103 protein-coding genes (2 of these 103 cut by a window edge) are annotated in these 115,343 nt (G+C 33.2%); 67 read left to right on the top strand and 36 right to left on the bottom strand.

Features of this window, described 5'->3' with window-relative positions; translation table 11 throughout:
- On the bottom strand, positions 1-2,055 hold the 5' portion of the coding sequence (locus ACM55K_RS11875; protein WP_416850460.1) for a PAS domain S-box protein. It extends 696 nt beyond the left edge of the window; only the first 2,055 of its 2,751 coding nucleotides appear in the window; it begins with the start codon at positions 2,053-2,055; its stop codon lies beyond the left edge, outside the window.
- Positions 2,056-2,616: 561 nt separating this feature from the next.
- Between ACM55K_RS11875 and ppsA the strand changes: the two genes are divergently transcribed.
- The 18 genes from ppsA (at position 2,617) to ACM55K_RS11785 (ending at position 22,119) form a co-directional block, all read left to right on the top strand.
- On the top strand, positions 2,617-5,037 hold the full coding sequence (gene ppsA / locus ACM55K_RS11870) for a phosphoenolpyruvate synthase (protein ID WP_416850459.1): 2,421 nt from the start codon (positions 2,617-2,619) through the stop codon (positions 5,035-5,037).
- Positions 5,038-5,047: 10 nt separating this feature from the next.
- Complete coding sequence (locus tag ACM55K_RS11865) at positions 5,048-5,803, top strand: SDR family oxidoreductase (protein WP_416850458.1); 756 nt, start codon at positions 5,048-5,050, stop codon at positions 5,801-5,803.
- 444 nt (positions 5,804-6,247) lie between these two features.
- Positions 6,248-6,520 (top strand): zinc ribbon domain-containing protein, encoded by a 273-nt coding sequence (locus ACM55K_RS11860; RefSeq protein WP_416850457.1) that lies wholly within the window; start codon positions 6,248-6,250, stop codon positions 6,518-6,520.
- Between the two features lie 297 nt (positions 6,521-6,817).
- Complete coding sequence (locus ACM55K_RS11855) at positions 6,818-8,071, top strand: dihydrolipoamide acetyltransferase family protein (RefSeq protein WP_416850456.1); 1,254 nt, start codon at positions 6,818-6,820, stop codon at positions 8,069-8,071.
- A 105-nt stretch (positions 8,072-8,176) separates the two neighbouring features.
- Positions 8,177-9,166: an NAD(P)-dependent oxidoreductase gene (locus tag ACM55K_RS11850; RefSeq protein WP_416850455.1), complete on the top strand. Its 990-nt coding sequence runs from the start codon at positions 8,177-8,179 to the stop codon at positions 9,164-9,166.
- A gap of 101 nt (positions 9,167-9,267) precedes the next feature.
- Entirely contained in the window at positions 9,268-10,371 is a 1,104-nt protein-coding gene (locus tag ACM55K_RS11845; protein WP_416850454.1) for a site-2 protease family protein, read from the top strand.
- Entirely contained in the window at positions 10,358-11,515 is a 1,158-nt protein-coding gene (locus ACM55K_RS11840; protein ID WP_416850453.1) for a phospholipase D-like domain-containing protein, read from the top strand. Before ACM55K_RS11845 ends, ACM55K_RS11840 begins: the two co-directional genes overlap by 14 nt.
- 192 nt (positions 11,516-11,707) lie before the next feature.
- Entirely contained in the window at positions 11,708-11,833 is a 126-nt protein-coding gene (locus ACM55K_RS11835) for a hypothetical protein (protein WP_416850452.1), read from the top strand.
- A gap of 186 nt (positions 11,834-12,019) precedes the next feature.
- Positions 12,020-13,081: a reverse transcriptase domain-containing protein gene (locus ACM55K_RS11830; RefSeq protein WP_416850450.1), complete on the top strand. Its 1,062-nt coding sequence runs from the start codon at positions 12,020-12,022 to the stop codon at positions 13,079-13,081.
- A 242-nt stretch (positions 13,082-13,323) separates the two neighbouring features.
- Positions 13,324-13,902, top strand: coding sequence for a YceI family protein (locus tag ACM55K_RS11825; RefSeq protein ID WP_416850448.1), 579 nt, complete (start codon positions 13,324-13,326; stop codon positions 13,900-13,902).
- A gap of 257 nt (positions 13,903-14,159) precedes the next feature.
- Positions 14,160-14,588, top strand: a complete 429-nt coding sequence (locus ACM55K_RS11820) for a universal stress protein (RefSeq protein WP_416850446.1) — start codon at positions 14,160-14,162, stop codon at positions 14,586-14,588.
- Between the two features lie 108 nt (positions 14,589-14,696).
- Positions 14,697-15,599: a DnaJ C-terminal domain-containing protein gene (locus tag ACM55K_RS11815; protein ID WP_416850445.1), complete on the top strand. Its 903-nt coding sequence runs from the start codon at positions 14,697-14,699 to the stop codon at positions 15,597-15,599.
- Entirely contained in the window at positions 15,596-15,889 is a 294-nt protein-coding gene (locus tag ACM55K_RS11810; RefSeq protein WP_416850444.1) for a chaperone modulator CbpM, read from the top strand. Before ACM55K_RS11815 ends, ACM55K_RS11810 begins: the two co-directional genes overlap by 4 nt.
- Before the next feature lie 387 nt (positions 15,890-16,276).
- Positions 16,277-17,059 carry an MlaE family ABC transporter permease gene (locus ACM55K_RS11805; protein WP_416850443.1) on the top strand — a complete coding sequence of 261 codons (783 nt, stop codon included), beginning with the start codon at positions 16,277-16,279 and terminating at the stop codon, positions 17,057-17,059.
- Positions 17,060-17,065: 6 nt separating this feature from the next.
- Positions 17,066-17,818 (top strand): ABC transporter ATP-binding protein, encoded by a 753-nt coding sequence (locus ACM55K_RS11800; RefSeq protein ID WP_416850442.1) that lies wholly within the window; start codon positions 17,066-17,068, stop codon positions 17,816-17,818.
- 8 nt (positions 17,819-17,826) lie between these two features.
- Positions 17,827-18,804: an MlaD family protein gene (locus ACM55K_RS11795; RefSeq protein ID WP_416850440.1), complete on the top strand. Its 978-nt coding sequence runs from the start codon at positions 17,827-17,829 to the stop codon at positions 18,802-18,804.
- A gap of 44 nt (positions 18,805-18,848) precedes the next feature.
- Positions 18,849-19,886, top strand: a complete 1,038-nt coding sequence (locus ACM55K_RS11790) for a glycoside hydrolase family 130 protein (RefSeq protein ID WP_416850439.1) — start codon at positions 18,849-18,851, stop codon at positions 19,884-19,886.
- Positions 19,887-19,896: 10 nt separating this feature from the next.
- Positions 19,897-22,119 carry a glycosyltransferase gene (locus ACM55K_RS11785; RefSeq protein WP_416850438.1) on the top strand — a complete coding sequence of 741 codons (2,223 nt, stop codon included), beginning with the start codon at positions 19,897-19,899 and terminating at the stop codon, positions 22,117-22,119.
- A 208-nt stretch (positions 22,120-22,327) separates the two neighbouring features.
- On the opposite strand, the gene ACM55K_RS11780 is transcribed toward ACM55K_RS11785, so the two are convergent.
- Together ACM55K_RS11780 and ACM55K_RS11775 are read right to left on the bottom strand one after the other, a co-directional pair.
- A complete protein-coding gene (locus tag ACM55K_RS11780; RefSeq protein ID WP_416850437.1) occupies positions 22,328-23,452 on the bottom strand; it encodes a cysteine desulfurase family protein in 1,125 nt (374 codons plus the stop codon).
- A gap of 18 nt (positions 23,453-23,470) precedes the next feature.
- Positions 23,471-24,391 carry an EamA family transporter gene (locus ACM55K_RS11775; RefSeq protein WP_416850436.1) on the bottom strand — a complete coding sequence of 307 codons (921 nt, stop codon included), beginning with the start codon at positions 24,389-24,391 and terminating at the stop codon, positions 23,471-23,473.
- 195 nt (positions 24,392-24,586) lie between these two features.
- On the opposite strand from ACM55K_RS11775, the gene ACM55K_RS11770 reads away from it, so the two are divergent.
- Positions 24,587-25,543, top strand: a complete 957-nt coding sequence (locus ACM55K_RS11770) for a hypothetical protein (protein ID WP_416850435.1) — start codon at positions 24,587-24,589, stop codon at positions 25,541-25,543.
- 127 nt (positions 25,544-25,670) lie between these two features.
- Here the strand turns inward: ACM55K_RS11770 and ACM55K_RS11765 are convergent, their stop codons facing one another.
- Entirely contained in the window at positions 25,671-26,222 is a 552-nt protein-coding gene (locus ACM55K_RS11765) for a Smr/MutS family protein (RefSeq protein WP_416850434.1), read from the bottom strand.
- Positions 26,215-26,397 carry a hypothetical protein gene (locus ACM55K_RS11760; RefSeq protein WP_416850432.1) on the bottom strand — a complete coding sequence of 61 codons (183 nt, stop codon included), beginning with the start codon at positions 26,395-26,397 and terminating at the stop codon, positions 26,215-26,217. Before ACM55K_RS11760 ends, ACM55K_RS11765 begins: the two co-directional genes overlap by 8 nt.
- Positions 26,398-26,498: 101 nt before the next feature.
- Between ACM55K_RS11760 and ACM55K_RS11755 the strand changes: the two genes are divergently transcribed.
- The 6 genes from ACM55K_RS11755 to ACM55K_RS11730 all read left to right on the top strand — a co-directional run bounded on the left by ACM55K_RS11755 (position 26,499) and on the right by ACM55K_RS11730 (position 32,273).
- The gene (locus tag ACM55K_RS11755) at positions 26,499-26,777 is read left to right on the top strand and encodes a DUF2752 domain-containing protein (RefSeq protein WP_416850431.1); all 279 of its coding nucleotides are present in this window, start codon (positions 26,499-26,501) and stop codon (positions 26,775-26,777) included.
- Positions 26,778-27,001: 224 nt separating this feature from the next.
- Positions 27,002-28,396: an ATP-binding protein gene (locus tag ACM55K_RS11750; RefSeq protein ID WP_416850430.1), complete on the top strand. Its 1,395-nt coding sequence runs from the start codon at positions 27,002-27,004 to the stop codon at positions 28,394-28,396.
- A gap of 223 nt (positions 28,397-28,619) precedes the next feature.
- Positions 28,620-29,411, top strand: coding sequence for a serine O-acetyltransferase EpsC (gene epsC, locus ACM55K_RS11745; protein ID WP_416850429.1), 792 nt, complete (start codon positions 28,620-28,622; stop codon positions 29,409-29,411).
- Between the two features lies 1 nt (position 29,412).
- Positions 29,413-30,300, top strand: coding sequence for a cysteine synthase CysM (gene cysM, locus ACM55K_RS11740; RefSeq protein WP_416850428.1), 888 nt, complete (start codon positions 29,413-29,415; stop codon positions 30,298-30,300).
- Between the two features lie 317 nt (positions 30,301-30,617).
- Positions 30,618-31,262, top strand: coding sequence for an SGNH/GDSL hydrolase family protein (locus ACM55K_RS11735; RefSeq protein ID WP_416850427.1), 645 nt, complete (start codon positions 30,618-30,620; stop codon positions 31,260-31,262).
- 24 nt (positions 31,263-31,286) lie between these two features.
- Positions 31,287-32,273: an aldo/keto reductase gene (locus ACM55K_RS11730; protein WP_416850425.1), complete on the top strand. Its 987-nt coding sequence runs from the start codon at positions 31,287-31,289 to the stop codon at positions 32,271-32,273.
- Positions 32,274-32,675: 402 nt separating this feature from the next.
- On the opposite strand, the gene ACM55K_RS11725 is transcribed toward ACM55K_RS11730, so the two are convergent.
- From ACM55K_RS11725 to ACM55K_RS11715, 3 genes are all read right to left on the bottom strand, one after another.
- Complete coding sequence (locus ACM55K_RS11725; protein WP_416850424.1) at positions 32,676-34,280, bottom strand: RagB/SusD family nutrient uptake outer membrane protein; 1,605 nt, start codon at positions 34,278-34,280, stop codon at positions 32,676-32,678.
- 4 nt (positions 34,281-34,284) lie between these two features.
- Positions 34,285-37,605, bottom strand: coding sequence for a TonB-dependent receptor (locus tag ACM55K_RS11720; RefSeq protein ID WP_416850423.1), 3,321 nt, complete (start codon positions 37,603-37,605; stop codon positions 34,285-34,287).
- Between the two features lie 207 nt (positions 37,606-37,812).
- Positions 37,813-38,955: a FecR family protein gene (locus tag ACM55K_RS11715; protein WP_416850422.1), complete on the bottom strand. Its 1,143-nt coding sequence runs from the start codon at positions 38,953-38,955 to the stop codon at positions 37,813-37,815.
- A 146-nt stretch (positions 38,956-39,101) separates the two neighbouring features.
- Between ACM55K_RS11715 and ACM55K_RS11710 the strand changes: the two genes are divergently transcribed.
- The gene (locus tag ACM55K_RS11710; protein ID WP_416850420.1) at positions 39,102-39,641 is read left to right on the top strand and encodes a sigma-70 family RNA polymerase sigma factor; all 540 of its coding nucleotides are present in this window, start codon (positions 39,102-39,104) and stop codon (positions 39,639-39,641) included.
- Positions 39,642-40,074: 433 nt separating this feature from the next.
- The gene (locus tag ACM55K_RS11705) at positions 40,075-43,104 is read left to right on the top strand and encodes a PAS domain S-box protein (RefSeq protein WP_416850419.1); all 3,030 of its coding nucleotides are present in this window, start codon (positions 40,075-40,077) and stop codon (positions 43,102-43,104) included.
- A gap of 101 nt (positions 43,105-43,205) precedes the next feature.
- Here the strand turns inward: ACM55K_RS11705 and ACM55K_RS11700 are convergent, their stop codons facing one another.
- Together ACM55K_RS11700 and ACM55K_RS11695 are read right to left on the bottom strand one after the other, a co-directional pair.
- Complete coding sequence (locus ACM55K_RS11700; RefSeq protein ID WP_416850417.1) at positions 43,206-43,616, bottom strand: OsmC family protein; 411 nt, start codon at positions 43,614-43,616, stop codon at positions 43,206-43,208.
- 293 nt (positions 43,617-43,909) lie between these two features.
- Positions 43,910-44,170, bottom strand: a complete 261-nt coding sequence (locus ACM55K_RS11695; RefSeq protein ID WP_416850416.1) for a hypothetical protein — start codon at positions 44,168-44,170, stop codon at positions 43,910-43,912.
- A 546-nt stretch (positions 44,171-44,716) separates the two neighbouring features.
- On the opposite strand from ACM55K_RS11695, the gene ACM55K_RS11690 reads away from it, so the two are divergent.
- The 4 genes from ACM55K_RS11690 to ACM55K_RS11675 all read left to right on the top strand — a co-directional run bounded on the left by ACM55K_RS11690 (position 44,717) and on the right by ACM55K_RS11675 (position 48,555).
- Positions 44,717-45,403, top strand: coding sequence for an alpha/beta hydrolase (locus tag ACM55K_RS11690; RefSeq protein WP_416850415.1), 687 nt, complete (start codon positions 44,717-44,719; stop codon positions 45,401-45,403).
- A gap of 310 nt (positions 45,404-45,713) precedes the next feature.
- Positions 45,714-47,126, top strand: coding sequence for a 23S rRNA (uracil(1939)-C(5))-methyltransferase RlmD (gene rlmD, locus ACM55K_RS11685; protein ID WP_416850413.1), 1,413 nt, complete (start codon positions 45,714-45,716; stop codon positions 47,124-47,126).
- A 102-nt stretch (positions 47,127-47,228) separates the two neighbouring features.
- Complete coding sequence (locus ACM55K_RS11680; RefSeq protein WP_416850411.1) at positions 47,229-47,768, top strand: DUF6452 family protein; 540 nt, start codon at positions 47,229-47,231, stop codon at positions 47,766-47,768.
- Positions 47,769-47,778: 10 nt separating this feature from the next.
- Entirely contained in the window at positions 47,779-48,555 is a 777-nt protein-coding gene (locus tag ACM55K_RS11675; protein ID WP_416850410.1) for a DUF6048 family protein, read from the top strand.
- Between the two features lie 105 nt (positions 48,556-48,660).
- Here the strand turns inward: ACM55K_RS11675 and ACM55K_RS11670 are convergent, their stop codons facing one another.
- Both ACM55K_RS11670 and ACM55K_RS11665 read right to left on the bottom strand, forming a co-directional pair.
- Positions 48,661-48,897 (bottom strand): hypothetical protein, encoded by a 237-nt coding sequence (locus ACM55K_RS11670; RefSeq protein ID WP_416850409.1) that lies wholly within the window; start codon positions 48,895-48,897, stop codon positions 48,661-48,663.
- A gap of 57 nt (positions 48,898-48,954) precedes the next feature.
- On the bottom strand, positions 48,955-50,151 hold the full coding sequence (locus ACM55K_RS11665) for a THUMP domain-containing class I SAM-dependent RNA methyltransferase (RefSeq protein WP_416850408.1): 1,197 nt from the start codon (positions 50,149-50,151) through the stop codon (positions 48,955-48,957).
- 69 nt (positions 50,152-50,220) lie between these two features.
- Here ACM55K_RS11665 and ACM55K_RS11660 point away from each other — a divergent pair, with 69 nt between their 5' ends.
- The 11 genes from ACM55K_RS11660 to ACM55K_RS11610 all read left to right on the top strand — a co-directional run bounded on the left by ACM55K_RS11660 (position 50,221) and on the right by ACM55K_RS11610 (position 59,696).
- Positions 50,221-50,985 (top strand): class I SAM-dependent methyltransferase, encoded by a 765-nt coding sequence (locus tag ACM55K_RS11660; protein ID WP_416850407.1) that lies wholly within the window; start codon positions 50,221-50,223, stop codon positions 50,983-50,985.
- A gap of 87 nt (positions 50,986-51,072) precedes the next feature.
- Positions 51,073-51,741 (top strand): ZIP family metal transporter, encoded by a 669-nt coding sequence (locus ACM55K_RS11655; RefSeq protein WP_416850406.1) that lies wholly within the window; start codon positions 51,073-51,075, stop codon positions 51,739-51,741.
- Positions 51,742-51,964: 223 nt separating this feature from the next.
- Positions 51,965-52,675 carry an endonuclease/exonuclease/phosphatase family protein gene (locus ACM55K_RS11650; RefSeq protein ID WP_416850405.1) on the top strand — a complete coding sequence of 237 codons (711 nt, stop codon included), beginning with the start codon at positions 51,965-51,967 and terminating at the stop codon, positions 52,673-52,675.
- A 170-nt stretch (positions 52,676-52,845) separates the two neighbouring features.
- Positions 52,846-53,994: a PDDEXK nuclease domain-containing protein gene (locus ACM55K_RS11645; protein WP_416850403.1), complete on the top strand. Its 1,149-nt coding sequence runs from the start codon at positions 52,846-52,848 to the stop codon at positions 53,992-53,994.
- A 2-nt stretch (positions 53,995-53,996) separates the two neighbouring features.
- The gene (gene murQ, locus ACM55K_RS11640) at positions 53,997-54,812 is read left to right on the top strand and encodes an N-acetylmuramic acid 6-phosphate etherase (RefSeq protein WP_416850401.1); all 816 of its coding nucleotides are present in this window, start codon (positions 53,997-53,999) and stop codon (positions 54,810-54,812) included.
- A gap of 74 nt (positions 54,813-54,886) precedes the next feature.
- A complete protein-coding gene (locus ACM55K_RS11635; protein WP_416843835.1) occupies positions 54,887-55,108 on the top strand; it encodes a DUF6095 family protein in 222 nt (73 codons plus the stop codon).
- The gene (locus tag ACM55K_RS11630; RefSeq protein ID WP_416850400.1) at positions 55,108-55,680 is read left to right on the top strand and encodes a pentapeptide repeat-containing protein; all 573 of its coding nucleotides are present in this window, start codon (positions 55,108-55,110) and stop codon (positions 55,678-55,680) included. The genes ACM55K_RS11635 and ACM55K_RS11630 overlap by 1 nt, the downstream gene beginning before the upstream one ends.
- 89 nt (positions 55,681-55,769) lie before the next feature.
- The gene (locus ACM55K_RS11625) at positions 55,770-56,144 is read left to right on the top strand and encodes a DNA topoisomerase IV (protein ID WP_416850399.1); all 375 of its coding nucleotides are present in this window, start codon (positions 55,770-55,772) and stop codon (positions 56,142-56,144) included.
- 41 nt (positions 56,145-56,185) lie between these two features.
- Positions 56,186-56,956 carry a TerC family protein gene (locus ACM55K_RS11620; protein ID WP_416850398.1) on the top strand — a complete coding sequence of 257 codons (771 nt, stop codon included), beginning with the start codon at positions 56,186-56,188 and terminating at the stop codon, positions 56,954-56,956.
- Positions 56,957-57,117: 161 nt separating this feature from the next.
- Positions 57,118-59,037 carry a DUF294 nucleotidyltransferase-like domain-containing protein gene (locus ACM55K_RS11615; protein WP_416850397.1) on the top strand — a complete coding sequence of 640 codons (1,920 nt, stop codon included), beginning with the start codon at positions 57,118-57,120 and terminating at the stop codon, positions 59,035-59,037.
- A complete protein-coding gene (locus ACM55K_RS11610; RefSeq protein WP_416850395.1) occupies positions 59,037-59,696 on the top strand; it encodes a 3'-5' exonuclease in 660 nt (219 codons plus the stop codon). Before ACM55K_RS11615 ends, ACM55K_RS11610 begins: the two co-directional genes overlap by 1 nt.
- Before the next feature lie 26 nt (positions 59,697-59,722).
- Here ACM55K_RS11610 and ACM55K_RS11605 read toward each other — a convergent pair whose 3' ends face one another.
- The 6 genes from ACM55K_RS11605 to ychF all read right to left on the bottom strand — a co-directional run bounded on the left by ACM55K_RS11605 (position 59,723) and on the right by ychF (position 68,963).
- On the bottom strand, positions 59,723-62,452 hold the full coding sequence (locus ACM55K_RS11605) for a DNA gyrase/topoisomerase IV subunit A (protein WP_416850394.1): 2,730 nt from the start codon (positions 62,450-62,452) through the stop codon (positions 59,723-59,725).
- Between the two features lie 45 nt (positions 62,453-62,497).
- Positions 62,498-64,360 (bottom strand): DNA topoisomerase IV subunit B, encoded by a 1,863-nt coding sequence (locus tag ACM55K_RS11600; RefSeq protein ID WP_416850393.1) that lies wholly within the window; start codon positions 64,358-64,360, stop codon positions 62,498-62,500.
- Between the two features lie 130 nt (positions 64,361-64,490).
- A complete protein-coding gene (locus ACM55K_RS11595; RefSeq protein WP_416850392.1) occupies positions 64,491-65,012 on the bottom strand; it encodes an NADPH-dependent FMN reductase in 522 nt (173 codons plus the stop codon).
- A 69-nt stretch (positions 65,013-65,081) separates the two neighbouring features.
- Complete coding sequence (locus tag ACM55K_RS11590; protein WP_416850391.1) at positions 65,082-66,596, bottom strand: response regulator; 1,515 nt, start codon at positions 66,594-66,596, stop codon at positions 65,082-65,084.
- Positions 66,596-67,741 carry an FIST signal transduction protein gene (locus ACM55K_RS11585; protein WP_416850390.1) on the bottom strand — a complete coding sequence of 382 codons (1,146 nt, stop codon included), beginning with the start codon at positions 67,739-67,741 and terminating at the stop codon, positions 66,596-66,598. Before ACM55K_RS11585 ends, ACM55K_RS11590 begins: the two co-directional genes overlap by 1 nt.
- 127 nt (positions 67,742-67,868) lie before the next feature.
- A complete protein-coding gene (gene ychF / locus ACM55K_RS11580; RefSeq protein ID WP_416850389.1) occupies positions 67,869-68,963 on the bottom strand; it encodes a redox-regulated ATPase YchF in 1,095 nt (364 codons plus the stop codon).
- Positions 68,964-69,321: 358 nt separating this feature from the next.
- Between ychF and ACM55K_RS11575 the strand changes: the two genes are divergently transcribed.
- From ACM55K_RS11575 to ACM55K_RS11565, 3 genes are all read left to right on the top strand, one after another.
- Positions 69,322-71,970 (top strand): TonB-dependent receptor, encoded by a 2,649-nt coding sequence (locus ACM55K_RS11575; protein WP_416850388.1) that lies wholly within the window; start codon positions 69,322-69,324, stop codon positions 71,968-71,970.
- 97 nt (positions 71,971-72,067) lie between these two features.
- The gene (locus ACM55K_RS11570) at positions 72,068-72,823 is read left to right on the top strand and encodes a class I SAM-dependent DNA methyltransferase (protein WP_416850386.1); all 756 of its coding nucleotides are present in this window, start codon (positions 72,068-72,070) and stop codon (positions 72,821-72,823) included.
- Between the two features lie 113 nt (positions 72,824-72,936).
- Entirely contained in the window at positions 72,937-73,473 is a 537-nt protein-coding gene (locus tag ACM55K_RS11565) for a hypothetical protein (RefSeq protein ID WP_416850385.1), read from the top strand.
- A 69-nt stretch (positions 73,474-73,542) separates the two neighbouring features.
- On the opposite strand, the gene ACM55K_RS11560 is transcribed toward ACM55K_RS11565, so the two are convergent.
- Positions 73,543-73,893 (bottom strand): 4Fe-4S dicluster domain-containing protein, encoded by a 351-nt coding sequence (locus ACM55K_RS11560; RefSeq protein ID WP_314895539.1) that lies wholly within the window; start codon positions 73,891-73,893, stop codon positions 73,543-73,545.
- A gap of 136 nt (positions 73,894-74,029) precedes the next feature.
- Between ACM55K_RS11560 and ACM55K_RS11555 the strand changes: the two genes are divergently transcribed.
- From ACM55K_RS11555 to ACM55K_RS11535, 5 genes are all read left to right on the top strand, one after another.
- Positions 74,030-75,088 carry an acyl-CoA reductase gene (locus ACM55K_RS11555; RefSeq protein ID WP_416850384.1) on the top strand — a complete coding sequence of 353 codons (1,059 nt, stop codon included), beginning with the start codon at positions 74,030-74,032 and terminating at the stop codon, positions 75,086-75,088.
- Between the two features lie 93 nt (positions 75,089-75,181).
- Complete coding sequence (gene serC / locus ACM55K_RS11550) at positions 75,182-76,252, top strand: 3-phosphoserine/phosphohydroxythreonine transaminase (RefSeq protein ID WP_416850383.1); 1,071 nt, start codon at positions 75,182-75,184, stop codon at positions 76,250-76,252.
- A 190-nt stretch (positions 76,253-76,442) separates the two neighbouring features.
- Positions 76,443-77,393 carry a D-2-hydroxyacid dehydrogenase gene (locus tag ACM55K_RS11545; protein ID WP_039107595.1) on the top strand — a complete coding sequence of 317 codons (951 nt, stop codon included), beginning with the start codon at positions 76,443-76,445 and terminating at the stop codon, positions 77,391-77,393.
- 189 nt (positions 77,394-77,582) lie between these two features.
- Positions 77,583-78,017 carry a DUF6146 family protein gene (locus tag ACM55K_RS11540; protein ID WP_416850381.1) on the top strand — a complete coding sequence of 145 codons (435 nt, stop codon included), beginning with the start codon at positions 77,583-77,585 and terminating at the stop codon, positions 78,015-78,017.
- Between the two features lie 32 nt (positions 78,018-78,049).
- The gene (locus ACM55K_RS11535) at positions 78,050-78,352 is read left to right on the top strand and encodes a DUF6787 family protein (RefSeq protein WP_416850380.1); all 303 of its coding nucleotides are present in this window, start codon (positions 78,050-78,052) and stop codon (positions 78,350-78,352) included.
- A 13-nt stretch (positions 78,353-78,365) separates the two neighbouring features.
- Here the strand turns inward: ACM55K_RS11535 and ACM55K_RS11530 are convergent, their stop codons facing one another.
- Both ACM55K_RS11530 and msrA read right to left on the bottom strand, forming a co-directional pair.
- Complete coding sequence (locus ACM55K_RS11530; RefSeq protein ID WP_416850379.1) at positions 78,366-78,665, bottom strand: hypothetical protein; 300 nt, start codon at positions 78,663-78,665, stop codon at positions 78,366-78,368.
- A 36-nt stretch (positions 78,666-78,701) separates the two neighbouring features.
- Positions 78,702-79,250 (bottom strand): peptide-methionine (S)-S-oxide reductase MsrA, encoded by a 549-nt coding sequence (msrA, locus tag ACM55K_RS11525; protein WP_416850378.1) that lies wholly within the window; start codon positions 79,248-79,250, stop codon positions 78,702-78,704.
- A 195-nt stretch (positions 79,251-79,445) separates the two neighbouring features.
- Here msrA and ACM55K_RS11520 point away from each other — a divergent pair, with 195 nt between their 5' ends.
- The 7 genes from ACM55K_RS11520 (at position 79,446) to ACM55K_RS11490 (ending at position 87,679) form a co-directional block, all read left to right on the top strand.
- Positions 79,446-80,108, top strand: a complete 663-nt coding sequence (locus ACM55K_RS11520; protein WP_416850377.1) for an ABC transporter ATP-binding protein — start codon at positions 79,446-79,448, stop codon at positions 80,106-80,108.
- 136 nt (positions 80,109-80,244) lie between these two features.
- Entirely contained in the window at positions 80,245-81,009 is a 765-nt protein-coding gene (locus ACM55K_RS11515) for a TIGR02757 family protein (RefSeq protein WP_416850376.1), read from the top strand.
- A gap of 337 nt (positions 81,010-81,346) precedes the next feature.
- Positions 81,347-82,399: a HEAT repeat domain-containing protein gene (locus ACM55K_RS11510; protein WP_416850375.1), complete on the top strand. Its 1,053-nt coding sequence runs from the start codon at positions 81,347-81,349 to the stop codon at positions 82,397-82,399.
- Positions 82,396-83,820: a glycosyltransferase family 2 protein gene (locus tag ACM55K_RS11505; protein ID WP_416850373.1), complete on the top strand. Its 1,425-nt coding sequence runs from the start codon at positions 82,396-82,398 to the stop codon at positions 83,818-83,820. Before ACM55K_RS11510 ends, ACM55K_RS11505 begins: the two co-directional genes overlap by 4 nt.
- 8 nt (positions 83,821-83,828) lie before the next feature.
- Positions 83,829-85,100 (top strand): YaiO family outer membrane beta-barrel protein, encoded by a 1,272-nt coding sequence (locus ACM55K_RS11500; RefSeq protein WP_416850372.1) that lies wholly within the window; start codon positions 83,829-83,831, stop codon positions 85,098-85,100.
- A gap of 628 nt (positions 85,101-85,728) precedes the next feature.
- Positions 85,729-86,145: a response regulator transcription factor gene (locus tag ACM55K_RS11495; RefSeq protein WP_416850370.1), complete on the top strand. Its 417-nt coding sequence runs from the start codon at positions 85,729-85,731 to the stop codon at positions 86,143-86,145.
- A gap of 181 nt (positions 86,146-86,326) precedes the next feature.
- On the top strand, positions 86,327-87,679 hold the full coding sequence (locus ACM55K_RS11490; protein ID WP_416850369.1) for a DEAD/DEAH box helicase: 1,353 nt from the start codon (positions 86,327-86,329) through the stop codon (positions 87,677-87,679).
- A 56-nt stretch (positions 87,680-87,735) separates the two neighbouring features.
- On the opposite strand, the gene ACM55K_RS11485 is transcribed toward ACM55K_RS11490, so the two are convergent.
- Positions 87,736-88,848, bottom strand: coding sequence for a lactonase family protein (locus ACM55K_RS11485; RefSeq protein ID WP_416850368.1), 1,113 nt, complete (start codon positions 88,846-88,848; stop codon positions 87,736-87,738).
- 181 nt (positions 88,849-89,029) lie between these two features.
- Between ACM55K_RS11485 and ACM55K_RS11480 the strand changes: the two genes are divergently transcribed.
- The 4 genes from ACM55K_RS11480 to ACM55K_RS11465 all read left to right on the top strand — a co-directional run bounded on the left by ACM55K_RS11480 (position 89,030) and on the right by ACM55K_RS11465 (position 93,352).
- On the top strand, positions 89,030-90,958 hold the full coding sequence (locus ACM55K_RS11480) for a BatA domain-containing protein (protein WP_416850367.1): 1,929 nt from the start codon (positions 89,030-89,032) through the stop codon (positions 90,956-90,958).
- A 119-nt stretch (positions 90,959-91,077) separates the two neighbouring features.
- The gene (locus ACM55K_RS11475; RefSeq protein WP_416850366.1) at positions 91,078-92,331 is read left to right on the top strand and encodes a dihydroorotase; all 1,254 of its coding nucleotides are present in this window, start codon (positions 91,078-91,080) and stop codon (positions 92,329-92,331) included.
- 43 nt (positions 92,332-92,374) lie between these two features.
- Positions 92,375-92,701 (top strand): hypothetical protein, encoded by a 327-nt coding sequence (locus ACM55K_RS11470; RefSeq protein WP_416850365.1) that lies wholly within the window; start codon positions 92,375-92,377, stop codon positions 92,699-92,701.
- A gap of 3 nt (positions 92,702-92,704) precedes the next feature.
- Entirely contained in the window at positions 92,705-93,352 is a 648-nt protein-coding gene (locus ACM55K_RS11465) for an alpha/beta hydrolase (RefSeq protein ID WP_416850363.1), read from the top strand.
- A gap of 52 nt (positions 93,353-93,404) precedes the next feature.
- On the opposite strand, the gene ACM55K_RS11460 is transcribed toward ACM55K_RS11465, so the two are convergent.
- Both ACM55K_RS11460 and ACM55K_RS11455 read right to left on the bottom strand, forming a co-directional pair.
- A complete protein-coding gene (locus ACM55K_RS11460; protein WP_416850362.1) occupies positions 93,405-93,905 on the bottom strand; it encodes a hypothetical protein in 501 nt (166 codons plus the stop codon).
- Between the two features lie 11 nt (positions 93,906-93,916).
- Positions 93,917-94,681, bottom strand: a complete 765-nt coding sequence (locus ACM55K_RS11455; protein WP_416850361.1) for an MBL fold metallo-hydrolase — start codon at positions 94,679-94,681, stop codon at positions 93,917-93,919.
- A 95-nt stretch (positions 94,682-94,776) separates the two neighbouring features.
- Here ACM55K_RS11455 and ACM55K_RS11450 point away from each other — a divergent pair, with 95 nt between their 5' ends.
- On the top strand, positions 94,777-96,237 hold the full coding sequence (locus ACM55K_RS11450; protein WP_416850360.1) for a TonB-dependent receptor: 1,461 nt from the start codon (positions 94,777-94,779) through the stop codon (positions 96,235-96,237).
- A gap of 91 nt (positions 96,238-96,328) precedes the next feature.
- On the opposite strand, the gene bcp is transcribed toward ACM55K_RS11450, so the two are convergent.
- On the bottom strand, positions 96,329-96,781 hold the full coding sequence (gene bcp, locus ACM55K_RS11445; RefSeq protein ID WP_416850359.1) for a thioredoxin-dependent thiol peroxidase: 453 nt from the start codon (positions 96,779-96,781) through the stop codon (positions 96,329-96,331).
- Positions 96,782-96,874: 93 nt separating this feature from the next.
- Between bcp and ACM55K_RS11440 the strand changes: the two genes are divergently transcribed.
- A complete protein-coding gene (locus tag ACM55K_RS11440; protein WP_416850358.1) occupies positions 96,875-97,540 on the top strand; it encodes an endonuclease III domain-containing protein in 666 nt (221 codons plus the stop codon).
- 111 nt (positions 97,541-97,651) lie between these two features.
- On the opposite strand, the gene ACM55K_RS11435 is transcribed toward ACM55K_RS11440, so the two are convergent.
- Both ACM55K_RS11435 and ACM55K_RS11430 read right to left on the bottom strand, forming a co-directional pair.
- The gene (locus tag ACM55K_RS11435; protein WP_416850357.1) at positions 97,652-97,795 is read right to left on the bottom strand and encodes a hypothetical protein; all 144 of its coding nucleotides are present in this window, start codon (positions 97,793-97,795) and stop codon (positions 97,652-97,654) included.
- 51 nt (positions 97,796-97,846) lie between these two features.
- Positions 97,847-98,431 carry an RNA polymerase sigma factor gene (locus ACM55K_RS11430; RefSeq protein WP_416843791.1) on the bottom strand — a complete coding sequence of 195 codons (585 nt, stop codon included), beginning with the start codon at positions 98,429-98,431 and terminating at the stop codon, positions 97,847-97,849.
- Between the two features lie 430 nt (positions 98,432-98,861).
- Between ACM55K_RS11430 and uvrA the strand changes: the two genes are divergently transcribed.
- Positions 98,862-101,660: an excinuclease ABC subunit UvrA gene (uvrA, locus tag ACM55K_RS11425; protein ID WP_416850356.1), complete on the top strand. Its 2,799-nt coding sequence runs from the start codon at positions 98,862-98,864 to the stop codon at positions 101,658-101,660.
- 5 nt (positions 101,661-101,665) lie between these two features.
- On the opposite strand, the gene ACM55K_RS11420 is transcribed toward uvrA, so the two are convergent.
- The 6 genes from ACM55K_RS11420 to ACM55K_RS11395 form a co-directional block, all read right to left on the bottom strand.
- A complete protein-coding gene (locus tag ACM55K_RS11420) occupies positions 101,666-101,965 on the bottom strand; it encodes a hypothetical protein (RefSeq protein WP_416850355.1) in 300 nt (99 codons plus the stop codon).
- A 527-nt stretch (positions 101,966-102,492) separates the two neighbouring features.
- The gene (locus ACM55K_RS11415; protein WP_416850354.1) at positions 102,493-103,956 is read right to left on the bottom strand and encodes a lipopolysaccharide biosynthesis protein; all 1,464 of its coding nucleotides are present in this window, start codon (positions 103,954-103,956) and stop codon (positions 102,493-102,495) included.
- Between the two features lie 15 nt (positions 103,957-103,971).
- Positions 103,972-105,273, bottom strand: coding sequence for a glycosyltransferase family 4 protein (locus ACM55K_RS11410; RefSeq protein WP_416850353.1), 1,302 nt, complete (start codon positions 105,271-105,273; stop codon positions 103,972-103,974).
- Between the two features lie 40 nt (positions 105,274-105,313).
- Positions 105,314-105,442: a hypothetical protein gene (locus tag ACM55K_RS11405; RefSeq protein ID WP_416850352.1), complete on the bottom strand. Its 129-nt coding sequence runs from the start codon at positions 105,440-105,442 to the stop codon at positions 105,314-105,316.
- A 70-nt stretch (positions 105,443-105,512) separates the two neighbouring features.
- Positions 105,513-107,945, bottom strand: a complete 2,433-nt coding sequence (locus tag ACM55K_RS11400) for a YfhO family protein (RefSeq protein ID WP_416850351.1) — start codon at positions 107,943-107,945, stop codon at positions 105,513-105,515.
- Positions 107,946-107,995: 50 nt separating this feature from the next.
- Positions 107,996-108,277 carry a DUF4834 family protein gene (locus ACM55K_RS11395; RefSeq protein ID WP_416850350.1) on the bottom strand — a complete coding sequence of 94 codons (282 nt, stop codon included), beginning with the start codon at positions 108,275-108,277 and terminating at the stop codon, positions 107,996-107,998.
- A 124-nt stretch (positions 108,278-108,401) separates the two neighbouring features.
- Between ACM55K_RS11395 and ACM55K_RS11390 the strand changes: the two genes are divergently transcribed.
- Positions 108,402-109,337 carry a transporter gene (locus tag ACM55K_RS11390; RefSeq protein WP_416850349.1) on the top strand — a complete coding sequence of 312 codons (936 nt, stop codon included), beginning with the start codon at positions 108,402-108,404 and terminating at the stop codon, positions 109,335-109,337.
- A 21-nt stretch (positions 109,338-109,358) separates the two neighbouring features.
- Positions 109,359-110,477 carry a GTP cyclohydrolase gene (locus tag ACM55K_RS11385; protein WP_416850348.1) on the top strand — a complete coding sequence of 373 codons (1,119 nt, stop codon included), beginning with the start codon at positions 109,359-109,361 and terminating at the stop codon, positions 110,475-110,477.
- Positions 110,478-110,555: 78 nt separating this feature from the next.
- Here the strand turns inward: ACM55K_RS11385 and ACM55K_RS11380 are convergent, their stop codons facing one another.
- Both ACM55K_RS11380 and ACM55K_RS11375 read right to left on the bottom strand, forming a co-directional pair.
- The gene (locus ACM55K_RS11380) at positions 110,556-111,023 is read right to left on the bottom strand and encodes a hypothetical protein (protein ID WP_416850346.1); all 468 of its coding nucleotides are present in this window, start codon (positions 111,021-111,023) and stop codon (positions 110,556-110,558) included.
- 108 nt (positions 111,024-111,131) lie between these two features.
- The gene (locus tag ACM55K_RS11375; RefSeq protein WP_416850344.1) at positions 111,132-112,394 is read right to left on the bottom strand and encodes an aminotransferase class I/II-fold pyridoxal phosphate-dependent enzyme; all 1,263 of its coding nucleotides are present in this window, start codon (positions 112,392-112,394) and stop codon (positions 111,132-111,134) included.
- A gap of 251 nt (positions 112,395-112,645) precedes the next feature.
- On the opposite strand from ACM55K_RS11375, the gene ACM55K_RS11370 reads away from it, so the two are divergent.
- Positions 112,646-113,410 (top strand): NYN domain-containing protein, encoded by a 765-nt coding sequence (locus tag ACM55K_RS11370; RefSeq protein ID WP_416843778.1) that lies wholly within the window; start codon positions 112,646-112,648, stop codon positions 113,408-113,410.
- Here ACM55K_RS11370 and ACM55K_RS11365 read toward each other — a convergent pair.
- Positions 113,407-115,343, bottom strand: partial view of a hybrid sensor histidine kinase/response regulator gene (locus ACM55K_RS11365; RefSeq protein WP_416850343.1) — the 3' portion only. 448 nt of this gene lie beyond the right edge of the window; 1,937 of the gene's 2,385 nt are visible here — the last part of the coding sequence; the start codon falls outside the window, past its right edge; the stop codon is at positions 113,407-113,409. The two genes, ACM55K_RS11370 and ACM55K_RS11365, sit on opposite strands and share 4 nt — an antisense overlap.

Genomic DNA, 115,343 nt, shown 5'->3' with positions numbered 1-115,343 from the left:
TTTTGCTAATTTTTCTTGAGTGATATCAGTGCTAATTGCTATATATTGATAAGGCTTTCCTTTTTCGTTCAAAAAAGGAACAATAGTGGTGTTTTCCCAATAAAAAGAGCCATCTTTTGCTCTATTCATTACTTCTCCTTTCCAAATATTTCCATTAGCAATTGTCCCAAATACGTCTCTTCTAAATTCTATGGTATGATAACCAGTACTAATAATTTGTTGATCTTGGCCTATTAGTTCTTCTTTAGAGTATTTAGAAACCGCGCAAAAATTTTCATTAACATAAGAGAAAACACCTTTTTGATCCGTAATGGCTACGATTGCTGCTTCATCCAATGCCGATTTAATATCGTTTATTTCTTTCGCTTTTTCTTCTATTTTTTGTTCCGCTAATGTTTTGTCCGTAATATCCTGAATAGTACCTTGAACCCCAACTACCTCTCCTTTTTCATTTTTATAAGGTTTCCCTATAGCTACAACATATTTTAAATTTCCGTTAGAAAATAAGAGTCTATGATTATAATGTAAGTCGGCTCCAGTTGTTAATATTTTTTCAAGTGCTTTGTCAAGACCCGATAAATCATCAGGATGAATTTTGCTTCGGTAGGCTAAAAATAGTTCATCCGAAGGTAATTCCTCTAAATCAAAAATTTGATAATGTCCTTTAGACCAAATAAGATCATTGGTCATTAAATCAAATTTCCAGCTTCCAATTTTCGCAATGCTTTGAGATTCATCTAATAATTTATTACTGCTAATTAAATTTAGCTCTGCTTCTTTTTCTTTTGTAATATCCTTAGATATTCCTAAATACCCCGTTAATTCGCCTAAATTATTTTTAATCGCAGTAATTGATAAAACTATTGGGATTAAACTTCCATCTTTTCTCACATAGGTCCATTCATTAGAATCAGCAATCCCCAGCTCTCTTGCCTTTAAAACAAACGTATCATATCCAGGCACTAGATTTTCTCCAAATTCTGTTATTAAATCATCCGTATGTTTAACAACTTCATCCCATACATGAAAAATCGATGGAGTTGTCTTTCCAACAATTTCTTCTGATTTATATCCAAGTAATTTTTCAGCACCTCTATTAAATTGTTTAATTGTTCCGTCTAAATCTGAAGATATTATTGCAAATTCTGTAGCATTTAGAATGGATGTTAAATCAGCTGCAATATTTATAAGTTCCTCCTGTTGTTGTTTTTCTAGAGTAATGTCACGGGCAATACAATATAAATTACCTGTATCAGGATCTGGAGATGTATTCCAACTTAATAAAACATAGTTGCCATTTTTGCAACGGTATCGGTTTTCAAAACTGATAGTCTTATGTCCATTTGATAATTTTTCAACTTCCTTATATGTTTTATCTAAATCTTCCGGATGAATGAAATCAATAAATGGTTTCCCTTCTAATTCCTCTTTAGAATAACCCAATACAGCCGTAAATGCTGGATTAACTTTATAAAAGAAACTATCCACGTTCGCAATACAAACCAAATCCTTTGAAAGTTCAATAAAATTCTGAAATTCCCTTTGAGATTTAATAAAATTCGCATTCTTTTTTCGTAAATCCAATAATAAAACTACTTGATGGGCAAGTAATTTTAAAGCATTTTTTTGTTCATTAGTCAATATTCTCGGTTCTGTATCTATAACACAAAGTGAACCTAAATTAAAGCCATTTTCATCTTTAAGTGGTGCTCCTGCATAAAATCTAATATTAGGATTTCCAGTCACTAAAGGATTGTTAGCAAATGTCTCATTTTCCGTTGCATTATTGACTTCATATACTTCATCGCCCATAATTGCATATTGGCAAAAAGATAAATTTCTTGGGGTTTCAGTAACCTCTAATCCAACAGTGGATTTAAACCATTGTCTGTCTTCATCTAATAAACTTACTAAGGCTATAGGAGTTTCACAAATATAAGAGGCAAGCTGGGTTATTGAATCATATTCCTTTTCCGGCAAAGAATCCATAATTGAATACTCTTTCAGTGCTTTAAGTCTTTTTATTTCATTTTCCGGTATCGGATTTTTTTTCATCAATGGGAGCTTTTTCTTTAATAACAATATTACAGATTTTTTAGTTCTAAACTAACTATTTTATAGCTTTACTTACTTGTTCCTCTAACTTACTTAACAGTCATAACTACAAAAATAATTTATTTTTATAGTATCAATATTTATCAAAAACTTAATATTACCAAATAATTACAACTGTTTTTCTCATATATTATTTATCATTTAATACTGTCATTATTTTTTTATTTTATTAAAAAAATAATTTGTTTCTATTCTCATTTTTTAACAAAATAAAAACACAAACTACTGTATTTTAATTACTTAATTTAAAATAACAATAAAATAATATCTTTTTTTACACCAATAAAATAATTAATTGATTAAATTTACAGTATGGGTTTCAACTAGAAGGAATACCTACTTTCCTCTTTTTTAACCTCAAAAAGTTATGTAAATTTCAAACCTACTTTTGAATTAAAAAATTTACTGTCTGATTAACCAAAAAAGTGCGCCTCATTTATTTTTTCCATTGTTACTATTTTAACAGACTAATGGTCAGTTTCTATTCAAAAAACATACGAAATGGCAAAGTACAAACACATCTTTTTTTTTAACCAAATTGGTATTGAAGCCATTGGTAAAGTTGGCGGTAAAAATGCCTCTCTTGGCGAAATGTACAATCAGCTTAATCCAAAAGGTATCAACATCCCTAATGGATTTGCAATTACTGCAGCAGCTTATCGCCTCTTCCGTAAAGCAAATAATCTGGAAAATCCTCTTGAAGATTTATTATTTTCATTGGATACAAAACAGTATTCTAATCTTTCTTCCATTGGAGAAAAAGCCAGAAATCTTATTTTATCAGCAACAATTCCAGAGGAAATTCGCGATGAAATACAAGCTGCTTACCAATCACTTAGTGAACAATGCGGCATCAATAATCTCGACGTGGCAGTACGAAGCAGCGCAACTTCAGAAGATTTGCCTACAGCGAGTTTTGCGGGACAAATGCAATCCTTTCTAAATATCAATGGTACAGCACAGTTAATCGATGCCGTACACCATTGCTTTGTATCCTTATTCACGGACCGTGCCATAAAATACCGTCATGACATGGGCTTTGCCAAATTAGATATTGCGATTTCTGTAGGCGTACAGCAAATGGTTCGAAGCGATAAAGCCGCTTCTGGCGTAGCATTTACCATTGATCCGGATAGCGGATTCGAAAATACCATTATCATAAATAGCATTTGGGGATTAGGGGAAAATATTGTTCAAGGCTCTGTTACGCCTGACGAATGGATGGTTTTTAAACCTACTTTAGAAAACACAGATTTAGATCCTATTCTAAAAAGACAGTGCGGCAGAAAAGAGTCCACGATGATCTATGCCGATAAATCCACCAGTTCATCCGCAGAAAACACAATTAGTAATACGGACACTTCCTTAGAAAAACAAAACCAGTTTTCGTTAAGCGATAAAGAAGTTATTCAGCTTTCTCAATGGTGTTACAAAATTGAAAAACATTATCGAAAACCAATGGATATTGAATGGGCAAAAGACGGTTTGAACAACCAACTTTATATTGTTCAGGCGCGACCGGAAACCGTTCATGGAAAAGCAAATAAACAAGTTCGGGAAATCTATACACTCAAAGAGAAAAGTACACTTTTGGCTCGAGGAATTGCGCTTGGCGATAAGATTGCTTCGGGAAAAGTGCGTATTTTAAATAGTCCGCAAGAAGGTCATTCATTGCAAGATGGAGAAATTATAGTCACTGATTTGACTAATCCCGATTGGGATCCCATCATGAAAAGAGCTTCGGCGATTATTACCAACAAAGGCGGACGTACGAGCCATGCTGCCATAGTAGCGAGAGAACTGGGAACCGTTGCGGTAGTGGGCTGCGGTAATGCTACGTCTGCACTAAAAAATGGTCAGGAAATTACCGTTTCCTGTGCCGAAGGTAAAGAAGGAAATATATACGAAGGATTGCTGAAATGGGAAATAACGGAACAGGATTTCAGCAAACTGGAAATGCCAAAAACAGATCCTATGCTTATTCTCGCCGATCCGGAAAGAGCTTTCGAATTAAGTCATTATCCCAATCAGGGTGTGGGTTTGATGCGAATGGAATTTGCTATTTCAAATACAATTAAAATTCATCCGCTGGCCTTGTGTGAACCCGAAAAAATAACCGATCAAAATATTGTTGCAGAAATAGCCGCATTAACCAAAGGCTATGAAGACCCTAAAAATTATTTCATTGATAAACTAGCCGAAGCTATAGCAATCGTTGCTGCTGCCTTCTATCCAAAAGACGTAATTGTACGAATGAGTGATTTTAAAAGTAATGAATATGCTAACCTCATTGGTGGAAAATATTATGAGCCTCATGAAGAAAATCCTATGATAGGATTTCGTGGTGCTTCCCGTTATTACAGTGATTTTTATCGAAAAGGTTTTGCTTTGGAATGCGAAGCAATGAAAAAAGTACGAAATAAAATGGGTCTCCATAATATAAAACTGATGATTCCTTTTTGCAGAACAGTTGAGGAAGGAGAAAATGTACTTAATGAAATGGCTAAAAATGGATTAATGCAAGGTATCAACGGACTGGAAGTATATGTAATGATTGAAATTCCAAGTAATGTATTAATGGCAGATGAATTTGCAAAACTATTTGACGGATTTTCTATTGGTTCGAATGATTTAACCCAACTCACATTAGGTTTAGACCGTGATTCCGCATTAGTAAGTTATTTGTTTGATGAAGAAAATCCAGCCATAAAATATTTGATTAAAGAAACGATTCGGGTCGCTAAACGATTTGAAATAAAAGTGGGATTGTGTGGACAGGCACCGAGCGACATCCCACAATTTGCTAAATTTTTAGTAAATGAAGGTATCGACAGCATTTCATTTAATCCTGATGCTTTGATAAAAGGAATTGAAAATATTTTGGAAGCAGAAAAGAAAAAAAAGAGACAAATTCTAATGTAATACTTCTTGTATGGAAACAACATTCAAAAATAAGGTAGCAATTGTAACTGGCGGTTCATCAGGAATTGGTAAAGCGACTGCGCTTGCTTTCGCAAAAAAAGGAGCTAAAGTAGCTGTTGTTGATTGGGTAGAAAACAATGAAACGGTGAACCTCATCAAAGAAATGGGAGAAGAAGCCATTTTTATCAAATGTGATGTATCAAAATCCACTGATGTAAAAGCGATGGTAGAGAAAACCATTACCACTTTTGGCCGATTGGATTATGCCTATAACAACGCTGGTATCGAAGGAACGTCTGCTCCGACACAGGATTGTACAGAGGAAAACTGGGATAAAACCATCGGAATAAACCTAAAAGGAATTTGGCTCTGCATGAAATACGAAATCCCTGAAATACTGAAACAAGGAAAAGGTGTGATAGTCAATTGCTCATCTGTAGCCGGACTCGTTGGATTCTCGGGTTTACCTGCCTATGTAGCGTCCAAACATGGTGTTGTAGGATTAACAAAAACTGCGGCATTAGAATGTTCTAAACTCGGAATCCGAGTGAATGCAGTTTGTCCTGGAGTAATTCAAACACCAATGATTGACCGGCTTACCGGAAATAGTAAAGAAGCTGTAGAACAGTTCACAGGCTTGGAACCAATTGGTCGTTTTGGTCTTCCAGAAGAAATAGCTAACGCGGTAATATGGATGTGCTCTGATGAAGCCTCTTTTGTAACAGGACTTGCCATGGCTGTTGATGGTGGTTTTGTAGCGCAATAAAATTAATTATAATAGTAATTCTTGCTTTATGATTCCCGTCAAAAATAAAATAGAGCGCCACCTTTTAGATGGTAAAAAAGTAAAAATTTCTTTTTCATGGGACACTATTGCCCGAGAATTAAATGGTCTTACCGAGCAATACAACTGAGTATATTTCAGAGAAAGTATTGTCTTTTTTAAAATTTATAGAAGAAGCTGCGATTCAAAAATCCTTAAATATTTTGCCAATGTTAAAACTTTAGAAGAGTAGTTAATCCGTACTCCTAGAAAATAATTCATCCAACGAACGGAAACTTTATTTACCGCCTTTAAAAGCAAAATTGAAATAAAAATTGGATCACAGTCCATTTTGCGAAAGCTGAAATCCTAAAAACATTAGATTAATCGAAAAAATAAATTAGAAATAACAAAATGAAAAAAAACTAACTATTTAAAATTACCAAGATGGAAAATACTCATTTTTGTCAAAGTTGCGGGATGCCATTGACAACAGAAGAAGCAAAAGGGACGGAAAATAACGGCCTTAAAAATAATGATTATTGCAAGTATTGTTATGAGGATAGCCAATTTAAAAACCCAGAAATGAATTTAGAAGAAATGGAAAAAGCCGTAAAAGCTCACATGGAAAAAAAGAAACTCCCTAATTACATGATTCAAAAGGCTTTAAATATTTTACCTGCACTTAAGCGTTGGAAAAACAAACAATTTATCGTCTAAAACAATCTATTCAATCTGTGGAAAACGGTAACGGTAAAATAAAAATCACCTATCGGGAGGTATTGAAACAAGGTCTTCGTAAAGCATTGGATGAGAAAACGTTCTCGGCTTGGGCTGCTTAAACGCATCAGGTAATCTGTGTGGAAAATGCGTGGAGAAAAGGATTTTATGATTTGAATGCTCCGGCACAGCGATTGTGCGGTGTTGAAGCGCCTATTCCCTACTGTGCACACACAGAAGAAGCTGTTATTCCTCAGAAAAAAAATATTGTTAATACAGTTAAAAAAATGATACGCCATGATTGAATTTTTAATGCCTAGTTTGGGCGCGGATATGGAAGACGCTACATTGATCGAATGGAAAAAAAAACCAGGAGATACAGTGAAGCATGGGGATATTATTGCCGAAGTTGAAACACAGAAAGAACTGATTGAAATTGAAATATTTGAAGAAGGAACCATTGGAGAATTGCTTATTAAAGAAGGTACTAAAGTCCCCGTGGGAACTGTAATGGCATTAATAAATCCTCGCGAAGTAACATCGGAAACAAAAAAAGAAGAAAAAATTCCAGAATCGATACCATTACAATCGATAGAAGAAAAAATAATAGAATCAATTGATACTCCGAAAGTTGAAGACCTTTCTATCAAAACAGCTCCATTAGTCGAAAGAATTTCAGAGGATAATGACCTTCCTAAAATAACGGGAACTGGACCTGATGAAGCCATTACCAAAGATGATATGGACAATACACTTGAAAAAATTGAAACTGATGATAATCATAATGACCTTTCGAAAATAACAGGAACTGAACCTGATGAAGCCATTACCAAAGATAAAATTGAAAACACGGAGGAAATACCAATTGAAACAGAAAAACAGAGCAGTATTGCTGAAGCAATTCGTTCTGAAGTTGTGGCTGCTATGATTCAGTCCAACAGGGAAATTCCACATTATTATCTGGAGAAAAGAATTGATATGACAAATGTACTGGCATGGTTGCAGGTAGCGAATAGTAAACGTAGTCAGAAACAACGGTTGCTTCCTATTGCGTTATTGATAAAAGCAACAGCAAAATCGCTCCTTGAATTTCCTGATCTGAATGCTACTTGGGATAATGGTTTACAGCTTAAAAAAGATATTAATATTGGTTTTGTAGTATCGTTACGCACTGGTGGTATTATCGTTCCAGCCCTTCATCACGTCAATATAAAAAGTATTGATGAAATCATGGATGCCTTAAATGATATTATTCCAAGAGCTCGAGCATTGCGATTATTAAGTTCAGAATTAAGTGATTCGACCATAACCCTAACAAGTATAGGCGACGGCGGAGCTGATACCGTTTTTGGTGTAATTTATCCTCCGCAAGTAGCTATTATCGGTTTTGGAAGTATTTCGGAACAGCCTTTTGCCGAAAACGAAATGATAGGTATCAGGTCTTGTGTTTCTGTGACGTTAGCTGGTGATCACCGCGCTACAGACGGATTAACAGGCAGTCGATTTTTAGTTACTTTAAACAAATATTTACAAATTCCTGAAGCATTATAGTTGCGCTAAATGAAAAATCAGGAATTGAAACCCCTGAACAGGATTATGGGTAAATTACTACTTTAAAACATTAGTACCTTACATTAGAAATAAAAAACAACAAAAATGAAAGTATTAGTCTATAGCATATTTGGTTTTGACAAACCTTTCCTAAAAAAAGCAGCCCATGGAAATCACGAATTGGTTTTCACGGGTAAATCTTTGAGTAAAAGCACGGTAAACTTCGCCAAAGGGTTTGATGCCGTTTCGCTTTTCACCTCTGATGATGCCTCGGAAACGGTATTGGAAAAACTATACATCCACGGTATTAAATACATTGCCCTACGTACTACAGGTGCCGAGAATATTGATCTGAAAAGAGCAAAATCCTTAGCAATAAAGGTGGCAAACGTCCCTGCTTATTCGCCTTACTCTATTGCTGAACTTGCTGTATCGTTATTATTGGCAGTAAATAGGAAACTTGTTTTAGGCCAGACGCTAATGCAAATAGGCGATTATCGTCTGGATCATTTAGTGGGTTTTGATTTGCATGGAAAAACAATAGGCATTATTGGAACCGGGGAAATTGGTGCTGCTTTTGCACGAATTATGCATGGTTTTGGGTGTAGCCTTTTGGCTTTTGACAAGGAAGAAAATAAGGAGTTAAGGGATGAAATTCCAATCACTTATACTTCACTGGAAGAGGTTTGTAAAAATTCAGATGTAATTTCGGTGCATTCTCAATTAGATGAGACAACAAAACATTTGTTCAATAAAAACACTTTTTCGCAAATGAAAAAAGGAATGATTTTTATTAATACGGCTCAGGGAAGTATTGTTAATACGGAAGATTTAATAGAAGCGATCGAAAATAAAACACTGTCAGCAGTTGGTTTAGACGTTTATGAAAAGGAAAAACCGATATTTTTTCAAGATCATACTGACTCGCCCGTAAGTGATCCTATGTTTCTAAAACTTCGCTCATTTCCAAATGTTATGATTACAGGACATCAGGGGTTTTTGACTCAAGAAGTATTAGAGGGAATTGCTCATACCACAATTGCTAATTTAAATTCCTGGGCATACACTGGTATTTCTGAAAATGAAATAAACTGATTGCAGTTTAGTATTTATTTCTAAGCAAATACATACTGTTTTTTTTATCATTTACTATTTTTTCTAATCATACTATGATTAATGGTATTAAAACTAAAAAAATGAAAGGATCCTTTAAACTCGGAAAAATAGCAGGTATCGGAATATTTATCCATTGGACTTTCTCTTTACTTATTCTGTTTATCATTTTCATTAACTACAAAGCAGGACAGAACACTGTTCAAATAATATGGTCCGTTGCATTTATTCTATGCATTTTTGTTACTGTTTTATTACACGAACTGGGACATGCTTTGGCAGCAAAAAACTATAATATACTAACCAAAGACATCACGCTTTTGCCTATTGGCGGTTTAGCCCGATTAGAGCGAATCCCTGAAAAACCATTGGAAGAATTAATAGTTGCTTTAGCTGGTCCTTTGGTAAATTTCACCTTGGCATTTATCACCGGATTTTTTATTACGCTTCCTGATACTTCCGAAAAATTGATGGCTGAATTAGCCAATGGCGTAAATGCACATAATTTTTTACTCAATTTTTTTTTAGTCAATTTTTGGCTGGCACTTTTCAATTTAATTCCAGCTTTCCCAATGGATGGCGGCAGAGTTTTACGGGCATTATTATCTTTTAAATTACAACGTCATGTTGCCACAAGAATCTCAGCACGAATAGGTCAAATAGTAGCATTAGTTTTTATTCTTTTAGGTTTTTTCACCTCTCCTTTTTTGATTTTTATAGGTATATTTGTTATTATCGGAGCTCAAATTGAAGCTGATTATACCGAATCGAAATTCATACTGAAAGGTTTTAAAGTTCATGATGTCCTAATGAAAGATTATCAAAGGATTGATGCGAATGAAAAAGTAAAAAAAGCAGTTGAATTGTTGCTGGACAGCCAAAACAAGAATTTTTTGATCACTGAAAATGATATTGCAGTTGGAACACTCAATCGCGACCAAATTATAATGGCACTTTCTAAAAAAGGAGATGACGAATTCATTTATAATGTCATGGACCGAAATTTGATTTTTCTAGACAGTAATTCTCTTTTAGAAAACGTTTTTGAGCTGATACAACAGAATAAATCAACATTAATATTGGTTATGGAAAATAATAAACTAGCAGGAACTTTGGATATAGAAAATCTTATGGAATTCATTTTAATTAATGAAGTCAAAATAAATAAAGCCCATGACGAAAAGTAATAATGCCTTTACTGCTCCTAAAAGCCTTGCGCTTGTTTACAGTGGCGAAGATTATTTTTCTCGATTAGAAACTATTATCCGTAATTCTCAATTTGAAATCCACATCCAAATGTATCTTTTTGAAGATGATACAACTGGAAGAAGAATTATTACTGTATTAAAAGAAGCAGCTTCGCGCAATGTTAAAATTTATATCCTTTTGGATGGATTGGGCTCTTTGTCATTTCCTTCTGAAACTATAACCGAAATGAGACAAAGCGGGATTAACATTCGATTTTTTGCGCCTTTATTTTCAGCATATACCTTTTATCTTGGTCGAAGATTACACCGAAAAGTAGTTGTTGCTGATGCAAAAATTGCTCTAATTGGCGGGATTAACATAGCTGATAAATACTGTGGCACACCAATGGAAGCGCCTTGGCTTGACTATGCCGTTCAACTAAAAGGTACAATTGCCGAACCGCTTCAAAAACAATGTATTGCTATTTATTTTAAGAAAAGACGTTTTCAAAACAAAGAAATAAAATCAGCATTTCATATTCAGGAAGATGCTTTGGTACGCATCATTCAAAATGACTGGTTAAAAAGAAAAAATGAAATTTGTGATACGTATATTAAATCCATTCGGAATGCAAAAAAAGAAATAATTATAGTAGGAAGTTATTTTCTTCCTGGCATACGAATCATTCAGGCCTTGAAAAAAGCTTCTAAAAACAATGTAAAAATCAAATTAATTCTATCCGGAATTTCAGATCTTCCATTGACCAGACGCGCAACTTGTTTTCTTTATGGCAAACTGCTTGATTATAACATTGAATTGTACGAATGGGACAAATCTATTTTACATGGAAAAACAGCGGTTATTGACGGATATTGGACTACTATAGGTTCTTTTAACCTAAATAATTTAAGTTCGTACGGAAGTCTCGAAATTAATGTTGAAATAAATTCTGTTGTATTTTCTAAAATGTATCAAACGCAGCTCGAAGAGATTATTGGACAGTGCCAAAGAATAACTCCGGAATCTCTGAAAATGAAAACCAATATATTTACGAAATTCATCAACCTGCTATCGTATGGTATTACCCGAATAATAGAACTCATTGTCACTTATACGCCCTATAAACGTTTCTATAATTCATAAATACTATAGCAATTGTACTCAAAATATAAAAAAAAATATTTTAGTACTATAAAATAGTGTTAAAAAAATCAGCAGTATCAGTACTGTTAATTAAATATTTTTTGTAACTTTATGCATACTTTAAATCCCTTTAAAGTATTAAAAACAAGCATTTTATAAACTTTTAAAATACAAATTTAGAATTTAAAAAAAATGGAACCACATCGAATAAAAACTAAAAAAAAAGAGGAATGGATTCAAAAGGATTTCGAGAGTAAAATCCCGAAATTAAACCGAAAAACACTATTTCTTCCTAGTCAGGATGAATTATTCTTCTAGATTATTTCTCAAATAAATTTGTTAGCCTAGGTTAGCGACGGAGCCGTGAGTCACTGTTCTGTAATTGAATGCTCTTTCAAGCACCAGGTTTAAAAGATTCTCCGCAGAGCTCCGAACTTTTAAACCGGTATTCTTAATTGGAGTTAGGGACAAAAGAGTCCCTACTCCATTAACGATTTAAACCCTATGGATTTTATTCAATACAAAGAGACCTTTACACATGATGCCCATAAAAAAGGCTATTTAGAACAGAATATTAAACGCTGTCTGGATTATGCTGAAGTTTTATTTGCACATGATATTCCTGTAATTTATAATCCAACCCATTTATCACTTCTGGTCGGATACAAAAAAGAATTTCTAAAAAAAGCGGCTCTTTATCCAAAACGTTATTATCGGGATTTTGAGATTTTGAAAAAAAATGGTAGCAAACGGCTTATTTCTGAGCCACTTCCCAGTTTGAAAGAAATCCAAATTTGGATTCTCAGAAACATCCTTTATAAAGTGCCAGTTAGCCCTTTTGCGAAAGCGTATAAACCCAATGCAAGTATCCTAGAAAACCTTAGATTCCATAAAAACCAACCCAAAGTTTTCACGCTGGATTTAGAACATTTCTTTCCATCCATTGGCTTTGATGCCGTTGAAAAAGAATTTCTTGAATTGGGGTATTCCAAAATGGTTTCAAAACTGCTTTCAAAATTATGTCTTCGTGACGGAAGTTTGCCACAAGGTGCGCCAACGAGTCCGTATCTTTCGAATTTAATTTTCAAAGAAGCCGATGTGGTGATTTCTGATTATTGCATCCAACACAAAATAAGATACACCCGTTATGCGGACGATTTGAGTTTTTCCGGAGACTTTGACGAAAATAAGCTACTCCATAAAGTAATTGAAACCGTCGAAAAATTAAATTTTCATATCAATAAAAGCAAAACCAAACTCATGACGCCTAACAGCCGCCAAACTGTTACGGGAATTGTGGTTAATGAAAAACCGCAGGTCGTATTTCATAAGCGTAATGATTTGAGACAGGCGATGTATTACATCAATAAATTTGGTTTTCAAGAACACCGAGAATACAAAGAGATTGACCAAAAGAATTATTTGGAACATTTGTTAGGGAAAATAAATTTTGTACTGCAAATAAATCCAAAAGATTTGGAATTTATTAGATACAAAGCAATGCTGATAGACTTAAAAAAGAAACAAGATTTAAAAACGATGGAAGATGAATTATTGCCTATCTAATAATACAAACATCAATATTAAAAAGCTCCTTTTGGGGCTTTTTTAACTACTTAACCAACTGAAATAAAATATTTTATTTGATTTCAGCATTAAATAATTGATTAAATTTGAGATGTAAAATAGCTGAAATTTATAATTCGCTGTGGTCCGGATTTAGATATATCTCAATACCAGAAAACAATTGATCAAAATCCAATTTCAAACTTCTAAAAATCTTTATCAAATACTTAAAATTAAAGTCCATGAAAAAAATAACAGCAATTATCGTAACCTTATTTTTCTCTACTTTTCTATTGGCACAAACAACATGGAAAGCAGATCCTATGCATTCAAAACTAACTTTTAGCACCGTGCATCATGGTATTTCTGATATTGCCGGATTATTCAAAATATTTGAGATAACCGCTACAGCCAAAAAAGCTGATTTTAGTGATGCCTCTTTTGAACTTTCGACTGAAGTAGCCTCCATCAATACCGAAGTGGAAATGCGGGATAATCATTTGCGAAGTGCTGAATTCTTTGAAGTAGAAAAATATCCAAAAATGACTTTTAAAAGCTACTCCATAAAAAAATTCGGAAAAGAAAAAGGGAAATACAAACTAATGGGCAACCTTACCCTACACGGAATAACCAAGCCTGTAACACTGAATATGTGGTATAGAGGAACGATAGTAAATCCGCAATCAAAAGCGATCACAGCCGGATTTCAGTTTAGCGGCATTCTAAAACGATCTGATTTTGATATTGGTCCAAAATTTCCTGCACCAATGATTAGTGATGAAGTAAAAATTAAAGCTGATACTGAATTCATCAAACAATAATCCTTTATAATGCATTGTAAAAAACCTTGCCAATAGCAGCGGTTTACTAATTATAAAAACCATTTTTCTTCTCTTAAACAGCCCTGAATACGGCAATCATTTCATCGCTAATTCACTCATAATAAACACCTAATTCTTATTTTAACAACGAAAAATTGATTAAATTTGATAGTAGAAATAATCCCTTGGTTGGATGTTTTTTGTAATTCTGGATGCTTAGATTAAAGTAAAAAACTAATCAAGATGATATGGATAACATGAAAAAAATAGTAATCGCAGTTGATAATGACCCAACTTCAGAAAAAATTGCCTTAAAGGGTTTTCAGCTTGGTCTTCAACTACAGGCTGAAATTGCATTACTAAGCGTTGTTGACTTGACAATGCTTATAACTGAAGGCGCTGTCACTCCTAAGGAATTTGCTGATATTACCATAAACGACTACCAAAAAAATCTGCAAATGCTTGTTGATACTGTATTTAAGGATTATAAAGTTAGGACTTTTGTAGAAGAAGGAATGCCTCATGAAGTAATTTTGAATGTTGCCAAAGAATGGGATGCTGACATGATTGTTTTAGGCACACATGGCAGAACTGGATTTTCACATTTAATCATGGGCAGTGTTGCTGAAAAAGTAATCCGGCATTCAGAAATACCCATATTCATAATACCTACCAGATCACGATAGAAAAACTTCTTTCTAACAAAATGCATACGGAAGAAACAATTCGTAGATCAATGTAAAAAATATCAGTTAAATATTTGACAATCAATATAATTATAAAAATAATCCAGGATGGCATTTATAGACTATTACAAAATCCTAGAAGTGGATAAAAAAGCAACGGAAGCCGATATTAAAAAGGCCTATCGTAAAATGGCCCGAAAATACCATCCCGACTTAAATCCAAACGATAAGGAAGCAGAAAGAAAATTTAAAGAAATCAATGAGGCCAACGAAGTTTTGAGCCATGCTGAAAATCGTAAGAAATATGATGAGTACGGTGAAAACTGGCAACATGCTGAGCAATATGAACAAGCAAAACAGCAAGGAAACTATTCGAGAGGCGGCCAACAAGATGGTTTTGGAGGATTTAGTGGCGGTGGTGATTTTTCAGATTTTTTTGAATCTATGTTTGGTGGTCGTGCATCAGGAGGTGGCGGTCGCCGTCGTAGTGCCCAATATAAAGGACAAGATTTCAGTACCGAATTGCATCTGGACCTAAAAGACGTTTACACCACCCACAAACGAACCTTAACTATCAATGGCAAAAACATTCGAATCACTATTCCTGCCGGAGTCGAGAATGGGCAGCAAATAAAAATCGGGGGACTTGGGGGAGAAGGTGCCGGTGGTGGGCCAAAAGGGGATTTGTATATCACTTTCACTGTTGAAAACCACACTAATTTTAAGCTAGATAAACACAATTTATATTCCACATTGGATTTAGATTTATACACCGCCATCTTAGGTGGAGAAATCACCGCAGATACATTTGACGGAAAAGTAAAACTTACGGTAAAAACCGGAACCCAAAACGGAACTAAAGTAAAACTGAAAGGAAAAGGATTTCCTATTTATAAAAAAGAAGGAGAATTTGGTGATTTATACATTACCTATCAGGTACAAATCCCCACAAACCTTACTGAAAAAGAAAAAGAATTATTTACGGAACTTGCTAAGTTAAGAACGACATGAACATAGAAAACCTCATCCCTTTACCTACATTAAGTACCCATTACAAAGTTGAAATGGCATTTTTTAACAATCTCAGCGAGATGGGTTTACTCGAAATTAAAACAATCGAAGAGACACAATACATTCATCCAGACGCTATCTTCGAAATTGAAAAAATAATTCGGATGCATCAGGAATTAGACGTTAATATCGAAGGAATTGATGTTGTATTTAATCTTTTACAAAAAATAGAAGACTTGCAAAATGAATTAATCACCATTAAAAACAGATTGCGGTTGTACGAAAGTTGATTTGTATAAATAAAGGAGCTTACTTAGAATACTATTCTGCTTTTACCACAAGTATAAATTTGATTTTCAATGCTTTATAAATACTATATTTCTAACATCTATTTCATTATATAAGAATATTTCTAAACTCAATTTTTTCTGGATTTAGTACTATTCACGACTGCCTCCCATTTCAATTCCCCAATGTATTTCCTTTTATAAAATTCCAATTTATAAAAGGAAGAAGCACTCCATAAATGGCTAATTTCATCTTCCTTTTCTTAAAATCTATTTTTCCCGATAAAACCATCAAAAAAATAGACGAACAACACCTAAAAGCACTGTAAATCAGTGAAATAATCGTATATTTGGGTAGCCATTTTCTGTTAAAAATTAATTCATTCACTTATGGATAATTTTTCTAAAATAATCGAAATATTCAAAGGTTTTTTACTTGAAATTGGTGAACTCTCCTATTTTGCAGGTCGTTTTTTTAAAGAAGTTTTTAAGCACCCTTCAGAATTCAGGGAATTTATTCGCCAATGCTATTATATGGGAAACCGTTCCTTGCTTCTTGTTGCTGTTACGGGATTCATCATCGGTCTGGTTTTTACATTGCAATCACGTCCTACCTTACAAGAATTTGGTGCCGTTTCCTGGATGCCATCTATGGTGAGTATTTCGCTTATTAGAGAAATTGGGCCTATAATTACCGCTTTGATTTGTGCGGGACGTATCGGTTCCGGTATTGGTGCCGAATTAGGTTCGATGAGAGTTACAGAACAAATTGATGCTATGGAAGTTTCAGGAACGAATCCTTTCAAATATTTAGTGGTTACACGCATATTAGCAACCACTTTTATGCTTCCTGTTTTAGTTTTTTTTGGAGATGCTATCGCAATTTTTGGTTCTTTTTTGGTGGAAAACATCAAAGGAAATGTGTCTTTTTTATTGTATTACAATCAGGTTTTTGATGCGTTAGAATTTGGCGATTTAATACCTGCAACGATTAAAACTTTCTTTTTTGGATTTGCTATAGGATTAGTGGGCTGTTTTAAGGGATATTATTGTAAAAAAGGAACTGCTGGTGTGGGCTTAGCGGCAAACTCTGCAGTGGTTTTCACCTCTATGTTACTTTTTATTATTGACTTTATTGCTGTTTTTGTGACTGATATTTTTTATGATCTATAACTGATTATGAGTACGACAATACAAAATAAAAACCCTATTATAGAAATCAAAGACTTACAAAAAAGCTATGGTGATAATCATGTTTTGGATGGTTTTCATATGGTTTTGTACGAGGGTGAAAATCTGGTTATCATGGGTAAATCCGGTTCTGGAAAATCAGTAATGATAAAATGCTTAATTGGACTAGAAGAGCATGACAGCGGCTCTATTGTAGTGATGGGAAAAGAGATTAGTGAACTAGACCATGAGGAATTAGATGAACTTCGAACAGAAGTTGGCTTTCTTTTTCAAGGAAGTGCACTTTATGATTCCATGACTGTTAGGGAAAATCTGGAATTCCCATTGCGCCGTCACAAAAAAAAATTCGGAAAAATAAAAGACACCACACCATTAGTGATGGAGGCTTTGGAAAACGTAGGTTTAGCTCATACTCTTAATTTAATGCCTGAAGAACTTTCGGGAGGAATGAAACGAAGAATTGCCTTAGCACGAACTTTAATTCTCCAACCTAAAATTATTCTTTATGACGAACCAACTACTGGGTTAGATCCTATAACTGCCAAAGAAATTTTGTTGTTAATGATGTCTATCCAAAAAAAATACAACACTTCGGCAATTATCATCACACATGATGTGGATTGCGCCCGAATGATTTCGAACAGGATGATTTTATTGGTCGATGGTATCAATTATATGGAAGGCAGTTTTGAGGAATTATCAATCTCAACTGATCCTAAAGTACAAGCTTTTTTTAAATAAGAATAAAAATGGAAAAAACGACATCACAAAAAATACGCCTTGGAATTTTTGTAATAATCGGGATAATAATTTTTATACTTGCCGTTTATTTCATTGGCGACAAACAAAAAATGTTTGGAAAAACCAATCATTTAAATGCAATTTTCAATAATGTGAGTGGTTTACAGTTAGGCAATAATGTACGTTATTCCGGAATAAATGTCGGGACAGTTCGTGCAATAGAAATGATTAATGATTCTACAATAAAAGTAGACATGCTCATTGATAATGCCATTTTTCGTCACATTAGAAAAAATGCTGTTGCCACTATAGGCTCTGATGGCTTAGTGGGAAATATGATCATAAATATTATTCCCGGGAAAGGGACTCAAGCTTCTATAGCTCCGGGAGATGAAATTCATTCCATAAATCGTATTCGAACGGATGATCTGCTCAATACACTTGGTGTCACTAATAAAAACGCAGCACTTCTTACGTCTGATTTACTTAAAATCACAAAGGAAATCACTGAAGGAAAAGGAACTATAGGTTTATTAATTAAAGATTCCATCTTGGCAACAGACTTGAAAGAAACCGTGCATTATTTAAAAATTACAGGAAAAGGGACTTCGGAGTCTGTAACAAAATTAAACCGACTCATTTCTTCATTGGACAATAAAGACAATGTGATAGGTGTTTTGAAAGATACGGCTTTAGCCAATAATGTTAAAACGATAGTCCATAATTTAGATCAATCGAGTACAGATATAAATAAAATGGTAACCAATCTTAACGCGACAATTGAAAATATAAAAGATGGAAAAGGCGCTATAAACTACCTTTCGAATGATCCAAAACTAGTACGGAAAATAGATTCTACAATGACTAATATTAACCAAGCCAGTTCATTGCTAAACGAAAATATGAAAGCTTTGCGACACAATTTCTTATTTAGGGGTTATTTTAAGAAACAGGAAAAAGCAAAATTAAAAGAGCAGAAAAAATAGGAAATTGAATCCGTACTGGAAAAGAAATCACAAAAAATCAACTCATGGTTACCGTAGAAAAACTTGGTATTATACTGAGTCCAACTGAAAGAGTATTTGAAAGCACAGGAGTTTTAAACCCTGGTGTGTACCAAGATGGGAATACAGTCCATTTTTTATATCGAGCGGTACAAAATGGAAATCGCTCCACTATTGGATATGCCAGAACAGAAGGCCCGATAAAAATAGTTGAAAGAGCAGAAAAACCTATCATTACGCAGGACTTTGATTATGAGAAACAAGGAGTTGAAGACCCAAGAATTGTAAAAATTGAAGGTACATATTACATAACTTACACTGCTTATGACGGTGTCAACGCTATAGGAGCCCTTGCTACTTCAAAAGATTTGATTCATTTTGAAAAACACGGCATAATTACTCCGACAGTTAATTATCAGGAATATGAAAGTCATGTAAATTTGTGTAATGCGAGTAAGCTAAACCCAAAATACCATGAATATTTTAATCTTTTTGCACAAATAGGACTCGAAAGCGATGAAACCCGATTACTTCGCGATAAAGATGTCGTATTGTTTCCAAGGAAAATAAATGGACAATTTGTCCTTTTGCATAGAATTTGGCCGGGTATTCAAATTGTAAAATTTGACAACTGGAAAGCTTTAACTTTATCTTTTTGGGAAAATTATCTGAAGAACTTAACCGATCATATTGTTTTAGATCCAAAAGATGCTTACGAAATGAGTTACATTGGAGCTGGAGTTCCACCAATAGAAACTCCTGACGGATGGTTACTAATTTATCATGGGGTACACGAAACAACAACGGGCAAAATCTATCATGCTAAGGCTGCCTTGTTGCATTTAGAAAAACCTGAAATTGAGATATCCAGACTCCCCTATCCGCTTTTCTCTCCTACCAAACAATGGGAAATAGAAGGCGAAGACAACGATGTCGTATTCCCAACAGGTCATGCCTTGTTCGGGAATGAGCTTTATATATACTATGGTGCAGCTGACAAACATATTGCCGTTGCTAAAATGAATATCAACGAATTGCTACTTGAATTAAGAAAGCAACCTTAAAAAAAGCGTCATGAAATTTGAAAAAGTCATAAAAATGCTAATTGTAAGTTCTTATTCGCCAAGAGAATGCGGGATAGCGACTTTTTCTAATGACGTTGTAAATGCTGTGGAAATTGTTTTTGGGGAAACACTTCCTGTCGAGGTTTGTGCTTTGCAAAATAGCGACCAAAACTTCTCCTATAATGCTGAAGTAACCTATATTTTGCCTGTTGATTCATTAGAGCATTATAGGCTCGTTGCAGAGAAAATAAACGAACGAAATGACATTGGCTTGGTTTGTATTCAACATGAATTTGGACTTTTTAGAGGAGATTATGGTGATAATATACTCTCTTTTATATTAGCGCTAAACAAACCAATTGTTACCGTTTTTCATACTGTGCTCCCAAACCCAGATGAAAAAAGAAAGAAAATTGTTCATGCCATAGCTGATTTATCCGATAGAATTATTGTGCTTACCAAAAATTCAGAAGCTATTTTGACTAGAGATTACGAATTGCCTAAAATGAAAACAATCGTAATTCCGCATGGCAATCATACTGTATTATGGGAACAAAAAGAGGAATTAAAAAACAAATATGATTTCTCCAATAAAATAGTAATGTCCACATTTGGTTTAATCAATAAAAACAAAGGCATTGAAACCGTATTACGCGCTTTGCCGGAAATTGTCAAGAAACATCCTGAAGTCATTTATTTAGTAATTGGCAAAACGCATCCTGAAATAATTTGTTGCGAAGGGGAAAAATATCGGGATATCCTTACTGGTATTGTCCATGAACTCCGTTTGGAAAACAATGTTATTTTTATCAATGAATATCTTCAATTGTGGCAATTACTGGAATATTTAACGGTATCAGATATCTATTTATTTTCTTCTAAAGACCCCAACCAAGCTGTCAGTGGAACTTTTGCTTATGCGATGAGCTGTGGTTGTGCCGTTATTTCCACACCTATTCCACACGCAGTTGAATCTCTTGTAAATGGTAACGGAATACTATTGAATGGATTTGATAAATCAGAAGAATTCGAAAAAGCAATTTTGTATCTTATCGAAAACAAAGAGCAACGGGTTACTATGGGCAAAAATGCATTTTCATTGGCGCATGCCACAACATGGGAAAATATTGCTATTCAATATCGGCTATTATTCGATCAATTGACGAATCGGGAAGAAGATTTGAAGTTTAATTTTCCGCCCATAAAATTAGACCATATTAAGAAACTCACCACTGATTTTGGAATTCTTCAATTTTCAAAATTCAGTCAGCCTGATCCTGAGTCTGGTTATACTTTGGATGATAATGCCAGAGCATTAATCAATATGGTGCTATTTAACAAGGTTTTCCCTGACAAACATGTTTTGAACCTTGCAAATATCTATTTAAACTTTATAGAAGGCATTCAACGAAACAATGGCTGGTTCGACAATTACAAAGACTTTGACCATCAATTAACGAAACAAAATGGAGAAGTAAATCTTGAAGATGCTAACGGGAGAGCCTTATGGAGTTTAGGAACCGTAATTGCACATAGAGAATCGGTACCTGCAGAGATGATTTTACAGGCAGAAAAATGTTGGAATAAAGCAATCAAAAGAATTGACGACATTAAATCCCCAAGAGCCATTGCCTATGCTTTGAAAGGTTTGTACCTCTATTATTCAGCTTATAAAGAAGAAGCTATAAGGCAGAATATAGAAAAATTTGCTGATGAACTGTTGCGTCATTATCATATCAATTCAGCCGAAAACTGGTGTTGGTATGAAGATTATATGACTTATGCCAATAACGTTTTACCCGAAGCTATGATGTACAGTTATTTAGTTACAAAAAATCCTAAGTATAAAAAAATTGCGCTAATCACATTTGATTTTCTCCTTTCTCATTATTTTATGAAAGGACAGTTAAAAGTAATCTCAAACAGAGGCTGGTTCAAGAAAGAAAATGAAAGAGTTTTCTATGGAGAACAACCTATCGAAGTAGCCACTACGATTATTGCATTGGATTTATTTTATGATGTAACCAAAAACAAAAAATACAAAGACCAATTAAAACTCGCTTTTATCTGGTTTTTAGGCAACAATCATCTGAAACAAATCATGTATAATCCTGAAAATGGTGCTTCCTATGATGGATTAGAGGACAAACACATCAACATCAATCAAGGGGCGGAATCTACCTTATGCTATTTCAAAGCCAGATTAATCATGGAAAAATATACTGAGAATTAACCAATTTTTAAATTACAATTTGGGCGTGCCCCTACGTAAAAACTTCGGGTCGTGCTGTACGTTCCCGCTTTTTTCTAGAGGCAAAAAAGCCTCTAGAAAAAGAGCTCCACTACCATCACTCACGCAAAAAAAAGTGCTAATTATAACATTAAGTCTTGCAAATAAACAAATTCAGCACATATGTAATTTGTTCATTTGTAAGTGCTCTTTAAATACTTTTCAAAGCTTCAATGAGTAAATCAATATCCTCTTTGGAGTTATAATGACTTAAAGAAATGCGCAAACTTGGTTTTCTCAAATCTTCATTCGAAAGCATTTCCGCTAATACATGCGAAGGTTTTACACTTCCGCTTTGACACGCACTACCGCGAGAAACTGCAATTCCTTTCATGTCCAAATGGAATAAAATCATCGCGGTTTTATCATCTGAAAAAGGCAATAAAACATTCAATATATTATAAAATCCATCAACGCTTCCATTGATTACAAAAGCTGGAAATTCAGTTTCGAGTTGGGTAATCAAATAGTTTTTCACTTCAGAGATATACTTTCTTTCTGCTTCTAAATTAGTATAGGAAAGCTCCAGCGCTTTTGCCATTCCCGCAATTTGGTGCAAAGCTTCGGTTCCTGCTCGCAATCCTTTTTCCTGTTCACCTCCAAAAAATAAGGGTTGTAAACCGGAGTTTTTTCGAATAAAAGCAAACCCAACCCCTTTAGGACCGTGAAATTTATGAGCGCTTGCCACAATAAAATTAATGGGTAGCACTTGTAAATCAATTGCAGTTTTCCCAACGGACTGCACGGTATCCGAATGAAACAAAACATTGTGTTCTTGACAAATAAGTCCTACTCTATCCAAATCTAAAATGGTTCCTGTTTCGTTATTCACATGCATCAGGCTTACCAAAGTTTTCTTTTTCTGAGAAAGCAGTTCTACTAAATCAGTGATATCAATTTCGCCATTTGGCTTGACAGCCACATAATCAACCTGAATACCGTATTCGCTTTGCAAAACTAAAATCGTATATAAAACGGCGTGATGCTCGATTTTACTGGTAATGATTCGCTCCACTTTTAGGTCTTTAACGGCAGAACGAAGAATCCAATTATTGGCCTCGGTACCACAGGAAGTAAAAATTATTTCTTGCGCGGTACCATTCAATTGTTTTGCAATTGACTTTCTGGAAAGCTCCAAAATACTTTTGGCATTGCGGCCAAAACTATGCGTTGACGATGGATTTCCATAATCTTCGGCCATAACTTTAGTCATTTCTTGAATAACTTCCGGACGAATTGCTGTTGTAGAAGCGTTATCGAGATATACTTTTTTCATTTTTTGAAATTATTAAAATTATTTTGAAGCTTCCATTTCTGATGGTGTGGCTTTCAATTTTCTGGAAAAGATCAGTTTCTCATTAAAAACCACTATCGAAACCAAAATCAGAAAATAGGAAAACAATTGAAGGTTCGTTACCTGCTCATGGTAATAGAATATGGCCAATAGAAAGCCAATAATTGGATTAATATAGATCATAATTCCAACTGCTGACGAATTAATCCCTTTCAATGCATACAAATTTAAAAACAAAGGAATAATCGTAAAAAAGACTACGATTACTAACAAACAGCTGTAAAACAATGATTCTGTGGGTAAGGTTCCACTATAATTTGGATAAAAAGGCAAGAGAATTAGGGCTGTAAAAACCAATTGAATAGTCAAAACAAGGAATTTATCCAATCCACTATTTTTTCGTTGACTCACTAAATACATTGCATAAGTTGCTGCTGTGATAAGGCTATAGAAAATATCTTCAAAATGATTGAACGACAATAAAACACAACTGAAAGCACTTATCATGACTGCAATCCACTGCCATTTACTCAGTTTTTCTTTCAATATAAAAAAAGCCAATATCGTGGTTAGAATAGGACATATTAAATAGGCTAAAGAAGCAGCTTTTACACTAACATGATTCATCACGTAAATAAAAACAAACCAGTTTGAAGATAAAAACATCCCGCCTCCCAGCGTCAACACAATGACACTTCGTTTCTGTTTTGCAGTCATACTTTTGAACTGACTCCAATTCTTTTTTAAAATTTTTCTTCGAAACGAAAGATTAATCAATAACATGGTAACAACACTAAAAAAAACGCGGTAAAATAAAATATCCAAAGACGGGTAATTATGCAACGGTTTTAATGCTAAACTAAAAAATCCCCATACAAAAAAGGCAGAAAATGCAGCTAAATAATATTTGTTAAGTCTCATATATGCTATAAATTGAAGCAAAGGTAATGATTTCTATTCGCTTTGAATTGTCGTAATCTTTCCATTTTCAATAAAGCTTCAATAACCATTATTAGAAATTTAAAAGCCTAATATCCTGTTAAATTCCATGTTTTTGAACAGGAATGTAATTGGAACAAATTAAAAATTCTATTTTTGTTTCAAATAGTATAAAAAATGAAAAGAGTTGTAAGTATATTAGCCTTAGTAATGTTACTAAATGCTTGTGATGACGGTAATTTAACCCAAGAAGACATTAATTTTGAAGACATTGCTACACAAAGTTGCGCTATCAATAATATCATCTATAAACTGAAAGATAAGGAATCATTACTTCTTGAAATCCCTAAAACAACCTTTACTACTGAACCCAATACAGTGGGCCAACCAACCATATTAGACATTAGTAGCGCTAATAGAGTTATTTATCGTTTTTATAACGGGACAGTATCAGCATCTAACATTTGTGAAACTATTCCGCCCGTAACGCCTATTGTAACGGATCAATGGACTGCTACTGATGGTAAAATACAAATATTTACTACCGCTGTAAAAACTACAAATACTACGGATAACAGCACCCGCATTACAGGCTACAATCACAATATCGTTTTCAAGAATGTCACTTTTGCAAAAAGTAGTGGTACTCAGGTTTATGAAACATTCCCTTTTGGAGACTATGTTACAACAGCAACTGCATTGCCTTTTCAATTTGATCAAACTGTAGAACAATGCAGCGCTTCGAAACAAATTTATAATTATACCAGTAGCGAAGCACTGATATTAGACATCGATCCTAGTCTAATTGTAAGCTCTGCCACACCTCTAAATACACCAAGAACCGGACTTATAGGTGCCACAGTTAACAAACTTACGTACCGATTATTTTCAGGTTTGCTTACTTCAAGCTACTTCTGTGTAACTCCAGTCCCTGCAACTCCAGTTGTAAGCGAAGAGTGGATTGCGGCCTCAGGAGTGTCAAATGTGAGCGGAATTATTGAAGTAACCACCACCACTTTGGGTGCAGGATTTAAACATGTCATCGTGCTTAAAAATGTTACAATGAAGAAAGGAACTAACGATTTCAAGCTTGGAGACAGCTTCATTTATGGTGAACTTTTAACTACTAATTAAACACAATTACAAGCCCGAAACCGGGCTTATTTTACCCATAAAAAAGCGTCGATTCTCAAGATAATTTTCAACTGAAAATGGCTTAGAATCGACGCTTTTTTTATGCTTAAAAAATCTAAAACAGGAATTATTTGGTACTTTGCTTTATAAAAACTTCAGTTGCGCCTTGACCGTATTTTTGATAATTCCCTTCTTGAAAAGCAATATTATCATACCGGCCTAATAAAAAATCCAGCTCTGCTTTTAGGATTCCTTCGCCCACACCATGAATAAAAACAATCTTTGGAATCCGATTGCGAATGGCAAATTCTATGTGTCTTTTTGCAGTATCAGTTTGCAAGGTTAAAATATCATAATTGGACATTCCGCGTTTATTGGGAACTAATTTTTCGATGTGCAAATCAAACTCCGGAGCTGAAATTTCATGTTTATCTTTGCGTTCTTTGACAAAACTACGTGGTTTTGGAATCTCTTTCTCCTTTGAAATTTCATCTACATTAATTCTTCTGATAGAATCCATTAAATTACTGGTATTGTTTATTTTAATCAACTCATTGACAAAAAATGTCATCACAAAACCATCCTCTGTTTCTATCGTAACCTGACTGTCTTTGACTGACAACACTACTCCGTTCATGGCTTCATCAAGCACTGAAACGTTATCTCCTTTATTAAACATTTTCGTCTTCTTTATCTTGATTTTTACTCGGCGTTTTGGCACTCAATTGCATCATTCCAAACATGAAAACAACAATTGCCACTACCATTAAATATACATTTTTCTCTGCATTTACTTGCTCGTATAAAGCTACAATGATTGCAATAATCATTATGGGAATTAAAAACTTTTTCATCTCTTTAGGTATCAGTTTCCAAAAGTAATGAATTTAAAATTGCATCAATTATTATCTCAATCGTTTCTTATTTTTTCGTAAAATTGTAAAAACAAAAACCATTGGATTTAGAAAAATACATGCTCCCCTGTTTAAGTAAAACGCTCTTTGGAATAGAGTGTTTGGGCTGTGGTTTTCAGAGAGGATTTTTGCTTCTTTTACAAGGCAATTTTGCAGCCGCTTTTAAGATGTATCCAGCCATTTATACAACGGTATTATTTCTGGCAATTGTTGGTTTAAATTTTATTGACAAACGAAATAATTATCAAAAACACATGATTGGAATGGCAATCATCAACGGACTATTTATGGTTGTTGGTTATTTCTACAAACACTATTAAGCGCTGATTTTGTTTTCTAAAATTAGAGCTAACAAATCAAAAAAATCGTTTTTAGATTGTTAAAAAAAACTTCAATAAATTAAAAATTTTTAAATTCTCACCAAGCCATAAAAATCATTATTTTTGAGGACATTACTGCTTCGGATTAATTTGGCTCTAAATTACATTTGAAGTTATCTGCTACAAACAAGAAACATACTCGCTCTATTCTGATTTCAGCCTTTATGAAAAAAATCAACATCAAAAAAATACCATTCCAAAAAACTGTCTTTTTTATAATTCTCATTTTAGGAATAATTTATCTTTATTTTACCTGGATTCGTTTTAAAGACAACAGAACTGAAAGTGTTTTACAAATCGCAAAATCAATTGAAGTATCCTTACCGAAAGAAGCTTTAAAAACACTGGAAGCAAAACCATCCGATAGTACCAAACCCGAATATATCGCTTTAAAAAATAGTCTAAAAGAGATAGTCAGTGTAAATCCCAAAGCAAGCTTTGCCTATTTATACACCAAAAGAAATGGTAAAATATACTTCATGGTCGATTCAGAACCTGAGAATTCTATAGATTACTCCCCTCCGGGACAAGAATACACTGAAGCAGACGAACCTACCTTTAAAGCCGTTACTAACGGAAATGATATAATCACAGAACCTTCTACTGATAGATGGGGTACATGGGTTAGCGCTTATATCCCCATAAAAGACGAAACCACCGGTAAAACTATTGCCGTATACGGAATGGATTTTGATGCTAAATCGTGGGATAACGCTTTACTGTTTGAAGTAATGGAATCTGGTCTAGTAGTCCTACTGTTTCTAATAATTGCCCTATTTTTATTTAAAATAATGGACAAGAATAAAATCCTTAACTATGATATTATTAACCGAAAACTAGAAGAAAATAAATTACATACCACATTATCAGTCCTTAAAAAGAAAAATGATGAATTAGATCAGTTTGCTTACATCGTTTCTCATGACCTGAAAGCGCCATTAAGGGCAATTTACAGTCTTTCGGAATGGATTATTGAAGATCTAAATGATGTTTCTGATGAGACAAATTCAAATTTCAAATTATTACAGGGAAGAATTCTAAGAATGGAAAACTTAATTAATGGTATTTTGGAATATTCCCGCATTGGAACAATAAATATCGAACTCGAAAAGGTTGATTTACATAAAATGTTGGAAGAAATAGTTGAAACTATTGTGCCTAATGAAGGATATGAAATAAGTATTGGCAACAATTTTCCGACTATTAGTACCGAAAAAATATTAATGCAGCAGGTTTTCAGTAACCTGATAGGCAATGCGGTGAAATATAACGACAAACCCATTGGAAAAATCGAATGTACTTATACTTCATCACCTGATTTTTATCAATTTTCCATAAAAGACAATGGCCCTGGAATACCTGAAAAATACCAAGAAAAGGTATTTGGTGTTTTTCAAACCATTTTAGCCCGAGATATTAAAGAAAGTACCGGTATAGGCTTGTCTATTGTAAAAAAAATCATCGAAGGAAAATCGGGAAGTATTTATATTGAATCTGACGGAAAGAATGGCAGCAATTTTATTTTTACCATTCCTAAAAAACCAAAAGCGATACTTTAATAGATTTCAGCCTTTTGCAGATGATCAAAACAACAAATAGAAAAACTCAAAATAGCTTCCTATTTTGTTATATTTTTTCAGAATTTGTTCAAAAATGTTAGCAATCAAAAAAAATATTCCATTCTCATCCAATCTACCAATTTCTTTGCTTCATTGTTGCTACTGTTTCTAAAAAACGCCTTACTTTTATCCTTTTAAAATTAACAATTCAATCCTAATAATCGTGACAAAAAATCTGATTATCAAAAATATTAGCGCTTTAAAAAGTCATTTTTCCATCAACTACGGAATCAAGACAAAAACTGAAGCCTTTACTGAGAAACTATTCTATACGCTTTTTGATGCCAATGCTCCTTTGAATGAAAGTATCGATGAGCTGGAATTGCTATTTAAAGAAATCTCAGCAATTGCCTGTAAAAAACCGCATGCGCTGTGCGACTCTATTTGGGACAAATACCTTGAAACCTTACCTTCAGTACTTGAAAAACTGAATCAGGACGCAGCCTACATTCTGGAAAACGATCCTGCTTCAAACAGCATTGAAGAAGTTTATTTGGCATATCCAGGATTTTACGCAATTGCCATTTATAGATTAAGTCATGAATTGTATTTATTAGACTTATTGCTTTTCTCCAGATTGATGAGTGAATACGCACATCGCATCACAGGAACAGACATTCACGCAGGTGCAACTATTGCATCTCCTTTCTTTATAGACCATGCCACCGGAATTGTAATTGGAGAAACAACTGTGATTGAAAAACACGTAAAAATTTACCAAGGAGTTACTTTAGGGGCATTAAGCGTAAGCAAGGACATGAAAAATGCAAAAAGACATCCTACCGTAGAGAAAAATGTTTGCATTTATGCCAATGCAACTATTCTGGGCGGAGAAACCGTCATTGGTAAAAACAGTATTATTGGAGGAAATGCTTGGGTTACCAAATCTATTCCTGAAAAATCTATTGTCCTTAATACCACAACTACAGAAGTAAAAATAAAAGAAATAAATTAGCATGAAGCCACAAAAATTATTAGACCTGATTGGAAATACCCCTTTGGTGGAGACTGTTAATTTGGTAAAAAATAAAAACGTAAAACTTTTATTAAAGCTCGAAGGAAACAATCCAGGAGGCAGCGTAAAAGACAGAGCGGCTTATAATATGATTAAATCCGCACTGGAAAGAGGCGAAATCAAAAAAGGAGACAAACTCATTGAAGCGACCAGTGGAAATACCGGAATTGCTTTGGCAATGATTGCCCAACTGTTTAATATCGAAATTGAATTGGTTCTACCAGAAGATTCTACCAAAGAACGCACCCAAACCATGCGTGCTTATGGCGCAACCGTAATTTTAACGTCTGCTGCAACAGGAATTATAGGTTCCAGAGATTATGCCGATAAAAAAGTAGCCGAAGGCGGTTATATCATGTTGAATCAGTTTGCGAATGCCGACAACTGGAAAGCGCACTATAAAACGACAGGTCCAGAAATATGGAATGACACTGAGGGAACTGTAACCCATTTCATTTCTGCTATGGGAACTACAGGGACAATTATAGGAACTTCTACTTATTTGAAAGAGAAAAATCCGGGAATCCAAATCGTAGGTGCACAACCAAGTGATGGCTCTCAAATTCCGGGAATCAGAAAATGGCCCCAAGAATATTTGCCTAAAATTTTCGATGCCTCAAAAGTTGATACGATTATTGAAGTCACCGAACAGGAAGCACGTGACATGACCAAACGTTTGGCTCTGGAAGAAGGTGTTTTTGCAGGAATGAGCAGCGGTGGTTCCGTAGCAGCAGCCATAAAAATAGCTAAAAATTTGGAATCGGGTGTGATAGTTGCCATTATCTGTGACCGTGGTGATCGCTATTTATCTTCAGACTTGTTTGATTAAAAAAATATAAATCAGCCTTGCTTTTATATCTTTTTGATATAAAAAGTAAAGCTGATTCTTTCTACTGAATTTTATGTTAAAATCATAAATAGAGTACTTTAAAAAAGTTTTCTTCTTTTAACCATATAAGAAATATAAGTTCATTTAAGTTTTAGTTTATATTATTTGGCTTAAGTGTACTTATATTTCTTACGTGGTTTAAATTTTATCGTACTGTTTCACAACATTTCCAGTAACCTTTTCTTTTATATTTTATAAGCTAATGAGTTTCAAATTTGGTTACAAATAAAAACTGCATTCTATTTTTATCACTATTTATGGGAGGAAAAGCACAAGCACAAGACTGGCCAAATTTAAATAAATACCAAAACGAAAATACGAATCTAAAGCCGGCAGCAGCAGGACAAAAAAGGATTGTATTTATGGGAGATTCCATTACGGAATTTTGGGCAATTATAAATTCAGAATATTTTACCGGAAAACCGTATATAAATCGCGGAATTAGCGGACAAACTACGCCTCAGATGCTAGTTCGTTTCAGAGCCGATGTTATTGCTTTAAAACCTGTCGCAGTAGTAATTTTAGCAGGAATAAATGACATTGCAGGCAATACAGGTCCCGCGACATTGGACATGATTAAAAATAATATTTTTTCGATGGCCGAATTGGCAAAAGCAAACCAGATTAAAGTAATTCTATGTTCTGTTTTACCTGTTTTTGATTTTCCTTGGAAACCCAATCAAAATCCTGCTGAAAAAATTACAGCCTTGAATGAACTATTAAAAAATTACGCTGCCGCCAATGGCATTGTATATCTTGATTATTATTCGGCAATGGTAGACGAAAGAAAAGGACTGCTGGCCTCCTACTCTAATGATGGCGCACATCCCAACAAAGCCGGCTATCAAGTCATGGCTCCTCTTGCCGAAGAAGCAATAACCAAAGTTTTATTAGAAAAATAAACTGTCACTTTAAAAAACACAAAAATGAACTATCGCAGACTGGGTAAAACAGATTTTGAAATCTCCGAAATATCACTTGGCACCTGGCAAGTGGGCGGAAAATGGGGTTCTCCTTTTAATGATAAAACCGCAGACGAGTTAATCAATACCGCTATTGATAACGGCGTGAATTTTATTGACACTGCCGATGTTTACGAAAACGGATTGAGCGAAACCGCCGTAGGCCGAGTGGTTCGTTCCCGTTCTGAACGTGTCTATGTCGCTACAAAATGTGGACGACATATCAATCCGCATGTCAATGAAGGCTACCAACCAAAAGTGCTGCAAAAATTCGTAGAAGACAGTCTGAGAAGAACCGGATTAGAAACACTGGATTTAATTCAATTGCATTGTCCACCGACCGAAGTATTTTATCGTCCGGAAATCTTTGAAATGTTTGATCGTTTAAAAGAACAGGGAAAGATTTTAAATCTTGGCGTTAGTGTCGAAAAAGTAGAAGAAGGATTGAAAGCTATTGAATTTCCAAATGTAGCTACAGTTCAGATTATCTTTAACCTTTTTCGTCAGCGACCAGCCGAACTATTTTTCAAAGAAGCATTAAAACGTGATATTGGCATCATTGCAAGAGTACCGTTAGCAAGCGGATTGTTAACAGGAAAATTTAATACTAAAACGACTTTTGACGCTCAAGACCACCGTAATTTTAATCGGAATGGAGCAGCTTTTGACAAAGGCGAAACGTTCTCCGGGATTAATTATGAATTGGGTTTAAAAGCAGTGGAAGAATTGAAAGCTTTATTTCCTGAAGCAACAAATTTGGCTCCTATTGCTTTGCAGTGGATTTTGAGTTTTGATGAAGTGAGTTGTATTATTCCTGGCGCATCAAACGAAAGTCATGTATTGTCCAATTTATCCGTTTATGATTTGCCCAAATTAACTTATGAAAAAACTGCGGCGATGAATGAAATTTATGAGCGCTATATCAAACCTGAAGTGCATCAGCTTTGGTAATTTATTTTTGATATGATGTATAAAAAAGGCTTGATTTATTGTAAATCGAGCCTTTTTTATACAATTAAAAACTACTTATCTTGTCTGTAAAAAAAAATGCTGAAAAAACATATAACCTTATAAATATTTGTTCTAGCCTTGCTCTAATAGCATTAATTGAAAATTGTTTTTAAAAAACCATCAATATAATTTACCGTTGGATCAAACCAAGGGTCAAACAAACAAAATAAATGAGGAGCCCATTCAAAGGAATGAACTTCAGAGTAGATTTATGTTCTAAACCACCAACTTACAAATGATGAATCCCATTGGTTTAAAATGCATAAACCCACATACATTTGTAATTAATACATGTATATGGGTATTATGTCTTAAAAACTAACTAAACTAACTAAACTAATTTTAATATGCCGGATTTTGAGAATAATCCCCAGAATCCAAGGATATTGCAGATAATGGAATTGGGCGCAATATTTTGAAATTTCCTCCCTTTCCTAAAAATGGATCAATTCCAGTATCAAAAAGTGCCTTAATATCCGGATTACTTATTTTGGTATATTCCATAAGTTTTCCTGTACGTTTCAAATCAAGCCATCTAAAACCTTCCCCTGCCAATTCTCTGGCTCTTTCTTCTAAAATAAAATCTAAATCCACGCTTGCTTTTATAGAAGCTCCAGCTCTTTGCCTTACAACATTAATACGATTTATAGCATTTCCTGTATTTCCTGCTTTAAAATAAGCTTCGGCAGCAATTAAATAGGTTTCTCCTAATCTTGCCAGATATAAATCATGAGTATACTGAATAGATGGAGTTGATGTTTGTACTCGATCATATTTTTTCAATGCAGGATAATCCGTAATATTCAAACGATCCCACCAATGGTCTCCAATTGGAGAGATAATAGTGTTTGTGCGATTAACAGGATCAGCGGCTCTCCAAGCGGGTACACCAACAATTTGAGATGCTGTTCTTGGATAATAATAAGCTACAGGACTTGTGGTTGGACTCAATCTCCAACCAGAATAAGGGGTAGTTTTGATGTTTAAAAATGTCCCTTCAAATCTTGTATCATTATCTTCAAATAAAGTCAATAAATATTTAGTTGGATGCAATGTGCTTTTCTTTAAAACACCATCGTTAGCTCCTTGAACTAAAGGTCCCCATGGATAGTCCCAATTGTGAGATAATCCTCCGCTTTGTGTAGATCCTGGTGCATACTGAACAGACCATAGTACCTCTTCGTTTTTGTCTTTATTATATTCAAACAATTTATCGAATGTTAAATTAAGAGCTTGGCCTGCTATCGCGGCATCTGCAAGAGTTGCGGCGTCACTAAAATCTGAAGGAGATGCGTACGATTCGTACCCACGTGTCAAATATACTTTAGCCAAGATATGTTGGGCTGCACGTTGTGTCACTCGTCCAAAATTAGATTGAGTTGGAGGTAAATCGATGATAGCTTGTTTTAATTCATCAATAATAAATTGATACACATCTTTGGCAGGAGTTCGCTCAAAATGAGTTATCGGTTCATTTATCATGTCCTTAACCAAAGTTACATCACCGAAATTCTGAACTAAAAGAAAATAATAATACGCTCTAATTGTTTTTAACTCGGCTACCCTAGTTTTTAGCGCAGAGAAATCTTCTGTTCTTTCAGCATACGCTAAGCCCATATTGGTTTTTTGAATACTTTGGTACAAAGTGCTAAAAAACACTTCCACTTCCGCAGTTCCAGGAGTCAAAGTTTGATAAGAGGCTAGTCCTACCGGAACCTCGTCATGAGCGTTAAAAAAAAGATCGGTACCTGCACAAAACATATATGGGGTTGGTTGATATACATTACGCAATGATGCGTATGCTGCGTTTACCAATCCTTCATATCCTTTTTCTGTAGTATAATAATTTTCTGCTGTAGTATTACCAAGATTTTCTTCCTCTAAATATCCTGAACACCCTGTAAATATAAGTCCTAAAAGAACTATAGCTATTTTTATATTTTTCATCTTTTTAAAATTTAACGTTAACACCAAGCTGATAAATTGAATAAGCAGTATTTGTAGCATCTACACCAGACATTGATGCGTCAGCCCACTCAGGATCAAACCCATCATATTTAGTAAATGTAAACGGATTCAATACGTTAGCATATAATCGCATTGATGACAATCCCATTTTAGACAATGTATTAGGACTAAAATTATATCCTAATGTAATATTCTGAATTCGAACAAATGAGGCATCTTTATTAAATCCAGGATAACCATATGCACCGGCGTTTTCACCCCAATATTGACCTGTAAAGGTAGCTTGAGGATATGTATTTGAACTTCTGGCTTGTGTTATAGGATTTTCTCTCACATAATAAGGCACATCCAAAATGACTTTACTATTAAAATCTGTAAACTCTTTATGAAATGGACTAAATACATATGAACCCTGTTTAGTAAATACGGTACCAGTAAGGTCCCAATTTTTATAGGTAAAAGTCGTAGAGAATGTCCCAATCCAATCCGGTGAAGGAGATCCTAAAACTTTCATGTCATGATCAATATCAATTTTACCATCACCATTTAAATCTTTCACTTTCGCTGTTCCTTCTAGAGCTCGTTGATCAGCTAGTGCCAATTCATCTTTCTGCCAAATACCATCAAAAACCATTGCATAAACGACATTTACAGGCTGACCAATAAACCATCTATTAGCAACATCGTCTTTTTTTGCACCGTAGAGTTCAACGATTTTGTTTTTATTGGTAGAAAATATAAAATTAGTTTCCCATTTAAAATCACCTTCATCAATATTTACCGTTTTCAATTGAATTTCAACTCCTTTGTTGCTTACTGAACCTACATTGTCAATCATAGTCGCCCAACCTGTTGGTGTAGCTAACTTACGATTCATTAATAAATCTTTAGAAAGACGGTCATAATAGTTGATTTCTCCTGTAATTCGATTTCCAAAAAACCCAAAATCAGTTCCAAAATTCCATTCTCTTGTGCGTTCCCAAGTTAATTTTGAATTAGAAAGTGCACTTGGCAGAAAACCATTAGCTGATGTGCCATCCCAATCGTAATAGGTTTGTGAATTTAAGGCTGATTGTGTAGAATATGGAGCAATATTATTATTTCCTGTATAACCAAAACTTACACGTAACTTCAAATTATCTATTTGAGAAACATCTTTTAAGAATGATTCCTCTTTCATTTTCCATGCCACAGCTCCTGACGGAAATGAAGCCCATTTGTTGCCTGGAGAAAGTTTAGAGGATCCATCCCATCTGATTGTAGCTGTAACTAGATATTTGTCATTGAATGAATAATTAAATCTATTGGTGAATGAAAGCAAGGTGCTTTTGCTAAATCCTGAAGTAGCATCTCGTTGTGGTGCGCTCTGCACATTATACCAAAGCGATTGAAAAGGGACATCCCTACCAAATACAAATGAAGACACTAAACGATCGTATTGAGATGATTGTATAAAATCATATGAAATAGAGTGCTTGCCTATTTCTTTATTGATATTCAATTGATTATCCCAAATATAGGACAGCCTGTTGTCGTTCCACATCCTTGCCACTGATATAGAGCGTGACGCAAATCTATCTAAATATTCTCCTGTTCTTTGAAAGGTAGCACTTGGTGAAAAAGTTGTTTTTAAATTAATCCATTTAGCAGGCTTGTATCCTAGATAAAAATTAGATAAAATATTAAATTGTTCTACATTATATTGAGAATTCGATTCTAAAAAAGCATACGGATTCACATTATTTGAAATTCCAATCATAGGAGATTGAATGGTGTTCCCATTAGCGTCTTTTGCTGCCGCATAAGTAGGCATTCTAAATAATTGTTGCGTATATCCTTGTCTTGATACCAGTTCACGATCTGAGTATGCTAAATTGATGTTGGCTCCAATTGAAAATTTATCACTAGGTTTAGCATCTAAACTAGCTTTAAAATTATATTTTTCATACGATTGTCCTTTAGCATTACCAGTATCTCCTTGATATCCAAATCCAATTACATAACTCGTATTTTCACTACTACCATTGGCGGAAATAAAATGATTTTGTTGCGTGCTTGATTTAAGAAATTCACCCAACCAATCTGTTCCTCTTCTGTTTGCCAATGCATCGGCCCAATAATTAACACCATCAGCACCAATTACGTTTGGAAAGCCATAAGTAGGAGAGTTTACAATTGTAGTTCCTTGCACCAGATCACGTGCTACTTGTCTGTCTCTATTCCAGGTAACGCTCTCATCATAATTATTAAGAAAGTCTGGCATGTTAGTAATATTACGAACCCCAACATAACTTGCATAAGTTATACTTGATTTTTTATTTTTCATTCCTTCTCCAGAATGTGTTGTCACAATTACAACCCCATTAGAACCACGGGAACCATAAATAGCTGTTGACGAAGCATCTTTAAGGATGTCTATTCGCTGAATATCGTTGGGATTTAAAAAATTAATATTATCAGTCATTATTCCGTCAACCACGTAAAGAGGTGATCCTCCTGTAAGTGAATTGGCTCCTCGAATTTGGATACTAAAATCACTTCCAACTGAACCTGATTTTTGAGAGATATTTACCCCTGCTGCATTTGCCTGTAAAGCTTGCATCGGGCTTGTAGCTCCAACTCGATTCAATTCTTTATTACTAATAGTAGCTACAGCTCCAGTAACATCTTTCTTTTTAACTGAGCCATATCCAACCAGTACTACTTCATTCAACTGAGCAACATCTTCCAATAACGTGACATTGATTGTTGTCCTATTTTTTATCGCTACTTCTTGAGTAATAAAGCCCAAATAAGAAAATATTAAAATGCCATTTCCTTCCGCTACATTAATGGTAAATTTACCGTTTAAATCTGTTTGAACACCTGTAGTTCTTCCTTTAACAAGGATGTTAACTCCTGGAATCGGAACCTTGTTTTGGTCTGAAACAATTCCGTTTATTTCTAGAATCTGTTCCGTTTTAAAAATAAAGGCTTTCGATTCTTTACTTGTAGCAGGGACTTTTGGTTTTACCGTTAATAATATCTGGCGATCATTAGTTTTATATAATACATCAGTCCCTCTAAAGAGTATTTTTAATACATCGTAAATATTTTTTTTATTTACATCTAAAGAAACCTTTCGATCTAAATCGATTTTATCACTTTCATATAAAAATCTAAATTCGGAAATAGTTTCTATTTTATTAAAAATCTGTTCTATAGAAGCCTCTTTTACATTCAATGTAATTTTTGTATTTTGAGAATAAGTATTGGCTTGGATTTTTAATAAAGAAACTAACAGTAAAATGGTAGTAAGTTTCATCTTTAGGCTAATTTTAGGAAAATATGGACATGACATATTCTTCTTAATTATTTTTTTCATAATTTTGTTTAGTTTTAAATGGTTTATTTTCGTAGGTCGTTTGATTCGCTTTATAAATCGGGAAATACTGAACTATTTTCCGATTTTTTTATTTAAAGCGTACTCATTTATAAAAAATTACGCTTTATCTCATAGGCATTAATCAGTTTATTTGGTTATTACTATTTGATTTCCAATTATTTCATAGGTAAACGGTTGTATCTTACTTAATGAAGACATTACTTCATCAATAGTTTCTATATTTTTATTAAAGGATGCATTAAATTTCATTACATCCAATGTTCTATTATTGTTCTTAATGGTAACATTATAACTTCGTTCTAATTTTTTTATCATTTCATTGAAAGTTGATTTCCTGAAAATAACTTCCCCATTCATCCAATCCGTATAAAGCTTCGTATCCACTTTTTCCAAAGAAATACCTGTGATGGATTTATTCCAAACTCCTTTATATCCTGGAGTCAGCAGCGCTTTTTTATTTGGTTTAGCATCACTGGATAAACTAACCGAACCTTCCACTAATACTGTACTTACCTCTGTATCGTTTTTGTATGACGAAACATTGAACTTTGTGCCTAAAACTTTTACATTCATAGCGTTTGCATTTACAATGAAGGGATGTAATTTATCTTTACTCACATCAAAATAAGCTTCTCCATCAAGAAAAACCTCTCTATTCATTCCTTTAATGAATTTCACCGGATATTTTAAGGTAGTTCCTGAATTCAAGTATACAACCGTACCATCAGACAATTTTACATTAAAAGTTTTGCCATAGGGAATCTTTATTTGATTATACACCAACTTATCTATTGAAGTGTTTGAGCTGTATTTTATTTCAGAGCCCTTTTGTGAGCCAACTACCTGACCATTATTGGATACAATTTGATTTTCTGCATTAGAACTAAGAATTTGTACTTCCCCATTATCCAATACAAGCTCTATCTGATTGCTATCCTTTTTTATTTTTGATACAGCAGCATCCTTATGTTGAAAGAGGAAAAAGATTCCAATAGCTCCAATAAAAATAGCGGCGTAATTATAAATATTTTTCCATAGCGGCACAACCGGTTTTTTATGTTGATTAAGATTCTTTTTTAATTCTTCCCAATTTTTTTCAACATCCATTGAATCAATAAATCGCAACGCTTCATTTATCAATCCATTCTTGTATAAATCATTGACCAGTTCTTGTTCCTCTGGAACCAATTTCTCAAATTCTTTACTATCTATATTTCCTGTAACTCCTATTTCTCGAAGAACCTTAATTACATTTTGCGGGATGTCCATAAAAAATCTTGTTTGTTAAATATATGTTATGAAAAAATCAATTTAGGGTGACAATACTTTTAAGTTTTTTTTAGCATAATTCTTTTTTTTATGTTTTTTTTTATTAACTATGCAATAATATAAACCAATTTATCAGTATTAGAAAAATGTCATTTGATGAGGATATAAAAAAATTTGAGGACTTGTACAAGGAACACTTTGTGTTTTTATCCTTGGTTTCTTTCCAAATAACTAAGGATAGAGAAGCTGCAAAGGATATTGTCCAAGATTTTTTTATTTACTTTTGGAATAAAGAACAGAGTACAACCATAAACACATCATTTAGGGCTTATGGGTCTAAAGCAGTAAAAAATTTGAGCCTTCAATATTTAGAAAAAATAAAAAGAGTTGATCTAGAAAAAAACAACTTATCCATTCCCGAATATGAAGACCCGATAAATTTTGAAAAAACTGACGACAGAAAAATTGTTAAAGTACTTAAGCTGTTAGATTTACTTCCTGAATCCAGAAGGAATATTTTTATTTCCCATGTCATAAACGACCTTAGTTATTCTGAAATTGCGGAAACTTACAATATATCTATAAATACTGTAAAAACTCAAATGAAAAGGTCTTATGCTTTTATACGGGAAAAGGCTAATGGCAATGTATTATTACTACTACTATTAGTATTTAATAAGAATTAACATAATAGAAAAAGGTTTGGTTTTATTGCAGTCCAAGAATTGCTGCATGACATACTTTAGAAACAGGACCGGTTTTTCTACTTTTGTAACTATTCTTGAAAAATCGAATCCGTTATTCCTCTAATTTTTTTTTGAATTTACCGTTAAGTTATAAGCTAGATTCAAAAAACGGTAATCAATCATTAATTTAAAAAAAAACAATTTATTGAGCCGACAATGGAAATATATTGTATCTCAATATATTTTCTTGTTCGTTAACAAAGTATTAAAGAAATACAAGTGCTGTTTTGTTAATAATTATCATTACATTAGAAAGGAGAATTACTATGTTTGTAGAAATGCTAAAAATTCATTTGCATATACAATCCTTTATAATGCAATCGGGACAATCATCTCAGAGCGTGTAATCAAACAACGATAATCTTAGGTGTATATGAAAAAAATTAAACTAAAAAAAGCACCGTTACAAAAAACAGTGTTATTCCTAATTCTACTTTTAGGTGTACTATATCTCCTTTACACCTGGAAACAATTTAAAAATGATCAGGCAGACGAAGTATTGCAAATTGCAAGATCCATTGAAACAACATTGCCAAAAGAGAATTTAAAAACACTTAAAGGAAAACCAAGCGATATTGATACTCCGCAGTATAAAGCTATAAAAAATACCTTGCAAGCAATAATTCGCGTCAATCCCAAAGCGCGATTTGCATATATATATATTAGGCAAAACGGAAAAATATACTTTATTGCAGATTCCGAACCTGCTGAATCAAAAGATTATTCACCTCCCGGACAGGAATATTCGGAAGCTAATTTGGTTTACAGCTTACCTTTTGACAATGGAAAAGAATTTGTTACAGGTTCCCTTACTGATAGATGGGGAACATGGATAAGTGTGCTTATTCCTATAAAAGATGAAATTACAGGAAAGACTATTGCCGTATTTGCAATGGATTTTAACGCAAAATCATGGGACACTATCTTATTATTCAAAATAATTGAATCCAGTGCATTAATAGTGTTATTGCTATTGGCATTCCTTTTCTTATTTAAAATAAATGCTAAGAATGAAATGCTTAAGTATGAGAACACAAAACACAGACTCACTGAAAATGAGTTAAGAGAAAGCGAGAAAAAGTACCGCACCATTTTCGAAAATATACAAGACGTATTCTATCAAACCGACCTTGCAGGGATTCTTCTCGAAATAAGTCCATCAATTAAATATTTTTCTGAATTCACCAGGGAAGAAATGATAGGCATCCCCGTGCATAATCTCTATTATAACCTTGATGACAGGAATGTCCTGCTTGCTGAGATAATAAAAAAGGGAGAGCTCCGGGATTATGAATTAAAACTTAAGACAAAAACCGGCCAAATAAAACATGTTTCAATTAACGCTCGTTTAATAGTAGATCACAACGGCAATCCAAACCATATTGATGGAGCAATACGGGATATCACCGAGCGTATACAATCCAAAACTAAGCTCATCGAAAGCGAATACCACCTGCGAACTATCATCGAGGCTGAGCCAGAATGCATCAAGATAGTAGATGCAGAGGGTCGATTGTTATTGATGAACCCCGCTGGGTTGGCTATAATCGAGGCTGATTCGATGGAACAAGTAGCTGGGCAAGAGATTTTTGGTCTTATCACTACAGAATACCGCAGTACTTTTATAAAAATGCATAAGCGGGTAATCGCCGGCGAATCAATACAAATGGAATTCGAATTGGTGGGTCTTAAGGGAGGTCATAACTGGCTAGAGACAAGCGCCGTGCCTTTACAATACCACGGTAAGGTGGTATATCTCGCCCATACCCGCAATATCACCGAACGCAAACGGGCCGAAGAGATGTTAAAGAACAGCGAAATGTTTTTAAAAGAAACGCAAACAATTGCAAGACTTGGCACGTATACTGTAAATATTGAAAATATTACTTGGACAAGTTCTGATATTTTAGATACAATTTTCGGAATCGATTCTTATTATGATAAAACAACATCAGGGTGGGTTTCGATTGTTCATCCGGAGTGGCAACAAATAATGCACGATTATTTTATAAATATAGTGATAGGTAATAAATGTAAATTTGATAAAGAATATAAAATTATAAGAAAGAACGATAAAGAAGAACGCTGGATTCACGGATTGGGTGAAGTACTGTATAATGAAGAGAATCAACCACTAAAAATGATTGGTACCATTCAAGATATTACCGAGCGTAAGCGAATTGAAGAGGAACTTACAATCGCCAAAGAAAAAGCCGAAGAAAGCGACCGTCTAAAATCGGCATTCCTTTCCAATATGAGTCATGAAATCCGCACTCCTATGAACGGCATTCTAGGCTTTGCTGAATTGCTTAAAGAACCTAGCTTAACGGGTGAAGAACAGCAAGAGTATATTAGCATTATAGAGAGAAGCGGTACTCGTATGCTCAATATCATCAATGATATTATTGATATCTCGAAGGTAGAATCGGGATCAATGAAAATTTTAATTTCTGAAACAAATATCAACCAGCAAATTGAATACCTCTATACTTTCTTTAAGCCAGAGATTGATGCTAAAAACATGCAGTTTTCCTTTAAAAATACATTACCATTAAAAGAGGCCCTGATCAAAACAGACCGAGAGAAAATCTATGCTATTCTTACCAATCTGGTTAAAAATGCTATAAAATTTACCCATAGCGGTTCTATTGAATTTGGCTATGTCTTAAAGCCCGCCAAACCAAGGACAGCGGGTACGTCCGGCTATCTTTTTGAGCCTTTCGAACTGGAGTTTTTCGTAAAGGATACAGGAACAGGTATTCGGAAAGAACAATTGGAAATGGTTTTTGAAAGGTTCAGGCAAGGCAGTGAATCGCTAACCCGAAATTACGAAGGAGCTGGATTGGGATTATCAATCTCAAAAGCTTTTGTGGAAATGTTGGGTGGGAAAATTTGGGTAGAAAGCGAAATTGGAAAAGGCTCTATATTTTATTTTACCATTCCTTACAATTGCGAACAGGAAGCAAAAGAGGCGGTAAAAATTATTGATTTGTTGCATGTCGATGAAAAGCAAATTAAAAGCCTGAAAATACTAATTGTCGAAGACGACGAAATATCAGGAAGACTACTTACACAGACAATAAAGAAATTTAGCAAAGAAATTTTAAGGGCAAAAACTGGAATTGGAGCGGTTGAAATGTGTCATAATAATCCTGACATCGATTTGGTATTGATGGATATTCAAATGCCCGTAATGGACGGTTATGAAGCCACAAAAAAAATACGGAAATTTAATAAAGATGTAATTATTATTGCACAAACAGCCTATGCACAAACAGGTGACAAAGAAAAGGCAATAACAGCCGGATGTAATGATTATATTTCAAAACCTGTAAAGAAAGAGGAGTTAATGGTAATGATGTATAAGTATTTCAAAAAAAAGGAAGTAAATAACTATAATTAGAAGACAGAAAAAGTGTAAATTACTTTCTTATAAAGAAACTAACTGTAACATAAAAAGGCTCGATTTAATTGTAAATCGAGCCTTTTTATGAATTCTTATTTTTATACTAATGTAGCCGTAGTAGAAATTGCTGCATTCAATAGTTTCGAAATAGGACAATTTTTCTCTGCTTTTGTTACTAATTCTTGAAAAACGGCATCCGTAATTCCTTTTACTTTTGCATTTACTGTTAAGTGAGAAGTTATGATCGTCCCTTCTACCAAATCAATATCGCATTTTGTTTCGATACTTTCAATTTCAAAACCACCTTCGGTAATATAAGCAGAAAGTTGCATTGTAAAACAACCAGAATGCGCTGCCGCAACTAGTTCTTCAGGGTTAGTCCCTACGCCTTCTTCAAAACGGGATTTGAACGAATATTGTGTGTTTTCTAAAGTTTTACTTTGTGTTGTTAGTTTTCCGGCTCCTTCTTTAAGTGTACCATTCCAAACCGCCGTTGCATTTCTTTTCATAATTATAGTTTTTTAGTTTTCTCAAATTTAGTTCTTTTAAAAATATGTTTTGAGGAACTCCGTTTTTTTAACGAATATTTAAAGTTCAACTGGAATCAATTTACATTTTCAAAAAAAATAAAAATGAAGCATCTTTTTTATTCCTTCGCTTTTACTCGAAAGTTTCCTATGGTGTTTTTCGAAATTTTTACACAAATACAATCCAATTCCATTTGAAGGTTTGTTTGCCAAACTAAAGCGGCTTCTATTGGTGCATTTTTTAAAAAGTTCTTCTTTATATTTTGGTTTGAATCCTATTCCGAATCATAAACCACAAAAGCTAATTCTCCTTTTCCAGATGAAAACAAACTTTTATTCCTTTTTTGAGTTTCTTTTAAATTTAAAAACACAACAATAGTTATAACAACCATAAATATAATAAAAATGGAGTGCCGGAGTAGTTCCACTTCTTTTAAAAGGGATCCCAGAATACTGTGAAATAAAATCCCGCAAGCAATATCGACTATTATAAAAATAATAGTTCCAATACAATTCACTACAAAAAAGTACTCCATTTCACATGAAACATTCAGGCAAAAATAGAGCTAAAAAAACGCACCTTAGGAATAAAACTCAATAGCAATAGGGTTCGAACATTATGCTATTATAGTCCTCTCAGGTATTTCTGCTATAGTTTTTCGCTGATATTCTTTTTAAAACGATTAATCAATTTATTCCCGGAATAGACAAGCCAATAAAAAGACCGTATCAATAATGGTAAGTCCCAGAAATGCTGCTAAACCCGCAAAATACGGATTAATCAAATAGTCAAATAGTTCTGTGTAAAATTGTTGTTGTTTTACTTGTTTAAATCATAGCAATTAATCAAACTAACAACTTCCCTGCTCCAATTATAGTAAAAAACAGGTAGTTGCGAAAACTTTGGAATACTTGCAAAATTAAGATTTGTGGTGAAAAATTAATCCAATGCCTTTTTTACAAAAAGGGAATAATTGCAGTCTAAATCCCATACATTTACTTCTCATTTAGATTTTTAGATAAATTCAATTAGTGGCAAACGGTTATAGACCACTTAAAATTTCAACATACTTTAGAATGATATGAAGAAACAAAAAAGAAAAATATTTGCTTTGATTTGGGCAGCGCTTGGATTGTGTGTTTTAATTTGGATAGGGAATTCATACCAAACTAAAGGAGTTTCTATTACTGTTTTTCAAAACAATTCATCTGTTCAAGTAGACAATACAGATGACTTTATTTCATTTACACCAAAAAAAAGTTGTCAAAAAGTATTTATCTTTTATCCAGGTGCCTTAGTCGCTCCAGAAGCATATACTCCTCTTTGCAGAAAAATTGCTGATAATGGTTATAAAAGTATTATTATCAAAATGCCTTGGCGACTTCCATCGTACGGTTATAAAAAGCCAAAAGAAATGGGCTTTTTCAAAGACACCACAAAGCAATATATTTTAGCAGGACATTCCAAAGGCGGTATGATGGCCGCTCGATTTGTTTATGAAAACCCAACTCTAATCGATAAATTAATTTTATTGGGAACAACACAACCGAGAGACTTTGATCTTTCTAAATCATCAATACCAATAATGAAAATTTACGGTTCTAATGACGGAGTTGCTGATGCAAAAAGTGTTACCTTAAATAAACCTAAATTGCCGGCAACAACTAAATATATCCTAATTGAAGGGGCGAATCATTCCCAATTTGCTTACTATGGCTCACAATTAGGCGACGATAAAGCTACTATCAGTAGAGAACACCAGCAATAAATAATTTTGAATACCATTTTATTATTTATCAAATCATGATAAGATAAAATATACAAGCCGGCAAAACCCAATTCTTACCCACAACTCCCCTGCCCCCGATTATAGCGAAAAACTTGCAGTTCCGAAAGCTTTAGAACACTTGCCGGTAAAGAGCGACCAACGGAAGATCCTTTAAAGGCGTGGTGTTCTTGCTTACGGAATTGCAGGTTTGTAGCGGAAAGCGGGATTAGGCTCAAATAAAAAACACTACATATTAAAAATATTTCCCAATTTGAATTTATAAAACCATTCAAACGCTTATTTTTGCGCTATGGCAAAGAAAAATACAGACAAAGTTGTCTTTCATCAAATAAAAGTCCTTGATGCTGGTGCAAAAGGCGTTTCGGTAGCAAAAGCTCCGGACGGTAAAGTAGTTTTTATCCCGAATGTGGTTCCGGGTGATGTGGTTGATGTGCAGACTTTCAAGAAGCGCAAGGCTTATTACGAAGGAAAAGCAGTTCATTTTCATGAATATTCAGAACATCGTGTAGAGCCTATTTGCGAGCATTTTGGTGTTTGTGGCGGTTGTAAATGGCAGAATATGAAATACAGCCAACAGTTGTATTACAAGCAAAATGAGGTGAAAAATCATTTGCAACGCATCGGAAAAATAGAACTTCCGGAATTTGAAACCATTCTAGGTTCGGAAAAACAGTTTTTTTACAGAAACAAAATGGAATTTTCGTTTTCGAACAGCCGTTGGTTAACCGAAAAAGAAATTGACAGCACCGAAGATTTAGGAAACAGAAACGCACTTGGTTTCCACATTCCGAAAATGTGGGACAAAATCCTGGACATCAACAAATGTCATTTGCAGGAAGACCCATCGAATGCAATTAGAAACGAAGTTAGAGATTTTGCCAATGCACATGGCTTGACTTTCTTCAATCCGAGAGATCATGAAGGATTGCTAAGAACTTTGATGTTGCGTACCGCTTCGACCGGCGAAATAATGGTTTTGATTCAGTTTTTTGAAAACGATAAAGCCAACAGAGAATTGCTACTAGACCATCTTTACGAGAAATTCCCTCAAATTACTTCGCTACAATATGTGATAAACAACAAAGCGAACGATACTTTATACGACACTGACATTAAATTATACAAAGGAAGAGATTACATCCTGGAAGAAATGGAAGGTTTAAAATTTAGTATTAATGCGAAATCTTTTTACCAAACCAATTCTGACCAAGCATACGAACTGTATAAAATAACACGCGATTTTGCCGGATTGACTGGAAATGAAATCGTTTATGATTTATATACCGGAACGGGAACTATTGCGCAGTTTGTTTCGAAAAAAGCAAAAAAAGTAATAGGTGTGGAAAGTGTTCCTGAAGCCATTAAAGATGCTAAATTAAATGCTGAACGCAATGAAATTACCAATTGCGAGTTCTTTGTAGGAGATATGAAAGTTGTTTTCAACGATAGTTTCATTGCTCAACACGGACATCCTGATGTGATTATCACCGATCCACCAAGAGACGGAATGCACAAAGATGTAATCGAACAAATTATGAAAATTGCTCCTGAAAAAGTGGTTTATGTAAGTTGTAATTCGGCTACACAAGCGCGTGATTTGGCTTTGATGGACGAGAAATACAAAGTGACTCGGGTACGTCCTGTGGATATGTTTCCGCAAACGCATCACGTTGAAAATGTAGTACTTTTGGAAAAAAGATAATTGATTTTTATTGCTTCGCCAATTCGCAAAAGCTGGTGAAGATTAACGATTTTTGATTGCAGATTTTAATAAACTGCAATCAGAAATCTTCATTAAAAAAATATGAAAAAAATAATTTTATTGGTATTCGCTTTAGCGCTATCATTCTCCAGTTGTGAGAAAGATGATATCTGCGATGCAAATACTCCTACAACGCCACGTTTAGTGATTGGCTTTTATGATTTCTTGAATCCTTCGGTTTTGAAAAATGTGACAAATCTAAAAGTAGTTAGTCCAGGAATGACCGATGGAATTATTTTTAATGCCAGTGCGACAGATGATTCTAAATACCTGACTAACGGAAGCACGATTTCAATTCCATTGAAAACAACCGACGATACGACAAGCTATAGTTTTATTTTAAATTCCGGAAATGCAAATCCAGCGTTGGTAAACGAAGACAATATAAGGTTTGATTATACCAGAGCTGACTTTTTTGTATCAAGAGCTTGTGGTTTTAAGACGCTGTTTACGTTAAACACTTCAAACCCTTACACGCATACTGATGCAGCGGTTCCTGATACAAAATGGATTAAATACATCTCGGTTGAAAAAAGTAATATAGATAACGAAAATGACACACACATTAAAATATTTTTTTAGTTTTTGCCTCATGTTGTCTCTTTTTTTGGCACAAGCACAAGACACCGATACCATCCAAAGAAAAAAAATGGATCAAGTGATTCCAGAAGCCCAAAAACCAATAACTAAAAAACTTCCTCAAGAAATAAAGAACGATACGATTATAAAAACGGATCGTTACGGTTTTCGTGTAGGTGTTGATTTATACAAATTGACGCGTTTTTTATATGATAAAAATTATAAAGGCTTAGAATTAGTCGGTGATTATCGTTTGACAAAAAGATATTTCTTGGCAGCTGAAGTTGGAAACGAAAATAAAACAACTGAAGACGACCGATTGAATACCACAGCAAAAGGGACTTACCTAAAAGCGGGTTTTGATTACAATGGCTATGAAAACTGGCTGAATATGGAAAATATTATTTCGATAGGAATGCGATATGGTTTGAGCAGTTTTAGTCAACAATTGAACAGTTATAAAATCTACAATGCCAATCCTTATTTTGGCCAAGTACCGGCAATTACATCAGGAACTAAATACAGTGGACTGACCGCTAGCTGGGTTGAAGTCGTGGCAGGAGTAAAAGCTAAAGTTTTTGATAATGTGTTTGTGGGTTTCAGCCTTCGCTTGAATGCATTGGTTACTAATAAAAAACCAGACAATTTTGACAATCTGTACATTCCTGGTTTCAATAGAACCTATAATGGTACTTTTGGGGTAGGATTCAATTACACAGTTACCTACTTCATCCCTTTTTACAAGAAAAAAACAGCTACAATCGTTCCTAAAAAAGTAGAGAAGAAATAATTCCGAATTTAGAATAAAAAAATATCGCAAAGAAAACTACAGTTCTCTTTGCGATATTTTTTTGTTTTGAGTAATGAATAAACATATACTGTAAGACTTTTAAAACTATCCAATAACCCGAATTCCTTTAATGAAAATCCATTTCATAAATAATTTTTCTCCGTCCTTCGTTTTCACCGCCTGAAATTTAGGTGATAAAAGCGTCCCAACTGCAAAAGCAGTCAATGGAACCCAATAGCCGGTTAAATTGGTATATTGATCCACTATAAATCGGAATGACGTAAATAATATTGCAAAACAACCCAATTGATATAGGAAAGCGCGTACTTGTAATTTGGTCATTTTTATGTTTTAAGTTTAAGGTTTTAAAAAGTTTAAAGTCGGAAGCTCTAAAAACTACTAACTGATTTCTGAAATCTGGTCTTGATCCCCGCTTTCTGACACTTGAAACTTCGTTCTCTTACTTCCTTCGTACATTTCGTATTTTACCAATCGTGCTTCTAAACCAGCATTGAAAAGTTTGATTTTTCTCGAAGGTTTTAGTCCAACGTATTTCAAAGCTTCCAGATTAGCCGTGATAAACCAAGAGTTAGTTCCCGGGTAATTTTTCTTTAACGTATCGCCAATACTTTTGTAGAATTCTTCCATGTGAATATCCAATCGCTCATCATACGGCGGATTGAAAACCATGTGTAATTTTCCTTCTGATGTTTTTTCTGTATCAAAAAAGTTTTTTTCTTCGATAGAAATATACTCATCCAGATTGGCATTTTTGATATTGTCTTTGGCTTTTTGAACCGCACTTGGTGCTTTATCATAGCCTTTTATGGTGTAATGAAACTCCCGAACGCGTTTCAATAAACTATCTGAAATATTATCAAATAAGTCATTGTCCCAATCGTTCCACTTTTCGAAAGCAAATTCTTTTCGGTTGATGTTTGCTGGAATATTACAGGCAATCATCGCCGCTTCGGCTAAAAATGTTCCGGAACCACACATAGGATCCAAGAAATCGCCTTGACCGTCCCAACCGGAAAGCAATAGAATTCCTGCAGCCAATACCTCGTTTATAGGCGCAATATTGGTAGCGGTTCTATAGCCACGTTGGTTCAATGAATTCCCGGAAGTATCCAGTGCAACAGAAACTTGGTCTTTATCGATATGAATATTGATTCTCAAATCAGGATGTACTTTATCAATGCTTGGTCGTTGTCCCGTTCTTTCTCTGAACTGATCTACGATTGCATCTTTACATTTTTGGGAGACAAATTCCGAGTGATTAAAATATTCCGAATGTACCGTTGTATCAATCACAAAAGTCTGATTGGCATTCAGTAGTTTAGACCAATTCATACTCGAAATGCCTTTGTATAAAGCCTGTTCATTATTTGCCTTGAAAAAATAAATAGGTTTTAGGATTTTCAAAGCGGTACGCAAAGCCAAATTTGCTTTGTACATAAACCCTTTATCTCCTTTAAAACTCACCATTCTTACACCTTGCTCCACGTTTTGTGCGCCAAGCATTTGCAATTCTTTTGCTAATATCTCTTCAAAACCAAAAAAGGTTTTGGCAATCATTTTATAATTATTTTCCATTGTAAAATCAAGTATTCGGTGCAAAAATACACTAAATTTGCATCAATCGAATTAATTGAAAAAGAATAAATGTCTGCAGCACAAAATCCACCAACTGAAAATCAACCGAAATCATCTGAAAACTGGTATACGTCTTGGTTTGACTCTCCATATTATCACATTCTTTACAAAGAACGAAACTACAGAGAAGCCCAGGTTTTTATGGATAATCTTACACATTATCTAAATCTTCCTGAAAAGGCAAAAGTATTGGATTTAGCTTGTGGTAAAGGCCGTCATTCTATTTATTTGAACCAATTAGGATTTGATGTTCTTGGTGCTGATTTATCTGAAAACAGTATTGCTGAAGCTTCTAAAAACACCAATGAAACGCTACATTTCAAAGTTCATGACATGCGTGAACCTTTTGAAGAAAAATATGATGCCATTTTCAATTTGTTCACCAGTTTTGGCTATTTCGAAAATGACGAAGACAATCTAACGACATTAAAAGCCATAAAAGAAAGCCTTTCGGAATATGGATTTGCCGCAATTGATTTCATGAATGTCAACCAAGTCTTAGAAACATTAGTTCCCGAAGAAACAAAAACAGTCGAAGGAATCGATTTTAATATCAAACGTTATCTAAAAGACGGTCATATTTACAAAGAAATTGATTTTGAAGATAAAGGTCAAAAGTTTCATTTTACCGAAAAAGTAAAAGCGCTTACGCTAAAAGATTTTGAGGAATTAATGGAAGAAGCCGGAATTTACTTATTGGATATTTTTGGAGATTATAAATTGAAAAAATTCCACAAAACTGATAGTGAACGACTAATCATGATTTTCAAATAGTTGTTAATTCGGTTAATTGTCTATGAGGATTAATCGACAAAACAAAAAACGGTTAAACAGATTAATAAATAAACGGTTAAATAAATAATGAATTATCTTTTACCATTACTTTCCGTACTTATAGGATATATTTTCGCTTTGGTTTTAAGACCAAAAAACAAAACAAACTTAAAGCTTTTATTGGCCTTTAGCGGCTCCTTTTTACTTTCCTTAACAGTAATGCACTTATTACCTGAAGTCTACGAAAGCGCTAGTCCAAAAATTGGAATTTTCATCATGCTGGGAATCTTATTCCAAATCATATTGGAATTTTTCTCGAAAGGTGCCGAACACGGTCACGTTCACGGCCATGAAATAATGACCCAAATCCCGTGGTTGCTATTCATCAGCCTTTGCATACACGCCTTTCTGGAAGGATTTCCCGTAAGCCACCACCATGATTTAGCAGTGGGAATTGCCATTCATCATTTGCCAATCGCCATTATTTTGACGACATTTTTCATCAATGCAAGTCTGGATAAAAAAGCGATACTTTTTTTCATGGTAACTTTTGCAATTATGACACCGCTAGGAACATTTTTGTCTGATTATATGCCCATCTTAAACGTATATTATACTGAAATCACAGCCATAGTAATAGGAATATTATTTCATATTTCATCCACCATTATTTTTGAAACCAGCGAAGGACACAAGTTCAATATCGCCAAAGTTTCAATGATCATTTTTGGAATTGCCTTGGCGTATTTTATATAATTTTATAATTTGGGCGTGACCCGCTGAAAAATCGGGTCGGGCTATTCGCTGCAATCTTTTTATTTTTAAAGAAAAAATAAAAAGGATTTCCGCTGCTATCCCTCACGCAAAAAAAGAACATTTTATGTTACAAAATTATCCAAAATTGGGTAGATTACAGTCATATGGCTCCTATTAATAAGTTACCTGCTACTTGTAGCACGACTCAACGACAATAAGCAGAATGAAAATAATAACTTGGAATTGTAACATGGCTTTCCGTAAAAAAGCGGAGTTTATTCTGGCAGAACAGCCAGACATTCTAATTGTTCCTGAATGCGAAAATCAAGAGCGACTTTTATTTGGGCCTGACACAAAACAGCCAACTGATATTTTTTGGTATGGCGACAATCCACATAAAGGAATTGGAGTTTTTTCATATAGCGACTTCAAAATTAAACTATTTGATATACACAATACGGATTTTAAATATGTTTTACCTTTGTCAGTTTACAACGATAAAATCGATTTGACAGTTTTCGCAATATGGTCACAGAAGCCTGAAAAACACGACTGCTATACAGAGCAGGTTTGGAACGCGGTTCATTTTTATAGCAACTTATTAGACAATAAAAATGTAATTCTTGCTGGAGATTTCAATAGCAATTCCATTTGGGACAAACCAAACAGAATTTATAACCATACAAACCTTGTTGATTATTTAAAGACTAAAAATATTTTAAGCACTTATCATCATTTCCACAATCAAACTCAAGGAAAGGAAAAAGATAAAACACTTTTTATGCACCGGAAAATTGATAGACCATATCATATCGACTTCTGTTTTGTATCTTTAAATCTTATTGAAAAATTAGATAATGTCGAAGTTGGTGCTTATGAAAAGTGGACAAAACACAGCGACCATAAACCATTAACAGTTACACTTGACATATAACAGAAAAAAGAACAGCAATAGGTAACAACTTACAACCTCAAAAAAATGACCTTCACAAAAACCACCGAACAATCCTCAAAATACGAACATTTAGAAAAAAACAATCCTAGCATTTATTAAAATTGTATTTTAGAGGTTTTGAAAAATTAGGTGTTCTAGAAAATGTAATTATGCAAGAAATTCAAAATTTAGTAACCATAATAAGCGAAACCCAAACCTATTTTAGGCAACAAGCCCAAAAACAGGTCAATATTGGGCTAACGTTGCGCAACTGGTTTTTTGGTTTTTATATTGTAGAATACGAACAAAAAGGCAAAGACAGAGCGGTTTATGGAGAGAATTTAATTCAAAATTTATCGAAATTATTGGGAGAAAAACATCTTAAAGGTTTTTCGGCAGTGAACTTAAGAATGTATCGGAATTTCTATTTATGTTATCCTGAAATTCAACAGTCAGTGACTGTTGAATTATATCTCAATGATTTTCAACAAAATAAAATTTTGCAAACAGTATCTGCAAAATTGATGGCTGACCAAAATCACGCCGAAAACAACGAAATTGTAATTTCCCAGTCAGCGACTGGAAAATCTATTTCGGATATTGAAAAAATGATTAATCATTTGAGTTTTACCCATATCATAGAATTGATAAAACAAGACAGTGAAACCAAACGCAGTTTTTATCAATGGCAAAGTACTGATAATAGCTGGTCTGTACGAGAATTGCAACGAGCTGTAAACAGTATGTTATATGAACGAACTGGTTTGAGTTTTGACAAAGAAAAAGTAATTGAAAATCAAAAAAAACAACTACCAATTCTTCCAGAAGATTTTTTCAAAAACCCATATATTTTGGAGTTTTTAGAACTCAAACAAGAAACTGATTATTCCGAAAGCGATTTAGAACAAGCTATCATCAATCATTTACAAACATTTTTGATAGAATTGGGCAAAGGATTTTGTTTTGAAGCGCGTCAAAAACGAATTACTTTTGACAATACCCATTATTTTATAGATTTGGTTTTTTACCATCGTATTTTGAAATGTAATATTCTCATTGACTTGAAATTAGGCGAATTCACGCACGCCGATTCAGGCCAAATGAATATGTATTTGAATTATTATAATGAAAATGAAAAACAAGAAAATGATAATCCGCCTATTGGATTGATTTTGTGTGCAGGCAAAAACGAAAATCTAGTAAAATATGCCACAGCAAATTTGACACAACACGTTTTTGTTTCTAAATATTTGATAAACTTACCCAACGAAAACGATTTAAAAAAAATCATTGAAGAAGAACAAAAGAAATTTATTTAAAAATGACCTTTACTAAAACCACCGAACAATCCTCAAAATACGAACATTTAGAAAAAATGTCGGTTCAGGAATTACTTTCTAATATTAATCAGGAAGACAAAACCGTGCCTCTTGCCGTAGAAAAAGCGTTGCCACAAATAGTAAATTTAGTGACCGAAATCGTTGCCAAAATGAAATTCGGCGGCCGATTATTCTATATTGGCGCAGGAACCTCTGGACGATTGGGAATTCTTGATGCTTCGGAATGTCCGCCAACCTTTGGCGTTCCTTTCGATTTAGTAATCGGAATTATTGCCGGTGGCGACACTGCAATCCGTAGAGCCGTAGAAAATGCCGAAGATAATGCCACACAAGCCTGGATTGATTTGAAAGCTTTCGATATAAATGAAAATGATGTTGTAGTGGGAATAGCTGCTTCAGGCACAACACCTTACGTCATTGGAGGATTACAAGCTTGTAACGAAAATAATATCACTACAGCAAGTATTTCTTGCAATGCAGGAAGTCCGCTTTCGCAAACCGCAAAATTCCCAATCGAAGTAGTTGTGGGACCAGAATTTGTAACCGGAAGTTCTCGTATGAAAGCGGGAACAGCCCAAAAACTGGTGCTGAATATGATTACCACCACCACCATGATTCAACTGGGGAAAGTAAAAGGAAACAAAATGGTCGACATGCAATTGAGCAATAGCAAACTGGTAGATCGCGGCGTGAAAATGATTATGGGAGAAATTCCTGTTTCTTATGAAGCAGCAGCCGAATTATTGAAAAAACACGGAAGTGTGAGGAAAGCTGTTGATTATTTTACAGCTCAGTAAACAGATTTCAGATTACAGGCAACCGTTTTTCAGTACATCGATTAACTTTAAACATTAAAATTTTAGACAAAATAATGGCAACTAACAAAGAACTATTATCTAAAGGAATCAAATATTTAGCAGGTGCTTTACCGCTACTATTTATAGGCCCATCTGTGATTTATAATGCTTTTATGAATCAACAGAATGTATGGCATTATTTGGTTTTAGCAATAGGAATTATTGCTTGTCTTATTGCTATGTTTCTGATGTATTTGGGATTAAAAACAATTATGAAAAGCTTATTTAACGACTGATGGAAAACCTAATTCACGTTCAAAAAACATTTGAAAAAATCGTTTACACCGATAAGAAAGTAAACAACCGAGAATTTGAAGATTGCATTTTTAAAAACTGTGATTTATCAAATAGTGACTTCTCCTATAGTAGCTTCATGGATTGTGAATTTATAGATTGTAATCTGGCTGTGACCAAATTATCAGGAACAAGCTTAAAAGGAATACAATTTAGAAATTGCAAATTACTTGGTATTCAATTTGAGGAATGCGACGATTTCTTGTTTAATGTCAATTTTCAAGAATGCGTTTTGGATTACTCATCGTTTGCAAATAAAAAGATGCCAAAGACAAAATTCAATTCTTGTTCGTTGAGAGAGGTAAGCTTTATTGGAACCAATCTTACGAATTCGGTTTTTGAAAACAGTAATTTAGATGGTGCTATTTTCAATAATACCCAATTAGCGGGAGCTGATTTTTCAAAAGCAACTAATTTTAAAATTGATCCCGAATTCAATCCCATGAAAAAAGCCAAATTTTCCACACAAGGAATTATTGGACTTTTAGATAAATATGATATTAAAATCGAATAACTAGCCCTGATTGAAGTGGAAATCCTTTTTTGAGGTTTTTACCGAAAAAAAGATTGAAACGCAAAGCAGGAAACAGCTCCAAAAAAAATATGAGAAAAATAATCTTCCTCCTCCCATTACTATCGCTATTGTCATGCTACAATGTGGAACGCAATTGTGCAGCCTTTAAAACGGGGAAATTCAAATTTGAACACGAAGTCAACGGCGTAAAAAAAACAACGGTTTTTGAGCGAAATGACAGCCTGGAAATTGAAACGTTTGAAGGAAAGACGGATACCGCTTCGATTCGTTGGGTAAATGATTGTGAGTATATTTTGCAGAAATTACATCCCAAAAATATGGCAGAAGAAAAGGCAATTGATATGAAAATTTTGACAACATCGAAAAATTCTTATACCTTTGAATTTGGAATGGTTGGCGTTGACACCAAACAAAAAGGTACTGTCACCAAGATCTCTGATTAAATAATTTTACGTTAAAAATTTACAAATCATAACTAAATAAAATGGAAGTATTTTTAAATGCCGATGCTTGGATTGCCTTATTAACATTGACCTTTTTGGAAATTGTATTAGGAATCGACAACATTATTTTTATATCGATTGCTACTGGAAAATTGCCAATTGAGCAACGCAAAAAAGCTACTAAAGTGGGAATGTTTCTTGCTATGTTTATGAGAATTGGGCTTTTATTTGGAATTAATTTATTGATTCAAATGAAAGAACCTTGGTTTCATATCGATTTGAGTTGGTTTTCCGCGGGAATTACAGGTCAAAGTATCATTCTGTTACTAGGAGGATTATTTTTGATCTATAAAAGTACAAATGAGATTCGGGAGAAAGTAGATGAGAGGGGGCATGAAGAGAAAGAGTTAAGCAAAGCGGCTACAAAATCATTTCAAAATGTACTTTTACAAATCATTATGATTGATTTAGTATTCTCTTTTGACAGTATTCTTACTGCGGTAGGTATGACTAATGGTGTTGAAGGTGCTATTTATATTATGGTTACTGCTGTGGTTATTTCTGTATTAATTATGATGCAATTTGCAGTTCCTGTTGGGAATTTTGTCAATAAACACCCGTCTATTCAAATTCTGGGATTATCGTTTTTAATTTTAATTGGAATGATGTTACTTACTGAAAGTGCACATTTATCTAATGCTTTAATCTTTGGAAATCACGTTACACCAGTATCAAAAGGGTATTTGTATTTTGCGATAACTTTCTCTTTATTAGTTGAAGTATTGAATATGAAAATGAAGAAAAATAAATAACCGTAAAATATATTTTCATAAAAAAAGCTCCCGAAATGGAGCTTTTTTTATGCTGAGAATATGCCAAGTCCTGAAATTTCGAAATTTAAAAAAAGATTCAAATTCGATCTTTTTCTTTTTATATATTATTTTATAAATTAACTTCGGTGCAAATAAGCGTCATGAAAAATACTATCTCCCATAGAGTTGCAGACTTTTTAAAAAACTTCCCTCCTTTTAGCTTTTTACATCAAAAAGATATCGAAACTCTTTCTGAACAAATATCTATCGTTTACAAAGAAAAAGACAGTGTAGTATTTGCCGAAAACGAAGAAACGCACAACTGTTTTTATGTAGTTCATAAAGGAGCTGTAACACTTAAAAACAGCCTGAACAATGACATTTTGGATATGTGTGATGAAGGGGATATTTTTGGTTTAAGACCACTTATAGCCAATGAAAACTATAAGATGGAGGCCAGAACCCATGAAGAAACTATCCTTTATGCCATACCCATCAGTATTTTCAAACCTTATGCTCTAGAAAACAGGAATGTAGGGAACTTTTTAATAGAAAGTTTTGCCTCTAATACGCGCAATCCCTATTCCAATAGTCATAGCGGCAAACTATATGGTGAAATAATAGGGAGTGAAACTTTGGACATTGATAAAAATCTATTGGATATACAGCCTGTAAAATATTCAAAAAAACTAATAACCTGTTTTTCTACTACTACAGCAAAAGAAATTGCTGAAACCATGACTAAAAAAAATGTGGGTGCCATTCTCGTTATTGAGGATAAGCTTCCCATTGGTATTATAACAGATAAGGATCTAAGGAATAAAATTGTGACAGGGGAATTTCCAATTACAACAACTGCCAATCTGATAATGACCACTCCGGTTATAACTTATCCCAAGAAGATGACCGTTACTCAGGCGCAAATGGCTATGATGAAAAGTAATATCAGCCATTTATGTCTTACGAAAGATGGCACAGCAAATTCCAAAGCTGTTGGAATCCTATCCAAACATGATGTTATGGTAGAACTTGGTAATAATCCTGCTGTTTTGATAAAAGCGGTAAAAAGAGCTAAAAAAGCCAAACAGATAAAGCCGATACGAGCCAATATAATGCAATTATTACAAGGATATTTAGACCAAAATATCCCTATGACACTGACTTCTAAAATAATTACAGAATTAAATGATGTCTGTATTAAGCAAATAATAGAAATAGCGCTAAAAAAAATGAAAACGCCTCCACCTGTAAAATTTGCATGGTTGGCATTAGGAAGCCAAGGGAGAAGCGAACAATTGCTACATACTGACCAAGACAATGCCTTAGTTTATGAGGATGTCCCAGAAGAATTAATAGAAGAAACTAAGAAATATTTTTTAGAATTGGCTACTCATGTCAATAAAGGGCTTTTTGATATTGGCTATGATTATTGTCCCGCAGAAATGATGGCTTCTAATCCAAAATGGTGTTTAAGCCTTGGTGAATGGGAAAGTATGGTTTACCATTGGATTACCAATCCGGGGAAAAACGAAGTATTATTGTCCTTTATATTTTTTGATTACAGCCTGTCTTATGGAGATCGTGAACTTGTAAATAATCTGTCTGATTTTATTTTTAAAAATATAAAAGCCAATCCTGTATTTTATATTCATTTAGTAAGTGGAGCGTTGCAAAGCCCCTCTCCTACTGGATTCTTCAGACAACTTCTTGTAGAACAGGATGGTGCCCACAAAGATTTTTTTGACATAAAAAGACGGGCTTTAATGCCACTGACCGACGCTGCAAGAGTATTGATTCTGTCTCATTCAGTGAAATCTATTAGCAATACTCCGGAACGTTTTGAAAAATTGGCAGAACTGGAACCCCATAACAGCGAATTGTATTTAGCATGTTCCTATTCGTACAAAGCATTATTGAAATTCAGAACCAAACAAGGGCTTTTGCATCATGATTCCGGTCAGTTTATTGCCTTGGAAACGCTATCCAAATTAGAAAAAATAAAGCTCAAGAGGACTTTTAAAACCATTAAGGAACTTCAAGAAATCATTACCATCCGATTTAATGCTTCAAACATACTATAATGATAAACTTCTTTAAAAAAGGTAAAGCTGTTTTATTTAAACTTTGGAACAAATCCGAAAAATCATCCGATGAGGAACAATCGAACAACATTAATGCTACGCGTTTTGTTGTATTAGATACAGAGACTACTGGATTTGATTATACTAATGATAGAATACTTTGTATTGGGGCCATCGTCCTGCAAAACAATACGATTCCCATTCATGATAGTTTTGAAGTTTTTATTCAGCAAGATCATTACGATCAAGCAACTGCAAAAATTCATGGAATTCTGAAAGAATTTGTCATAGACCGGCCCACTGAATTAAGTGCCTTACAACAGTTTTTGGTCTTTTTAGGAGACTCGATCATAATTGCTCATCATACCATCTTTGACATTACCATGATTAATAGGGCACTGGAGAGAAACGGATTGCCGAAATTAACAAACAAGACTTTAGACACTGCTGTGCTGTATAAAAAAACGCTATTGGTTTCTCACTTATTGGAACGTAAGAATAACTATAGTTTGGACGATCTTGCCGATAAATTTGATATCTCTAAAAAAGACAGACATACTGCAATGGGTGATGCCTATATTACCGCAATTGCTTTTTTGAAAATTATAAACAAATTGAGATATAAAAAAGAGCTTACCTTAAAACAGTTGTTCAAATAAAAAAAAAGCTCCTTCTGGAGCTTTTTTTATTCTAAAGATAACGTTATTTGACCATCATCGTCCAGTTGGATAGCTGTATCATCGGCGTCAGTTTCGCCTTTTACTTCTAATTCTTCCGGAATAATTTCCTCGGGAGCTTCGTAAGGCAAAGATTCCAATAGGTTTACTTGTTTCAACTTATCGGTTGTCAATTGGTTCCCTAAAGCTTTAAATCCTTTTAAAGCGATAAAAGATTCAATATCCACCGTCATGTTTTCTTTTTGAACTCCTTTTACTTTTGCAAAAACTAATTCGGCTACAGGACGATAATCCGTGGATACGATTTCAAGATGTGAATTGGGATGTTCCGTAATAAAACTTTCCTCTTTGTTTTCGGTTTCCACCAAGAAACGTTTGATGTAATACCGTTCTTTTTCACCATCATAATAAATGGCTGAGATTGGTTTTTTAGGAACCCATTTTTCCAAAACTACCATATCTTCATCAAAATGAGTCGATAATTCAGGCGTAATTACTTTTATTTTTCCGGACTGTGATATGATAAGAATCTTATCACTTGGTCTGAATTCGCCTAATAGTTCGCCTCTTCCATCGACGTTTAATCGTTGGACAGTATCGTCAAACCAAACTTTTCGTGGCAATAATGTAGAAATCCCTTTCTCTTTTAATTCTATTTTTTTGATAGGATATTTGGTGACCAAATTCCCTTTGGAAGCACGTCCTTTTATAGCTAAACTGGCAAAATCAATATCGAATTTCAGTTTTTTCACACTTCCCACCTGACGTAAAAGTATCGTAATCACCTCCGCTTCTCCATTTGGATTACAAGAGAAATACACTACTTGAGAACCTGCAGTTTCATTGGTTAAATCATAAGCTTTATCTCGGGTTACCCCAGAAACATTGAATCTTTTTATATAGGAAGGACCTGATTTTCCATCACGGTAAATCATATTGTAAATCGTACGCTTATCACTTTTGTCAAAAATAGCAATGTGAATAATATCTTTACCCACAAACGTTTTAGCATCAACTTTGGTAATCATCATTTTACCATCTCGCAGAAAAACAATTACATCATCAATATCAGAACAATCCGTAACGTATTCGTCTTTTTTCAAGCTTGTACCTACAAATCCCTCTTCCTTATTGACGTATAATTTGGTATTTCTTAAAACCACTTTCGTTGCTTCGATATCATCAAAAATACGAAGTTCTGTCTGGCGTTCCCGTCCTTTCCCATATTTCTCTTTTAACTTGGTAAAGTAGGCAATTGCAAAATCAATCAGATGTTCTAAATTGTGTTTTACCTGTTCAATATCGCCTTCCAATGATTCGATTTTATCCTGTGCTTTATTACTGTCAAATTTAGAAATACGCATGATTCGGATATCCAATAAACGCAGAATATCTTCTTCGGTAACAGCGCGTTTTAAATGTTTCGTGTGTGGTTTCAAACCATCATCAACCGATTTGATTACGCCTTCCCTAGTAGTTTCTTCTTCAATGTCACGATAGATTTTATTCTCAATAAAAATACGTTCTAAAGAAAGAAAATGCCATTGTTCTTCTAATTCTCCTAACTGGATTTCAAGTTCGCTTTTTAATAATTGGACTGTCCTGTTAGTTGAAATTTTCAACATATCTGAAACCCCAATAAACAGTGGTTTGTTATCCTCAATAACACAACCCAAAGGAGCTACCGAAGTTTCACAAGCCGTGAAAGCAAACAAGGCATCAATCGTTTTATCTGGTGAAACACCTGGAAAAAGATGAATTAATATCTCCACCTCGGCAGCGGTATTGTCCTCAATTTTCTTGATTTTGATTTTCCCTTTATCATTCGCTTTCAAAATACTGTCAATCAAAGTGGTCGTATTGGTCGAAAACGGAATTTGGGTAATTACCAAGGTATTCTTGTCTAGCTGTGCGATTTTGGCTCTTACACGTACACGTCCACCACGCAATCCATCATTATAATTAGAGACATCAGCAATACCTTGTGTCAAGAAATCAGGATATAACGTAAATGGTTTGCCTTTTAAAATTTTTATCGAAGAATCAATTAGTTCATTAAAATTATGAGGTAAGACTTTCGTCGAAAGACCAACAGCGATTCCCTCGGCACCAGAAGCCAATAATAATGGAAATTTTACAGGCAGATTATTGGGCTCCGCACGACGACCATCGTAAGAAACGCCCCAGTCAGTAATCTTTGGAGAATATAAAACTTCCAGAGCAAATTTAGACAAACGCGCTTCAATATACCGAGAAGCCGCAGCTCCATCTCCCGTCAGGATATTCCCCCAGTTTCCTTGACAATCAATCAACAATTCTTTCTGACCAATTTGTACCATTGCATCACCAATACTCTGATCCCCATGTGGGTGATACTGCATCGTGTGCCCTACTACATTAGCCACTTTATTGTAACGACCATCGTCTAATTCTTTTAAAGAGTGCATAATACGACGTTGCACCGGTTTAAAACCATCTTCAATCGCAGGAACAGCACGCTCCAGAATTACATACGATGCATAATCCAAAAACCATTCCTTATACATTCCTGTAACTTTAGTAATGGTATCATTTTCATCTTCTTCATTTTCGTAAAAATGCTGTCCTTCAAAAGATTTTTTATCTACATCAATAATTTCATCTGAATCATTTTCTTCTTGATTTTCATCAGTAGAATGATCTTCCGAATTATTTTCTTCGTTTGCTGGAATTATGTTATCGTCTTCTTCGTCTTTCATTTATTTATCCTATAATAATATTTGGAATAATTTCTTTATTTTACACTACTCCTTTTCCAAAACATCCAATTCGACCTTCAAATTCTTGATGATAAACTCCTGTCGGTCTGGTGTGTTTTTTCCCATATAGAAAGACAATAATTGCTCAATCGAAGTGTTTTTATCCATCATAATTGGGTCTAGACGAATGGTTTCTCCAATAAAATTTTTGAACTCATCCGGAGAGATTTCTCCCAATCCCTTAAATCGTGTGATTTCTGGTTTTGGTTTTAATTTTTCCATTGCTTCTTTTCGCTCTTCTTCCGAATAACAATAAATCGTTTCCTTCTTGTTTCGGATTCTAAAAAGTGGTGTTTGTAAAATATATAAATGCCCTTCTTTTATTAATTCAGGAAAAAACTGCAAGAAAAAAGAAATTAACAATAACCGAATGTGCATTCCATCGACATCGGCATCCGTTGCAATTACAATATTGTTATACCGTAATTTTTCTAATCCGTCTTCAATATCAAGTGCTGCTTGCAACAAATTGAATTCTTCATTTTCATACACAATTTTCTTGCTCATGCCGTAGGAATTCAAAGGCTTACCACGCAAACTAAAAACCGCTTGAGTATTCACATCACGCGATTTGGTAATCGACCCGGAAGCGGAATCTCCCTCAGTGATAAAAAGCGTACTCTCCAGTCTTTTAGGATTCTTAGTGTCCGTAAGATGAGCTCTACAATCCCTTAATTTCTTGTTGTGCAGATTTGCTTTTTTAGCACGATCAGTTGCTAATTTTCGAATACCTGATAATTCTTTTCGCTCTCTTTCGGCTTGAAGAATTTTGCGAAGCAAGGCATCAGCAGTTGCTGTATTTTTGTGCAAATAATTATCTAATTTCGTTTTTACAAAATCATTTATAAAAGTACGAACAGATGGCATTCCTGGCTCTGAACCCATATCAGTCGATCCCAATTTAGTTTTGGTTTGCGACTCAAAAACAGGCTCCATCACTTTAATACTTACCGCACTTACAATAGATTTACGCACATCTGAGGCTTCGAAACTTTTATTATAAAACTCTCTAATGGTTTTTACAATTGCTTCCCGATACGCTGCTAAATGGGTTCCTCCTTGTGTGGTATTTTGTCCATTCACGAAGGAATGGTATTCTTCACTGTATTGTGTTTTACTATGCGTCAAAGCAATCTCGATATCCTCTCCCTTTAGGTGAATAATTGGATATTCCAAATCATCGGCATGAATGGTTTCTTCCAATAAATCTTTCAGACCATTTTCAGAGAAATATTTTTCACCATTGAATAAAATAGTCAAACCATTGTTCAAATAACAATAGTTTTTAAGCATTTTGATTACATACTCATATCTGAATTTGTAATTTTTAAAAATTGCTTCGTCTGGAATAAAACTAACCTTAGTTCCTTTTCGTTTGGTTGTGTCTATAATATCTTCTTCAAGAACCAGATTCCCAGCTGAGAATTCAGCGGCTTTTTGTTTTTCGTCCCGAACGGATTCTACACGGAAGTAATTAGACAAAGCATTGACAGCTTTAGTTCCTACTCCATTCAAACCAACGGATTTCTTAAATGCCAAAGAATCGTATTTTCCACCTGTGTTCATTTTGGAAACCACATCAATCACTTTTCCTAATGGAATTCCACGACCGTAATCCCTAACGGTAACGGTTTTGTCTTTGATAGTCACCTCAATTGTCTTACCGGCACCCATGACGAATTCATCAATACAGTTATCGAGTACTTCTTTTAGCAGAATGTAAATACCATCATCTGGAGAGGAACCATCGCCCAGTTTCCCAATATACATTCCGGGACGCATGCGAATATGTTCTTTCCAGTCGAGAGACCGAATATTATCTTCGGTATATTGATTTTGATCGGACATTGTAAATTTTGTGGATTTTGTGCTAATGTAGTGTAATTCGATAAAATTTAAAATAGCAAGCCTTCAAAGTTATTAAGAATGATATTGACATTTTCAATTGAAAGATTAAAAAATTAAAAAATTAAAAAAATTAGAAATTCTTAATAATATCTCTTAATTGGCTATCCAATTCGGGATTGGAAATTTCCTCGTTTACAACATCAAAATTAGCATCAAAACTGGGAAGTGAGAAAGTTGCTTTTAAATTACCACCATAAAAAGGAAAAGCGTTTTTGGCTATTCCCAAAACGGATGCCCCTCCCCTGGCTCCGGGTGATGTTGCCATAAGTAACATTGGCTTTTCCTGAAAAACCTTAGCCGTTATTCGGGAACACCAGTCGAACACATTTTTGAAAGCCGCAGAATAATTTCCATTATTTTCTGCAAGCGAAACGACTAAAATATCAGCTGTGGCAATTTTACCCAAAAATGCTTTTGCCAATTCATGCTGACCAATTGTTTTTTCGATATCGACACTAAATAAAGGCATTTGAAAATCATTCAAATCCAACACCTCCACTTCGGCATTTTCGAAGAGATGGGCTGCATAAGTTGCTAATTTTTTATTGATTGAGTTTTTACTGGGGCTTCCGCCAAAGGCTATGATTTTCATACTAATTTATTTTTACTAAAGTAATAAAATTTAAAAGATTTGTCAGACAGAAGGTGATCTTAAAATAAATCACCTATAATATTTTCTCAATTTCATATTTAACTCTTTTGGATTAAATGGCTTTATAATATATTCATTTATACCAATCTGTATCGCTTTTTCAAGATAATTAAAAGAAGAAGAGGCAGTCAAAGCAACAATCGGAATCAATGTATTTGTACTTCTTATGATTGCTGTTGCTTCATAACCGTCCATTACCGGCATTGATAAATCCATTAAAATAATATCATAAACGTTTAATTTAAATTTTTCAATGGCTATAAGTCCATTCTCTGCAGTATCTACGTTGACATTCCATTGCTTGAGTATTTTTTCAGCAATTTTGATATTTATCAAATTATCCTCAACCAAAAGAACTTTTAATCCGTCTAGATTTTCTTCTTTATAATCATGATAGACAATATTATTTTTTAATGCTAAATTTGTTGAGAATATTGGTAATTCCAAAACAAAACTAAAATTAGAACCAACTCCTACTTCACTTTGCAATTCGATATCTGAATTCAATAAATGCAGTAGTTTCTTTGTTATTGCTAAACCCAATCCCGTTCCTCCAAATTGTCTTGTAGTTTTTGCTTGTGCTTGTTCAAACTTTTGAAAGATTGTTTTAAACTTTTCGATGTCAATACCAATTCCGTTATCGATAATTTGAACTTTAAAAATAGAAATATTCTCTTTTTGTTGGATTTGGCCTATTTTAATTTGAATCAATCCATTTTTAGTAAATTTTATAGCATTTGAAACTAAATTTGTAATAATTTGACCAATCCTTAAAGGATCGCTAATTACGTTTGGAATAAAATTATCATCAATAATTACCTCAATTCTATTTAAGTTTTCTGATGCTTTTATCTCTAAAGACTTTTCGATATGCAAGACTAATTCCTTGAAATCAAATGGAATTTTTTCAAGATCAATTTTTCCAGCTTCTATTTTATTAAAATCCAGAATATCGTTTATAAGCATGTATAGATTTTGTGCTGAATACTTTAAAACCTCCAGATTTTCCTGAAAACTATTTAACGTATTTTCTTTTTCCATAATGTAAATCAAACCAATAATTGCATTTAAAGGAGTTCGAATTTCATGGCTCATGATAGAGAGAAAATCTGACTTGGCTTCATTGGCTTTTTCAGCATTAGATTTTGCTAAATACAATTGATCCTGAAACTCTTTCTTGGATTCTATTTCATCACGCAAAATTTGCATTAAATCAATAGGGCTTTCCTCGCTTCCAAGTTTTATTTCATTGTCGTTTAATTGCTTTATAGCTTGAATTAACTTGTTCTGTATGTTTTCTTTTTTATCTAGTTCTGATTTTAGTTTTTGATTTATTTCATAATATTCTAAATCGTTTAACCGTGAAGATTGCTCAAATAAATCGGCATCTTTTTCAAAATTCAAGTACGATAGATTTACAACTTCAATAAAATTTTGGATAACCTCATTATCCGCAATGAAATCTTCTGTAAAATGCTTTTTTATTTGCCTGTTAAGTTGTCTGTGTAGATTTTCTATTTCCATTATACTTCTTCATAAATGGTTGCGATTGTCATCGTTTGATTATGTAGCTCACAGGCTACTTTTTTAAACGTTGGAGAGATTTCACCATAAGAGTAAAAACCACAAACTAGCGTATTTTCACCAAAAACCTCTTTTACAACTTCAAGTTCTTCTTCGATTCTATTGCCAAGAACAACTTTTCGCCCTACACAACTTACTAATAATGCTAATTCCGGTTTAGTGGATTGTTCCGAAAATATTTGTAAAGCGGCATTGTAGGAAGCATCTATGAGTTTATCCAAATTTCCTTTCATCAATCTGACGAAAGACCCTTGAGGAATATTACCCGCAAAAGTCATTGATTTTTTTTCCTCGTCTATCGACAAAATCGTTCTTACAATGGGTACAGCATTTATATTTTCTTTCATAGAAAGCGGGAAATATAATGACGAAGCAGGCAATTCTTCGGCATATTTCCCAAGATATTCTTTGTATAAATCTAGTGCAAACCTATCGCCTATTTTGTACAGCACATTCTTTTCTGAAAGCGTAACTTCTCTTTCCGGACCAAAATCACTCCAACCTCCTTTAGAACTAAAACCAAAATGAATAGCGTCTCCATAAAAACCAACAGCAACAATTTTACCTTGAGATGCATCACTGTTTAAACCTACAATGGTTTTTTCGAATTTATATTCATCTCCAGCCAGTCCTCCAAAAATAGGGATTGTCTCTTTTGTTTGTTTTATCAATTCGTTTATAAGTTCAGTCCCATTAACAAAACTGCCTTCCGAAAGAATAAGTATTGATTTTAGGTCTTTATTAAAAAAGTCCTTTTTAATTATATCCCCTAATTCCTTAATATCCGAATTATTCAGAATATCAATTTCAGAAACTTTTATAGTTGTTTTTTCAAAATCTATTGCTGTAGCTACAATATTGTTTTCAATTAAACTGGAGTTCGAAATTTGCCCAGAAGTAGAACAAATAACAATATGTGCTTTGGGATATAAATCTTTTATCTTTTCATATGGCAATACTTTTTCTAACAAAACCCTTTCGCCAAAAGCTAGAACAAGATTTGCTTTTTTTGCATTAAAACCAGTAGTAGAGAAAACGACTTCGGCATCTTTTTTATCATTAATGACAATTTGTTCAAGTTTCATAGGATTAGAAGTTTGCGTTTGATTTCATATAAATTAACGAAAATTTTCCTTACAAACAAAAAAAACTATAAAAGTAATTTTATAGCTTTTTTGTTTGGTAATAAATCCAATTATACATTAAATCTATTTACACATTAAATCTAAAATGCATAACATCGCCATCTTTTACGATATATTCTTTTCCTTCTACTTTGAATTTTCCTGCTTCTTTACATTTTGCTTCTGAGCCGTAATGGACGAAATCTTCATATGCAATAACTTCGGCGCGGATGAATCCTTTTTCAAAATCAGTGTGGATAACTCCAGCAGCCTGAGGTGCAGTTGCTCCAATATTTATAGTCCAAGCACGAACTTCTTTAACTCCTGCAGTGAAATAGGTTTGTTGTTTCAATAATTTGTAAGCCGCACGAATCAATACAGATGCGCCTGGTTCTTGTAACCCCATGTCTTCTAAGAAAACCTGACGCTCTTCATAGCTTTCCAATTCTGTAATATCAGCCTCAGCACCTACAGAAAGCACAATAACTTCGGCATCCTCATCTTTAACCAGTTCACGAACTTGATCTACATATTTATTTCCGTTAACTGCTGAATTTTCATCAACATTACAAACGTATAATACTGGTTTTGCTGTAATCAATTGAAAACCTTCCATCAAAACTTCTTCATCATTGTTTTGTGGAGTTATAGTTCTCGCTGATTTCGCTTGAAGTAAAGTTTCTCTAATTCTGTTTAGCAATCCTTCTTCGACGATCGCTTCTTTATTTCCAGTTTTAGCGGCACGTTTTACCTTTTCTAAACGTTTTTCAACATTTTCAAGATCTTTCAATTGTAACTCGATATCAATCGTTTCTTTGTCACGAATAGGATTTACATTTCCGTCAACGTGAACAATGTTATCATTATCAAAACAACGCAAAACGTGAATAATCGCATTACATTCTCTAATGTTTCCTAGAAACTGATTTCCTAAACCTTCTCCTTTACTCGCTCCTTTTACTAATCCTGCAATATCAACGATATCTACGGTTGCCATTTGCACGCGTTCTGGTTTTACCAATTCTTCCAGTTTTTCCATTCTGGAATCCGGAACATTTACAACACCTATATTTGGTTCAATAGTACAAAAAGGAAAGTTAGCACTTTGCGCTTTTGCATTAGATAAACAATTGAATAATGTTGATTTTCCAACATTCGGTAATCCTACAATTCCTGCTTTCATGTGTAGATAATATTTGTTTTTAATGAAAATATGGCACCGCCATTCTTCATGCTATTTTTGTTTACAGATAACAGTCTCCTGCTAAAAGTTTTAGAATTCACTTTAAAAGTTTGCAAATATAAGATTTAATAAATGTTTGATGCCATAATCAATACATTTATGTATTGATTATGGCTTTTTACTTATTTATCAATTCAATACTATTCTTTAGAACAATTTATTGGTATAACAATTTTATTAATTGTTATTAGATTATCGGTAAATGTTTGTAAAAAATCAAACTAAATATTAATGTTTTGTTAAAAAAAAATTATATTGCAGAAGATTTTAAACCAAACTAAACCAAAACCAACAATTTATGAAAAAGTTTACATTATTATTATTTCTATTAAACGTTACGTTTCTTTTTGCACAAAAAGAAATTTCTGGAGTAGTAAAAGACAATGCCGGTGCTGGATTACCAGGTGTTAATATTATCGAAAAAGGGACAAACAATGGAGTCTCAACTGACATTGATGGAGCTTACAAAATCAAAGTTAAAGAAGGGGCTACTTTAGTTTTTAGCTATGTAGGGTTCAACAAAGTAGAAAAAGCAGCTACCGAAACAACAATTAATATTGTTTTAGCTGAAGAAGGTGGACAAAACCTTGAAGAAGTCGTCGTTACTGGAACAAGAACTGCACCTAGAAGCAACACAACTACAGCACTTCCTATTGATGTATTATCCGCAAAAGACTTAGCTTCAACTGGGCAAGCTTCATTTGACAAAGCATTACAGTACAAAATTCCATCTTTTAACACGGTTCAAACACCCGTAAATGATGCAACTTCATTACTTGACCCCTATGAAATTAGAAACATGGGCCCAAGTAGAACCTTAATCCTTATCAACGGTAAACGTAAAAATCTAAGTTCATTACTTTATGTACAAACGTCTCCAGGACGTGGTGAAACAGGTGCTGATATTTCTGCAATTCCTACTGATGCTATCGAAAGAGTAGAAATACTTCGTGATGGTGCATCTGCACAATATGGATCTGATGCCATTGCTGGGGTTATGAATATTATCTTAAAAAAGAATACAAACGGCGGATCAGTAACTGTAAGAAGTGGAATTACTTCTGAAGGTGATGGTGAAATGTTAGGAGTAAGCATGAATAATGGTACAACTGTAGGAGAAAAAGGATATGTAAATTATACTGTAGATTTCTCTAAAGTAAATTTATCAAACAGACCGGGTAAAGTTGATGCAGCTGGAGATGCAGGAGATTTTGGAGCATCTTTATCTGATGTTCAAGCTTTTCTTGCAAAAAAACCAGACGCTGGAAACATTAATGGTTCGCCAGAAACTGCTGCCGCTAAATTCTTAGTTAATGGTGGAAGCGAATTAAGCGAAACTTCTCAGATGTATTACAATGCAGCTTATGTTTACAAAAAAGTAAATTCTTTTGCTAACTACAGAACTCCTTACTGGAGAACTTTAGCAGATTACCCGTTCCTAAAAGATTTCTTTGGAAATGGAACACCAGCCTCTTATTTAGGCTATGTACCAACATTTACTGGAGATTTAAATGATTACAATGGTACATTAGGATATAAATCAACAAAAAACGATTGGAATACTGATGCAAGTATCACTGTAGGTGGAAATACACAAACTTATACGGTAGAAAACTCTTTCAATAGATCTGACATTCAAGATGCTGATGGAAATAATGTTTACTTAGAAAATAGCCCAATAGCATTTAAACCTGGAGGAACTTCTTTCAACCATATTGTAGGTAACTTAGATATCTCTAAAGTATTATCGGATAAAGTAAGTATTGGTTTTGGTTCGGAAATCAGAACAGAAACTTTTGAAGTTTCCGAAGGAGATAAAGCATCTTGGGATGGAATTGGAGCAGATTCATTTGCCGGTAACAGACCTGAAAATTCAGGAAAATGGAATCGTTATAATTTAGGAGCATATTTTGACCTTGCTTATGATGTAACTGAAAACTTCTTAATAAACGGTACCCTTCGTTATGAAGATTATAGCGATTTTGGCGATGCAACTGTATGGAAATTAAGCTCAAGATATAAATTCTTGGACGATAAAATTACATTAAGAGGATCTGTTTCTACTGGATTCAGAGCACCTACATTACACCAAATTTATACTCAAAAATCACAATACTCATTCGTTCCTGGACAAGGAATTCAAGTAAGTGGTATTATAAACAATGTTTCTCCACAAGCACGTCAATTAGGAATTGATCCATTAGATGCTGAAAAATCAACTAACATAACGATAGGAATAGGAGCTAAACCATCAAGAAATTTTAATTTCACAATAGATTATTATAATATTAAAGTGGAAGATAGAATCGTTTTAGGAGACAAAGTAGATACCCAATTTGGTACAGTTGCTTGGTTTGAAAATTCATTTGACTCTAGAACATCAGGTTTAGATGTAGTTGCTAATTATAGTAATATTATGTTAGGAACAGGAAAATTAGGATTCAATTTATCTGGAAATATTACTTTTCAAAATGAAAGAACCTCTCCTGTAAAAAGCAGTAATTTCGGACAAACACTTGAATCTTTAATGTTTACTTCCAGACCTGACACAAAATGGATTTTGGGAGCAAATTATAAAATTGGAAAATTTGATTTTTCACTTAATAATACTTACTTTGGGAAAACTACTTTTGACCAAGATGGTTTAGATGCTAATTTAAAAACTGAGTTCATTCCAAAAATTATTACTGATTTAGGAATTAATTTTTCTGCCACAGACAAATTAACATTAGCGCTAAACGTAAATAATTTATTAAATGTTTTACCTGAATGGAAATTTGTAGCTGAAAATGCAGCAGGAACTACACTTTTGAATGATCCTGCGAAAGTTAAAAACCAATTCAATTTGATTACTTTCAACGGACGTTATGCAAATACAACTTATGATGGTTCACATTTTAGCCAATTAGGAACTATGTTCAATTTATCTTTGAACTATAAATTCTAATTCGCTTACTGAATAATTCCAAAAGGGCTATCGAAAGGTAGTCCTTTTTTTATTTCGTTTATTTTCCTTAAATTTAGTACTTATATAAATAAACATTATGACACATCTATATGACGGAAAAATGGCTGCAATTTTTGATGCTATGTACCAAACCTTCATTGATTATGATGAGGAATATCAATTCTACAACAATTTAATTAAAGAAAATAATTGCACAACCATATTGGAAATTGGTAGTGGCACAGGCAATCTAGCCAAACGATTTCAGGGAAATCATCAGGATTATATTGGTTTGGATTATAGTCTAAGCATGATTGCGATAGCCAAAGAAAGAAATAAGAACTGTACTTTCATTCATGGTGACATGAGACAATTTGAATTGGAAAAACCAGTCGATTCAATACTGATTACAGGACGTTCCACTAGTTATTTAATAACAAATGATGATGTAAACAGTACTTTTGATTCTATTTATAAAAACCTAAATAAAGATGGAATTGTCATTTTTGACTTTATAGATGCCAATCGCTTTATTCCTTTTGCCAAAGAAAACCAAGTTATAATTCACGAAGCAACATTCGAAGGAATAAAATATTACAGAAACAGCAACTGGAAAACCACTCTTTCAGATAATTTTATGCTGGAATGGACCGCACAATATTATACTTTTAAAGATGATGAAAAAGAAATAATTGCTGACGATTTTTCAACTGTTCGTGTATTTACCTTAAATGAAATACAATTATTTTTATATTTAAATAATTTTGAAATCATTAAAACAATTGACCGAAAAACATATGCCTATGATACCTATGTAATTGTGGCGAGAAAAAAACAAAAAATAGATTCCTAGTAAATCACATAGGGCTTTTATGTGAATAATGTAATTTTTTAAGGAAATTCTATAACAATTTTACAGTCAACTAATTGTAGGTTTGTTATATATAAATTTTTAAAATAAATATCATGAAAACTATAATCTTAGGAATGACAGCTTTTTTACTGTCATTAACTATTCAAGCACAAAATCAAAACGTAAAGTCGGAAGTTAAAACAACAGTTACAAAGGTTAAAGATTCTGAGGGAGAAAAACAATTAATCAAAACTCAGGAAGTTAAAGAAGTTCAAAATATAGAATTAAAAGATGCTGATTCTAATGTTTTGAATAAAGAAGTAAAAGAATCACCCGTTCAAGTGACTGCTACAACTGCAGTAACCACAGATGGAATGACAAAAGTAATTGATATTGACCGTTCTGCCTATTACAATTTAAATGGTGAAAAATACCAGTTTACAACCGATAATAGTGGCTACACGATGTATTTACCAAACAGTAAAAAAGCTGCAATTTTAAGACGAACATCAAACAACAATTATATTTACAAGTCAAAAAATAAAACTTCATACGGCTATTTTGATGCTAATGGAAATCTAGTTTTAGAATCTTATGATGATAAAACTGACAAAGTAACTGTTGAAACTTATGTAATTATCAAAAAGTAACATTCTTTACTTTAGAGCAAAAAAAATCCTGAGCGAATACTCAGGATTTTTTTTGCTCTAAAGTAAAAGCTATTCATTATGCAAAAATGCTTGTCTATTTAACAGGGTTTCCTCTGTTTCAACATGATTATCATCTGGAATACAACAGTCTACAGGACAAACTGCAGCACATTGTGGTTCATCATGAAATCCTTTACATTCTGTACATTTTCCCGGTACAATATAGTAAATTTCGTCAGAAATTGGAGTTTGAGCTTCATCCGAATCAACTTCAGTACCATCAGGTAAAATTACTTTCCCTTTAAGTTTTGTTCCATCTTTATATCTCCAGTCATCGGCACCTTCGTATATTGCAGTATTTGGGCATTCTGGTTCACAAGCACCACAATTGATACATTCGTCTGTTATTATAATTGCCATCTTTATCTTTTTATGAGTTAAAAGCTATGTCTTTTGAGATAAAACTATTTAAGATTTTTTCTCTTTTGACTTATAACTTATTATAGCTTATTTTTGTGCAAAATTACAATCAAAACTATTCATATACAAGTTACTTATGTTACAAAACGAAAAAAAAAGAAGTTTTATCGAATTAGGAAAATTTTTAAGTCAATTTTCCGAAGACAATTCTTCTAAGCAACCAACTGTTTTGCATAACGATCTATTTTTTGATGATTTCATCGAATTAATAAAATTATCACAATCCCATAATGGATGGTATACACCTGAACAAGTTTATTTTTCTATTCAATCTTGGGCAGAAGCACTAACTGAAGAAAATTTAAATCAATGGCTTTCTGCTTATGATCTCCCAATAAAAGAACCTAAAAACATTGCTTTAATTCTTGCCGGAAATATTCCGCTGGTAGGGTTTCATGATTTCTTGTCGGTTTTAATCACAGGACATAATGTATTGATAAAAACATCTTCAAATGACCAACATTTATTGCCTTTTTTAGCTAAATACATCATAGCCGTTGACCCTGAACTGGCTAATAAAATAACTTTTGTTGAAGGAAAACTAGAAAATTTTGATGCAGTTATAGCGACGGGAAGTAATAATACAGCTCGTTATTTTGAATATTACTTTAAAAACAAACCTTCCATTATCCGAAAAAGTAGGAATTCAATTGCTGTTTTGAATGGAAAAGAAACCAAAGAACAATTAAGCGCTTTAGGTGAAGATATATTCCGATATTTTGGTCTAGGTTGTCGTAATGTCTCTAAAATTTTTGTTCCAAAAGGGTATATTTTCGATGGTTTTTTTGAAGCCATATTTGAGTATCAAGATGTTATTCATTATGAAAAATATGCTAACAATTATGATTACAACAAAGCCGTTTTCCTGATGAGTAATTTTAAATTATTGGACAATGGATTTTTGACCATAAAAGAAGATAAAAGTCATGCCTCCCCTATTTCTAGTGTATTTTATGAATTTTATGATGATATCAATGACCTACAAATAAGATTACAATCTGAAAACGAGAAAATTCAGTGTATTGTAAGTAATAATCTGATAGAAAGCAGTATTGACTTTGGACAAACACAAAGACCTAAATTGTGGAATTATGCAGATAACATCGATACTATTTCATTTTTGCTAACAATATAGTCGAAAATTGTTTAATTTTTTCGAATTATTTAACGCTTTTTAAACTCCTATTGCCGAAATTTGCACTTTAATTTTTTGGACTTAAACTACACCATGAAAAAACACAACTACAGCGCAGGACCTTGTATTTTACCACAAGAAGTTTTTGAAAAATCAGCACAAGCTATTTTAAATTTCAACAATTCTGGTTTATCCATTTTAGAAATTTCGCACAGAAGCAAAGACTTCGTTGCCGTTATGGATGAGGCAAGAGCTCTTGTTATTGAACTTTTAGGCCTTGAAGGAAAAGGATATCAAGCTTTATTTCTTGCTGGCGGAGCTAGTTTAGAATTCATTATGGCTCCTTACAACTTGATGAAAGAAGGTGGGAAATCTGCTTATCTTGATTCAGGAACTTGGGCTACAGCAGCTATAAAAGAAGCAAAACTTTTTGGAGATACCGTTGTTGTAGCTTCATCAAAAGAACAAAATTACAATCATATTCCAAAAGGATACACTGTACCTTCAGATGCTGATTATTTCCATTGCACCAGTAACAATACCATTTTTGGTACACAAATGAAGGAATTTCCATCAGTTAATATGCCAATTGTATGTGACATGAGTTCTGATATATTTTCAAGAGAATTGGATTTTTCTAAATTTGATTTGATTTATGCAGGAGCTCAAAAAAATATGGGTCCGGCAGGAACTACTTTGGTTGTTGTGAAAGAAGAAATTTTAGGTAAAAATGGTAGAATAATCCCAAGCATGTTGGATTATACTAAACATATCAAAGCAGAAAGTATGTATAATACTCCACCTGTTTTCCCAGTTTACGCATCGTTATTGACCTTACAATGGTTGAAAAATCTTGGAGGTGTTGCTGCAATTGAAAAAATAAATAATGCTAAAGCAGCATTACTTTACGGAGAAATTGACAGAAACCCATTATTCAAAGGAGCTGCAGCTGTTGAAGATCGTTCTAACATGAATGCTACTTTCTTATTGAATGATGCTGCTCATGCAGAAACATTTGATGCAATGTGGAAAGCAGCAGGAATATCTGGATTACCTGGACACCGTTCAGTAGGTGGTTACAGAGCTTCTATGTACAATGCACTTCCATTAGAAAGTGTTCAAGTATTGGTTGATGTAATGAAAGAATTGGAAGCTAAAGTTTAGTTTTCAGTTTTACAAAAAATATCAATTGAATTCTGGACACCTAGCCCCGATTGAAATGAAAATCCTTTTATGTTTTTTCTTTAAAAAACATAAAAGATTGCAATGGAAAGCGGGAAATAGCTCCAGAAAAATAAAATAATAAATTAAATATGAGGATGGGATTGTTTCATTCCTCGCAATGACATAAAAAATGAAAGTATTAGCCAATGACGGAATTTCTAAAAGTGGAATTCTAGCTTTAGAAAAAGGTGGATTTGAAGTTATAACTACAAAAGTAGCACAAGAACAAGTGGCTAACTTTGTAAATGAAAACAATGTAAGCGTTGTTTTGGTGCGTAGTGCTACCAAAGTTCGTAAAGATATTATTGACGCTTGCCCAGGATTGAAAATTATTGGTCGTGGTGGTGTAGGTATGGATAATATTGATGTTGACTATGCTAAAAGCAAAGGAATTCACGTAATCAATACTCCTGCTTCTTCATCAGAATCAGTTGCAGAATTGGTTTTTGCACATTTATTCTCTGGCGTACGTTTTTTACATGATTCTAACAGAAATATGCCTCTTGAAGGAGATACAAACTTTGAAGGTTTGAAAAAAGCATATGCTAACGGAATCGAATTAAGAGGAAAAACTCTTGGTGTTGTAGGAATTGGACGTATTGGTCAAGCTACTGCTAAAATGGCATTAGGTTTAGGCATGAAAGTGATTGCTGCTGATATGTTTATCCCACAAGTTGACGTTAAAGTTGAATTTTTTGACGGTCAATCTATCACAACAACTATCGTTTCACAATCATTGGAGTCTTTATTCAAAGAAGCTGATTTCATAACATTACACGTTCCTGCTCAAGATGGTTACATCATTGGAGAGAAAGAATTAGCTATCATGAAAGACGGCGTAGGTATTGTAAACTGTGCTCGTGGTGGTGTTATTGATGAAGTTGCATTAGTAAAAGCATTAGACAGCGGAAAAGTATTATTCGCTGGATTGGATGTTTTTGAAAACGAACCAACTCCTGAAATGACTATTTTGATGAATCATAAAATCTCAATGACTCCACATATTGGAGCTGCAACAGGGGAAGCACAAGATAGAATTGGTACTGAATTAGCTTCACAAATTATCAGCATATTAGGCTAGTATTTTTGTATTAAATAGTAAAAAGGGATTCATTAACAGTGTTTAATGAATCCCTTTTTTATGAAATTTAGTTTTTGTTTGGCAGATTCATTGTACATCTTTTCAATCACAATCAATAGACCATTAAATTTTTAGAACAAAAACAACAGGAAGGATTTATTTTTGTAACTTTATAATTCATATTCCATCATGAAAAATAGCGTTTACATATTAGCAATTATTTTAGTCTCCCTTTTTAGTTGTAAAACTTCTAAACCTACTTTTTCGAAAAATAATAAAACAATTCCAACCCAAAGTGACACCGTTAGAATTGCCAATGATGAACTCCAATATGAAGTCATAATAATCGATCCGGGTTTTAGTACGTGGCTGTATTCAATGGCATTTCCAAGAAATTATTATTCTCAATCTTATTTAGAAAATAAAAATCAGATATGGATTAATGAATGGAACAGCCGTGTTTTACAACCCCAACGATATTCTCCAAATCTATACGAAATGACTATTAACTATGATTCTAACATTAATTATGGCTATGAAGTGAATTATTTGATATATAATTACTTTATTTATTTTCAAAACACCTACAAACAAAAACTCTTTGGTAATGTTCCCTCAAGATAATGTTACTATATTTGTAATCATTATAAATAAAGATGAGCGATTTAAAAAAACGGTGGGGAATTGAAACCAATTTCCAACTTACAATTATATTTATTGTTTTTGCAATTACGGGTTCAGCTTCAGCTTGGTTATCAAAACCATTTTGTTTTTGGTTGGGAATTACAAAATCAGACTTAGGCTATTGGTTTACTCCTGTCCGATTATTTTTAATCTTCCCAATATACCAAGTGCTTTTAGTCTTAATCGGATTTATTTTTGGACAATTCAAATTCTTTTGGGCTTTCGAAAAAAAGATGCTAAAACGAATGGGATTCAGATTTCTTTTTAAAGAATAAAAAAACGCCTCAATTATGAAGCGTTTTTGTTTTTTATCCAATAATTATAAATCCAAGTCAAGGTAAATGTGGGAATAACATCAGAAAATGGCAATATTTCTTCGAGAAAAGCAACTAGCCCTGCTACTTTCCCCACAGTACCCTTATACATTGTTGTCATTAAATAACCTGCAATTGGTGCCCAAACCACATCCGAAAACTCTCCAACGAAGGGAACTGTAAACGATAACATCCCAATTCCATCAAATAATAAACCCAGAAAAAGATTTCTGTTTTTATTATCTATTTGGTCAACTTGCAATTTTTTCATCATTATTTTTTAGAATTGTTTATACAAATCTAATGCCAATTAATTTTTGAGCTTGTCTTTGAAAATTTTCTTTAATTTTTCGACTTTTGGAGTAATTACATAACTGCAATACCCTTGCAATTTATTTTGATTGTAATAATTTTGATGATAATCCTCGGCTTCATAAAATAATGTCGCGGGTGAAACTACGGTAACAATTGGCTCCCCAAACGTATTTTCTCTAGTCATCAAAGCAATATACGCTTCAGCTAAATCTTTCTGATTCTCATTATTATAAAAAATTTCGCTTCGGTACTGTGTCCCTATATCATTTCCTTGGCGGTTCAAAGTAGTGGGATCATGTGTTGCAAAAAATATTTCCAACAATTCGCCAAAAGTAATTTTATTGGGATCAAAAGTAATTTGAATCGCCTCAGCGTGGCGGGTATCACCATTGCAAATAGCCGCATAGGTGGGATTAATTGTATCCCCGCCTATATATCCCGAAACCACCTTTTTCACACCATTCAATTCCAAAAAAACTGCTTCGGTACACCAAAAACAACCTCCGGCAAAAGTGGCAACTTCCATTCCTTGTTCCATTTCCATTTAAAAGTTTATTTCATTTACAAAAAAAATTTGATTTTGGTTTATTATAACCAATAATCTAAAACCAAATTTAATCTAATAATCGGAAGTGGTTATTCCCTATTAACTAAAGTTTATAATTTGTGAAGGGAAAATATAGTGTGAACCATTTAATAATCATTAAAATCTTTGTTTCTTTGTGAAAATAGTTTCAAAATGATACAAGTCAAAAATCTACATAAATATTACGATCAACTACATGTGTTGAAAGGAGTTGATTTACATATTCAAAAAGGAGAGATTGTCTCGATCGTGGGTGCTTCAGGTGCGGGGAAAACAACACTTTTGCAAATTCTTGGAACTTTAGACAAACCTACAGTTGAAAACGGAATCGAATTACGTATTAATGACGAAGATATTCTGACTATGAACGATAAAAACTTGTCCAAATTCAGAAATTTAAATTTAGGTTTTATATTCCAATTTCATCAATTATTACCTGAATTTACCGCGTTGGAAAATGTTTGCATTCCCGCTTTTATTGCCAATAAATCCAAAGTGGAAACAGAAATAGAAGCCGAAAAACTCCTAACCTACCTGGGTCTTTCCCATCGTATGAATCACAAACCTAATGAACTTTCCGGTGGGGAACAGCAACGTGTAGCTGTTGCAAGAGCTTTAATCAACAAACCCGCAATCATTTTTGCCGATGAGCCTTCGGGAAATCTCGATACTGCATCTGCTGAAAACCTGCACCAATTATTTTTTAAATTGCGTGATGAATTGGGACAAACCTTTGTGATTGTGACCCATAATGAAGAATTAGCCAATATGGCCGATAGAAAATTAGTAATGGTAGATGGACAAATTAGTAATTAGGAGCTATTTCCAGCTGTACGTTGCAATCTTTTACTTTTTAAAGAAAAAAGTAAAAGGATTTCCACTACCATCTGGGCTACCCTTATTTGTTATAATCAGTAATTAATTTTAAATCCGTCTCATCCGCGTTTAAATTATGAATCATTCCGAATTAAAATCCTTCCTAGACGAAAAAGTCATACAATACAATACACTCGAATTCATAGAAAGTGATCCGGTCCAAATTCCGCATTTGTTTTCACAAAAAGAAGATATTGAAATCGCTGGTTTCCTAAGTGCTACAATTGCTTGGGGAAATCGCAAAATGATTATCAAAAATTCCCATAAACTGATAGATTTAATGGGAAATGCACCTTATGATTTTGTTATGTCACATACCGAAAATGATTTGGAACGATTAGAATCTTTTGTTCATCGTACTTTTAACGGAAAAGATTTTGCCAGTTTTATCAGAAGCTTACAGCATATTTATAAAACCCATGACAGTTTAGAAACTATTTTTAGTAAACATCAAGAAACCTATTCGATGCAAAAAAGCATCCACGAATTCAAGAAAATATTCTTCGAAATTCCACATCAGTATAGAACCCAAAAACACATTTCAGACCCTCTGAATAATTCGGCAGCAAAACGAATCAACATGTTTCTCCGATGGATGGTGCGACAAGACAACAAAGGCGTAGATTTAGGAATCTGGAAAAGTATTTCCCCTGCTTCTTTATCCTGTCCCTTGGATGTGCATTCCGGGAATGTAGCCCGAAAATTAGGATTGCTTACCCGAAAACAAAACGATGGAAAAGCATTAGCCGAATTGGATTTAAAACTCCGTGAATTTGATCCAAGTGACCCCGTAAAATATGATTTTGCATTATTTGGATTAGGGGTTTTTGAGGGGTTTTAACTAGTTGCAGCTCCTTATTATCAAACATTTAAGTCATTTTATATTTATTCCTTTTAAAAAAATAAAAAATAGCTTTTTATTTAGCAATGAATGAATATCTTTATCAAAAACCAATTCAATTATTTGATAAAAAATACCTTACTTATTCAGATTAGATTAGTATCAATCATGTCAGACTAAATTTGGTGGTTTTTTAAACTAAATCGCTAAAATGAATATAAAACACATAAAACCAGACTTGATTATTCCGTTATCTCTATTTTTTATTTTTAGTGATTCTTAAAAAATACAATTTGATTAGTTGTACAAAATCCTAAATTCTAACTCTTTCTACGAAATGGAACATTATTTTATTAGTATCATTTTATCTGTTTTGATACTTTTTTTTCTGACATTAATTTCGATACTCATCCTAAACAGATTTTTGTATCATTTAGCTGTTCCTAAAATAAACATAGTCAAAACTAAAGCTGATGATTTCTTAACTTCTTTGGTATTTTCCTCCTATGACGAAGCTGAACTAGCAACAAAAATTAACGATTTTAAAAAAGAAATTCCTTTTAAAAAAAAATGGTGTAAAAAAATCATATTGAATAGAATTATTTTTTTAAAACGTAACTTAAAAGGTGACATCACAAATACTTCGCATTTTATTTATGAGCAATTTGATTTATTCAACCACACACGTTCGCTTTTAAAAAGTAAAAAAAAATATTTGATTTGCCTTGGCATGTATCATTTAGAAGCGTTAGAATACAATAAAGGAAAAAATTATGTAATCCCTTTTTTAAATCATAAAAACAGAACCCTAAATTCAAGTGCTTATTTAACATTGATTTCATTGGAACCTGACAATTTAAATCTTTTATTAGATTACCCTAAATCAATTTTTTTAGCCGGAGAAATAAATGTGATGAATATAGTTCATCAAAAAAAGCTACCAATTCCTATAAAATTAAAAGATTGGATTCAATCAAAAAATCCTTCAATTGTAAAATTAGGAATAAAATTAATGGCATATTATAATTATACAAACGAAACTCAAGCCATTGTAAATCATCTGAAATCCGTAGATGAAAAAATAAGACACGAAGTTATAGTTGCTGTGAGACAGTTATTTATACTTGATACCGAAAAAATTCTGATTGAACAATTTGACAAAGAAGACAAAAAAAATAAAATCGAAATTTTAAATACATTAGCTTCAATAGGCAGCGAGGAATCAGAACAATTCATCGCCGGTCTTTTAACAAAGTCCATTGATTCTGACATCAAACTGAAAGCTGTTTATAGTCTTTCAAAAATGAATTCGGCTTACTTTGAAAATAAATTTATTGAAAATCCAGAGATAATAAAAATGATAAAACATGTTAAAATCCCTTCGATATGATATTAAAAGAGCTATTAAAAGATTATGAACTATTTGTCGCTGTTTTTTCAATAACATATATTATTTTTTATATCCTATTGGCTATACTATCTTATTTTGCCATAAAAAAACATATTAACGCAAAATACTTTATTCACGATGATGTTCTTCTAAAATCGAATTATATCCCTGGAGTTTCGGTAGTAGCTCCCGCATTTAATGAAGGCGCAAATGTGGTTTTTAACGTAAAATCCTTAATGTCTTTAAACTACCCTAAATATGAAGTGGTATTGGTTAACGATGGTAGTACTGATGATACTTTAGAAAAACTTATTAAGGAATTTGAATTAATTAAAATAGATTTTTATTATCAGGAAAAAATTCCAACCAAAACTGTAAGAGGACATTATAAATCAACTAATCCAATATATTCAAAACTTTTGGTTGTTGATAAAGAAAATGGAAAAAGTAAAGCAGACGCATCAAATGCCGGAATAAATTCAACTAAATACCCTTTATTCCTATGTACAGATGTTGATTGTATATTAAAAAATGATACTATAATAAAATTAGCAAAGCCTTTTATAGAAAGTGAAAGAAGAGTCATTGCAACAGGAGCGGGTATCCGAATTTCAAATTCATGTGAGGTAAAAGAGGGTTTTCTCGTTAAAATTCATTTCCCAAAAGGCTGGTATCCCAGATTTCAAGAACTTGAATATGTGCGAGCCTTTCTTTTTGGAAGAATGGCATGGAGTCAATTAAATAGTTTATTGCTGGTTTCGGGCGGTTTAGGGATGTTTGATAAGGAAATAGCCGTTGAAGCTGGTGGCTATTGGCATAAATCTTTAGGTGAGGATATGGAGCTTATCACGCGAATGAGAAAATATATGTATGAGAAAAAACTTGATTTTGCAGTAAAATATATCCCAGAATCTTTGTGTTGGACGGAAGTACCCGCAACCAGAGAAATATTGATACGACAACGTGTACGATGGGCAAGAGGCCTAATTCAGACACTTAATCTACATAAGGATGTTTTTTTCAATCCAAAATACGGAAGAACTGCTTTTCTTATTTTTCCTTATTTTTTTACTTTTGAATTTTTGGTTCCCATTTTAGAGCTAATTGGAGTTATCGTTTTAATACTATCCTTTATATTTCTGAATGTTAATTATGAAGCATTCTTATACCTAACTTTGGCAGTTTATTTTTTTTATCTGAATATCACGATAATATCTATTTTATTGGATGATCTTTTATACAAGCATTATACTAGTATGAAAGAAATATTTATCCTCATTTTAACTGCAATTATAGAACCTATATTCTATCACCCAGTAAACGTGTATGCTTCATTAAAAGGATATTATCATTTTTTTAGACAAAAAGAACAAGCATGGGGAAACATGCAAAGGCAAGGTTTTAATATTGAAAAAAAATAATTAAAAGTATGATCCAAAAAAATATCATTAGAACACTACTAATTGTATTCCTATATTCAGTAACACTCTCAAACTATACTCTTTTTGCACAAAAAATTGATACTGACAGCCTATTGACAGAAGCCCTTCATGATGCGTATAAAACTAGAAACTACAAATTAGCTTTAAAGAAATCACAATTAGGAATTAAACTGGCGCCAGATTATTTAGATTTCTATTTGCTATCAGGAAGGATTTATCAATTAACCCAAAAAAGCGATAGTGCCCGATTTTATTATAATTATGTAATTGAAAGAAACCCAAAATACGAAGAGGCTTTTTCTTATCTAATCAATATGGATCTAGAAGAAAAAAAATACAGGGAGGCCGAAATTTTGATTGACAAAGCAATCGAAACACATCCTGAAAACAAGACTTTTCGTTACAATAAAATGACGGTTTACCAATCACAAAATGACGACAAAAAAAAATCTGATTATCTAAAAATTTTACAATTACAATATCCTGATGATTCCGAATTAAAACAACGTATTTTTAACTTAGACACTAAAAATAATTCGGAAAGAATTGGAATCAATTATAGCTATACAACATTTAACAGGAAAAGCTATGGCCCATGGCATTTAGGTAGCTTGCAATATATTAGACAGCGCAATTGGGGTTCTTTGATTGGTAGAGTTAATTATTCAAATAGATATGCTTCAGGAGAAAGTCTTATTGATGGCGTTCAATATGAGGCGGAATCCTATCTTTTTACTGGAAAAAATAATTATTCCTATGTCGGAATGGCTTACAGTGAAAATCCGGTTTTTCCAAAATTAAAACTCGGCTATTCTTTTTTTCAAAACTTTAAAAAAGGATGGGAAGCTGATATGGGCATTCGATATGTAAAAACTCAAGATACTGAATTTACGACTGCAGTTATAGGAATTGGAAAATATGTTGGTTCGTATTGGATTAATCTTAAATCCTACATACAAAGTGACAAAAACAATCTTTATCCAGCCTTCGCGATAAACACCAGGTATTATTTCAACACACGATTTGATTATGCATCTTTTAGCGCTGGTTATGGATCTTCTCCAGATGAAAGATCAACTTTAGGCCAATATGAAGAAAGGATTTCTCTAAATTCTTATCGCATTGGCGGGGGGTATTTTAAATTATTTAATGATCATTATATAACCGGTATTCAATTAACACTAAATAATCAAGAATATGCTCCAGATTTAAAACAAACCGAATTGGAACTCGCCTTAATGTTCCAATATAAATTCTAGAATATATCTTAAAAGTACTTTAGTTTATTAGAGTTTTTATCTATACAATTCAACTTAAAAGCTACTGAATCTGACATTCTGATATCTAAAAAAGCAGTATTAGAAATCCAAATTATTAGGTCTCCGAAAATACAAAAACAAGCTTCTGTCATTTTAGAACCTGAGCTTACGTTTTTTTTTGTTATTTTAAATTAAAAAAGATACTCCGGTAAATAGCAAATTTAATCATAAATCGGTCTGAAAAAAATAACAAATCTTCCCATTTACTCCTATCAACTGATTTGATTTAGTACGCAAAAAACTATTCTTACAATTCCAAGCATTCTATTCCCTTATAGATAAATATTTTTTTATAAGAAAAATAATTCTTTTATTGAAAATAAAATGTATTTCATCGATTAAACATGTATTTAATCGATGAAATACATTTTATTTACTTACGTTTGATAGAGAAATATTTTTATTCTAATTCAAACAATTAAATTTTAAGTAAAATAATTGCAGAAGGTTAAAATAGCCTTTACAGCTTTCGAAATGAAAAATAAAGCAGCTAATTAAAAACAGTACCAACTTTAAAAAAAAATACAAAACAAATAATAGTTATCTCAAATATAAAAATACCACACCAATGATGAATAACATAAAAAAAATATTAGTAATTGAAGACGATATTTTAATGGTAAAAATTCTGGAATTCATTCTGAGAAAAGAAGGATATGAATTGACAATTGCCAAAGACGGTATCGAAGGTATCGAAAAATTAAATTCAGTGAATCCTGATATGGTGATTACAGATATTATACTCCCTTTTAAATCTGGATTAGAAGTAATTAGTTGTATAAAAGAAAATTTTATACATATACCTGTAATTGTGGTATCCTCAATGGGCGAAGAAGAAGGAACAGTATTGGAAGCGTTCAACCTTGGCGCTGATGATTTTGTATCTAAACCATTCAATCCAAATGAGTTAAAAATTAGAGTAAAACGAATATTTGACAGAAAACAAATGTTTGAACATACCATAAAAACTGCCATCAGTGCATAGTATATTTGGTTTGAGAAGGCCGGTTGAAGTTATAAATAAAAACAGTAAATTTTCTCATTGAAAGAATTAAAAAAACTGACAAAAGTTGGATTTATAAATTAAATCCCCAAATACAAGTGACTTCTCTTACGAATTATATCGTTACTTTCAAAAAGACTATATTTGCACAAAATTTAAGCAAATGAGTACTTTCGAACAATTCAATCTCCCTAAATCTGTACAAAAAGCAATAGACGATTTAGGATTTACAACACCTACTCCTATTCAGGAAAAAACTTTTTCTGTAATAATGTCAGGAAGAGATATGATGGGAATTGCACAAACCGGTACCGGTAAAACATTTGCCTACTTATTACCTTTATTGAAACTATATAAATTTACTCCAGGACATACCCCTAAAATAGTAATTCTAGTTCCTACGCGTGAGCTTGTAGTGCAAGTCGTGGAAGAAGTAGAAAAATTGACAAAATACATGTCAGTTCGTACCGTTGGTATTTTTGGAGGTGTCAACATTAATACTCAAAAAACAACCGTTTATAAAGGTTGTGACATCCTAGTGGGAACTCCAGGAAGAATCATGGATTTAACGCTAGATAATGTGATTCGTTTTGAAGAAATGCAAAAACTGGTAATCGATGAGTTTGATGAAATGCTTAATTTAGGTTTCCGTACCCAATTGACATCTATTTTGGCCATGATGCCTAAAAAACGTCAAAACATCCTATTTTCGGCAACTATGACCGATGAAGTAGATGCTATTTTGAATGATTATTTTGATTATCCAGAAGAAGTTACGCTTTCGGCATCAGGAACTCCACTGGAAAACATCAAACAAATTAGCTATAAAGTTCCAAATTTCAATACCAAAATAAACCTTCTAAAACACTTATTGCAAAACAACGAAGACATGAGTCGTGTTCTGGTATTTGTCAATAATAAGAAGATTTCAGATATGGTTCACGAACGTATCGAAGAGGATTTTGAAGGTCAGTTTGGTGTAATTCACTCGAATAAATCTCAAAATTATCGTTTAAGTACAATGGCTTCCTTTCAAGAAGGAAATTTACGTGGTTTGATTACCACCGATATTATGGCAAGAGGTTTGGATATTTCTAATATTACCCATGTCATCAACTTTGAAATGCCTGAAATGCCTGAATTGTATATGCACAGAATTGGTAGAACTGGTCGTGCCGATGCTACAGGAACAGCAATCAGTCTTATCGCGCCTCGTGAAGAAGAATCCAAAGTGGAAATAGAAGTGCTGATGAATATGGAGTTAGTAACGGAACCTTTCCCTGAAACAGTAGAAGTTTCATCGAAATTAATCGAACCTGAAAAAGACAGACAGCCGATTAAGTTTATGATGAAAAAACAAAAACTTGAAGGTGATGGTGCTTTTCAAGAGAAAAGTAAAAAGAATAAGAAAGTCAATTTAGGAGGACCAGGTGTAACCAAGAAAAAAACACACGGCTCTGTGAATAGAAATATGCTAAAAACCAGAGATAAAAAGAGAAAAGACAAGAATAAATAAAAATTTAAAAGGCTAAAATGAGACTCGTTTTTAGCCTTTTTTTTGCATTTTTAAGTTTAGTTCTTTGTAAAAACCAAACAAACCGGAGAACACAAAGCTATTCTTTTTCCAGTATTAGTAAGCGCTCCCGTAGTTATGTTTCTTTTAAAAACAACTACATCATTCGAATATTGATGCGCTACCAAAAGAAATTTTCCAGTTGGATCAATCACAAAATTCCTAGGTCCTTTTCCCAAAGTACTCGTTTGTCCTTTCGATAGTAATTTTCCGTTTTTTAGAATTTTAAAAATTGAAATAGTATTTGCTTCACCTCTATTTGTTGCATATAAAAATTTTCCGTCTTGCGAAATATGAATGTCCGCAGAACTGAAAGTTCCTTTAAAATCTTTTGATAAAATGGTAGTTTCGTCTATTTTTTTTAATATTCCGTTCGAATAACTGAAAACCGTTAGCGCTCCGTCTAATTCTTGCAATAAATAAACAAATTTTCCGTCATTACTAAACGTTAAATGTCTTGGTCCACTCCCTGATTTAACTGAAATACTATCTTTAATTTTCAAAATTTCAGTTGTAGCATTCGGATTGTATTGGTAAGAATACACTTTATCATTCCCCAAATCATTAGACAAAATAAACTTTTTATCTGGAGAAAAATGAACCATGTGTACATGAGGACTTTCCTGTCTTTTCGCATTAACTCCTTTTCCGTAGTGTTGTATTACCTGTTTTGCTTCAGAAATACTTCCATCGCTATTTTTACCAAAAACTGAAATATTTCCACCCGAATAATTGGCAACAATTACATTTTTATCATCATTAATAATATAACAAGGATCAGCTCCTTTGGAACTTTGTTTGTTGATTAAATTTAATTTTCCACTTGAAGGATTATAACCAAAAGAGCTTACCGTACTTTCAGCTCCATTTTCATTTACTGAATAAACATAATTATTATTTTTGGAAACGGTCAAATAACTTGGGTTTACAACATTATCAGTAGTATTTTTAAGATTAAAACCTCCAGTATTTGAATCAAAATCATAGGTGTAAATTCCTTTACTTTCACAGCTGTTGGTATAAGTTCCAATTAGCAAATTGAATTTGTTTTTTTGTGCTTGCACGCTTGTTAAAATGAAAATTAAAAGAAGAACAACATACGAATTTTTCATGTTTTTAAATTTTATTGAAAAGCTAAAATACATAAATATTTTATAATCAATACCAATTGTTTATTCCTTTGAAAAATTATACCAACTACAAACAAAACTGTCAACTAATTTGTATTTTTGAATACTAAATTCAATGAACTCCATTGAAAATATAATCCAGTGAAGTAAACTTGAAATAAAAATGCACTTTAAACATCCCGAAATTTTATACTTTCTATTCTTATTGATTGTACCAATTTTGGTTCATTTATTTCAATTGCGCCGTTTCAAAAAAGAATATTTCACTAATGTTCGTTTCTTAAAAGCACTTTCGATACAAACCAGAAAAAGCTCCAAAATCAAAAAATGGTTGCTCCTCGCCTGTCGTTTATTATTGCTTACTTGTATTATTATAGCATTTTCACAACCTTTTTTCGATTCAAAAGACAGTAAAAACGCCACTAATGAATTGTATATTATTTTGGATAATTCCTTTAGTATGCAAGCCAAAGGCAAAAAAGGAGAATTGTTAAAGAGAGCCGTCCAGGAATTATTGGAAGAAATACCGGAAAATGTAAATTTTTCTTTGCTTACTAATTCTGACAATTATTGGAACACGGATATAAAGTCGGTTCGCAGTTCTTTACAGAATCTAAAATACAGCGCTGTTCCTTTTCAGTTGGACAATATAATGGCAAAAATAAAAGCGCAAAAATCAGCTTTTAAAAAAGACATTGTTATCATTACGGATGCCGTAGGACTTGATGAAAGACAATTAAAAAACACTCATGCAACTGATTCTCCCCAATTCATAATCCCGAAAGCTGAACAAAAAAACAACGTTTCCATTGACAGCGTTTTCATCAATAAAACGCTCGATAATTTTTATGAAATCAGTGTCCAATTATCCGGTTATGGCGAAGATTTTAATCCAATTCCTATTTCTTTATATAATGACAACAAACTTATTGCGAAGACGATAGTAGCTTTAGACCCAAAGAAAAAAACACTGAATTTTACGATTCCAAAACAAGCCTTTCATGGTTATGTTTCCATAGTTGATAATGGTTTGAGTTATGACAACACTTTATATTTCAGCATTTCAAAAACGAAGAAAACAAATATCATCAGCATTGGCGAACCAGAAAAAAGCAACTTTCTTTCCCGAATTTATACAACTGAAGAATTCAATTTCAATAACTATACTTTAGTTTCACTCGATTATAACAAACTGGAAGAGCAAAATACGATTGTTTTAAATGAATTAGATGAAATTCCACAAGCGCTTCAAACCACTTTAAAATCTTTTGTGGAAAAAGGCGGAAATTTAATTGTGATTCCTTCGGCTGTGGCTTCGGTAGCAAATATGAATTCATTTTTGATGAATTTTGGAAACCTAAAATTCAACGCTTTGGAAAACAAAGAACTGCTGATTACTAAAATCAATTTTAATCATCCCATCTTCAATACAGTTTTCGAAAATAAAGTCACTAATTTTCAATATCCAAAGACAAAAAGTTCATTTGGCTTATCCAGTACAAGTCCAGCTGCTTTATCCTATGAAGACCAAAGTATTTTCCTGACTTCATCAGCCAATTCTGTTGCTGCTGTTTTCATTTTCTCAGCACCAATCAATACTGCGAATTCAAACTTCCAACAATCACCATTGATTGTGCCAACTTTTTATAAAATGGCTATGAACAATCAAAATAATGCCATAAGTGCTTTGATAATAGGAAATAATAATCCGCATCTGACAGCTGTTTCTTTAAACAAAGACGCTATTTTAACGGTTAAAGGATTGGACGAACAATTTATTCCTATTCAACAAATTCTGAATAATAAAGTACAACTGATCTTCAATGATTATCCGGAACAAGCGGGGAATTACAGTATTTACAATAAAAAAGAGTGGCTAGAAAACATCAGTTTTAATTATAATAGAACCGAAAGTAATTTGGCTACAGCCAATGAAAATCTCCTTTCTAATTATAAAATAACGGAATCCATAACATCGTTTTTTGACACTTTACAAACTGACAGAACCGATAATCAAATTTGGAAATGGTTTCTTATCTTTGCGCTGTTATTTCTAATAACTGAAATGGCAATTATAAGATTCGTAAAGTAAAAAACGAAGGTCAAATAATTAAAAAATCAATATGAAATGAGCATGACCGTAATTTGGTCGTAAAAGTTAATGCAACTATGCGAATTCCATATTCCATTAAAAACAAATATTATCTACATATGAAATTAATCATCAGAGAAGCAAAAATTATCGATTCGAAAAGTCCTTTTCATAACAAGACAGTAGATATTTTAATTGTTGATGGTTTTATAAAAAAAATAGGAACTTCTATTCCTAATTTAGAAAAAACAGACGAAGTAAAACTGGATAATTTACATGTTTCCCAAGGCTGGTTTGACAGTAGTGTTTCGCTTGGAGAACCTGGCTTTGAAGACAGAGAAACTATTTCAAACGGACTTGATGTAGCTGCTAAAAGTGGTTTTACCGCAATTGCATTACAACCCAACTCCTTCCCTATTATTGACAATCAATCTCAAGTAAATTTTGTGGTAAACAAAGCGCATGGATTTGCAACACAACTTTCCCCCATAGGCGCTTTGACAAAAGGAAGTGAAGGAAAAGACATGGCGGAATTGTATGATATGAAAAAAGCGGGTGCTATCGCTTTTGGGGATTATAATAAAAGTCTTGATAATTCCAATTTGCTAAAAATAGCTTTACAATACGTACAGGATTTTGATGGATTAGTTATTGCATTTGCTCAAGATTCCAACATAAAAGGAAACGGAGTGGCCAATGAAGGTATTGTTTCTACCCGATTAGGTTTGAAAGGAATTCCAAATCTTGCCGAAGAATTACAAATCGCACGAAATTTATTTCTGTTAGAATACACTGGAGGAAAATTACACATTCCAACTATTTCAACTAAAAAATCAGTTCAATTAATCAAAGAAGCGAAAGTGAATGGATTAAATGTCACCTGTAGTGTAGCAGTCCATAATTTAGTTTTAACCGATGAAAAACTAGAAGAATTCGATACAAGATATAAAGTTTTACCACCATTGAGAACCGAAACCGATAGAAAAGCGTTGTTGAAAGGAATAAAAGACGGAACAATCGATATGATTACTTCCGACCATAATCCGATTGACATTGAACATAAAAAAATGGAATTTGATGGTGCCAAAAATGGGACAATTGGATTGGAAACTGCTTTTGGTGCTTTAATGACGGTGTTGCCATTAGAAATCGTCATAGAGAAATTGACATCTGGAAAATCTAGGTTTGGTATCGAAATACAAACGATTAATGAAGGTTCAAAAGCGAACATTACCCTATTCAATCCGCAACCAAAAAGCATTTTTACGAAATCATCTATTTTATCGAAATCAAAAAATTCCGCTTTTCTGGGAACAGAAATCAAAGGAAAAGTTCACGGAATTCTGAATCAAGGAAAATTAATTTTAGCATAAATAAAAATCTCGCAAAGACCCAAAGTGAGAAAAAATAAAAAACATGAATAACACTACCGAAGCAGGAAAAACTGCTGCCATTACAAGTTATATCTTAGGAATAGGTGTATTTATAGCGATGTCAATGAATTCTGAAGACAAAAATACTTTTGCTTCCTTTCACATCCGTCAAGGATTAGGACTTACTTTAACTTTTATATCCTTGGGACTGATTGTCAATAATTTTGACAGCTTAATGATTTCCGCCCCTATGTGGATTTTTGTATTTGTTTTATGGTCCTATGGTATTACCAGTGCAATAAAAGGCGAAACAAAACCGGTTCCTTTATTAGGAACTTATTTCCAAAAATGGCTTAAAAACATATCATAATCAATGAATTTATCTTTAGAATATAAAATAAGAGAACCTAAAATAAAATTAGACAAAAATCCACTTTTACTTTTATTACATGGTTACGGCAGCAACGAAGAAGACTTATTTTCATTTGCGACCGAACTTCCTGATGAATATTACATCATTTCAGCAAGAGCTCCGTATAACATGCAATATGGCGCTTATGCTTGGTATGCTATCAATTTTGATGCTGATGAAAACAAATTTTCAGATCACGAACAAGCTAAAATTTCAAGAGATTTGATTGCTCAATTTATTGACGAATTAATTCAAACGTATCCAATAGATTCTAAAAACATTACTTTGGTTGGCTTCAGCCAGGGCTCGATTTTAAGTTATGCAATAGCGTTATCGCATCCTGATAAAGTGCAAAGAGTCGTTGCATTGAGTGGTTATGTAAGTGAGCCTATTTTGGAAGAAAATTACTTACGGAACGATCTTACAAAACTTAAAATATTTCATTCTCACGGAACTGCAGATCAGGTAATTCCTGTAGAATGGGCCAGAAAAACAAAACCCTTTTTGGATAAATTGGGCATAAAATCAACCTATAAGGAATATCCAGTAGGGCATGGTGTAGCGCCACAAAATTTTTATGATTTCAAGAATTGGCTTCTTGAAAATTAATTTTTAGTTTTCAGTCGCAATGAATACTTAATATTGCGACTGAAAAAAAGCTTTATTTTTGATACAATAACGATTGATTCACTTCAAAAGTAATGCTGTCGTCATCATTGACAAAGTATTTCAACAGTACTTCTCCCCAAATTTCGCCATCACTAAAATCAGCAATAATCCAACGATGATTTATAATTCTGACTTTATTGATGATGAATTTATTAGCCCCAATTTTATCTTGTCCTACATAAGGATTTCCATTAGGATTTGAATTATAATCCAATAATTTCTCGGTTACAAAGGGAATTAATTTTTCATATTGAATTATCTTTCCTGAGTTTGAAGATTCAAAATAATTTTGGGCATTTTCATTTTTTTCCAAAGAAAAATAGTTGGCATCCACTAATTTATTTTTAACTGAATTCAAACTATCTTTCAACTTTTTGGTTACCTTTTTGTATCTATCTTGTTCAAAAGTTACTTCTTTGCTCAAGAACATATAGGTGTAAACATTAAATAATAAAGCAAGAATAAAAGCATAAAGTAATAATGATTTTTTCATTTTAAGACTGATTAAATTGTAATTTCTAGATTATCATACGCAAGAAAAACGTTCTCAGGAAGTCTTTTTTGCACTTCTTCATGAAAACCAAGAATATGACTGATGTGAGTAATATAGGCTTTTTTAGGTTGAACCAAAGTTATAAAATCTAATGCTTCCTGCAAATTGAAATGCGCAATGTGAGATTCTTCACGCAAAGCGTTTATCACCAATACTTTTAGATTTTTCAACTTATCTATTTCGCTTTCTTCAATTGTTTTCACATCTGTCAAATAGGCAAAATCATCTATTCTATACCCAAAAACCTGAAGACCCGCATGCATTACATCTATAGGAATAGCCGTTTTATCGCCAATAGAAAATGGCTGATTATTGACCACTTCAATTGTTTTTACACATGGTGCTCCCGGATATCTATTTACGGTTTCAAAAACATAATCGAAACGTTTTTTTAAATTGTCAATTACCCTTTGGTGCGCATAAATTGGAATCTCACCTTGTTTAAAATTAAACGGACGAATATCATCTAAACCGGCAGTATGATCTGAATGCTCATGAGTAAATAGGATTCCGTCTACTTTTTGGCAATTCGAAGAAAGCATCTGTTGTCTAAAATCAGGTCCGCAATCGATTACGAATGAATGGTTTTCCCAAGAGATCAAAACCGAAACCCGAAGCCTTTTATCCTTAAAATCAGTGCTTTTGCATACGGGATGATTGCTTCCTATAATAGGAATACCTTGTGATGTACCAGTGCCTAAAAAATATACCTTCAATTCAATTAGATTTTTTTACAAAAATAGGGTTAATTATCTTTCATTAGAAACCTATTTAATTAACTTTGTAACATATTAGCCATATTTAAAATAAAATGGGTACTGAAATAAAATTAAAAGGTGACAAAGTCATCGAGCAAATTCCTTCCGTAAAAGACAAAGCACTTCGTATTAACTTGAATGAAAATATCTACGGAACTTTCGCAGAAATTGGTGCTGGGCAAGAAACTGTAAGACATTTTTTTAGATCAGGTGGTTCTTCCGGTACTATTGCAAAAGCGATGTCAGCATATGACAAAGATTTCAGTGATGCCGTGTATGGTATAGAAGAAGACGGCCGTTACGTTACCGAAAGCCGACTTAAAAAAATGCTCACTTTTGAAGGGCAATTAATCGAAGAACGATTGAGCAGGGAAAAACATCCCAATAAAATGTTTTTTAGCTATGCCAATACAGTAGCTACCATCGATTTTGCCAAACAATTTAAAGGACATGGCTGGGTAGGTATTCGCTATCAAATTGAACCCGATGAGGATTATAATGAAATCATCATTCACATTCGTTTTAAGGAAACAGATGTTCGATTGCAACAGGAAACACTTGGCATCCTCGGTGTAAATTTAATTTACGGCGCTTATTATAAATACAACGATCCTAAACGTCTGTTACGCTATTTATACGATCATTTAGATAAAGATCAGCTAGAAATAGACACAATTAATTTCTCAGGACCCCGTTTTTCAGAGGTGGACAATCGTTTGATGAGTTTACAGCTGGTTAAAAATGGAATGACTGATGCGGTTATGTTTAATCCCGATGGAAAGAACATCCTTCCTGCGGCCATATTATACAAAAAAAACATTCTTGCCTTTAGAGGAAGTTTTCGTCCGGTTACAAAAGTGAACATGGACATGTATGAGAAATCATTAAAAATGTTTCTGAATGAGAATAAAGTAGAAGTAGAAAATACACTTGTTATTTTTGAAATTACCCTTTCGAATTTACGTTCAGATGGGGAAATTGATGAAAGAGATTTTATGGATCGTGCCGAATTACTTTGTTCACTAGGACAAACGGTAATGATTTCTAATTTTCAAGAATATTATAAAGTGGTGGAATATTTTGCCAATTATACCAAAGCTCGAATGGGATTAGCAATGGGTGTAAATAATTTGGTTGATATTTTTGACGAAAAATACTACCGTCATTTGAGTGGTGGAATTCTGGAAGCTTTTGGAAAATTATTTTACCGTGACATGAAAGTCTTTTTGTATCCAATGATGGGAGAAAATGGTGAAATTATCACTTCGGACAATTTGAAAGTACATCCTAGAATGAAAGAATTGTACAAATTCTTCAAATTCAATGGCAAAGTTGTTGATATTGTAGATTATGATCCTAATATTCTGGAAGTATTCTCTCGTGAAGTACTCAACATGATCAGTCAAGGAAAACCAGGTTGGGAAACTATGCTTCCTTCCGGTATTGCTGAAATTATAAAAGAACATCACCTTTTTGGGTATGACCCAAGTAAACTATTGAAAGAAAGCAATTAATAGTTCGTTTACAGGTCAAGAAGAAAGAGCCAAGAAAAAGACATTACAATAGTCTTATTTCTTGGCTCTTTCTTCTTGTTTATTTTTAATATTATTTCAGTATCTGAGCAGCATGTGCTTTAGTTTTTACATCAGAGATCACTTCATCTATAATTCCGTTTTCATCTATCACGAAAGTAGTTCTGTGAATCCCGTCATATTCTTTTCCCATAAACTTCTTCGGCCCCCAAACTCCAAAGGCCTCGATTACTGATTTATCTTCATCAGCCAATAATGGAAAAGGAAAATCATATTTTTCTTTGAATTTAGCCTGAGCTTTCTGTGGATCAGCGCTTACACCCAGAAGCTCATAATTATTGGCTTTGAAACGCTCAAAATTATCTCTTAAATCACAAGCTTCGGCAGTGCATCCAGGTGTATTAGCTTTTGGATAAAAGAAAACGACTAGCTTTTTTCCTTTATAATCAGTTAATTGATGCATTTTTCCGTCTTGATCCAGACCAGAAAAATTGGGTGCTTTATCTCCTTTTTTTAATGTTGTCATTATTTATATTTTTATTTTATTTATTTGAATTGAAATTGAATTTTGCTATTGAGTTTGAAATTGTTTTTCTTTACAAATCAAATTTAATGAATAATGAATAAACAAGAACGTGTAACGTTTGTTATAAATACGTTAAAAGAATTATATCCTACGATTCCTATTCCGCTAGACCATAAAGACCCTTACACTTTATTGGTTGCAGTTTTACTTTCGGCACAATGTACGGATGTTCGCGTGAATCAAATTACGCCTTTGCTTTTTGCGAAAGCGGATAATCCCTATGATATGATAAAAATGTCAGTGGAAGAAATTAAGGAAATCATACGACCTTGTGGCTTATCGCCAATGAAATCGAAAGGTATTCACGGTTTATCTCATATTTTAATTGATAAACATAGCGGAAAAGTGCCTCAGAGTTTTGAATTTTTAGAAGAACTGCCGGCAGTTGGGCATAAAACTGCAAGCGTAGTGATGTCTCAAGCTTTTGGTGTTCCAGCCTTTCCTGTCGACACCCACATACATCGATTAATGTACCGTTGGAATTTGACCAATGGAAAAAATGTTGTTCAAACAGAGAAGGATGCCAAACGTATTTTTCCGGAGGAAATATGGAATGATTTACACTTACAAATCATTTGGTATGGACGGCAATATTCACCCGCACGTGGTTGGGATTTAGATAAAGATATTATCACCAAAACGATTGGAAAAAAATCAGTTTTAGATGAATATTACAATAAAAAGAAATCCTCTAAATAGGAGATTCTACTAATTTTAAAATAAAACTAGTAGAATCCGGTTATTCAAACCCTAAAAATAGAACCTTGAATTTTTTCAATACAATAACATCCAATACTTAAATTGACTTTTCTAATTAGCTATAATTTCGAAACTTTTATCTTCTATTTTTATTATGCTTAACGCTTTTGAATAATTCAATAAAAAAGAAACGATTTCTTTCTCGGGCTTCATGCTCTTAGTAACTTTTGATTTTCTGGAGTAAATTTTTGCCATATTGTAATAAATTTGTTTTTATATTACAACGGAGCAAGTTTCGTTTTATTGTTAATTAGTCAAAACAATTTGATGCTTATCTATAACTTTTCTTAAATTCATTAATGCATAACGCATTCTACCTAAAGCAGTATTGATACTGACTCCAGTTGTTTCAGAAATTTCTTTAAAACTCATATCCTGATACATTCGCATCACCAAAACTTCTTTTTGATCTATTGGAAGTTCTTCGATAAGTTTTTTCAGATCCATTTCGACTTGTTCTGATATTATTTTGTTTTCTATCGTAAGAGAGTCATCGGACATTATTGAAAAAATAGAAAATTCCTCTGTTTCTCTAAACATGGGCATTTTTTTAGTTTTTCGATAATGATCCACAATAAGATTATGCGAGATTCTCATCACCCATGGTAAGAACTTCCCTTCTTCATTATAAGAATTTGATTTTAAGGTTCTTATTACCTTAATAAAGGTATCTTGAAAAATATCATTCGAAATATCTCTATCAGAGATTTTAGAATATATAAACCCATAAATTTTTGATTCGTGTCTTTTGATTAATGATGCTAAGGCATCTTCATTACCTGCAACATAATCCTGAACCAATAATGCGTCTGGAAGTTGTGTACTAGCCATAGTTATACTTTTTAGTTTTTAATTAAAATCGAGAGTTTTCTCTAAAAAGTAGTTTTGTAGTATAGGCTAGTGAATAATTAGGGTTATTGTAATGGTCAAATTTAGCAAATAATTGTTTTAACAAACAAATAAAATTAATAAAAATTAACATCTGAGGAATAAAAATGTTAAAATTTAGGCTAAGATTTTACATTCGGGTGGTATAAATTTACGCAATAATAGTTTAAAAAAATATTATTTTTAAACTATTATGCTTTAAGAATAAAAAAAGCACAACTAAAAAAACAATTTAACAAGAAATTTAATGATAACAAAGAATTGGGAGAACCGTATTTCTGATTTCATTCCATTAACAATCCAAAATTTGTGATTTGTTCAACCTCTTTTCTCCAATGAAAATTGATTACTTTTGTAAAAATTAATTGTTTTTATGCAAGTTGACCTTTCTACATTAGATCCTAAGAAAAATATTATTATCAAAGGCGCACAAGTACATAACTTAAAAAATGTAGATGTTGCGATTCCTCGAAATAAATTAGTTGTTATCACAGGACTTTCCGGATCAGGAAAATCAAGTCTTGCATTTGATACTTTATATGCCGAAGGACAACGCCGCTATGTAGAAAGCTTATCCTCATATGCAAGACAATTTCTTGGACGTTTAGACAAACCAAAAGTGGAATATATAAAAGGAATTGCTCCTGCAATTGCTATTGAACAAAAAGTAAATACTACAAATGCCCGTTCTACGGTAGGAACTTCAACTGAAATTTACGATTATATAAAATTATTATTTGCTCGAGTTGGAAGAACTTATTCTCCTATTTCAGGACGAGAAGTCAAAAAAAACACGGTCACCGATGTGGTTACCGATGTGAAAAATTTTGATATTGAGAGCAAATGGTTACTCCTTGCTCCTGTTCATCTGGAAGAGGGTCGAAAACTGGAAGACAAACTAAAAGTACTTTTACAACAAGGATTTGCAAGAATTCTGGTTAATAATGAAATGGTTCGTTTAGACGAAATCGACCAGCATTCCTTAGACAATAAAGACATAAAGCTCATTATTGATCGAATAGTTGTCAATCCCGAAACTTCTGGAGAAGAAGAATTCTACAACCGACTGGCTGATGCGGTTCAAACTGCTTTTTTTGAAGGAAAGGGAATTTGTTATTTACAAGAATTAAATTCGGATAAAACATTTTCTTATTCTAATAATTTTGAATTGGACGGTATTACTTTCTTGGAACCAAATGTACATTTATTCAGTTTCAACAATCCTTATGGCGCTTGTCCTGTATGTGAAGGTTACGGAAATATAATAGGAATTGATGCCGAATTAGTAGTTCCTAACACCACTTTATCAGTATTCGAAAACGCTATTTTCCCTTGGAGAGGTGAAAGTATGAGTTGGTTTCGAGATCAATTGGTAAACAACGCCTACAAATTTGACTTTCCAATCCACAAACCTTTTTATCAATTATCTGAGGATCAAAAAGAATTGATTTGGAATGGAAACAACTATTTTCAAGGCCTGAATGATTTCTTTAAAGAGTTAGAAGAAAAAAATTACAAGATTCAAAACCGCGTGATGCTTTCTCGTTATCGTGGTAAAACCAAATGTTATTCCTGTAAAGGAAAACGCCTGCGAATAGAAGCTTCTTACGTTAAAATTAATGATAAAACTGTTTCTGATTTAGTTGACTTACCTATTAAGCATTTGGTTACTTTTTTTGAAAGCATTGATTTAGATATTTATGAAAAGCAAATTGCAAAACGATTATTGATAGAAATCAATAATCGTTTATCCTTTTTAACTGAAGTTGGTTTGGATTATCTTACTTTAAATAGAAATTCAGCAACACTTTCCGGAGGTGAATCACAAAGAATCAATTTAGCAACTTCATTGGGAAGCAGCTTAGTGGGTTCCATGTATATACTTGATGAACCCAGCATTGGTTTACACCCAAAAGACACAGAACGATTAATAAAAGTATTGCTGTCGCTTCGTGATTTAGGCAATACTGTTATTGTAGTCGAACACGACGAGGACATCATGAAAGCAGCCGATATGATTATCGATATTGGCCCGGAAGCTGGGACTTTAGGTGGTAATTTAGTCGCCCAAGGAACTTATGATGAAATTCTGAAATCGACTTCACTTACAGCAAAATATTTGAACGGTGATTTAGAAATTTCTGTTCCTAAAAAAAGAAGATCTTTCAAGAATTTTATTGTAATAATAGGAGCTAGAGAAAATAATCTGCAAAATATCGATGTTACTTTTCCTTTGGATGTATTAACCGTTATTACTGGTGTTTCCGGAAGCGGAAAAAGTACATTGGTAAAGAAAATTTTGTTTCCTGCCATGCAAAAAAAGCTGGAAAATGCAGGAGAAAAAGCAGGACAATTTACGGAAATGACAGGTTCATTTTCGCAAATCAAACATATTGAATACGTAGATCAAAACCCAATTGGAAGAAGTTCTCGTTCTAATCCGGTGACTTACATTAAGGCTTATGACGATATTCGTGAATTGTATGCTAAGGAAAAATTATCAAAAATAAGAGGATATCAAGCCAAACATTTTTCTTTTAATGTTGATGGCGGAAGATGCGAAACCTGCAAAGGAGAAGGTTCCATAAATGTAGAAATGGTTTTCATGGCTGATGTGCAATTGCCTTGTGAAACCTGCAATGGAAAGCGATTTAAGAAAGAAGTTTTAGAAGTTGCCTTTGAAGGCAAAAATATAAACGATATTCTTACGATGACTATTGATGATGCAATTGCATTTTTTACCACTCATAAGCAAGCTAAAATCACTCAAAAGATTCAACCGCTGCAAGATGTTGGATTGGGATATGTACAATTGGGACAATCATCTTCCACTCTTTCAGGTGGAGAAGCCCAACGTATAAAACTTGCTTCGTTTTTAGTAAAAGGAGCCACAAAAGACAAAGCACTTTTTGTTTTTGATGAACCTACTACAGGATTACATTTTCATGACATCAAGAAACTATTGGCTTCATTTGATGCTTTGATAGACAAAGGGCATTCGATAATTGTAATCGAACACAACCTTGATCTTATAAAATGTGCTGACTGGATTATTGATCTAGGCCCTGAAGGAGGGGAAAATGGCGGGAAATTATTAGCTGTAGGAACCCCTGAAGAAATAGTGAAAATAAAAAAATCAATCACTGGAAAATACCTAAAGGATAAATTATAAAAAATCTATTCAGAATAGCATTTTTCTTCAAATGTATTTCCATCCTCATCGATGGCAACTAATATCTTTTTTTCTCTGGAAGACACGTACGTCAAATAAATCCAAGCTATGGACCATAATCCTAGCGTAACACAACAAAGTAAAAAATTAAAACCGTGATCAACTGCTTTTGCATCTTTTGATAAGACCGCAAATGGCAGTACATCATTTCTTTCGGTAATAACAAATCCATTACTAATTTTATTAGCTATAATAGTAGAAAATTTCTGTAGGCTTTCTTCGTTTATGTATTGGTTGCTTTGCATAATTATTGGGGTAAATTACTTTAGCTATTTAGTGTTTTTTCAAAAATATTTCTCTAAAAATATCATTTGCAAAAATAAGGACAATACCTTGTTTCCACAATACCCACTTTTAGTGATTTTTTTAATAATTTTTACAATTTGATTTTTATGTTTAAAACTCTAAATAGAGTGCAAATATATTTTTAAAAACGCTTTTGAATATTACATAATACTTGAAAAATATTGTATAATTCACACTATTACGAATCCTTTGTTAGCTAAAAATACAACAAACTGAATAAAAACCTACAGTTGCTATTTTTTAGTCAATTGCTATAAAAAATGTTATTAGGATTAAAAAAACTTTATTATTTAAGCGATTTTTAATACCAAAGTTGATTGCAGTAATTGAATCTAAGAGTCCTTAAACACTGTTTTTTTTTATATAAAATTAGACTCGAAATGTGGGAAAGATTACAAAAAAGTTATAACACGTTTTTAGCAATTGGCTACAACTCCCTTTTGAAACAGAGAAAATTATTCTAAAGCTACTTTCTAAACTTTTTCAACACATTATTCATAACTTGGTTTATTTCAGCAGAAATAGCAAATTTATAGTTGATATAAACATATAAAATGGTCACCAAAGCAGATTTTAATCCAATACTGATTATCGGATGAAAAGGAAACTGCCAGAAATAAAACAGCAAGAATATCACAAACGTAATTGCGATAGAATACAATGTTTGACTTGTAAAAGGATATAAATCCAAACGCTTAACCACAAAAATCAATTTGGCAAGGCTATATAATGTTATCGATAATAAAGTGGCAAAAGCAGAACCCATAATACCATAAATAGGAATAAAAATCATATTCAGGACTATGGTTAAAATTACCAATGCGACACCCAAAAACAAAACCGTTTTATAATATTTTGTATTAAAAATAATAGCGTTATTATTCCCTAAAATCAAATCGAAATATTTAGAGATCCCAATCATAAAAACAACCAAAATACCTCCGCTATAATCCTTCGGAACCATTTCATACAACTGATTGATATTGACAAAAATACCCAACATAACCAAACCGCCTACAACTTGTAAATTAATCGACGTTTTTTTATAGAGATCATTTAACTCATCATGTTTGTTTTCATGCATTAATCTTGCAGTAATAGGATAAACGATTTGATGCATCGCACGACTTGGAACAGATATTACTAACGCAATATAAGTCGCAACAGAATAAAAGGCAATATTCTCGATATGCATATATTGATTAAGAATCATTTTATCCCCATCCAAAAGTAAATTAGCAACACTTCCTGACAAAATAATATAAAAAGTGTACGTCAATATTTCTTTTGTGTTTTCTGGAATTGTAAACTGAAAAGTGGGTTTTTGGATACTAAATGCATAAAACATAGTTACCAAAAACGCCAAAAAATACAATCCTGCTGTCGCATATACAAACCCTTCAACGCTAAGCCAATTATAATAAACTCCAATTAATAGAAATAACGAAAACAACCGCAAGCCTACTTCCTTAATAAAATTTCCAAAAACAGAATGCATGTGTACGCGCAGCCAAGCATAAAAAATTTCGAAATATGCCATACACAATCCGATAAATGGTATCAGCCAAATATAATTTTTGACAATTGCATTCTTTTTGGATAAAAAGAACAAAATCTGATCATAAAAGAAGAGTCCAATTAATAACATTGGAACTATTAATAGAAAAGGAAATAAAACAGTAAAGGATAAAAAACGAGATTTTTCTTCTTCGGTTTTATATTGAGAATAAAATTTTACCAATGTATTTTGCATTCCAATGGCAAACAATGGCATAATCACATTCGCACAAGAAGTCACGTAATTAGTCAAACCATAAAAAGTTGCTCCAAGAAAAACAGGATACAAATAAATGGTATTTATACCACCAATTCCAAAACCAATATAGGTTATTATCGTATTTTTTAAAGACTGATTTAATACTATTCCCATTATTGAGGTTAGAAGTTAGAGGTTCTGTGTGTCTGAATTAATCAATTGTGCTAATTCTTTGGTAAGGTTTTTTCTGGAATAACGTCGTAAACCTACTCCATTCGATTGTAATTTTCCTACCAAAAACTGATTATAAAAGTCCAAAATTACACTTTTTAGCTTCACTTTCTCGGAATAATCAAAAAACACGCCTGTATTCGTTTCTATTATGATTTCGGCAAAATCAGAACCTTTTGGTCCAATCGCTACAATGGGCCTGTTAGAAACCATATATTCGAATAATTTCCCCGGAATAATACTTTTGGTATCCTCGGAATCAATTTCGATAAGCAATAAAACCTGTGATTTTCTTTGATGGGCAATCGCTTCCGCATGGGAAACATAGCCCAAATTATTCAAATACGGATTTAAGCCAAATTGAGTTAAGGTTTCCAATACTTCCTGACTTACTGCGCCAATTAATTTTATTTCTAAATGTGATTTGAAATCCGGAATTTCATCTAGTAATTCAATTAAGCTTTCCCATAGCATCAAAGGATTTCTTTCCGACAGAAAAGAACCAATGTGAGCCAAGCTAAAATTCGTGTCCAATGTTTGTTTTTCAACATTTTCAATATCGTAACCATTGGTTATTACGGCAATTGGTTTACTTGTAATGGCTTGGAATTCGGTTTTAGTAGTTTTACTGGTTACAATAATTGTATCAGCGGCATTCAAAACCTGATGTTCTAAATCTTTGTGTTTCTTGGCTGCATAATCCGATAATCGCAAGGATTTATGATATCCAATTGTAGTCCACGGATCTCTGAAATCAGCAAACCATTTTAGATTTAATTTTTGTTTTAATTCTAATCCAATAAGATGCAAACTGTGTGGCGGTCCCGAAGTAACAATCGTATCAATATTATTTTCTTGAATGTATTTTTCTAAATAAGAAACCGATGGTTTTACCCAAAAAACACGTGCATCCGGAATAAAAAGATTGCCACGAATCCAAAGAAAAGTTTTATCGAGAAGGCTTTGTTTTTTCTGATTGGGAATAATTCCCGAACTGATTTTTTTTGTTTTGTTTTTCGAAAAAAAAGAAGCTAACTGATACGGTTCAAAAATCTTTTGTTTCAGAATAATTGCTTTGTCCGAAACTTCTTTTACCAAATTTTTATCAACAATTGGGTACGTTGGATTCTCCGGAATATATACAATGGGTTGGATTCCAAAATCCGGTAGATATTTTACAAACTTGAGCCAACGTTGAACTCCAGGTCCGCCAGCCGGTGGCCAATAGTAGGTAATTATTAATAGTTTCTTTGGTTCCAAGTTTAAGGTTTAGAAGTTTAATTTAAATTTTCTTGAAGCATTATTTTTTCTGAATAATTCTTGGTGAAGTTTTTAAGGCATACGAAATTTCAACCAAAGCCATAAACCTTTCTATTCTTTCAGAGTACAACTTTTGCAAATCAGAAATTTTAGTTTCTTTTTGAGACAATCTATTTTCCTTTTTATATAAAGATTTCTTATTCAAATGTACAATTTCAGAAAAACATTTCGAGTAATTGCTATTCAATTCTATTCACTTGTTTTCTTCTCTGTACAAAATAAATCCCTCCAATTAATAGCAACAACATTCCTATTGAGCTAAAGAGTGTAATTGTACTTCCTGTTTTAATAACTTGTGGCTCAAACTTGAATGCTATAGTATGTTTTCCCGCAGGTATAACAAGAGCTCGTAGTGTATAATCGGCTCTTATATGAGGAGTCAATTTGCCATCAACATAAGCATTCCAGCCTTTTCCATAATAGATTTCAGAGAAAACGGCTAAACCATCATTCCCATTATTCGACGTGTATTTTAAATGGTTCGGTTTGTATGAATCCAAAATTATTGTAGCCGAACTGTCTTTGGCAAAAGCCTTATTTTTAATTTCAAATTCTTTCTGATTTACAATTGCCACATTTTTAGAATCCAAACTATCCAATGCGTTCATTTCTTCGTCAGCAGAATTGACTACTTTTACCTGACTCACAAACCAAGCATTTCCATTAGTATTGGGATTTTGAGTTGGAAATTCTTTTCCTTCTTTATCCGTTTGAATTACATATTTCACATCCAACATATTAAGGATTTCCATGTTGTTTTTGGCAATTTGGTAATCAAATAACTGTTGCATTCTCCGTGGTTTGACCGCATTATAACCCCCAATAGATTTATGGAAATATGAAGTTCTGGCGCTTGATAAATTACCGCTTACTTCAAAAACTCTATAGTTTGTTGTGTCTTTTAGAATCTGTGCATCCGCAGGTGTTTCCTGAAATGGCACTTCTACTTCTCTTCCGCTCACAAAATCTTTACCCGAAACATATTTTTTATCGACAAAAAACAAGTCGAAAATCATTAGAAGTCCTACCAAGATTATCGCTGTATTTTGAGCCAATTTATTTTTTATAAATAACCATAAAACACCTGCTGAAAGTAAAATAAAGAAACCAGAACGCAATAAATCCGCACTGTACAAACTCATTCGGTCTTCCTTGAGCGCACTCACAAAATCTGGCCCGTAATTTTCCAGATAATAACTATCATTCCCACCAGAAAAGCTGAACAAACTTTTACACAAAAACAAAATCACAATCACTCCCAAACTAAAAGTTCCGGCCTCTAATAAGGCTTTCTGCTGCAGCTTTGGATTCTCTTTTTCTAATTTAAAAAAGGACTGTAAACCCATTATCGCTAAAACTGGGAAACATAATTCTAAAATTACCTGTATGGAAGAAACCGCTCTAAACTTATTGTACATTGGAACATGATCAATAAAAAAATCAGTCAAAGCCGGTAAATTTTTACCCCAAGAAAGTATTAATGCCACAATGGCTCCCGAAAGAAATACATATTTAATTTTTCGTTCATCAACAAACAAAGCCAAGATTCCTAAAAAGAAAACGATAGCACCAATATAAGCTGGCGCAGCAACAATAGGCTGGTCGCCCCAATACGTTGGCATTCCAGAAACAAAATCTTTAGCTTGAGCCTCTTGCACCCCTTTGCCAATCATAAAATCATACATCTTACTATCCGTCCCCAAAGCTTCATTATTAGAACCTCCAAAAAGTCTTGGAGCAATAAGATTGAAACTTTCGGCGATTCCGTAACTGTATTCTGTAATATAATCACGAGTCATGGCGCTATTACTAGTCATTTTTGACCCGTCAGGATTAAAGGTTAATTCACTCTTCCCTCGAGTACTAAAATCCGCATATTCGGCCGTAGCCAATAGATTAGTTGCATTAGCACCTAAAGCAAAAATCCCGGCCACCGCCAGAACTCCAAACGAATATAAAAGTGATTTATATTCCTTTTCTTTCACAGCCTGATAAATAAAATAACCAGAAAGTATCAATAAGAAAATCAATAAATAATAAGTCATTTGGAAGTGGTTCGCATTAATTTCTAATGCCGTGGCAAACATTGTCAGCAAGCCACCTAAAATGTACTTTTTTCGAAAAACTAAAATAAAACCAGCAATAACTAGCGGCATATAAGCAATAGCATGCGCTTTCGCATTATGTCCAACTCCAAGTATAATGATCAAATAAGTGGAAAAACCAAAAGCCAGCGCGCCAAAAAAGGCTTTCAAAGGATCAATTTTCAAAACCAACATTAACCCATAAAAACCAAGAAAATACAGAAATAAATAATCGGCGGGACGCGGTAAAAATCGTAAAGCATCATCAATCATCCCAATATAATCGTGTGGATATTTCGCTCCTAATTGATAGGTTGGCATTCCTCCAAAAGCTGAATTTGTCCAATATGGTTCCACATGATCTGAGGCTCTAAAATCGTTTTGCTCTTTGGCCATTCCCGTATATTGAGCAATATCCGATTGGAAAATTTGTTTTCCTTGTAATACAGGATAAAAATAGGTTAGAGATATTAGTACAAAACCGAGTATGGCTAGCGCGTGCGGATAGAACTTATTTATTATTTTCAATTTTTGAAAGTTTGGTTTAAAGTATGAGAGCTGCGTTTTTTACGGCAAATTTAATCTATTTCTTCGTAATCAACATATTCTCCTACTTTTTTGGTTTCACGAGGATTTTTGGCATTCGTAGAATTGTAAATCACTTCGTCTTTACTTTGTGTTTTATTCGAAGAATTATCCTGCGCATTTTGTTGCTGTTGTTGAAAATTTTGTCCTGCTTTCTCCACTACTTTTTTAACTAATAAAGGCAAGAATAACTTCGCCAAAAATTTAAAAATGTAATAGAAAGCAACCATATAAAAAAGTGCTTTTATAAAACCGGAAAATGAAGCAGTTTGCATAAACGTATATTTTTTTTCAAAATTAATAAATCCAACGTTCAAAATTAAAATATCATTCTTAAATAAATAATAAAATATAGTACATTTGAAAAGCGTTATTACTTTTTAACCCAAAAAAAATAATATGTTCAAATTCAAAATCGTACTTGCTGCAGCTATTTTTATGATTCCATGTATTCATTATGGACAGCATACGGATCAAATCAACTCTAATAGACCAGGTGAAACCATGTCCGCTTTTGCAGTTGGAAAATCAGTAATCCAAATAGAAACAGGCATTTATGGCATTAAAGAAAAACATAATTTATTAAATTATGATGCTAATGGTTTTGGGATTGATGCCACATTAAGATGGGGATTGTTCATGGAGAAATTAGAATTGATAGCTGATTTACAGTACCAAAACGAGAAATTCACCACGTTATTCAATAACTCTAATAGATCTGCGCTAAAGCAAACCGTTTTAGGAGCCAAATATCTAATTTACGATCCATTTAAAAATTACGAAAAAAAGATAGATGTTTACAGCTGGAAAGCCAATCGCGCTTTCAATTGGCATCAATTAATTCCTGCTGTTTCCGTATTTGCAGGAGCTAATTTTACCATGGCGGATAATCCATATTCTTTTTCTCCTGAATCTATCATATCTCCAAAAATCATGTTAATTACACAAAACCATTTGGGCGACGGAACATGGGTTTTTGTTACCAATATTATTGCCGATTACGTAACAACTGATTATCCAAGTTATGGATATGTATTGACATTAACTAAAGGATTCAATGATAAATGGTCTGGTTTCGTAGAAAATCAAGGCTTTAAAAGTGATTTTTATAGTGACGCAATTGTTCGTGGAGGTGCTGCTTATTTATTAAACAAAGACATGCAAATTGATGCTTCAATAAGCACTAATTTCAAAGATACTCCTTCTGTTCTTTATGGAGGATTGGGTTTTTCCTGGCGCTATGATGCTAATTATAATGAAGTCAGAATTAATTTAGACAATAACGATTCCGATAAAAAAGCTAAGAAAAGAGCCAAAAAAACAAAAAAAGGATAGAAATTACAAGCCAAAAGTACCATGATTACAATAAAAGAAGCTAAAACAAAAAGTGAATTAACAGATTATATAAAATTTCCTTTTTCATTATACAAAAACAATAAAAACTGGGTTCCACCAATCATCGCAGATGAACTGGAATCATTTGATAAGACGAAAAATCCTTCTTTCGAAAATGCGGAAGCATATTTTTATATTGCTTACAAAAACAATGAAATTGTAGGCCGAATCGCAGCGATAATCAATTGGAGTGAAGTGAATAATCAGCAAAAAAAGAAAGTCCGTTTTGGTTGGTTTGATGTCATTGATGATATTGAAGTAACAAAAGCACTTTTAGAAAAAGTATATGAATTAGGTCGAAAAAATAATTTAGAACACGTTGAAGGTCCTATGGGATTTTCAAATTTAGATAAAGTAGGTATTCTAACGGAAGGTTTTGATGAAATGGGAACCATGATTACGTGGTACAATCATCCGTATTATGCTACTCATTTTGAGCAATTAGATTATGCTAAGGAGAAAGAATACATAGAAAGTAAATTTCCTTTTGCAAACGTAAAACCAGAATTTTTTGAAAAAGCTAATGATTTGGTAAAAAGACGGTACCAATTAAGTCCGCTTAATTTCAAGACTACCAAAGAAGTAATGCCCCACGTTGATAAAATGTTTGATTTATTCAATAAATCGTATGCTTCTTTATCCTCTTTTGTAGCCATTTCAGACACACAAAAAGAATATTTCAAGAAAAAATATATCAGTTTCATCAATCCGGAATTTATCAAATTTGTGGAAGATAAAGACCATAATATTGTTGCTTTTAGCATTGTAATGCCTTCATTTTCGGAAGCATTGCAAAAATCAAAAGGAAAATTATTTCCATTTGGATTTCTTCATTTATTGAAAGCAAGAAAACAAAGCAAAGATGTTCTTTTCTATCTTATTGGTGTTCTCCCGGAATACCAAAACAAAGCAGTAACAGCGATCATTTTTAAAGAATACTACGAAACGTTCAAAGAAAAGGGAATTATTAATTGTTTTAGAACTCCTGAATTAGCTAACAATATTGCTATTCACAATTTGTGGAAACATTTTGATCCTATAGTTCATAAACGCAGATGTACTTTTTTAAAGAATTTGTAACAATTAAATTATAACTAAAAAATCCATCGGCAGGCCGATGGATTTTTTAGTTATAGATGGTTGTTTTTTATAACAAAATCACATTTTACAATCCACTTTGGACAAAACTATATTCCCATCAAACTTTAATTGTTTAACATCCTTAAAAGTTACTTTTCCTTTATTATCATCTACAACATCCCCAAAACCTTCAACATACGTATTCCCTTTTTTCAAGAAAGCAACTTGACGAACGGTAGCAACACCTTCTGACATGAATGCATAATCCGCAAAAAGCGTATCTCCTTTTATTATTCCAACTAATGTTCCAAAACTTTTGTCTTTCTCGTAGAAATTATAACTCAATTTCCCCGAAGTCAATTGATCTCCTTTTATATTCAAAGTCATTGAAATCGTATCCTTTTTCAAAATTGTGCGGTAACATTCTTCGGATAAAGGTTCTTCAAAAACTATTTTTTCTGATGCAGCCGGAGCTTCTTCCTTTTCTTTTTTACAAGAAACTAGAATGCTTATAAAAACGACTCCTAATACAATTACTTTTTTCATAAATTTCCATTTTAGTTTTATAAATATACGAATTCATAGCTAAATTCATTCCAAAAAAAATCCATCAGTCAAAACTGATGGATTTTAATATAAAACTTCAACACTGAATTAAGCGTCCAAATCAACTTTAGTTCGTGATGCAATTTCTTTATACGTTCCGTTTTCTAATTTTTCACGGATAGCTTCAAAAGCAGTAAGTGTTTGAGCTATATCATCCAATGTATGAGGAGCAGTAGGAATAACACGCAATAAAATCATTCCTTTTGGTATAACTGGATAAATTACTATCGACAAGAAAATACCATAATTTTCTCTTAAGTCATTCACCATTACCATCGCTTCTGGAACACTTCCTTCCAAATAAACTGGTGTAACACAAGTATTGGTATCACCAATATTAAATCCTTTACTTCTCAAACCATTTTGCAGAGCATTTACATTTTCCCATAATTTGTCTTTCAATTCTGGGTTATCACGCAACAATTGCAAACGTTTCAAAGAACCAATGGTTTGAATCATTGGCAATGCTTTTGCAAACATTTGAGAACGTAAGTTGTATTTTAAATAATCGATGATGTCTTTATCAGCTGCCACAAAAGCTCCAATATTAGCCATCGATTTTGCAAAAGTCGAAAAGTAAACATCAATATCATCCTGAACACCTTGCTCCTCGCCTGCTCCAGCACCTGTTTTTCCTAATGTTCCAAAACCGTGTGCATCATCAACTAGCAAACGGAAATTGTATTTTTCTTTCATTGCTACAATCTCTTTCAGCTTTCCTTGTTGCCCGCGCATTCCAAAAACACCTTCGGTAATAAATAAAATACCGCCACCAGTTGTTTCTGCAAGTTTTGTAGCACGCGCCAAGTTTTTTTCCATACTTTCGATGTCGTTGTGCTTGTAAGTAAAACGTTTTCCGCTATGCAAACGAACACCGTCAATAATACAAGCGTGCGCATCTACATCATACACAATCACATCATTTCTGGTAACCAAAGCATCAATGATAGACACCATTCCTTGGTAACCAAAATTCAATAAATAAGCTGATTCTTTCATTACAAAAGCAGCCAATTCATTCTCTAATTGTTCGTGATATTTAGTGTGGCCACTCATCATACGCGCACCCATTGGGGCAGCTGCACCAAACTCGATAGCCGCATCTGCATCTGCTTTACGAACTTCAGGGTGATTTGCAAGACCTAAATAGTCATTCAAGCTCCAGTTCAAAACATCTTTCCCCGCAAACTTCATTCTTGGACCCAATTCTCCTTCTAATTTAGGAAAAACAAAATAGCCTTCTGCTTGTGAAGCCCATTTTCCTAATGGTCCTTTATTGTTTTGAATCCTTTCGAATAAATCCTTTACCATAATATATCAAGTAATAATTTTAATTTTAAGAAGTTGCAAAAATAATTATTTAAATTTTATAAAAGTATTGAAAGCAAATTTATTTTTCAGGGTTTATCTTGATGACTATCAGGAGCTATTTCCTGCTCTACACTATATCTTTTGCGCCGAAGAAAAATCGGCACAAAAGGATGCCGTTTCGATCAGGGCTAAAAAGCGTATACATCAATAAACTTTGTATATTTGAATAAATATTTCAACATTAGAAATTTATGTCCGAAGATACAAAAGAATTAAAATTAGCCGTTCTCATTGATGCTGACAACGTTCCGTATAGTAATGTAAAAGGAATGATGGAGGAAATAGCCAAATTTGGCACACCAACCACCAAACGTATTTATGCCGATTGGACCAAACCGAATGCTGGAGGCTGGAAAAGTGTTTTATTGGAACATGCTATTACGCCTATTCAACAATACAGTTACACGGTGGGTAAAAATTCTTCGGATTCAGCGATGATTATTGACGCCATGGATCTGTTGTATTCGGATAAAGTGGATGGTTTTTGTATCGTTTCCAGCGATTCTGATTTTACACGTTTAGCAATCCGATTGAGAGAATCCGGAATGAAAGTCATTGGAATTGGAGAACAAAAAACACCAAATTCATTTATTGTTGCTTGCGACAGATTTATTTATATTGAAGTTTTAGACGGAGCAATCAAAAAGAAATCACCAAAAAGAACTGCCTCAGATGCAAAAAAAGCAACACCAAAAAGCTTAAACAAAGTCGATGTACAAACCATAGAATTAATCGAATCAACCATCGAAGACATCGCTGATGACAGTGGCTGGGCTTTTCTTGGAGACGTAGGAAACCTCATCGTGAAGAAAAAACCGGAATTTGACCCAAGAAATTATGGTTTCGCTAAGTTAACTCCCATGCTAAAATCATTAACTGATATTTTAGAAATCGATGAAAGAGATTCCGATAAAAAAGGAATCAAACACGTTTATGTTAGATTGCGTTTTAGTTAAACTAACTTTTTAACCGCTTCATATAAAGTTTCTTTCTTAATAGGTTTGGATAAATAATCGTTCATCCCTATTTCCTTAACGCGCTCTTTTGTGGTTTCCATCACATCGGCAGTTACTGCAATGATTGGAATGTTGCTATTATCTGCTCCTGCTTCACCATTTCTAATTGCAATCGTTGCTTCATAACCATCCATAACTGGCATTTGGAGATCCATTAAAACAATATCAAATTGATTGGTTTTAAATGCTTCCAATGCTTCCTGACCATTATTGGCATAAACAACGGTCGTATTTAACCATTTCTTGGTAATCATTTTTATCACCATTTGATTGATCGGATTGTCTTCAACTACTAAAATGGATTTCCCTTCCAAATCGTCAATAACAGTTTTAGCAGGAGCTTCAACCCTTTTCTGTTCTGTCGATACCTCAAAATCAATTGTAATAATACACGTGGTTCCTCCATTGATTTTACTATCCATTACAATAGTTCCGTTTTGCATATCGACCAAAGTCTTAACGATGTAAAGTCCTAATCCAAGTCCGCCAAATTTTCGCTTATTATCAATATTATTTTGAGAGAAAGAATCAAAAATACGGTCCATTTTATCTTTGGAAATTCCTATACCTGAATCCGAAATAGTCAAAATCAAACTGGCTCTATTGTTAGATTTCAACTCGCAATTGATAGTGAATTTAACAAAACCAGTAGCTGTAAATTTAATGGCATTATTCAATACGTTGTTCACCACCTGTACCAATCGGGTCACATCTCCAATTAAAAAATCAGGAATAGTATCTGATTTTGAAAACTGAAATTCCAAACCTTTATCTTTAGCTATATTGATTGCATTATTCTTCAAATGCTCCAAAACCTGAACCGGATCAAACTGCTCATTTTCCAACCTTAATTCTCCTTTTTCAATTTTAGAGAAATCTAAAATATCATTGACAGAGCTCAATAAACTATGCGAAGAATATTTTATAATTTGGCAATTTTTTTTGATTTTTTCATCCTGAACTTCATTAGAAATAGAATCAATTAAATTCATAATGGCATTCAACGGAGTTCGCAATTCATGACTAATATTTGATAAAAAATAAGATTTTAAATCATTCATTTCTTCCGAACGAACTAAAGCAAGACGATTCAGTTCATTTTTTTCATTTTTAAGATTCCGAATTAAATTTGACATCGAAAGAGAAAGAAAAATAATCTCTAAACCGGTACCCAATTTAGAACTATTTTCAGTTAAAAAATTATTGGGAACCTGACCAAAGTTATTCAGAATAAACACTCCAAATCCTAGAATTAAAAAGAAAATTCCAATAGTAAATAAAGAGTCTATTGGCTTCTTTTTATAATAAAGATATCCAATGGAACAAATAATCAAAATTAAAAATATTAATGCTAATACATTGACCATCATATAACAAAACAACAAAGAAGAAGGAAGAAAAATTGCAAAAAACAATAAAACAAATAGTAATGTATAACTAACATTAAACAGCATATAAAATATTTTACTATGTTGCTTTATTTTCAAAAATACTTCACTGTATTTACCCGATAAAAAAGCTGCAATTATTGCAAAAAATAATACAGCATGATTTGAAAACCAGCCGCCATTAGGCGTAACAAACTGAAAGAAAAAACCATCTAGAGAAAATTGCAACAAACCAACAAAAACAACATATAAACTATAGTACAAAAATGTTTTTTCGCGTAAACCAAAAAAGAAAAAAAAGTAAATAATCGCTACAATAACTAAAATGCCATAAAAAATGCCATATATCAATTGTTCTTTTAAAAGCATCTTTATGAAACTTTCAGATGAATACAACTTTATTGGTATTTTTATTACTTCACCATCACTCTTTAGATGCAAAAACAATTTCAAGTTGGATTTTGGTGCGATCTTAATTTTAAAAA

It is taken from the genome of Flavobacterium arabinosi (assembly GCF_048158725.1).
Lineage (GTDB): Bacteria > Bacteroidota > Bacteroidia > Flavobacteriales > Flavobacteriaceae > Flavobacterium > Flavobacterium arabinosi.
The sequence above is the reverse complement of the archived record's forward strand: the minus strand, read 5'-3'. Positions and strand labels throughout refer to the sequence as shown.

What these genes read in the sequence shown, in the direction of transcription:
- ppsA (WP_416850459.1), top strand. Translation starts at nt 2,617, where the DNA reads ATGGCAAAGTACAAACACATCTTTTTTTTTAACCAAATTGGTATTGAA.
- ACM55K_RS11865 (WP_416850458.1), top strand. Translation starts at nt 5,048, where the DNA reads ATGGAAACAACATTCAAAAATAAGGTAGCAATTGTAACTGGCGGTTCA.
- ACM55K_RS11860 (WP_416850457.1), top strand. Translation starts at nt 6,248, where the DNA reads ATGGAAAATACTCATTTTTGTCAAAGTTGCGGGATGCCATTGACAACA.
- ACM55K_RS11855 (WP_416850456.1), top strand. Translation starts at nt 6,818, where the DNA reads ATGATTGAATTTTTAATGCCTAGTTTGGGCGCGGATATGGAAGACGCT.
- ACM55K_RS11850 (WP_416850455.1), top strand. Translation starts at nt 8,177, where the DNA reads ATGAAAGTATTAGTCTATAGCATATTTGGTTTTGACAAACCTTTCCTA.
- ACM55K_RS11845 (WP_416850454.1), top strand. Translation starts at nt 9,268, where the DNA reads ATGAAAGGATCCTTTAAACTCGGAAAAATAGCAGGTATCGGAATATTT.
- ACM55K_RS11840 (WP_416850453.1), top strand. Translation starts at nt 10,358, where the DNA reads ATGACGAAAAGTAATAATGCCTTTACTGCTCCTAAAAGCCTTGCGCTT.
- ACM55K_RS11835 (WP_416850452.1), top strand. Translation starts at nt 11,708, where the DNA reads ATGGAACCACATCGAATAAAAACTAAAAAAAAAGAGGAATGGATTCAA.
- ACM55K_RS11830 (WP_416850450.1), top strand. Translation starts at nt 12,020, where the DNA reads ATGGATTTTATTCAATACAAAGAGACCTTTACACATGATGCCCATAAA.
- ACM55K_RS11825 (WP_416850448.1), top strand. Translation starts at nt 13,324, where the DNA reads ATGAAAAAAATAACAGCAATTATCGTAACCTTATTTTTCTCTACTTTT.
- ACM55K_RS11820 (WP_416850446.1), top strand. Translation starts at nt 14,160, where the DNA reads ATGAAAAAAATAGTAATCGCAGTTGATAATGACCCAACTTCAGAAAAA.
- ACM55K_RS11815 (WP_416850445.1), top strand. Translation starts at nt 14,697, where the DNA reads ATGGCATTTATAGACTATTACAAAATCCTAGAAGTGGATAAAAAAGCA.
- ACM55K_RS11810 (WP_416850444.1), top strand. Translation starts at nt 15,596, where the DNA reads ATGAACATAGAAAACCTCATCCCTTTACCTACATTAAGTACCCATTAC.
- ACM55K_RS11805 (WP_416850443.1), top strand. Translation starts at nt 16,277, where the DNA reads ATGGATAATTTTTCTAAAATAATCGAAATATTCAAAGGTTTTTTACTT.
- ACM55K_RS11800 (WP_416850442.1), top strand. Translation starts at nt 17,066, where the DNA reads ATGAGTACGACAATACAAAATAAAAACCCTATTATAGAAATCAAAGAC.
- ACM55K_RS11795 (WP_416850440.1), top strand. Translation starts at nt 17,827, where the DNA reads ATGGAAAAAACGACATCACAAAAAATACGCCTTGGAATTTTTGTAATA.
- ACM55K_RS11790 (WP_416850439.1), top strand. Translation starts at nt 18,849, where the DNA reads ATGGTTACCGTAGAAAAACTTGGTATTATACTGAGTCCAACTGAAAGA.
- ACM55K_RS11785 (WP_416850438.1), top strand. Translation starts at nt 19,897, where the DNA reads ATGAAATTTGAAAAAGTCATAAAAATGCTAATTGTAAGTTCTTATTCG.
- ACM55K_RS11780 (WP_416850437.1), bottom strand. Translation starts at nt 23,452, where the DNA reads ATGAAAAAAGTATATCTCGATAACGCTTCTACAACAGCAATTCGTCCG.
- ACM55K_RS11775 (WP_416850436.1), bottom strand. Translation starts at nt 24,391, where the DNA reads ATGAGACTTAACAAATATTATTTAGCTGCATTTTCTGCCTTTTTTGTA.
- ACM55K_RS11770 (WP_416850435.1), top strand. Translation starts at nt 24,587, where the DNA reads ATGAAAAGAGTTGTAAGTATATTAGCCTTAGTAATGTTACTAAATGCT.
- ACM55K_RS11765 (WP_416850434.1), bottom strand. Translation starts at nt 26,222, where the DNA reads ATGTTTAATAAAGGAGATAACGTTTCAGTGCTTGATGAAGCCATGAAC.
- ACM55K_RS11760 (WP_416850432.1), bottom strand. Translation starts at nt 26,397, where the DNA reads ATGAAAAAGTTTTTAATTCCCATAATGATTATTGCAATCATTGTAGCT.
- ACM55K_RS11750 (WP_416850430.1), top strand. Translation starts at nt 27,002, where the DNA reads ATGAAAAAAATCAACATCAAAAAAATACCATTCCAAAAAACTGTCTTT.
- cysM (WP_416850428.1), top strand. Translation starts at nt 29,413, where the DNA reads ATGAAGCCACAAAAATTATTAGACCTGATTGGAAATACCCCTTTGGTG.
- ACM55K_RS11735 (WP_416850427.1), top strand. Translation starts at nt 30,618, where the DNA reads ATGGGAGGAAAAGCACAAGCACAAGACTGGCCAAATTTAAATAAATAC.
- ACM55K_RS11730 (WP_416850425.1), top strand. Translation starts at nt 31,287, where the DNA reads ATGAACTATCGCAGACTGGGTAAAACAGATTTTGAAATCTCCGAAATA.
- ACM55K_RS11725 (WP_416850424.1), bottom strand. Translation starts at nt 34,280, where the DNA reads ATGAAAAATATAAAAATAGCTATAGTTCTTTTAGGACTTATATTTACA.
- ACM55K_RS11720 (WP_416850423.1), bottom strand. Translation starts at nt 37,605, where the DNA reads ATGAAACTTACTACCATTTTACTGTTAGTTTCTTTATTAAAAATCCAA.
- ACM55K_RS11715 (WP_416850422.1), bottom strand. Translation starts at nt 38,955, where the DNA reads ATGGACATCCCGCAAAATGTAATTAAGGTTCTTCGAGAAATAGGAGTT.
- ACM55K_RS11710 (WP_416850420.1), top strand. Translation starts at nt 39,102, where the DNA reads ATGTCATTTGATGAGGATATAAAAAAATTTGAGGACTTGTACAAGGAA.
- ACM55K_RS11705 (WP_416850419.1), top strand. Translation starts at nt 40,075, where the DNA reads ATGAAAAAAATTAAACTAAAAAAAGCACCGTTACAAAAAACAGTGTTA.
- ACM55K_RS11700 (WP_416850417.1), bottom strand. Translation starts at nt 43,616, where the DNA reads ATGAAAAGAAATGCAACGGCGGTTTGGAATGGTACACTTAAAGAAGGA.
- ACM55K_RS11695 (WP_416850416.1), bottom strand. Translation starts at nt 44,170, where the DNA reads ATGGAGTACTTTTTTGTAGTGAATTGTATTGGAACTATTATTTTTATA.
- ACM55K_RS11690 (WP_416850415.1), top strand. Translation starts at nt 44,717, where the DNA reads ATGAAGAAACAAAAAAGAAAAATATTTGCTTTGATTTGGGCAGCGCTT.
- rlmD (WP_416850413.1), top strand. Translation starts at nt 45,714, where the DNA reads ATGGCAAAGAAAAATACAGACAAAGTTGTCTTTCATCAAATAAAAGTC.
- ACM55K_RS11680 (WP_416850411.1), top strand. Translation starts at nt 47,229, where the DNA reads ATGAAAAAAATAATTTTATTGGTATTCGCTTTAGCGCTATCATTCTCC.
- ACM55K_RS11675 (WP_416850410.1), top strand. Translation starts at nt 47,779, where the DNA reads ATGTTGTCTCTTTTTTTGGCACAAGCACAAGACACCGATACCATCCAA.
- ACM55K_RS11670 (WP_416850409.1), bottom strand. Translation starts at nt 48,897, where the DNA reads ATGACCAAATTACAAGTACGCGCTTTCCTATATCAATTGGGTTGTTTT.
- ACM55K_RS11665 (WP_416850408.1), bottom strand. Translation starts at nt 50,151, where the DNA reads ATGGAAAATAATTATAAAATGATTGCCAAAACCTTTTTTGGTTTTGAA.
- ACM55K_RS11660 (WP_416850407.1), top strand. Translation starts at nt 50,221, where the DNA reads ATGTCTGCAGCACAAAATCCACCAACTGAAAATCAACCGAAATCATCT.
- ACM55K_RS11655 (WP_416850406.1), top strand. Translation starts at nt 51,073, where the DNA reads ATGAATTATCTTTTACCATTACTTTCCGTACTTATAGGATATATTTTC.
- ACM55K_RS11650 (WP_416850405.1), top strand. Translation starts at nt 51,965, where the DNA reads ATGAAAATAATAACTTGGAATTGTAACATGGCTTTCCGTAAAAAAGCG.
- ACM55K_RS11645 (WP_416850403.1), top strand. Translation starts at nt 52,846, where the DNA reads ATGCAAGAAATTCAAAATTTAGTAACCATAATAAGCGAAACCCAAACC.
- murQ (WP_416850401.1), top strand. Translation starts at nt 53,997, where the DNA reads ATGACCTTTACTAAAACCACCGAACAATCCTCAAAATACGAACATTTA.
- ACM55K_RS11635 (WP_416843835.1), top strand. Translation starts at nt 54,887, where the DNA reads ATGGCAACTAACAAAGAACTATTATCTAAAGGAATCAAATATTTAGCA.
- ACM55K_RS11630 (WP_416850400.1), top strand. Translation starts at nt 55,108, where the DNA reads ATGGAAAACCTAATTCACGTTCAAAAAACATTTGAAAAAATCGTTTAC.
- ACM55K_RS11625 (WP_416850399.1), top strand. Translation starts at nt 55,770, where the DNA reads ATGAGAAAAATAATCTTCCTCCTCCCATTACTATCGCTATTGTCATGC.
- ACM55K_RS11620 (WP_416850398.1), top strand. Translation starts at nt 56,186, where the DNA reads ATGGAAGTATTTTTAAATGCCGATGCTTGGATTGCCTTATTAACATTG.
- ACM55K_RS11615 (WP_416850397.1), top strand. Translation starts at nt 57,118, where the DNA reads ATGAAAAATACTATCTCCCATAGAGTTGCAGACTTTTTAAAAAACTTC.
- ACM55K_RS11610 (WP_416850395.1), top strand. Translation starts at nt 59,037, where the DNA reads ATGATAAACTTCTTTAAAAAAGGTAAAGCTGTTTTATTTAAACTTTGG.
- ACM55K_RS11605 (WP_416850394.1), bottom strand. Translation starts at nt 62,452, where the DNA reads ATGAAAGACGAAGAAGACGATAACATAATTCCAGCAAACGAAGAAAAT.
- ACM55K_RS11600 (WP_416850393.1), bottom strand. Translation starts at nt 64,360, where the DNA reads ATGTCCGATCAAAATCAATATACCGAAGATAATATTCGGTCTCTCGAC.
- ACM55K_RS11595 (WP_416850392.1), bottom strand. Translation starts at nt 65,012, where the DNA reads ATGAAAATCATAGCCTTTGGCGGAAGCCCCAGTAAAAACTCAATCAAT.
- ACM55K_RS11590 (WP_416850391.1), bottom strand. Translation starts at nt 66,596, where the DNA reads ATGGAAATAGAAAATCTACACAGACAACTTAACAGGCAAATAAAAAAG.
- ACM55K_RS11585 (WP_416850390.1), bottom strand. Translation starts at nt 67,741, where the DNA reads ATGAAACTTGAACAAATTGTCATTAATGATAAAAAAGATGCCGAAGTC.
- ychF (WP_416850389.1), bottom strand. Translation starts at nt 68,963, where the DNA reads ATGAAAGCAGGAATTGTAGGATTACCGAATGTTGGAAAATCAACATTA.
- ACM55K_RS11575 (WP_416850388.1), top strand. Translation starts at nt 69,322, where the DNA reads ATGAAAAAGTTTACATTATTATTATTTCTATTAAACGTTACGTTTCTT.
- ACM55K_RS11570 (WP_416850386.1), top strand. Translation starts at nt 72,068, where the DNA reads ATGACACATCTATATGACGGAAAAATGGCTGCAATTTTTGATGCTATG.
- ACM55K_RS11565 (WP_416850385.1), top strand. Translation starts at nt 72,937, where the DNA reads ATGAAAACTATAATCTTAGGAATGACAGCTTTTTTACTGTCATTAACT.
- ACM55K_RS11560 (WP_314895539.1), bottom strand. Translation starts at nt 73,893, where the DNA reads ATGGCAATTATAATAACAGACGAATGTATCAATTGTGGTGCTTGTGAA.
- ACM55K_RS11555 (WP_416850384.1), top strand. Translation starts at nt 74,030, where the DNA reads ATGTTACAAAACGAAAAAAAAAGAAGTTTTATCGAATTAGGAAAATTT.
- serC (WP_416850383.1), top strand. Translation starts at nt 75,182, where the DNA reads ATGAAAAAACACAACTACAGCGCAGGACCTTGTATTTTACCACAAGAA.
- ACM55K_RS11545 (WP_039107595.1), top strand. Translation starts at nt 76,443, where the DNA reads ATGAAAGTATTAGCCAATGACGGAATTTCTAAAAGTGGAATTCTAGCT.
- ACM55K_RS11540 (WP_416850381.1), top strand. Translation starts at nt 77,583, where the DNA reads ATGAAAAATAGCGTTTACATATTAGCAATTATTTTAGTCTCCCTTTTT.
- ACM55K_RS11535 (WP_416850380.1), top strand. Translation starts at nt 78,050, where the DNA reads ATGAGCGATTTAAAAAAACGGTGGGGAATTGAAACCAATTTCCAACTT.
- ACM55K_RS11530 (WP_416850379.1), bottom strand. Translation starts at nt 78,665, where the DNA reads ATGATGAAAAAATTGCAAGTTGACCAAATAGATAATAAAAACAGAAAT.
- msrA (WP_416850378.1), bottom strand. Translation starts at nt 79,250, where the DNA reads ATGGAAATGGAACAAGGAATGGAAGTTGCCACTTTTGCCGGAGGTTGT.
- ACM55K_RS11520 (WP_416850377.1), top strand. Translation starts at nt 79,446, where the DNA reads ATGATACAAGTCAAAAATCTACATAAATATTACGATCAACTACATGTG.
- ACM55K_RS11515 (WP_416850376.1), top strand. Translation starts at nt 80,245, where the DNA reads ATGAATCATTCCGAATTAAAATCCTTCCTAGACGAAAAAGTCATACAA.
- ACM55K_RS11510 (WP_416850375.1), top strand. Translation starts at nt 81,347, where the DNA reads ATGGAACATTATTTTATTAGTATCATTTTATCTGTTTTGATACTTTTT.
- ACM55K_RS11505 (WP_416850373.1), top strand. Translation starts at nt 82,396, where the DNA reads ATGATATTAAAAGAGCTATTAAAAGATTATGAACTATTTGTCGCTGTT.
- ACM55K_RS11500 (WP_416850372.1), top strand. Translation starts at nt 83,829, where the DNA reads ATGATCCAAAAAAATATCATTAGAACACTACTAATTGTATTCCTATAT.
- ACM55K_RS11495 (WP_416850370.1), top strand. Translation starts at nt 85,729, where the DNA reads ATGATGAATAACATAAAAAAAATATTAGTAATTGAAGACGATATTTTA.
- ACM55K_RS11490 (WP_416850369.1), top strand. Translation starts at nt 86,327, where the DNA reads ATGAGTACTTTCGAACAATTCAATCTCCCTAAATCTGTACAAAAAGCA.
- ACM55K_RS11485 (WP_416850368.1), bottom strand. Translation starts at nt 88,848, where the DNA reads ATGAAAAATTCGTATGTTGTTCTTCTTTTAATTTTCATTTTAACAAGC.
- ACM55K_RS11480 (WP_416850367.1), top strand. Translation starts at nt 89,030, where the DNA reads ATGCACTTTAAACATCCCGAAATTTTATACTTTCTATTCTTATTGATT.
- ACM55K_RS11475 (WP_416850366.1), top strand. Translation starts at nt 91,078, where the DNA reads ATGAAATTAATCATCAGAGAAGCAAAAATTATCGATTCGAAAAGTCCT.
- ACM55K_RS11470 (WP_416850365.1), top strand. Translation starts at nt 92,375, where the DNA reads ATGAATAACACTACCGAAGCAGGAAAAACTGCTGCCATTACAAGTTAT.
- ACM55K_RS11465 (WP_416850363.1), top strand. Translation starts at nt 92,705, where the DNA reads ATGAATTTATCTTTAGAATATAAAATAAGAGAACCTAAAATAAAATTA.
- ACM55K_RS11460 (WP_416850362.1), bottom strand. Translation starts at nt 93,905, where the DNA reads ATGAAAAAATCATTATTACTTTATGCTTTTATTCTTGCTTTATTATTT.
- ACM55K_RS11450 (WP_416850360.1), top strand. Translation starts at nt 94,777, where the DNA reads ATGGGTACTGAAATAAAATTAAAAGGTGACAAAGTCATCGAGCAAATT.
- bcp (WP_416850359.1), bottom strand. Translation starts at nt 96,781, where the DNA reads ATGACAACATTAAAAAAAGGAGATAAAGCACCCAATTTTTCTGGTCTG.
- ACM55K_RS11440 (WP_416850358.1), top strand. Translation starts at nt 96,875, where the DNA reads ATGAATAAACAAGAACGTGTAACGTTTGTTATAAATACGTTAAAAGAA.
- ACM55K_RS11435 (WP_416850357.1), bottom strand. Translation starts at nt 97,795, where the DNA reads ATGGCAAAAATTTACTCCAGAAAATCAAAAGTTACTAAGAGCATGAAG.
- ACM55K_RS11430 (WP_416843791.1), bottom strand. Translation starts at nt 98,431, where the DNA reads ATGGCTAGTACACAACTTCCAGACGCATTATTGGTTCAGGATTATGTT.
- uvrA (WP_416850356.1), top strand. Translation starts at nt 98,862, where the DNA reads ATGCAAGTTGACCTTTCTACATTAGATCCTAAGAAAAATATTATTATC.
- ACM55K_RS11420 (WP_416850355.1), bottom strand. Translation starts at nt 101,965, where the DNA reads ATGCAAAGCAACCAATACATAAACGAAGAAAGCCTACAGAAATTTTCT.
- ACM55K_RS11415 (WP_416850354.1), bottom strand. Translation starts at nt 103,956, where the DNA reads ATGGGAATAGTATTAAATCAGTCTTTAAAAAATACGATAATAACCTAT.
- ACM55K_RS11395 (WP_416850350.1), bottom strand. Translation starts at nt 108,277, where the DNA reads ATGCAAACTGCTTCATTTTCCGGTTTTATAAAAGCACTTTTTTATATG.
- ACM55K_RS11390 (WP_416850349.1), top strand. Translation starts at nt 108,402, where the DNA reads ATGTTCAAATTCAAAATCGTACTTGCTGCAGCTATTTTTATGATTCCA.
- ACM55K_RS11385 (WP_416850348.1), top strand. Translation starts at nt 109,359, where the DNA reads ATGATTACAATAAAAGAAGCTAAAACAAAAAGTGAATTAACAGATTAT.
- ACM55K_RS11380 (WP_416850346.1), bottom strand. Translation starts at nt 111,023, where the DNA reads ATGAAAAAAGTAATTGTATTAGGAGTCGTTTTTATAAGCATTCTAGTT.
- ACM55K_RS11375 (WP_416850344.1), bottom strand. Translation starts at nt 112,394, where the DNA reads ATGGTAAAGGATTTATTCGAAAGGATTCAAAACAATAAAGGACCATTA.
- ACM55K_RS11370 (WP_416843778.1), top strand. Translation starts at nt 112,646, where the DNA reads ATGTCCGAAGATACAAAAGAATTAAAATTAGCCGTTCTCATTGATGCT.